We start from the raw sequence: 83,415 nt of genomic DNA on the forward strand, positions 1-83,415 counted from the left end.
ACCTGGCATCTGGACAATGAACAAGGCGCCCTTGTCAAAGAGGGAATCGAGATCAGTCTTACCGGACTCGAAACCGCACTGGTGCGCAAAATGCTTAATCATGAGGAGCGTGTCGTCAGCCGGGATGATCTGATTCTCAGCATTGGCCGAGAGCCCGAACAATATCGTGGCCTGGAAATGTGCCTGAGTCGCTTGCAAGACAAGTTCAAGAATGCCAGCAACGGTGAGCGGCTGTTCCGCGCCGTGCGCAATCGTGGTTATTGCCTCATCCAGGAAGTTGTTGCGTAATATCCACCGACATCGCTGATAGACAAACAGATAAAAGTGCGACTACAACAATAACAAGAGCACTCTGTTTGGTTTCTTCTTCCCTCCCTGAATTATCTCCTGCACAAAAACCCTGCCTCCACCCTCCAACAGTAACAAATACAACGCGATCAGTTCACCCCTTCCTCTACGACCTTTTCTAACACTGTAATATTCAAATATTCAAAAGTTGGCACTGTGCCAGCTTGTTAGAACTCGTCAGACACCATTCCAGGCAATAACTTAGTCTATTGACTGACGACAGTTCGGCATATCGATGTTGTTACCTCAGGACACTCGTTACAACAAAAACAATAAGTCTGCATAACAACTCGGATTTCAACTGTTGAAACCTGAATGGACGTCTTTTGGGGATACCGTATGGATCTTTCTCTAAGTATCAATCGAAGCACAGGCCTCAAGGGACTGACCTTTTGGGGCCAATGGGCGCTGGCGCAGGGCTTCGTTGTAACGTTGCTGTTCATCCTCGCCGAGCAACACACCGGGACAGTCGCGTTCTACTACCGAATGTGCGCGACACTCGCGGTATTGGCCTCGGTGCCGGCGTATACATTCACCGGTGTTTATCGCAAGCGCGACAACTACCTGACCGGTTTGGGCCGGCTGTTCATGGGCTGGTCGATGACCATGGCCGCGCTGGCGTGCATCGCCTTCGTCTGCCAGGCCGACGAGCTGTTTTCGCGGCAGGTCATTCTGAGCTGGGCGGTGTATGGCTTCCTCGGTCAGGCGTTTCTGTACGCGCCGTTGCATGCGTTTTCCAAGTACTACCAGCGCTCGCGTAAAAGCGAGCACAAGACGCTGATTGTCGGTACCGGCGAACTGGCGCTTGGTCTGGCGAAAAAGCTCAGCCAGCTGGAAAATCTGCCGCTGGTAGGTTTGGTCAGTAATGGCGATGTGACGGCGTTGGGTTCGGACGCACCGCGGGTTGTTGGCGCTCAGGAAGAATTGCTGGAGCTGATCGAAGCGCATGACATCCGTCGTTTGTACATCACGCTGCCGCTGTGCGAAGCGGCGAAGATCGAAGCGATGTATGTCGATTTGCTCGGCGCCAACGTCGACGTGGTCTGGGTGCCGGACTTGAACAGCCTGACCCTGCTCAATCACTCGGTGAAAGTGGTGGACGGTCTGCCGGCGATTTACCTGAACGAGAGCCCGCTGACCAGTCGCCCTACCGCTGCGTTGAGCAAGAGTCTGGTTGAGAAAACGGTCGCGTTCCTGGCGATCATTGCCTTGAGTCCGATCCTGCTGATCATCGCCCTGGCGGTGAAGATCAACTCGCCGGGCCCGGTGTTCTTCAAGCAGGATCGCCACGGCTGGAATGGCAAGGTGATCAAGGTCTGGAAATTCCGCTCGATGCGTGTCCACGATGACCGTGAGGTGAAACAGGCCAGCCGCAACGATTCGCGCATTACTGCGGTCGGCCGCTTTATTCGCCGCACTTCGCTGGATGAATTGCCGCAACTGTTCAATGTCTTGCAAGGCCACATGGCACTCGTAGGGCCACGTCCGCACGCGGTTGCGCACAACCACTTCTACTCCGGAAAGATTCTCGCGTACATGGCCCGTCACCGGATTAAACCGGGGATCACCGGGCTCGCCCAGATCAGCGGATGCCGCGGCGAAACCGATACCCTCGACAAGATGCAGAAGCGTGTGGAGATTGACCTGCAATACATCAACAGTTGGTCCTTGTGGCTGGACCTGAAAATCCTGGTGAAGACGCCGTTCACACTGTTGTCGAAAGATATTTACTGAGCTTCAAAGCTGAACACCGCAAGGGGACGAAAGTCCCCTTTTTTGTGGCTGGGATTTGGGGTGCGATTCATAAATTAGTGGGAATCAGCCCCGCTGGCGATGGCGGTGGGTCAGGCAATGAAGATATCGGCTGATCTGACGCCATCGCTAGCAAGGCTAGCTCCCACAGGGGATTTGGGGCTGGCTCACGAAATGGGGGGATTGACACAAAACATTGTGGGAGCTGGCTTGCCAGCGATGGCGGTGGGTCGGGCAATATCAATGCTGAATGTGCCGGCCTCATCGCTGGCAAGCCAGCTCCCACAGGGATTCAAGGTTGGATCGGGATTTGTGGCTTGCCAAACATCCAATGTGGGAGCCAGCCCTGCTGGCGATGGCGGTGGGTCAGCAACAAAGGTGTCGGCTGACCGAAAGCAATCGCTAGCAGGGCTAGCTCCCACAAGGCATTCCGGATGACCGGGAGGCTTTAGGCTACTCCGTGATCTTCTCGAAGTTGCGATAGAACATGTCCCCTTCCCGGCTATCGGTCATCGAGTGCAACTGGAAGCTGCGGTTGAGTTTCGCGCCGCCGTCACGGGTCAGTGGGGCCCAGACCAGGTTGGCGCGGCGCATGGTCGACATGCTCATCATCTCGTCGAACGGAATGGACAGGTACAGGCCTTTGTCGAAGCTGCCTTCGCCATATTCCGCGCTGCTCGCCGTGGTGATCGTGGTCCAGGCACCGAAGCGCACGCCGTTGGAAAACTCGCGGGAGATATCCAGCGTCGCGCCCCAGTCGCCGGCCAGGTAGCGGCCGACACTGACCGCCGCCAGCGTATCGAACGGCAGATCGGTGTAACCGGTGATATGCCCGGTCACCACCGAATAATCTCGCAAGGCAAACCCCTGATCAAAATCACGCTGACGCACCCAATTGAGGTCCGCCCCGACCGACCAGCGCTCACCGGTCGGACGAAACAACACTTCAGCGCCGACGCCCGCAAACATCGATTCCAGATATCCCCCATACACCATGCCGTACAGGTCTTTATCCAACTGCTCGGCATGGCTGACCTGAAACAATGGCATGGTCGTATCAGCGGTGGTCAGGTATTGGCGCAAATCCGTGCGCACCCGGGGCAAGCCGCTCGGTGCGTCATAGGTGAACTTGTCGAAGTTGTTCACCAGATTGGTGCTGAGCAAACCGTTCCACCAGGTGTTGCGATTGAAACGATACTCAGCGTCCGCATCGGCGGTGAATTGATAGAGCAAACCGTCCGGGCCGCCGACGTTTTGCTTGAAGCCCAGCCCGACGCCGTAACTGAATGCCTGCGGCGCTTCGGTGTAGAGAGTTTTCTCATTGTGCGGCATCGCCGGATTGATCTCGGTGGTGCGGTGCAGCGACGCCAACGGTTCTTCGTTGTTGATTACCTCGCGAAAGGTCTCACGCGGCACGCTGGTCTCTTCCAGCGGCAAGTCATAACGCATGTTGACCACAGTGAACCAGTCGATGTCGTCGTTGGCGCTGTTATCAAGAATCCGGCTCGCCCTGCCGACGGCTTTGGACGAATGAAAGTAGCGCTGCTGCTCGCCATAAACGATCAGCTCGGAATCGCGCTGGGTGATGCGCTCGACTTTGTAGCCGGCATTCTGCTGCAAGCGCCGCGACACATCAGCCCAGTTGACCTGATCCATCGCCGTGGTTCGCGCCTTCGCCGGCAGCGGTTCGGGCGTCGGGTCGTAAGTCTTGGCGGGTGCCTTGCGGGTGGCGAAATTGGTGTGCAAAGTGATGCCGAACATCGCTGTATTGCCGCGCTCCCACGCGGCGCTGACGTCAACCGAATCCGCCACTTTGAACACCGCGCCGAAGTTGATCGGCGAGTCCTGCTTGATGATGTTGTCCTTCGGTTCGTGCTTGTAGTCGTTGCCTTCGAACTCGAGTTTCAGACTCAACCGATCCCACGGCGTTTGATAACTCACGCCGCCAAACAGCGACGGCTTGCCGCGGAAGTAAGAGCCCGAATTGACGTCACCGGTGCCTTCGAGGTCGGGCCGGGTATCGAAGCGATTGCTGACATAGCCCAACGGATTATTGAAATCGCCCCGATTGCCGAGATAGCCCCAGGCAATCCCGGCGCTGAAATCGAAATTATCGAAGCGCTTGTTGGCGACGAAAAACTCGCTGGAGAACAAACCGGTACCGCCAATATCTCGGAAGCCCAGCGCCACTTCCGGCGCCCAGTGGCTTTCCTGCCACAGGCGGACTTTGGCGTCGACCGCCTTGTCCTTATAGCTTTGACTGCCGCTCAGGGCCTCCGAGCCGTATGGCCGGTTGGTGATCGCGGTGTAGCGAAACGAGCCTTCGAGCCAGTCCAGCGGCTGCAACGAGACGCTGTAGCGACTGTAAGGTTCGGTGCGATTGGCGTTGACGCTCAACTCGCCGGCCGGGGCCATGCGCGCGGTTGGCGTCTGCAACAGACCGGTGCCACCGAAATCGTTCTGGGTGATGCGCGGCTCGGCATGCGCCAGACCGCAGGGGAATAACAAGACAGCTGCAAAACGTAACTTCAACGAACCACCTCGGCCAGCTGCGTGGCAATGAATTCGGCCAACTGCTGATTCAGTTCAGGTAGAGGCGGATCAAGATCATCATTTTTCAACGGCACCAGAATTCTGCTGCCGGCCACCGGAAAGTGCCCGCTCTCGCGGTTCCAGTGGGCAATGCCGACACGTTGCGAAGCGCCGTTGGGCTGAATCAGCCACAGGTAATCGGCTTCGGCATCGCTGAGAATCGAACAGCTTTGCAGGTATTCACGGGCTTCGCGCAACGGTTGATACGGCACGTGGCACGGCTCGGCGACAGCGCCGAGGATCTGCACTTCGTCGACCCGTTGCGGGTAGATCAGGCGATCGCCATCGTCGAGACGGATATTGCGCGCGAAGCCGACTTCCAGCGCAACCGGATCGAGATCGGCGATCTGCCGCCCGGTCACCGGCATCTGCCGCACCTGCTCGGCAACCCGCCGCGCCAACGCCGCGCGGCTCGGTCTGTCGAACAACAGCGCCATGCGTTGCAACACTTCAAGATCGAAGAGCACGCCGATCTTCAGTCGGGTTTGCTCCTCCAGCAGAGACTGACGCAGCAACGCCGCCGCCAGCCAGTAGCCCTCAGCGTTGGGCACGGCCACGCTGATCACGTCGAGCAAACGCCCGCCGGCTGGCAACTCGACCGGGCCGGGGTTGGCGACATCGCCCGACACCGTAACGGCCGCCTGACTGACTCCGGCGAGCAACAGCAGGCCGGCCGATAACATTTTCAGGCGCATCACGGCAGGTGCCTGTGATCGGGGGTCAGCTGCACAACCTTGACGCGCAACTGCGCCGTCAACTGCTGCTCGCTCTGCAAAATAAAACCGTCGCGCGGGTCGACCCAATAATGATTGGTCGCGCGCAGACCGATGGCCGGCGCGTCAATCTGCTCATCGACACGGAGCACGGTGTATTCCTTGTTGAGAATTTCCAGGGTCTGCGTGGCGCGGCGGGAAAAGCGACTGGTGACGCTCACCCCGACTTGCTGGCCCTTGTAGAGATCGATCCAGCGCCGCGTGGTGAAACCGTCCGCAACCTGGTGCAGGCCCGTTTTAAACGGCGAGTCATCGCTCAGGCGCGTGCCGTCGAGGTCGCCTTCCAGGCCCAGGCCGATACTGCGCACGGCGAGGCCATCGCGCAGCAGCAGCACTTGTTTGCCGGACGCGACCCAGAACTGCAGATCTTCGCGTTCACGCACCAGCGCCAGCACCCCGGAGCCGGACGGCGTGGTCAGTTTCAATTGCGGATAATTGACCCCGGCCACTTCGGCCGGCGTCACGTCCACTTCATCCGGGCCGACGACCGCTGCCTTGAGGTTGTTCAACGAAGCGCTCATCAATGGGTTGCAGCCGCACAGCAACGAGGCCGCGATCAGGCACAGGCCAACTTTCAGAATGTTCAAAGTCGGCGGCCTTATTTGCTGTTGTTACTGTATTCGCTCCAGTTCTTCGCAGCGGAAGCGCCCGTGCCGACCAGTGACGCCGATGGCACCAACTGACTGATCAAGCGGTTCCAGCGAGTCACGTTGGCCGGCCCGACGTATACAACGTCTTGCGGGCGAACTTCGAAGTGCGAGGCCAGCGCCATGGCGGTCGGCGATTCGGCTTGCAACTGGTAGATCTTCGCCGGCTCGACGTCGAGGTTTTCCACGCCGCGAATGACGTACACCGCGTTGCCGTTGGAGGTGGTCTGGCTCAGGCCGCCGACCGAACCGAGGACATCGGTGAGATTCATCGTCGCGGTCTTGAAACTCAGCGCACGGGGCTGGTTGACCTCGCCCATCACATAGATGCGCTTGTTGTCGTTGTACGGCAGATACAACTGATCGCCGCCCTTGAGGTAGACACTCTGCAACTCGGCATCCTGCTGATTGAGCGAGTCGAGATTGAGCGGATAAGTGCGACCGTTGCGCGTCAGCAGCAGCCCGGACAGATCCGCGTTGTTGGTGTCGATGCCGGCGGAGCCCAGCGCTTCGACCACACTCAACGGATTGGTGGAAATCGCTTGCGGGCCGGCCTTGGCCACTGCGCCAGTGACCACCACTTTCTGACTGGCGAAACGCAACACCGCGACATCCACCTGCGGCTCGGCGATGAACGCCGACAGCCGCTGTTCGATGTCCGAGCGCAGTTGCTGGATCGTCCGGCCGGCGGCCTGGACTTCCTTGATGAACGGGTAATAAAGCGTGCCGTCGGAGCGCACCAGTCGACCGTTGGCATCGATCTGTTGTTGCGCACCGGAGGGGGCCGTCAGCTCCGGGTGATCCCACACGGTGATGTACAGCACATCATTGTTGCCGATGCGGTACTCGGCCGGAGTCGCCAACAGCTCCGCCGGCAACGACTCACGCTTTTGCGTCGAGCGGTTCATGGCGATCAGCTTCGGCGTGATCGGAATCAGCTCGACGCGGCTGCTTTCACTAGCGCCCTGGCGGGTGATGTCGGTGGTGCTGAGGTATTGACCGGGGGAAAACATGCAACCTTGCAAAGCGAGACTTGCCAACATTAAAAGATAAACACTACGAGTCATAATGGCACTACGCTATTCAAGGGCGAATCCAAAAACAAAGTCACCCGACTTGCGTCGGGCGACCCTGTACTGCACTAACAGAACTTCCTGTTAGTTATGCGTGCCGGTTGTACCGGTGGTACCCGTCGTACCGGTGGTACCGCCGTTGGCACTGCCACCGCTGTTGGACGCCGCTACAGCACTGGCAACCATTGCAGTACTGGCTGCGGGCGCTTGAGAAGCCGCCACACTGCCACCTACATTGGTTACCGCTGTCAACGGCGCTTCAGCGGCGGCAGCCCAGTTGCTCAACATCGTCAACAGGGCAACTGCCATCACTTTTTTCATATCAACTCCTTTCTAACATTCGACCTGTTAAAAAACCGATCTGTGTTAGCGGTGGTAGCGTTCAAGTCCGCAAAAAGCGCGAACAAGTTCCGTCGTTCTTTCACAGTCTTACCCAACTGATGAAAGTCGAACGGCAGGTTTATATCTACGGACTTGCAAATGGCATTGCCAGTGTAATTTCCCGACGTAATCTAACAACCTGACTGAAAATAACATTTAGCTAAATGGCCATCATCGCAAGTAACCGTTGGGATGATTCGACTGCCAGCGCCAGGTGTCGGTGAGCATGTCCTGCAAGTTGCGTGTGGCTTTCCAGCCGAGTTCTTTCGCCGCTTTCGACGCATCGGCGAAACTTTCGGCAATATCACCGGCTCGACGCGGCATCATCCGGTACGGCACCGGACGCCCGCTGGCCTGTTCGAAGGCATGCAGCACTTGCAGAACGCTGTAGCCATCACCGGTGCCGAGGTTCCAGGTGTGAATGCCGCTGCGCTCGCTGATCGATTGCAAGGCCTTCAAATGCCCGTCCGCCAGATCGACGACGTGGATGTAATCGCGCACTCCGGTGCCATCGACCGTGGGGTAATCGTTGCCGAAAATCGACAGCTCGCGCAGGCTGCCGACCGCCACCTGACTGATGTAAGGCACCAGATTGTTGGGAATGCCGTTGGGGTCTTCGCCCATGTGCCCGCTGGCGTGGGCGCCGATCGGGTTGAAGTAGCGCAGCAGCGCGATGCTCCAGCGCGGCTCGGCCAGGCTCAGGTCACGCAGCACGTTTTCGACGATCAGCTTCGACTGGCCGTAGGGATTAGTCGGATTGCCTGTCGGAAAATCCTCGCGGATCGGCATTTCATCCGGTTCGCCGTACACCGTGGCCGAAGAGCTGAAGACCAGGCGGAACACGCCCGCCGCCGCCATCGCCTGACACAGCGTGACGCTGCCGCCGACATTGGTTTCGTAATAGTCCAGCGGCTTGCGCACGCTCTCGCCCACCGCCTTCAGCCCGGCAAAATGCAGCACGGCTTCGATGTGATGTTCGCGGAAAATCCGGTCCAGCAATGCGCGGTCGCAGACATCGCCGCGAATCATCCAGGCGCTCTTGCCGCAAATCGCTTCGACGGCGTGAAGTGCTGCATCGCTGCTGTTGCAAAGATTATCCAGAACGACAACTTCATAACCTGCTTCAAGCAATGCAAGTGTGGTATGCGAGCCGATATAGCCGGCGCCCCCGGTTACCAGAATCTTCATAGCGCGGTCCGTTATTGAATAAGTACCCGTTAGCGTGTCAAGCCTGGCTTAATGGATATGTGCGGCAATCCACACAACCGAGGCGACAACAAGCTAAAACAAATTTGGTTCAATCACTGGCAATAAATATTTTTGCCAGCCAAACTGTATTGCCGGGTACTTATTAGCACTCCCTGCGCACTCACCACTATCAACAGATACCGACTAAATATAACTAACGGAAACATCGCCGACATCTCATAACATTAGTGCCTTTTAATTGCGCAACTAATTGCCATTAACAAGCCGACTCAGGTATTAAAGTGATCCTTCAATAATCATTGAAACTTGCAGCCATTTTTATGGCCCGCAACCGTCGCTGTGTTCCATGACTGTCCAGGATATTTTTATGATTCGTAAATGCTTGTTCCCCGCTGCTGGCTACGGCACGCGTTTCCTGCCGGCGACCAAAGCCATGCCCAAAGAAATGCTGCCGATCGTCAACAAGCCGTTGATCGAATACGCCGTTGAAGAAGCGCGGGACGCCGGCCTGCAACACATGGCCATCGTCACCGGCCGGGGCAAGCGTGCGCTGGAAGACCATTTCGATATCAGCTACGAACTGGAACACCAGATTCGTGGTACCGAAAAAGAGAAATTCCTCGCCGGCACCCGCGAGCTGATCGATACCTGCACCTTTTCCTACACCCGCCAGGTGGAAATGAAGGGCCTGGGCCATGCGATTCTCAGCGGTCGCCCGTTGATCGGCGACGAGCCGTTCGCCGTGGTGCTGGCCGATGACCTGTGCCTGAACCTGGAAGGCGATGGCGTGCTGTCGCAGATGATCCAGCTCTACAAGAAATTCCGCTGCTCGATCGTCGCCATTCAGGAAGTGCCGGCCGATCAGACTCACAAGTACGGCGTGATTGCCGGCGAGCTGATTTCCGACGGCATCTACCGCGTCAACAACATGGTGGAAAAACCGGCGCCACAAGACGCGCCATCGAATCTGGCCATCATCGGTCGCTACATCCTGACACCGGACATTTTCGACCTGATCGCTGACACCCAACCCGGCAAGGGCGGCGAAATCCAGATCACGGATGCGCTGATGAAACAGGCGCAGAACGGTTGTGTGCTGGCTTATAAGTTCAAGGGGCTGCGCTTCGACTGCGGCGACGCCGAGGGTTACTTGCAGGCGACCAATTTCTGCTACGAAAACGTTTATCTCAAGGGCCGCTGAGACGGCTCCCACACCCGACGAGGCCACCATGAACATTGCACAACATGCCGTAGCGATTGAACGCGAGGTCGGTAGCCTCGGGGTGATGAGTTGGTTGTCGCGCCATCAGCCATTGTCCAGCGCCAATGAAACCTGGCTGGGTACGATCTTGCTGGTGGAACGCATCGGCGTATTTCCCGCGTCCGGGGATATTCGTCGGCCGATGCGTGACCCTTCTCCCCTGCTCGCTCACTTGAAACAGCGCTATGGCGAGCAGGCTCTGGAGATGGATGACCGTGACGGGCTGAAAGTGATCTTCAGCGACTGGCGCTTTCGCGTGCGCATCTGCTGCAACGACCCGGCGATCATCATCAATGTCGAGACCCGCTGCGATACGCGGTTGATGCCACAGAAGATTGCGGAATTGCTCGAGCAAGTCGACGCCTTCACGCACGACGTCTAATGCCTGACATATCCCCAATGCAGGAGCTGCCGAAGGCTGCGATCTTTTGATCCTGATCTAAAAAAAGATCAAAAGATCGCAGCCTTCGGCAGCTCCTACATTGGGGTTTTGTGGTTATTTCGGTAGGCCGTCGCAGCGGTCCCTGGCGCCGGTAATCCAGCCATAGAAGTAATCGGCAATCACTTTCCCGCCCGTGGCCGGAACCGGATGGATCTTGTCCGCGCCGATCATCGCCGCCGCGTAGCGTTTAACGTCGGGACCAAACGCACACTGGAGATTGGCGTACCCCAGGTGCTGCTCCCGCGCCCACGGCTCGAGCACCTGCGCATACGCCGACATCGGGTAGGCGCTGGTCCGCGTGGTGTCCTGTCGCATGATCAGGTTGATGCTCGCCGCCGGCTGAATCTCGCGCAGCATCGCCACCAGGCCCTGAACGTTTTGCAGATACTGCGCAGGTTTCACGCCGAAGCCCTGATCGTTGCCGCCGAGCATGATCAGATAGATGTCCGCGGGGATCTGCGACACCACGGCTTTCCATTGAATTTGCCACTGCGGATCGTCGTGATAAAAGTCTGCCGATGCCGCGCCGGAGGCCGCCAGTTTCGAGACGCGAACGCCGTGCTGTTCGTTGCTCATCCACAGCCCGAACAAAGTCGGGGAGCCGGTGACGACTTCCAGTTTCAGCGACCAGTCTTGCGCTGCCGACAGGCCGCTCAGCGGGACTGCCTGGACGCCCGCCCCTTCGAGCTTCAAGGGTTGCCATTCCTGCGCGGGGTTCCAGCGATAGCGGATCTCGCTGGGCTCGCCGTTGCCCGGATACAGTAATTTCGCCTGAGTCACCGTAGTGTCGATGGCCGCTGTCGGGCTGGCGTCCACCTGCAGCCATGCGCCGGGGCGCCCGGTTATCGTTCGACTGTCGGGGCTCGCTCGACCAAGGTCTGAAACCCTCCAGCCACCGCCGAAATACTTGTCACTGCTGCGGGTGTATTTGAAATGCGTTCCGCCCAGGGCCGCGCCATGGTTGAAACCGATGTAACCGGGCCCGGCAAAACCCACTTCCCCGGCCACGCGCTGCACCAGTTTGTTCAGATAGAAATCCTGCCCGGCGCTGTAGCTGTCGCCGATCACCGAGACCGACAGCACCTTACCGGCCTTGCCCTCACGCCACTGCGCAAAACGCTCGCGCGCATCGCCGATCTGAACCACCGACGCGGCAACCGGTTGCGCGTTATCTACTGGCACCATGCAAAATTTCCTTCAGTCTGAAATGGCCCCTTCGCGAGCAGGCTCGCTCCCACAAGTATTGCGCGATCCGCGACGATCGACTGTAGGAGCTGACGAGTGAAACGAGGCTGCGATCTTTTGATTTTGCTCTTCAAAAAAAAGATCAAAAGATCGCAGCGTGCCGCAGCTCCTACAGGGATTGCGCGACCCGCGACGATCCCCTGTAGGAGCTGACGAGTAAAACGAGGCTGCGATCTTTTGATTTTGCTCTTCAAAAAAAAGATCAAAAGATCGCAGCGTGCCGCAGCTCCTACAGGGATTGCGCGATCCGCGACGATCCGCTGTAGGAGCTGACGAGTGAAACGAGGCTGCGATCTTTTCCGCAGCTCCTACAGGGGGGATTGGGTTTGCACCACGGGGACGATGGGCGCCGAGCGCTTTTTCTTCGTTGCGCGCTCGCCGAGGAACAACACCGAGGTGAAATTGAACCGACTGAAAATCATCGCCAACACCACCGGCCCCAGCAGCCCACCACTCAAGCCACCCAATACCAGCAGACTTTCATCCTCCACACCCAACCGCCCCAGCACAAACCTCGACGCCGCCGCGAACAGCACATGGAACAGGAAGATCGCATACGAATACCCGCCCAACCACGTCAGCGCCTTCGACCGCATATCACTCGACAGCAAAGCGATGCAGGACACGCACCCCACGGTCAATCCGATCACGCTACGGCGGTCAACAATCAACTCACGATCAATCGCCGCCACATACAGCAGCGTCAACGAAATCAACACAAACACCAACGGCCCGATCACTCTGAAGCGCCGCTTCAACGCATCGACATTTTCCTGGCCAATCATTCCCGCGACAAAAAACGGCAGCAGATAAATCGCCCCGTTAATGCCGAACGCATCGAGCGGGAATGGCGGCAGCAAAAACAACAACGCGGCCAACGCAAACAGCCCATACAAGCGCGTCGCCGTGCGCAGCATGCCGCGCCATTCCAGCAAGCCGACGAACATGAAAATGATGAACACCGCTTGCAAGAACCAGAAGTGGTTGATCGGTACCCAAAACGACAACAGCGCCTCGATCACCCCGACATCCTTGTTCACCCCTGGCCCGACTGCTTGCAGCACCGAAAACGGTACGCCCACGCAAAACAGCGGCACGATCAAGCGGCGTACCTTGCCGCTGAAAAAAGCGGAAAAATCGTTGCCACGGATCTTGTAGATCGAATAGATGTAGCCGGAAATAAACGTGAACAGCGGCATGCGCACGTAGACCATCGAATCGGCAATCACCCGGAACGGCGAACCGATGTCGATCTTCAACCCGCCGCCCAACGGTCCGATAACGTGATAGAGCACCAGCAGCAGGCACGCCAGGCCACGCAGGGTTTCAATCTCCAGGGACTTGTTCTTGCTCGACATACAGCACCCGCCTCAATTCAGAATTCTGGATTCAACCTGTACCGGTTTGTTCGCCCGCAGCATCAATCCAAGCCCCACGAACAACACCGGCACCACCATCGAAAAGTGCCGGGCGAAGGAGCCGAAGTCCGGTTCGAACAGCCCTTGAACCAGCAAAAATGCCAACGGAATCGCGATCAATTCCTTGGGTTTGGTCTGGATCGGCGCGCCTTTGTAGTCGGTTGAGGTGATGACTTTGAACAGCAGCAGAGCGGTCATGATCATCAGCGCCACGAAAATCACCTGCCCAGGGCCGGACAGCAGAATCAGCTCCACCGGAAACGATAAGCGAAAGAAGATGATCATCGAGTCCAGCGCCTGCGAAACAAAATCACTGCCGGTGAGCCACGAGACGATCAACGACTTCGAGCCCTCCTCGCCCGCCGTGCGCAGTTCGTTGTTGCTGGCGCGAATCGACGACACCGGAAAACCCAATGCGACCTGGATCGCCATGGCCACCGCCAGGTAAAACAGAAACAGCATCAGGAAGAAGGTGAAGCGCGACACGTACTTCTTCATCACACAGACGCCGACCCATGACAGCGAAAACAGAATCCAGTAAGGCCGGATCAGCACGCCGTAGATCACTGCCGAAAGGAAAAACCCGCCGCGATATTTGCGCGTCAACGAGCTGAGCAAAATGCTCAACACCGCCACCGAAACGATGATTTCCTTGGTCAGGTTCTCAAGGAAAAACGAGCGGACGATGCCCCACAGGCACAGGGTGCCGAAGATCGCCAACGGCATGCGCCGGAACACCACGACCGGAATCGCCGTAAGGAAAAAATTGCAAAACATGCCGTAGGCCCAGGCATTGGTCAGGTTGATCCCGGTGGGCCGCAGCAGAAACGCCGAACATTCATAGGACGAACGATCCGGCGAGAACGGGTTCCAGAAATTGCAGTTATCGGCGCGGGCGTAGGACGACCACAAGGTCATCGCATCCGGACCTGGCGCGCGGGGCACCAGCAGCGGCATCGCCACCGAGAGAAACAGCCCGGTGAACAGAATCAGGAACGAGACATACGAATCGAGTCGCTTGCCGCGAAACTCGATGCACGGCAACTTCAGGCCCATGACAATCCAGCCTTTTTCGCCCGGGTCGCACGGGTCAGCACAGCAATCACGGCAAGCTGCACGATGATCGCAAACACATTGCCCCACGCTGCGCCGTAGATCGAATAATGCTTGATCAGGACGTAGCTGACCGGCACGGACAGCAACAGGCAGATCGCCGCACTGGCGAGCGAAACCCGACTGTTTTTCGAGGCGATCAAACCGCCCCAGACGATGTCGCCAATCGCGCGCAAGGCAAAGGAAAAGATCAGCACGCCGAGAATGGCATTGTCTGGACGCGGCACGCTGGCGGCGACGTAATCGAGCACGACGTTGAAAAACAGATAGATCGCCACCGCCACCACAGCCGACACCAGAAGCGAGCGCATCACCCACTTGTTGACGAACAATTGCTTGAGCGTAAACGCCTGCTGATCTGCCTGAAAACGCTTGGCCAGCACCGGAATGCCAACCACCGCCACCACCGCGTACGACAACGCCTGCAAGGTATTCGCCGCTGACCACGCGTAGACGTATTTGCCGAGGCTGGCGTACGGCTCCAGATCGATGATCAGAAAACGTTCGGCGTACTGACTCAATGCGATCAATCCAGTGCCGAGATAAAACGGCAGTCCTGCTTTCCACACGGTCGCCGTCGCCAGCGTTCCGCTCTCGCGGCCCTTGTGCACATTCACCACGATCAGATAACCGGCGACGATCACCAGCACATTGGCGCCGACCCACAGCCACAACACACTGGCGATACCCGCGACCCAACCAAGCATCATCCCGCCCACCGCCAACACCGCCCAGAGACCGGTCTTGATGAAAAACAGCAGCGCACCGGCCGTGGCTTTCTGAGCAGAAAACACGAACGAATTGATTTCGAAAGACAGGTGCTCGGTCAGCAACACCAGAGTCACACAGAGGATCAGCGCAGCCGTCGCCTCAACCTGCTGGAACAGCGAATAGATCAGCACCGTGACCACGGACAACAGCAACCCGACCGCCAGATACAACAGCAAAACCTTATCGACTACGCGCCGCGAACTGCCGCCGACGCTGATCAGCCGATTGATCTCGGAACTGAAACCGACGCTGTAAAACTTCGAGGCGATCAGCGATGCCGCGACCACCACGCCGTAAAAGCCCAGCGCCTCGTAACCGAGGAAATGGGTGATCGCCAACACCAGCAAAAACTTCGCGCCCAATGCTCCGCCGCGAAGCAGTAGCCGAAATATCATCGAACGACACCTTTGATGATGTCGTCCATGGCCACGGTTTTTGCCTCGATTTCGCGGCAAGTGTCGGTCAGGCGCTTGCCGAAATCCGTCAGCGCATTCGGTGCGTAAACCGTGTTGATGATGGTGTCGACATCGATGTCGCCGCCGTTGATCACCCAGTCCTCGACGCCCATGTCCTGATAGGCGCCGAAACCTTTGCGCTCGTAGCTGATGTGGTAAGCCGGCACGCCGGAAAGTAGTGACTCGATGGCGCCATGCAGGCGCACGGAAATCACCAGATCCGGTTGATATTTGGCAATCGTCGCCTTCAACGACAGCAGGTCTTCAGTGATGCCCAACTCGCGATAAAACGCGCCGTCATCGTTGCCGCGCACCGCGCTTTGCACCGCGCAGACCACCTTGCTTTTGTTCTTCAGCCGCTGCAGCAGCAACTTCAGATTCGCCACGTAGGCAACTTTCTTTTCCTTGCTCCACTCCGGCGGCTTGCGCAGCACCACGCACACCGTGGCCGGGGATGCAGCGCAGCGGGTGAATTTCGGCTGCTGCAGAATCTTGCTCGCCAACGACTGCACCGCCAGATCAGGAGCGCGATAAACGTTTTCGCAAGCGTCGAAAATCGCCGAGGAACGGTTGTCGCGCACGAACACCGCGTCGGCGCTGGCGTAATGCTCGACGATCTTGCTGCTCTCGCCGTGGAACGGGCCGATGCTTTGCGGCAGGTAAACCGACGGCACCTTGCTGAGAATCGCGGTTTCCAGTTGCTTGGCGTGGCCGAGTTTCAGTTTGATGTGTTCGAAGGCGCTCTTCGAACGCATATAGCCGCCACCGACGCCGACGATCAGATCGGTCTTCTTCAACAGATCCGCCAGCCCCGCGTAAGACTGATTGAGAAACACCGCTTGCTTGACCCGCCCCAGGCCCTTGGCCGCCATGACCGGCGCATCGAAACGCGGGTGCGGCAAGTAGCTGAAAGAGTCCGGATCGGAAGCCACCACACTGATCGCCGTGTCTTCGCCAAAGTTGCGCTGCACCAAAGCAATGGCCAGATCGACGAGCAAGCCGTCACCGGAGTTGGACGCACTGTAGCCATGCAAAATCGTTACGTTCATAAGCTTGAGTTCTACTTAATAAGTGGGAGCGCGATACAAGTCGTAAGTCTGGCGAATCATCAACGCGGCGCTGAAACGCTCGCGGACAATGCTGCGGCCTTCATTGCCGAGGTCGAGCAGGCGCGGCTTCTGGATTTTCTTCAGCACGTCGGCCAGCGCCTGATGATCACCGGACGGAAAGACGTACCCGGACACTTCATCGGTGACCAGCTCAGGCAGCGACGTGCAATTGCTGGCGATCACCGGCAGCCCCATGGCCATGCCTTCCAGCGGCACCATGGCAAAACCTTCCCAGCGACTCGGCACGATCAGCGCGTCGGATTGCTGATACAACGCCTGCACTTCGCTCGGTGTCACCCACGGCAGGTATTCGACGCCGTCCATTGGCGGACACTCGACGGCGTCCTCATTTACAGCACTGCCGACCACCGTCAGCTTCATGTCACTGCGCTGGACCTTGGCGTAGGCCCTGAGCAGCACGTCGAAGCCTTTCTGATAGTCGAGACGACCGACGAACAGCAGATGAATCGGTGCGGGGGTGTCAGCTTTCGGCGCGTCATCCCTGTGATGAATGCCGTTGTAGATCAGCTTCATGCGCTTGCGCTCGATACCAAAACGCGCGGCTTTATCCAGCTCGTACTGGCTCACGCAGATGATCACGTCGGTGACTTTCTGCAGCACGCGCTCGATCCACGCATAGACCTTCTGCTTGATCGGCGAGCTTTCCATCAGGAACGAAAACGCATGCGGGCAGTAGACGATTTTCGGTTTGCGCCACGGTCGCAACAGCACGCAGACGCAGCGGCCGATCACTCCGGAAAACGTGCTGTGCAGATGCACCACGTCAGGCTTTTCCTTGAGCATGATCTGCGTCAGGCGCCAGGCGAAACGCAGCAGCGATGGCACATTGCGTCCCGTACGGAAGAAAGTGCGCACCTGTTGCTCGCCGATGCCGTGCAGCTCTTTCGCCTGATCTTCGGGCACCAGATACACCAGCGCGTAATCCGCCACGTCGTCCTCGGGCGACGCCGAAATCGTACGGATCACCGTCGCCACGCCACCTTTGATCGTCTCTGCCACGTGCAGTATTTTTTTCACACATCACCCACTTCAAACAGGAAAAAACACTCGCTGACACTCAGGACTTGTCCGACGCGTATTCGTAGTTGTAATAGCCATAACCACCGTTGCCGTAGTAGCTGGCGGCGCGCTTCTCGACGCCGTTGAACACCGCGCCTTTCAACTCGATGCCATTCTGCGCGAAGCGGCGAATGGTCAGTTCGATCTCTTTGGCCGGGTTCACCCCGAACCGGGTAACGATCAGGCTGATGCCCGCTTCCCGGCCGACAATCGCCGCATCCGTCACCGCCAGCAGCGGCGGCGTATCGATGATCACCAGGTCATAGCGCTCGCTGAGTTCGGCGAGCAAGTCGCGGAAGTTGGCGTGCATCAACAGTTCGGAAGGATTGGGCGGCACCTGGCCACGGCTGATGAAGTGCAGGTTGTCGACTTCGACGGTGTTGATCGCCTGGTCGATGCTGCAACGCTTGACCAGCAGATCGGACAGACCATTGGTGATCGGTGTGTTGAGGGTTTTGTGCAGATGCCCCTTGCGCATGTCGGCATCAATCAGCACCACACGCTGGCCGCTCAGCGCCATGACAGCGGCGAGGTTGGACGAGACGAAGGTCTTGCCGACCTGCGGGCTCGGTCCGGAGATCATGATGCGGTTGTTGGTCGAATCGAGCCCGGCGAAATGCAGGGAAGTGCGCAGGCTGCGGATCGATTCGATCGACAAGTCCGTCGGGTTGCGCAGAGCCAGCAGGTACGCAGGTTTGTCCACGCCGTCGCGCGCGCGCCCCTTTTTGCTGTCCTCTTCCTGCTGCAACGCGCTGTAGGGAATCGAGGCGTACACCGGCAAACCCAATTGCTCGATGGCTTCCGGGCCTTCGAGCCCGCGACTCAGCGACTTGCGCAACAGCACCAGCGCCACGCCGACGAAGGCACCAAGGAACGTAGCGATAAGTACGATCAGCGGTTTTTTCGGTTTGACCGGACTGGTCAAATCGACATCCGCCGTGTCGATCAGGCGCACGTTGCCCACCGCACCGGCGCGAACAATGTCCAGTTCCTGGGATTTGTTCAGCAACTGTGTGTAGATCTGCGAAGCCACTTCAACGTCGCGGGTCAGGTTGAGCAATTCCTGCTGGGTCGCCGGCAAGTCCTGGACTTTGCCTTCGAGCGACTTCTGTTGCTGAGTCAACTCGCCAATCTGGCTCATCAAAGCGCGATAGGCCGGGTGCTGTTTGGTGAACTTGCGATCGAGCTCGGCCTGCTGCATTTTCAGCTCGGAAATCCGCGTCTCCAGCGCCACGGACTGACCGAGCACCGATTGCGTTTCCAAGGAAATATTCACGGTCTTGCCGTGGGTCTGATAGGCATTCAGCGCATCGCTGGCCTTGGCCAGATCGCGTTTGACCTGCGGCAACTGGCTTTGCAGAAACGCCAGGCTTTGCGCCGCTTCCGCCGAGGTGCGGCGCACGTTCTGTTCCACGTACAGCGCGGCGATCTTGTTGAGAATCTTCACCGCTTCAGCGGCGTCACTGCTGGCCAGTGCCAGGCGGATGATTCCCGACTCTTTGCCCTGCTCGGAAATATCCAGCGCATCCTGATAACTTTGAATGGTCACGATTCGTGGGTTGCGCACCACCTGAAAACGCGTGCCGGGGTTGGCCAGCAGTTGCGTGATTTGCCCTTCCACGCCGTCTTGCGCGAAGGCCTCGCCCACGACACCTTCCACGAGCAGGTTGTCGTTGTCGTCGAACAACTGGAAGTGCTGCTGCTCACCGGCAACCAGGCTGAGTTTCTTGCCGAGCAGGTCTTTCGGCAGATCGAGGCGCGCGAACTCCAGACGCTCACCGCCCCACGCGTAGCTGTTCAAGCCGAAACGCGGCGCAGCGACACTGGACTCGGTTTCGCCGCGATAACGGCGGGCGAGAAAACCACCAATCATGGGAAAGGTGTTGGGGGTGACATCGATGTCCAGGCGCAGGTCGTCGACGGTTTTGCCGATCACCGCGCGGGATTTGATGATGCCGATTTCGGTCACCGACGGCGATTGCCCACCGAGCATGCTGTTGAGGTCGGAGAAACCGAGCATGTCGTTCTTTTTCGGTTCGACCTGTACCAGCGCGTTCGCCAGATACACCGGTGTGGCCAGCACCGCATAGGCAACGCCGGTGACCATGAAGGCCCCGGTCAGCGCACCGATCAACCATTTCTGGTCGATCAGGCTGCCAAAGATGCCGAGCAGATCAATACTGTCTTGATCATTGTCGCGGGTGCCGATTACGGACGGTAACTGCATAAGTCTGTTCTTACCATTCACTGTTCTGAAGAATATTCGTCAATGCCCGAGACGCTGCGCCCATGAACTAACAGCATCTTCAATCAATGCATGAGCATGAATAAAAGCGGCCTTGCCTTGACGATACGGGTCTTGTATTTCGCGCTCGCTCTGCCACTTGCCGAGTAGAAACACTTTGCCTCTGGCGTGGGAGGCAATCTTCAGCACTTGTTTCACATGCTCTTTTTCCATGACCAGAATCAGGTCCGAGTCATTAACGATATCGGGCGTCAGTTGCCGGGCCTTGAATGTGTCGGCGCTGTGCCCGTGATCTTCGAGAACCTGCCGCGCCGAGGCCTCAACGCCTTCGCCGACCCGTGCCGCAAGCCCTGCGGAGGCGACCGTGATGGCCGACGAACCCAGCGCATTGCGCAACAACAATTCTGCCGTCGGACTGCGGCATATGTTGCCCACGCAGACAACGAGGATCTTTCTGAACAAGGTTTTACTTCCTGTGCAATATCAAACGGCCAACATCCCGAGAGCAATTTCATGAACCCTCAAGACTTTCTTCACTCAGAAATAGATTCACCCTGTTAATACCGAAGCATTAAGTACCACAGCGCTTAAAAGCCCCCCAACCACAATTAGCGGACTAAAAATAACTGTGATTTTCGGAACGGATTTTTCCGACAAAAAATAACATTCACGCACTAAGCGCCTTGCTGTCGTTCGAAAATTGAGCAACGAGATCATTCTTCGTAGTTGTCATTCTCTTCGGGAGAGCAGACATGAAAACATCCCATCTCAAACGAGTCGGCGCCTTGGCGCTATCAATGTCAGCAGCAATCACGCAGGCTGAGGCCAGTGAGCTGTTTCCCAATCTTTCGGCACGGAACATCGGCGTTCAGGTGAAGATTCAGAGCTTCACCGCCGCCGACGCCGCGCAGATCAAATCGGCAGGCTTTGGCTTTGTGCGCTTTGGTGTGTGGAGCGATAGCTTGACGGCCAAGACCTATCAGAAGCAGGTCAGCGATGCCTTTGCGGCGGCCAAGTCTGCAGGGCTGCCGGTGTTGTTGACGGTGCGCGCCATCAAGGCGTTGCCCGCGACATCCGCCAGCGAGCTGACCACGGCAGGGGAAAACTTCGCCAATGCGGTAACCGGGCTGGAGAAGTCCTACAGCACGCAACTGGTGGCGATCGAAATCTGGAACGAGCCGGATCTGGAAACCTACTGGCCAACGCGCAATTTCGACAGCACCTTCGTGCCGTTCATGGGCGGCATGTGCAAGTCGTTGCAGGGCCAGCCGCAAACCACGCCGCGGGTCGGCTTCGGTTTCGCCCGCCCGCCAACCGCCGGCTCAGCGTCGACCGTGGCGCTGAACAAGATCGTCAGCGAATACCCGAAATGCCTGAACGCCATTTCCTATCACCCGTATGGCATGACCGCCACGCAGATCAGCAACGCACAGACATTCATCCAGCAGAACTTTCATCTGCCGGGGGTCATCAGTGAATGGGGTGTTTCCGCACTTGCTTCCAATGGTGGCGCCGAAGGGCAAGCGAGCAAGATCAACGCGTTTATCGCCGATGTCAGAAAACTCAACATTCCGCTGGCGTCTATCTATGAATGGAGGAACAGTGAATCGGGCAGCAACGACCGCGAGAAGAACTTCGGCTTGCTGACCTCCGATGGTCAGCCAAAACCAGCACGAATCTCGGTCGAAACCCTGCTGAATGCCGAGTAAGCCATGCGCAACCGATCTGTACGCAGGTCGGTTGCTTTGAACCTGTGAGCGCTTTTGGCATCGTATTCATCGATAGCACGCCCCGCCTTTCAAACAATCGTTTTCAGGTTGTTGCCGCAGGGGCCATCGATACACGTACCCGCCCTTGAGTGGCTGTCAGCGCTCGGGTAATGTCATCAGACCCATAGGACAGAGCACGCCCATGACTTCCAAGCTGGAACAACTTAAACAATTCACCACCGTAGTTGCCGATACCGGCGATTTCGAAGCGATTGCCCGGGTCAAACCGGTCGACGCGACCACCAACCCTTCCCTGCTGCTCAAAGCGGCCGCTATCAGCGGTTATGCCGAGTTGCTTAACGCGTGCGTCAGCGATTGCAAAGGCGATGTCGGCCTGGCGAGCGACCGTTTCGGTGTTGCTGTGGGGCAGGAAATTCTCAAGGTGATTCCAGGCCGCATTTCCACTGAAGTGGACGCACGCCTGTCGTTCGACAAGGACGCCGTGCTGAAACGCGCGCACCGTCTGATCGAGCTGTACGACAAGGCCGGCGTTGGCCGTGACCGTGTACTGATCAAGATCGCCTCGACCTGGGAAGGCATCCGCGCCGCCGAAGTGCTGGAAAAGGAAGGCATCCAGACCAACCTGACCCTGCTGTTCTCCTTCGCTCAGGCCGCTGCCTGTGCCGATGCCGGCGTGTTCCTGATTTCACCATTCGTGGGTCGCATCTACGACTGGTACAAGAAAGCCAACGGCAACGACTACACCGGCGCGGATGATCCGGGCGTGCAGTCGGTGACGCGCATCTATAACTATTACAAAGCCAATGATTACAAGACCGTGGTCATGGGCGCGAGCTTCCGCAACCTCAACCAGATCGAACAGCTGGCCGGCTGCGATCGCCTGACCATCAGCCCGGATCTGATCGACAAACTCGCGGCCGACACCGGCAAACTCGAGCGCAAACTGGCGCCGGGCAACGCCGGTGAAGCCCGTCTGAGCCTCAACGAAGCGCAGTTCCGCTGGTTGTCCAACGAAGACGCGATGGCCACCGAAAAACTGGCCGAGGGCATTCGTCAGTTTGCTCGCGACCAGGAAAAGCTAGAGGCGCTGTTGCAGGCCAAGCTGTGATTTGAGTTAGCGAAATGCAAAAAGGGCGAACCTGTGAGGGTTCGCCCTTTTTTGTGTACGACTCGCTGGCAGCAAATCAGCTGTGGCGAGGGAGATTGCTCTCGCTCGGCTGCGCAGCGGTCGCAGACCCTACCGACCCGGTGGCTCAGGAAGACTCAATTCACCCGTTTGGGGCCGCTTCGCAGCCCAGCGGGAGCAAGCTCCCTCGCCACAAGGCCATCAATGTCTTTCGAGGGCATTGACCAGATCATGAAACGCTTCACGATTTGAATCGTTCAGGCCCATGAGGATCTTGTGCGCTTCGAGCACCTTGATCCGCACCACCTCTTCCGACTGATCCTGATCAGGCAGATCGTCCAGGCACTCCGGGCATGGCACCGGGTGGTTGACGATGTTGAACACCTGCTCGAAACCCATCGATTGCAAAAGACGGGTGATGTCGTCGTGGGTGGTGACGACAGTCGGCAACAGGCCGACCTTCTGCCGCGACAGGATCGACAGCTTGGCCAACAGGCCCAGTGTCGTGCTGTCGATGCTGCGGGTTTCGGTCAAATCGATCACGATCGCGTTGAAGTTCAGCGCGGTGAAGATTTTCTCAATAGTCGCATCCAACGCCGAACACAGGGTCAGGCGAACTTCACCGACGAACTTCAGGACGAAGGTGCCGTCCTGCTCGGCGAACTGGATTCTACCGGTACTCATTAAAGATTCCTGCTCAACACCAACAGGGCGATATCATCCGGCATCTCCCCTAGCGTGGCCAAACCAAACACTTGCCGCAGACCATCCAGGCTGCCGCCCGCTGACTTCACCCGTTCGGGCAAAGCCGCTTCTTTTTCTTTGAGCGTGGGTTCTGACAAAAGGTCCAGAATGCCATCAGACATCAGCGTCAGGCTGAACGTCGGCGGCAGCTCAAGCACGTGGTCTTCGTAGGTGGCTTCATTGAAAAGGCCCACGGGCAGACCACGCCCTTCCAGATAACGAACACTGTCAGGCGTGTACAACACTGGCAACGGCAGATGGCCGCCGATGCTATAGGTCAACAAACCGGTCTCCTCGTCGATGACTCCACCGACCATTGTGACGTGTTTACCCAGCTTACAACTGATCAGCCCCCGGTTGATATGACCAAGGACCTCCGAAGGCTTGAATTCCGGCAATGTGCCGTTGCGCTTGGACTCGAACAGCAAGCGCGTGGTCATGAACTTCAACAGCACCGTGACAAAGGCTGAAGAGGCACCATGACCGGAAACATCGGCCAGGTAAAACGCAACCCGGCGCTCGTCGACACGGAAATAATCGACAAAATCACCCGACAGGTACAACGACGGAATGATCTGGTGCGCAAACTTGAATGCGTCAATGCTCCACGGACTTTCCGGCAGCATGTTCATCTGCACCTGGCGACCGGCGTTCTGGTCTTCCTGGAGCAGGTTCAGACTGGCCTCAAGCTCGCGATTGGCCTTTTCCAGCTTCTCGCGATAGCGCTGGTTTTCCAGCAGCAGGCGCGCACGATCCAGGGCCCGACGCACCGAATGCTCGAGCACCGCCAGATCTTCGAGAGGCTTGATCAGGTAGTCTGCCGCGCCCAGACGCAGGGCCTCGACCGCGTCATTCATCACGCCGGCACCCGACACCACGATCACTGGCGTTTGCGGTGACCGCTCGGTGACCTGACGGATAAGCTCGAGACCACCCATCTGCGGCATGCGCAGATCGCAGATGACCAAGTCGGGCGTCTCTTGCTCGAATACCTGAAGACCCTGTTGGCCGTTACTGGCCTGCAGGACGCTGAAACCACTGTCTTCCAAATAGGCCGCGAGGCTCGCGCGCACTACTTCGTCATCATCGATTATCAGCAGCGTGGCACTGGTTTTTGGCATGTGGGCAAACGGCGCCAGAATTAGGTTGGCGTAGTTGGCGGGGCGACGGGCCCTGCGCTGACTACTGGATTCGCTTTCTAGCCTCTCTGCTGCACCGCTTTCGGATATTGGCCGTGAACGCGGTTGCACCAGAGGTGCCCTTCTAAGGCGCAGACGGTACTCCCATCCGCAGAGCGTTTCAAGCATGTGCCGATGGTCGCTTGACGACTTTGTTTGTCAAAGCACCGAGAGTTATAAGAACCACTTCAAGCGTAACCCGATGAAAGGTCGCAGAGCTGATCGGCGACGCTCTGGCGCGGACAAAAAAGGCGACCCGAGGGTCGCCTTTTCATGACCGGTCGAAATCAGAAATCGTCTTCGACCTGGCCGTCCTTCACTTTGAATTCGCGGTTCTGCAGGTAAGCATTGCGGATGAAGGTGTATTTGTCGCCGCTGATCAGCTTCTCGCTCGACAGCAGGGTGGCGCGGGTGTCGACGATGTTCAGGCCGAAGATCGAGTTACGCGTCGGCACGTGGTCGATGTAGCGGTAAGCGCCGGTGAAGCTGTCGACGTATTTCGACGGGGCGTCGCGCAGTGTGCTCGGGCCCATCAAAGGCAGCATCACGTATGGACCGCTGTCCACGCCCCAGTAGCCCAGCGTCTGGCCAAAGTCTTCATCGCTGCGGTTCAAACCCATGTGGGTGCCGACGTCGAAGAAGCCGAGCAGACCAAAGGTGGTGTTGAAGATCAGCCGTGCAGTGTCGACGCCAGCGGCAGCCGGCTTGGCTTGCAGCAGGTTATTGGCAAGGTTGGTGACATCGCCGACGTTGCGAAACATGTTGTGAATGCCGTCTTCAACAAACTGCGGAGTGACGAACTCATAACCCTGCGCCAGCGGTTTCAGGGCATAGGTATCGACGAAGTCGTTGAACTGGAAAATCGGCCGGTTGACGCTTTCCCAAGGGTCTTCTTCCGTTGCGGCCTGAGTGGCGAACGGCGCCAGCAACAGACTGGCACATACACTTAGCTGAGCGAGCGAAGGGCTCCAGCGCATAGAAAAACTCCTTGGATTTGGTACCGGCGCAGGCCTCTCGACCCGGGCATTAAGGCCGCTAGTATAAGCGTAAAGTACGATTTGGGCAGTCTGGCGCTGCAACGATCTACAGGAAGTTTCCTACGCCGGCATTCATGGACGTGTCATGCAAATGTCACCGGCACGCTCTAGCCTGAGCGTTATTTCAGGGACGTTGCCATGACACACGCCGAAACCTTGCCCGTCGCCGCGCCCAGCCTGACTGCCGTGCTGTTCGGCCTGAGCGGTTGCCTGGTGGATTTCGGCGCGCGCGCCCACCATTGCCGCGACGTTGTGCCGAACAGCGCCGAGACCACGCCCGGCGCGCTCGACAGCCTGAAGAGCCTGCGGCGTCAGCAGATTCCTTGCGCCTGGCTCGACGAGCTGCCCCCTGCCCTCACGCAATCACTGACCGCTTCACTGCCGGACTGGATCAAGCCTGCGCAACATCCCGCAACAATCAATCCGTGGCCGGCACCGCATGCCTGCTGGCAAGCGCTGATGGATCTGGAAGTGGCCAGTCTCGACGGTTGTGTGCTGGTCAGCGGTGAACCGCGCCTGTTACAGGCAGGCCTGAATGCCGGCCTATGGACGATTGGTCTGGCGTCCTGCGGCTCGCTTTGCGGGCTCAGTCCAAGCGAATGGCAGGCGCTTGCGCAAACGGAGCGCGAACAGTTGCGTGGCAGGGCAACCGTGCAGTTGTTCGGGCTGGGCGTGCATTCGGTGATTGACCATCTTGGCGAACTCGACGCTTGTCTGGCCGACATCAATTTGCGCCGCCTCAAAGGCGAAAAGCCCTGACCGGCGTCATGCAGCTTTCCCAAGAGTGGATTAATCTAAAGGTCAGCCACAGACCTTTGGCGCGCGGCTGCGGTCAATGCCAGTGCCTATTGATAAAAGGAAACCACCATGCCCGCCCGACGAGAACTGCAGGATCAGCTCAACACCTTGCGTGATCAACTGGAGCAGAACCCGCCGCTGTCTGAGTCTGAACGCGAGAACCTGCACCAGTTGATGGCGCAGATCGAAGCAGAGATTCAATTGGAAAATCAGCTACAGGACAATAACCTGGTGGATGGGGTGAACCTTGCCGTGGAACGCTTTGAAGTCGAACACCCAACGATCGCCGGCACCCTGCGCAATATCATGAACACCTTGGGCAGCATGGGAATCTGAACCCTGCCGCACAAAAAAAGCCTTGCCATCACTGGCAGGGCTTTTTCATTTCCACTAATTGAAAGATCGCAGCCTTCGGCAGCTCCTACATGGGGTTAATTGTAGGAGCTGCCGAAGGCTGCGATCTTTTGATCTTACTGACGAACCAGACGATGGTTCGGCAGCTGTACGTTTTCGGTGCTGCGATACGGATTGATATCCAGCCCGCCACGGCGTACGTAACGGGCAAATACCGTCAACTTCTCCGGCTTCAGCAAGCGTTGCAGATCGAGAAAAATCCGCTCCACGCACTGCTCGTGGAAGTCCGAGTGCTGGCGGAAGCTGACGATGTATTCCAGCAGGCTGGCGTGATCCAGCGCCGCGCCGCGATATTCCACCACCACACTGCCCCAGTCCGGCTGGCTGGTCACCGGGCAATTGGATTTGAGCAGATGGCTGTGCACGCTCTCTTCAACAATGCGCGATTCGTCGCAGCGCAGCAGCTCCGGACGCGGCTGCTCGTAGTTGCTGACGCTGATATCCAGATCATCGATGCACACGCCCGGCAGCGCCACGACGCCTTCAGCCTCGACGTCCTTCAGACTGCGGACGCGCACGCCCACCGGTTTGCCAGCGGCGGCAGACAGGTCCTTGACCAGCGTCGCTTCCAGCGTGGCGACGTCGGCGTACGGCGTCTGGTTCAACGAGTTCAGATACAGCTTGAACGACTTGGATTCGATGATATTCGGCGAATCCGCCGGGATAGTGAATTCAGCGATCGCCACCACCGGTTTGCCCGATGGCAGCAGCCACGACAGCTCGAAGCAGTTCCAGAAATCCACGCCTTTGTACGGCAGGGTTTCGGCGGTCAGACCCAGCTCGGCCCATTTCGCGGTGCGCGGAATCGGGAACAGCAAGGACGGCGTGTAGGTGGCGATGTATTCGCTGGATTTGCCCAGCGGCGAATGTTCGGCTGCGGGATGCATGGCGGAAACCTGACTGAAGAATCAGCGGATTCTATCAGCCTTTGCCCGCACCTTTGAGTGCTTACTGACTGACAGTCAATTTGCCGACCATGCCCGCCTGGTAATGCCCGGGAATGTTGCAGGCGAATTCCAGATTCGTCGCCGTGTTGAACGTCCAGGTCAGCTCGGCCGACTTGCCCGGCTCGACCAGTACGCTGTTCGGGTCATCATGTTTCATACCATGGCCCATCGCTGCGTGATCCATGCCGGCCATACCGTGGGACATTTCTTTCATGCCTGTGGGCGTGAGCATGCCGCTTTGCTGCATCTGCAACATTTCCTGCTGGTGTTTGGCATGCATCGCGGCGTCACCGAGGTTGAATTCGTGCAGCAACTGGCCTTTATTCACCAGCACAAAGCGAACGGTCTCACCGGCCTTGATCTGGATTGTCTTCGGTTCGAACGCCATGTCGCTCATCACCACTTCGACGCTGCGCGTGGCCTGGGCGGCAGGCGCGGGCTGACCGAAGGCGAAGGTGTGCGCGGGCTCGGCCCAGACTGGCCAACTCATTACCGAAAGGCACGCGGCCAGCGCCAGGGATTTACGCAAAAACATGGTCGTACTCCAACAAGTTAAGATTGAGCCTGCACAAAACTCTAGCCGGCCTGCGCTGGCATCTAGCTGACCGGCAGATTACAACTTTGTCAGGTTGGCGTTTGTCGCCCGATCCCACGGTATAACGCCCTCGTTCCTATATTCAGCATCCACCCGAGTCGCCCATGAAACTGTTGATCGTCGAAGACCAAGCAAAAACCGGCCAATACCTGCGTCAGGGGCTGACTGAGGCCGGGTTCAATACAGAGCTGGTGGCTGACGGCAACAGCGGCCAGCAATTGGCGCTGAGTGGCGACTACGCGCTGCTGATTCTCGATGTAATGCTGCCGGGGCGCAGCGGCTGGCAAATTCTGCAAGCGGTGCGAAGCGCAGGGCTGGAGACTCCAGTGCTTTTTCTTACAGCCAGAGACGCGGTGGAGGACAGAGTTCACGGCCTTGAACTGGGTGCGGATGATTATCTGGTCAAGCCCTTCGCTTTCTCCGAACTGCTGGCGCGGGTGCGCAGCCTGTTGCGTCGTGGCAGCGCGGTGGCGCAGGAAACCAGCCTGCAACTGGCCGATCTGCGTCTGGATCTGATTCGCCGCCGGGTCGAACGCAGCGGCCAGCGCATCGACCTCACGGCCAAGGAATTCGCCTTGCTGGAAATGCTCCTGCGCCGCCAGGGCGAGGTGCTGCCGAAGTCGCTGATCGCTTCGCAAGTCTGGGATATGAATTTCGACAGCGACACCAATGTCATCGAAGTGGCGATCCGCCGTTTGCGCCTGAAGATCGACGACGAGTTCCCCAATAAACTGATCCACACCGTGCGCGGCATGGGCTACGTGCTTGAAGAGCGTGGCGCCTGATGTGCCGCTTGTCCCTGAGTTCGCGCCTGGCCTTGTTGTTTGCCGCATGCACCGCCGTGGTTTCACTGTTTGCCGGGGTGCTGTTCGATCGCGCCAGCGAGGCGCATTTCATCGAACTTGACCAGCAGCAACTGGATGGCAGATTGATGGGCCTGCGCCGCGTGTTGCAGGATGTTCAACCTGCTCAGCGCGAGGCGCGGCTGACGGATGAGCTGGGCCGTCAGGGCGACTTGTCTTTGCGCATCACTGGCAGTGACGGCCAGCGCGGGCACGACAGTTCGACGCAGATCCCCTTGGATTTACCGCAACAACCCGGCCTGTCTACGATCAGCAGCGGCGGTACCGACTATCGCGTGCTCAACGCGCCGCTCGACCCGAATCAACCCGATTCGGCACAACTGACCCTGCTGCTCGACATTACTCACCACCAGCATTTCCTCCAGCGCATGCAGCATTTGATCTGGCTCACCGTTGGGCTTTCGGCGCTGGCTACTGCCCTGCTCGGTGCGTGGGCGGCGCGCAGCGGCTTACGCCCGTTGCGGCGCATGAGCGCGGTGGCTCGTGGGATTTCCGCCCAGTCGCTCAATGCTCGCTTGCCTGAAGCACAAATGCCTGCGGAGCTTGAGGAATTGGCCCACAGCTTCAACGCCATGCTCGCCCGCCTCGACGACTCGTTTCAGCGGCTTTCGGCGTTTTCCGCTGACATCGCCCATGAGCTGCGCACACCGCTGTCGAATTTGCTCACCCACACCCAAGTCACCCTCACCCGCCCGCGCCCGATCGAGGATTACCGCGAGGCGCTGCACAGCAACCTCGAAGAACTGCAATGGATGGCGCAATTGGTCAACGATATGTTGTATCTCGCGAAGGCCGATCACGGATTGCTGATGCCCAAACGCGAACCGCTGAAACTGGCGGACGAGACCGACGTATTGCTGGAATTTTTTGCGCCGTTGGCAGAGGACGCCGGGGTCAGACTGAGCCGCGAAGGCAACGCACAAATCGAAGGTGATCGCGGGATGTTGCGCCGGGCGCTGTCGAATCTGCTGGATAACGCGCTGCGGTTCACGCCGGCCGAAGGTTACGTTCGCTTGAGCATTGTCGATCAGCCGCAGGCCGTACGCATGTGCGTCGAGAACAGTGGTGAAGGAATCTCAGCGCAGCTACTGCCACGCCTGTTCGATCGGTTCTATCGGGCCGACCCGGCGCGGCAGGAAGGTAGCAATGAACACGCGGGGTTGGGGTTGGCAATTACCCAGTCGATCATCCGCGCCCACGGCGGGCGGATTCATTGCGAATCGGAGGCGGGATGGACGCGGTTTGTGATTGTGTTGCCCAGAGAGGATTGAAGCCAGCAGGCCCGGCCTCATCGCTAGCAGTGCTAGCTCCCACACAGTTCATGCGCACGACACGATCCAATGTGGGAGCTGGCCCTGCTAGCGATTGCGGTCAATTGGATTACGAATATTTCAGTGCGTGAGCCGGTTCGATCTTCGCCGCCCGCCACGCCGGGTACACCGTCGCCAGGAAGCTCAGGATAAAGCCCGCCGAGCAGATCAACAGCACATCCCCACCCTGCAATTCCGACGGCAGATTGCTGACGAAATACACGTCGGAACTGAAAATGTGCTGGCCGCTGACTCGCTCAATCCAGCCCACGATCTGGCTGACATTCAGCGCCGCAATCACGCCCAGCACGCCGCCAATGACGGTACCGACAATACCGATGACCGTGCCCTGCACCATGAAGATCGCCATGATCTGCCGAGGTGTGGCGCCGATGGTGCGCAGAATCGCGATGTCCGCGCCTTTGTCGTTCACCACCATGATCAGGGTCGCGATGATGTTGAACGCCGCCACCGCGACGATCATCAGCAACAGCAGGCCGATCATGGTCTTTTCCATTTTCATTGCACTGAACAGACTGCCTTGCGTGTGAGTCCAGTCGTCAGCCTTGAATTCGGCACCAAGGCCGGTGGCGATGTCCGTGGAGACTTTCGGTGCGGCGTATAGATCCTTGACCGCCAGCCGCACGCTCTGCACCTGATTCGGTTGCCAGCGCTGCATGGTTGCCGCATCGGCAACATGGATCAGGCCCATCGAACCGTCGAGTTCGGCACCGACCTTGAACACGCCGACCACATTCAATCGCTGCATGCGCGGAGTGATGCCGCCCGGTGCGGTGCTGACTTCAGGCACGATCAGGGTGATCTTGTCGCCGACATTCAGGCGGAAACGGCGCGCGGTGATTTCACCGATCACCACGCCAAACTCCCCCGGTTTCAAGGCATCGAGACGTCCCTGCACGATATGCTGGGCCACGATCGACACCTTGCCTTCCTGCGCCGGATCGACGCCGCTGATCTGGATCGGCTGCATCGAACCTTTGTACGACAGCATGCCCTCCATTTCAGTGAACGGCACCGCGGCGGTCACTTCGGGATTTTTCATCGCTGCGGCAGCGACCGGCTGCCAGTCGTCAATCGGCTTGACGCCAACGATGGTCGCGTGCGGCACCATGCCGAGAATGCGCGAGCTCATCTCGCGTTGGAAGCCGTTCATCACCGACAGCACCACGATCATCGCCAGCACGCCAAGGGCGAGGCCGATCATCGAGGTCATCGAAATGAACGAAACAAAGCGATTGCGGCGCTTGGCGCGGGTATAGCGCGTGCCGATAAAGATCGATAACGGTCTGAACATTCGCTGGGGCACCGTATAAAAATAAAAGACCCGACGCCTTTGCAGACGTCGGGTTGCAGCCAATCAGATGGGGGTAAGGCAACCTTCCTGCAGATGCAGGACGCGGTCCATCTGGCGAGCCAGGTTCATGTCGTGAGTTACCACCAGGAACGCCGTGCGCATCGAGGTGCTGAGTTCGAGCATCAAATCCTGAATGCCTTGAGCAGTATGGGAGTCGAGGTTGCCGGTCGGCTCGTCGAGCATCACCAGGCCCGGTTTGTTCACCAGCGCACGGGCGATCGCCACGCGTTGACGCTCACCACCGGACAATTCGGCTGGTTTGTGTTCGAGACGATGGCCAAGGCCGACGCGCTCCAGCAAGGCCGTGGCACGCTGACGCGCTTCTGGAATCGGCGTCTTGCCGATCAGCAGCGGCATGCAGACGTTTTCCAGCGCGGTGAATTCCGGCAGCAAGTGATGGAACTGGTAGACGAAACCGAGGGAACGGTTACGCAGCAGACCACGCTTCTTTTCGCTCAGCGCCGACAGCTCTTCACCGTCGAGCCAGACACTGCCCTGGGTCGGCGTATCCAGCCCACCGAGCAGGTTGAGCAAGGTACTTTTGCCCGAACCCGAGGTGCCGACGATCGCCACACGCTCGCCCGGGTGCAACTCCAGTTGCAGGCCGGCCAGCACTTGTACCGATTCCGGGCCTTCCTCATAGGATTTGCCCAGGTTGCGGCAGCTCAGGATTGCTTGTTCACTCATGCCCGACTCACTCATAACGTAGCGCCTCCGCCGGCTGGGTGCGCGCGGCACGCCAGGCTGGATACAGGGTGGCGAGGAAACTCAGGACCAACGCAGCGGCGCAGACCATGACGACGTCCTGGCTCTGTACCTGCGACGGCAGATAATCAATGAAATACACGTCGGCATTGAGGAATTTGTGGCCGATCAGCCCTTCCAGTGCCGAGATCGCCGCGCTGACATTCAGCGCCGCAAAAATGCCGACGACCGCGCCAATCGCCGTGCCGACCACACCGATCACCGTGCCTTGCACCATGAACGTGCGCATGATCGTGCCCGGTGTAGCGCCCAATGTGCGCAGAATGGCGATGTCGCCCTTCTTGTCGTTCACCACCATCACCAGCGTGGAAATGATGTTGAACGCAGCAACGGCGACGATCAGCAACAACAGCAAACCGATCATGGCTTTTTCCATGCGGATCGCCTGATACAGATTGCCATGGGTGCGCGTCCAGTCGCGGGCGTAGTAATGGTCTTCGCCGAGTTGCTGGGCGATGTTCCATGCCACACGCGGCGCCTGGAACAGGTCGTCGAACTTCAAGCGGATACCCTGCACCTGATCGGTTTTCCAGCGATGCATCTTGGCCAGATCCTGCAGGTTGGTAACGCCCAGATAACCGTCGAGCTCGCCGGCACCGACGTGGAAAATCCCGACCACGGTGAAGCGCTTCATGCGCGGGAACATTCCTGCCGGGGTCACGCTGACCTCCGGTGCGACAAAAGTCACCTTGTCACCGATGCCCACACCCAGTTTGGTTGCAGCCTTGTCGCCGATGACGATGCCGAAGCTGCCCGGGGTCAGGTCGTCGAGTTTGCCCTGCTTCATGAAGTTATCGATGATCGAGACATTACGCTCGAGCGCCGGATCGATGGCGTTGAGCAACACCTTGGACACCTGGCCATTGTTGGTCAGCAGGCCCTGCATCTGGGTGAACGGCGCCACCGCCGAGACCTGCGGGTTCTGCTTGACCTTGGTGGCCAGGCTTTGCCAGTCGTTGATCGGCTCGCCCGATTCGATGGTCGCGTGGGGCACCATGCCCAGCACGCGGGTGCGCATCTCATGATCGAAGCCATTCATCACCGACAGCACGACGATCATCACGACCACGCCAAGGGCGAGCCCGATCATCGAAGTCAGGGAAATGAATGACACAAAATGATTGCGACGCTTTGCACGGGTATAACGCGTGCCGATAAATACGAAGAGAGGTCTGAACATGTCGGGGCTTGTTCGGAGGGAAAAGGAACGTCCTTGTGGCGGGGGTCGATAACCAGCTTTACACTCAGACCACCGCCGCTACCATGGGTTCGCCATGTCGACATTAGATGAAGAAGATCGCCGCGAATACTACCGTATCGAGGACACGATCGCACTGGAAATTCGGCCCCTCTCCGCTCCCGAAGCCGCAGGCCAGGAAGTGTTGCAGGATGCATCCCCACTCTTCAACCTGCTCAGTGAATTACACCTGAGCGAATTCGAGTCGCAGCATCTGTTGCGGCAGATCAGCGAGCGCGACCGCGCCATCGCTGCGTTCCTCAAATCCCAGAACAAACGCATCGACTTGCTCAGCCAAGTGGTCGCGCTGACCGTGCTCGGCCATATCGGCGAGCCGCAACCGGTGATCATCTCCGAAGGCGGCATCGAATTTCAGCACCCGACGCCGATCGCCACCGGCGCGCACCTGTCGGTGAAACTGGTGCTGATGCCGCAGGCGCTCGGGCTGCTGCTGCGCGCTCGGGTCACCCATTGCGATCCAAAGGGCTCAGGCTACGACGTCGGCACCGAGTTCGAATACCTGACCGACGCCCAGCGCCAGTTGCTCGCCCGCTACATCCTGCAGAAGCAGGCCCAGGAGCGGCGCCTCGCCCGCGAACAGAACGAATCTGGCATCTAACTTAAGGAAGCACCGTGACCCTCATTTATGGCCACCGCGGCGCCAAAGGCGAAGCACCGGAAAACACCCTGAGCAGTTTTCAGGAATGTCTCAAGCACGGCGTGCGCCGCTGCGAACTGGATCTGCACCTGTCCAAAGACGGCGAGCTGATGGTTATTCACGATCCGACTCTCAAGCGCACCACTGACCGGCGCGGCAAGGTCGTCGAGCACACCGCCGCCGAACTGATCACCTACGATGCGCGCAAGGGTGGCCCCGGCTGGATCAAGCCGTGCCCGATTCCAACGCTGGAAGAATTGTTTGAAAAGTGTGATTTCGAGCATTGGCAGCTTGAAGTCAAAAGCGCTTCCCGCACGCGCGCGGCGACCACCGTGCTGGCGATTCGGGAAATGGCCCAGCGGCACGGTTTGCTCGACAAGGTGACGATCACCTCGAGTTCACGAGAAGTGTTGAAGGCGGCGCTGGATCTGGTGCCGGATGTGTCGCGCGGACTGGTAGCCGAGTACGCCTGGCTCGATCCACTGAAGGTTGCGGCCAGCTATGGCTGCGAGATTCTTGCGTTGAACTGGACGCTGTGTACGCCGGAGCGTCTGCAAAAGGCGCAACGTCAGGGCCTGCATGTGTCGGTGTGGACCGTCAACGAGCCTGCGCTGATGCGCAGACTCGCCGACTTCGGCGTTGACAGCCTGATTACAGACTTTCCCGGTTTGGCCACTGCCACCCTTGAGAATTGCTGAAATCGGTCTCCCCGGCCGGCTCAGGCCACCGGCCGGAGCCCGTCAAAAAAGCCGGTTGAGGCCGTCGTAAGCTGCTACCCGATAAGCTTCGGCCATGGTCGGGTAGTTGAACGTCGTGTTGACGAAGTACTTCAGGGTATTCAGCTCGCCCGGCTGGCTCATGATCGCCTGACCGATGTGAACGATCTCCGACGCCTGATAACCGAAGCAGTGCACGCCGAGTACTTCCAGAGTTTCGCGGTGGAAGAGAATCTTCAGCATGCCTTGCGGCTCGCCAGCGATCTGCGCACGCGCCATGCTCTTGAAGAACGCCTTGCCGACTTCGTAGGGCACTTTGGCCTGAGTCAGTTCCTGCTCGTTCTTGCCGATCGAGCTGATTTCCGGAATCGTGTAGATGCCGGTCGGCACATCGTTGACGAAGCGCCAGCTGCCGTTATCCACGATGCTGCCGGCAGCCGAACGACCCTGGTCGTGGGCGGCACTGGCCAGGCTCGGCCAGCCGATCACGTCACCGGCACCGTAGATGTTCTCTACGCAGGTGCGGTAGTTCTGGTCGACTTCGATCTGGCCACGGCTGTTGACCTTGACCCCGATATTTTCCAGACCCAGCGTGTCGGTGTTGCCGGTACGGCCGTTGCACCATAGCAAGGCGTCGGCCTTGATCTTCTTGCCGGATTTGAGGTGCAGGATCACGCCGTTGTCCACGCCTTCGACGCGGTCGTATTCTTCGTTGTGACGCACGGTGATGTTGTTGTTGCTGAAGTGGTAACTCAACGCCTGGGAAATTTCCGAGTCGAGGAAGCTCAGCAACTGGCCACGGTTGTCGACCAACTCGACCAGCACACCCAGACCGCTGAAAATCGATGCGTATTCGCAACCGATCACGCCGGCGCCGTAAACGATCAGTTTACGCGGGGTATGGCCGAGGCTGAGGATGGTGTCGCTATCGTAGATACGCGGATGGTGAAAATCGATATCCGCCGGGCGATACGGGCGCGAGCCAGTGGCGATGATGATGTGCTTGGCCACCAGTTTCTCGACCACGCCGTTGCCGCAAACCACTTCGATGGTTTGTTCATCGGCGAAGCTGCCGGTGCCGAAGAATACGTCGACGCGGTTACGGGCGTAGTAGCCGGTACGCGAAGCGACTTGCTTGGAAATGACTTTCTCGGCACTTTTCAACACGTCCGGGAAGGAGAACCAGCGTGGCTCGCCGATCGCCCGGAACATCGGATTGGTGTTGAACTGCATGATCTGCCGCACCGAGTGACGCAGTGCCTTGGACGGGATGGTGCCGAGGTGGGTGCAGTTGCCGCCGACCTGGCGACGGCTGTCGACCATCGCGACCTTGCGCCCTGCTTTGGCGGCGTTCATTGCCGCGCCTTCTCCCGCCGGGCCGGAACCCAGTACCACCACGTCGTAGTTGTAGACAGCCATGCGTACTCCTCAGAACAGGCCGCGGTGCCAGCAGCACCTGCGGCTAAATCACGCCGAACGGCGGCGCGAAGGAACAATTGGGGGTCGTTGAAGAACCCGGACACAGTCTATAGAAGCGTCAACGCCGCGCACATTAACCCTTGGTCGCGTCGTAGGCTACTTTTGCCTGCACTACAACGCCAGCTTTCGTCTTGTCTTCAGTCAGTTTTTTCGCCAGCAAGCTGCTCGAACGCCTGACTGGTACGGCTGACGAAACCTGTATCGGCACGCAGGACAAAGAATGCAGCAATCTCATGTTTTTGGGCATAGTCCCGCGCCCTTTCCGGCCCGAGAATCAGCAACAGCGTCGATAGTCCATCGGCCATCAACGCTGAAGGATGAATCACCGTGACTGACGCCAAGTCGTGTAGGACCGGTGCACCACTGCGGGCGTCGAGCGTGTGGGAATAACGCCGTCCGTCCTGCAGAAAATAATTGCGGTAGTCGCCAGACGTCGATACACCGTAGCCGTCGACAGTGATGATGCGTTCGGCAATCTGCTGATCGTCGCGAGGCGCTTCCAAGGCGATACGCCAAGGTGAACCGTCAGGTTTTCTGCCCTTTGCCTTCAGCTCACCGGTGACCTCGGCGAGGTAATCGTGAATGCCCAAGGCATCGAGCCTGGCAGCGATGGCATCGACGGCATAACCCGCAGCGATGCTGTTGAAGTCGACCTTGACCGCGGCGTCCTTGCACAACTGCTGGCCATCAATGCGCAAATGCTGGTGGCCGACGCGCTGCATCACTTTGCTGAGCGCGTCACTGGCAGGGACTTTTTCTTCGCGACCTTGCGGTCCGAAGCCCCACAGATTCATCAGCGGCTCGACGGTAAGATCGTAGGAGCCTTCACTTTGCTCTGACAGTTGTTCGCCCACGCGCACCAGTTCAAGCACCGCTGCCGGCATTTTCCGACAGCTGTGCGCGGGCATGGCGTTGAAACCTTCGATGTCCGAATCATGGCGGTAGGTGGACATCTGCTGATCGATTTCGCCGAGGATGCCTTCGACTTGCTTACGCACCTGGTCGGCATCGGCAAGGTCGGCACGGCGCACGTATTTGATCGAATAGGTGCTGCCCATGGTCGGCCCGCTGACAGTTTCCATTGAATCGCCATCACCGCAGCCAGCCAGAATCGCAGCCACCACCACGGGCCCTACGTACCGTCCAGTGAACAATTCTTCATCTCCCCGTAAAACCCCGACGGCCATTATGGACTAAAGGGCCCGCTCGCCCCTGACGGATGCGACGCGCTGGTGAAATCCACAAAAGAGTATCTGAAAATGTCCACGACCACGGGCAGCGGCAAAGCGATCTTTCGCGTTGTCAGCGGCAACTTTCTCGAAATGTTCGATTTCATGGTCTACGGCTTTTACGCCACGGCGATTGCCAAGACCTTCTTCCCCACCGATAGCGCCTTCGCTTCGCTGATGCTGGCGCTGGCGACGTTTGGCGCAGGTTTTCTGATGCGCCCGCTCGGCGCTATTTTCCTCGGCGCCTATATTGACCGCCATGGACGCCGCAAAGGTCTGATCATCACGCTGGCGATGATGGCGGCCGGCACCGTGCTGATCGCCTGTGTGCCTGGCTACGCGACCCTCGGTGTTGCCGCGCCGTTGCTGGTTTTGTTCGGCCGCCTGCTGCAAGGTTTTTCCGCCGGGGTGGAACTTGGCGGTGTATCGGTTTATCTGGCGGAGATCTCCACGCCCGGACGCAAGGGCTTTTTTGTCAGTTGGCAATCCGCCAGCCAGCAAGCGGCGGTAGTTTTCGCCGGACTGCTGGGGGTCGCGCTCAACCACTGGCTGAGCCCGAAACAAATGGGCGAATGGGGCTGGCGAGTGCCGTTCCTGATCGGCTGCATGATCGTGCCAGTCATTTTCGTCATTCGTCGTTCGCTGGAAGAAACGCCGGAATTCCAGGCCCGCAAACATCGCCCTACCCTGCGGGAAATTGTCCGCTCGATCGGCCAGAACTTTGGCGTCGTCATCGCCGGCATGGCGCTGGTGGTAATGACTACGGTTTCCTTCTATCTGATCACCGCGTACACCCCGACCTTCGGTAAGGCTGAGCTGCACTTGTCGGACTTCGATGCGTTGCTGGTGACGGTGTGTATCGGCCTGTCGAATTTCTTCTGGCTGCCGGTAATGGGCGCGGTTTCCGACAAGATCGGACGCAAACCCCTACTGCTCGCGGCGACGATTCTGGCGATCCTGACCGCGTACCCGGCGCTGTCGTGGCTGGTGGCGAATCCGAGTTTCAACCATTTGCTGATCGTCGAACTGTGGCTGTCGTTCCTCTACGGTTCGTACAACGGCGCGATGGTGGTGGCGCTAACCGAAATCATGCCGGTCGAAGTGCGCACCACCGGCTTCTCGCTGGCCTATAGCCTGGCGACGGCGACGTTCGGCGGGTTTACCCCGGCGGCGTGTACCTACCTGATTCATGTGCTGGATAACAAGGCAGCGCCGGGCATATGGCTCAGTGGTGCGGCGGTGCTGGGGTTGATTGCGACACTGGTGTTGTTCCGTGGCAATCGACATGAGTTGCGTACGGCGCAAGCTTCGGTAGCCAGCGGCGCCTGACAAAATGCCATCGTTGGCAACGCTGTCTCACCGACATTAAAGAAAAGATCGCAGCCTTCGGCAGCTCCTACAGAAATCGAATACGATCCCTGTAGGAGCTGCCGCAGGCTGCGATCTTTTGATCTTCCCAAACAAAAACGCCCCGACAAAATGCCGGGGCGTTTTCATTCAAGCCTGAGGCTTAGCGCGGGAACGCTGGCGGATTTACATCAGCCATGTCTTCCATTACGCGAACCACCTGGCAGCTGTAACCGAACTCGTTGTCGTACCAGACGTACAGAACAACGCGGTTGTCTTGCACGATGGTCGCTTCAGCGTCGACCACACCAGCGTGGCGTGAGCCAACGAAGTCGGTGGAAACCACTTCCTGCGAATTGACGAAGTCGATTTGCTTGTGCAGATCGGAGTGCAGCGCCATGTAGCGCAGGTACTCGTTCATCTCTTCACGGGTGGCGGCTTTCTCAAGGTTCAGGTTGAGAATGGCCATCGACACGTTTGGCGTCGGAACACGAATCGCGTTACCGGTCAGCTTGCCGGCGAGCTCCGGCAGGGCCTTGGCAGCAGCGGTGGCAGCACCGGTCTCGGTGATGACCATGTTCAGCGCGGCGCTACGGCCACGGCGATCACCCTTGTGGAAGTTGTCGATCAGGTTCTGGTCGTTGGTGTACGAGTGAACGGTTTCGACGTGACCATTGATGATGCCGAACTTGTCGTTGACCGCCTTCAGCACCGGCACAATGGCGTTGGTGGTGCAGGAAGCCGCCGAGACGATCTTGTCATCAGCGGTGATTTCGCTGTGGTTGATACCGTGAACGATGTTCTTCAGCTTGCCCTTGCCAGGCGCGGTCAGAACAACGCGGTCGATACCCGGGCACGCCAGATGCTGACCCAGGCCATCGGCGTCACGCCATACACCGGTGTTGTCCACCAGCAGCGCGTCTTTGATGCCGTACTGGGTGTAATCCACCTCGGTCGGGTTCTTCGCGTAGATCACCTGGATCAGGTTACCGTTGGCGGTGATGGTGTTGTTTTCTTCGTCGATGGTAATGGTGCCGTTGAACGAACCGTGTACCGAATCGCGACGCAGCAGACTGGCGCGCTTGGTCAGGTCGTTTTCGGCGCCTTTGCGCACAACGATGGCGCGCAGACGCAGGCCGTCGCCACCACCGGTTTTCTCGATGAGGATGCGCGCCAGCAGACGACCGATACGGCCGAAGCCATACAGCACGACGTCGGTGCCTTTGCGTGCGGAAGCATTTTGCTGACCAACCACGTCAGCCATTTCTTCGCGAACAAACTGCTCGGCGCTGCGGCCATTGCCTTCGTTACGGAATTTGAACGCCAACTTGCCCAGATCTACCGAAGCCGCGCCGAGCTTGAGCTCGCTCATGGCTTTAAGCAGTGGGAATGTTTCGTGGACGGAGAGTTCGCTGTCGTCCGAAGAACGGTGGCGAGCAAAGCGGTGAGCTTTGAGAATCGCGATGACAGACTGGTTGATCAGGCTGCGGCCATAGATCGAACTCACCACGTTGTTGTTGCGGTAGAGCTGACCGATAAGCGGAATCATCGCTTCTGCGAGGGCTTCACGGTCGATCCATTCACCAAGACACTGGTCGGGCTTCTGAGTCACGGTAACCTTCCACATGTAGGGGCAGAAAAAAGGGGCTACATTATGCCGCCCATGGCCTCATTCAGCAATGCGCGCTTGTCGCGAAATCGGTAACAAAATCCTGTTCAAAAAAATTGCGCCTCGCGCCAGCCCAGTAAATACGCGGCCTCCAGCGCAGTCAATTTTTCGACGACTGTTAGACGATGTCTGTAACCCTCCGTAACACCACCCCGTTTCAGCACTACATAACCACAAAAAAACTACTCGTTTTTATGGTTACCACTACATTTCGTCCAAACCACGAAGATAGACGTAGTCTGCAACTGACAGGCGGCACCGGAGGCCGCTACAATTACGACTTTGTCGCAACGCCTGGAGCTCAACCTTCCGTGCCTGTTCTGCGTCTACCGAAACTCCCTGCCGAAGCAGGTAAACAGCATTGGGGCAATCTGCCCGGTGCGGCCCTCAGCCTGGCGATTGCCGAGGCTGCCAGCGCTGCCAAGCGCTTCACCCTGCTACTGACCGCCGACAGCCAGAGCGCTGAACGGCTGGAGCAGGAGCTGAGTTTCTTCGCCCCGGATTTGCCCGTTCTGCATTTTCCCGACTGGGAAACCCTGCCTTACGATCTGTTCTCGCCACACCAGGACATCATTTCCCAGCGCATCGCCAGCCTTTATCGACTGCCGGAGCTGGAACATGGCGTGCTGGTGGTGCCGATTACCACAGCGCTGCATCGTCTGGCGCCGACCCGGTTCCTGCTCGGCAGCAGCCTGGTGCTGGATGTCGGCCAGAAGCTCGACGTCGAACAGATGCGCGCGCGGCTCGAGGCCAGTGGCTATCGCTATGTCGACACCGTATATGAACACGGCGAATTCACCGTGCGCGGCGCCCTGATCGACCTGTTCCCGATGGGCAGCAAGCTGCCGTATCGCATCGACCTGTTCGATGACGAAATCGAAACCCTGCGCACTTTCGATCCGGAAAACCAGCGTTCCATCGATAAGGTCGACTCGGTCAAGCTGCTGCCGGCCCGTGAATTTCCGTTGCAGAAAGATGCGGTTACCCGTTTCAAGGCGCGGTTCCGCGAGCGCTTCGACGTCGACTTCCGTCGCTGCCCGATCTTTCAGGACCTGAGCAGCGGGATCACCCCGGCGGGCATCGAGTACTACCTGCCGCTGTTTTTTGACGAAACCTCGACGCTGTTCGATTACCTGCCACAAGACACTCAGGTGTTCTCACTGCCGGGTATCGAGCAGGCGGCGGAAAATTTCTGGAACGACGTGCGCAATCGTTATGAAGAACGTCGCGTCGATCCCTCGCGTCCTTTATTGCCACCTGCGGAATTGTTCCTGCCGGTAGAAGACTGCTTCGCGCGCCTGAAGAACTGGCCGCGCGTGGTCGCCAGTCAGCAAGATGTCGAGAGCGGCGCTGGCCGTGAGCGTTTCCCGGCGCAGGCACTGCCGGATCTCGCCATCGAAGCGAAAGCCACGCAACCGCTGGCGGCACTGGCCGGTTTCCTCGAAGAATTCCCTGGTCGCGTGCTGTTCACCGCCGAATCCGCGGGCCGTCGCGAAGTGCTGCTTGAGCTGCTTGAGCGCCTGAAGCTGCGACCGAAAACCGTCGATAGCTGGCCAGACTTCGTCGCGAGCAAGGACCGTCTGGCGATCACCATTGCGCCTCTCGACGAAGGCCTGATGCTTGATGAACCGGCGCTGGCCCTGGTCGCGGAAAGTCCGCTGTTTGGTCAGCGCGTCATGCAACGCCGGCGGCGCGAGAAACGTAGCGACGTCAGCAGTGACGCCGTCATCAAGAATCTCACCGAATTGCGCGAAGGCGCGCCGGTGGTGCACATCGATCACGGTGTCGGGCGTTATCTGGGCCTGACGATCCTGGAAATCGACAATCAGGCCGCGGAATTCCTGACTCTGGAATACGCCGAGAACGCCAAGCTTTATGTGCCGGTGGCCAACCTGCATTTGATCGCGCGTTACACCGGCAGCGACGATTCGCTGGCGCCGCTGCACCGCCTCGGCTCCGAGACCTGGCAGAAAGCCAAGCGCAAGGCTGCCGAACAAGTGCGCGATGTTGCCGCCGAACTGCTCGACATCTACGCTCGCCGCGCCGCTCGCGAAGGTTACGCCTTCGCCGATCCGAAAGCCGATTACGCAACGTTCAGCGCCGGTTTCCCGTTCGAAGAAACCCCGGACCAGCAATCGACCATCGAAGCCGTGCGCGAAGACATGCTCGCGCCGAAACCGATGGATCGCCTGGTCTGCGGCGACGTCGGTTTCGGCAAGACCGAAGTGGCCATGCGCGCGGCGTTCATCGCCGTGCACGGCGGTCGCCAGGTGGCGATTCTGGTGCCGACTACCCTCCTCGCCCAGCAGCACTACAACAGTTTCCGCGACCGCTTCGCCGACTGGCCGGTGACAGTCGAAGTGATGAGCCGGTTCAAGTCCGCCAAGGAAGTCAACGCGGCGATCGCCGATCTGGCCGAGGGCAAGATCGACATCGTCATCGGCACCCACAAGCTGCTGTCCGATGACGTGAAAATCAAAAACCTCGGCCTGGTGATCATCGACGAAGAACATCGCTTTGGTGTGCGTCAGAAAGAACAGCTCAAGGCCCTGCGCAGCGAAGTCGACATTCTGACCCTCACCGCCACACCGATTCCGCGCACGCTGAACATGGCGGTATCGGGCATGCGCGACCTGTCGATCATCGCCACGCCGCCGGCGCGACGCCTGTCGGTGCGCACCTTTGTCATGGAGCAGAACAAAAGCACGGTCAAAGAGGCCCTGCTGCGTGAACTGCTGCGTGGCGGCCAGGTTTACTACTTGCACAACGATGTGAAAACCATCGAGAAATGCGCCGCCGATCTCGCCGAACTGGTGCCGGAAGCGCGCATCGGTATCGGCCACGGACAGATGCGCGAGCGCGAACTCGAGCAGGTGATGAGCGACTTTTATCACAAGCGTTTCAACGTGCTGATCGCCTCGACCATCATCGAAACCGGCATCGATGTGCCAAGCGCCAACACCATCATCATCGAGCGCGCCGACAAGTTCGGTCTGGCGCAGCTGCACCAGTTGCGTGGCCGCGTCGGTCGCAGTCACCACCAGGCTTACGCCTATCTGCTGACGCCGCCGCGCCAGCAAATCACTTCGGATGCAGAAAAGCGTCTGGAAGCGATCGCCAATACCCAGGATCTCGGTGCCGGTTTCGTGCTGGCGACCAACGATCTGGAAATCCGTGGCGCCGGCGAACTGCTTGGCGATGGCCAGAGCGGGCAGATTCAGGCCGTGGGCTTCACCCTCTATATGGAGATGCTCGAACGCGCGGTGAAATCGATCCGCAAGGGCGAACAGCCGAACCTCGATCAACCGCTGGGCGGTGGCCCCGAAGTCAATCTGCGAGTGCCGGCGTTGATTCCGGAAGATTATTTGCCGGATGTGCACGCGCGGCTGATTCTGTACAAACGCATTGCGTCGGCTACCGATGAGGAAGGCTTGAAGGATCTGCAGGTCGAGATGATCGATCGTTTCGGCCTGTTGCCGGAGCCGGCCAAGAATCTGGTCCGCATCACCGCGCTGAAATTGCAGGCGGAAAAACTCGGCATCAAGAAAGTCGATGGCGGGCCGCAAGGCGGGCGTATCGAGTTCGAGGCGCAAACACCGGTCGACCCGATGACCTTGATCAAGCTGATCCAGACGCAGCCCAAACGCTACAAGTTCGAAGGCGCGACGATGTTCAAGTTCCAAGTGCCAATGGAGCGCCCGGAAGAGCGCTTCAATACTGTGGAGGCGCTGTTCGAGCGCCTCATTCCAAAAACTGCTTGAAGGACGCCCAATGCGCCTGTTTCGCTCTCTGACTTTGCTGCTGACCTCGCTTTTGATCACAGTGTCGGCACCGCTGGCATTTGCCGACGACACCTATCAGGTCGAAATGATATTGGTCCGCCAGAACGCCGTGCCGGCCATCGTCAGCCGTGCCGCACCGGAAGACTGGGCTGCCGGCGCTCAGCGTCTGGGCGACGACAGCAAGCGCACACCTGCGCTTAATGACGTTGTCAGCAAGCTCACTGCCAGCGGCGATTACACCGTGCTCATGCACAAAGCCTGGCAGCAGACCCTGGGTGAAGCGCCGGTGAAAGTCGCCGTCAGCGATGGTCAGGAACAGTACGGCCAATACCCGATAGAAGGCACGCTGGAAATGAAACTCGGGCGTTTCACCGACGTGACCGCCGATTTCTGGGTCAATCAGATTGATGCCAATGGACTCGTTACCGCCAGTGAGCGACTGCGTCAGGACAGCCACACCAAGAACGGCCAACTCAACTATCTGGACAACGGCCACCTGGCCTTGCTGATCAAAATCACGTCTCTGACCGCGCCTGCACCACGGGAAGCGCCTGAAGCCATTCCGGACTGATCGAAGTCCTTATGAACCCGCCGCTGAGCAAACCGCTGGCACCTTCCTGGGTCAGCCGATTCAAGGAACAGAGCCTGGAGCGTGGCCGTCGCTACGCTTTGGAGAATCGGGTTCGCATCGCGCAGGTCGGCGATGCGACCATCACCGCCAGTTGCGAGGGCTCTGGCGGCAATGTTTATCGTCAGACCGTTCACCTGCGCGAGTCAGCCAAAGGCACATTGTTGCTGGTCGACGCGACCTGCACCTGCCCGGTGCGCAGCAACTGCAAACATTGCGCGGCGGTTTTGCTGAAGATCCAGGAAACCCTCGACTACCCCGCTGCATCAAAAGACGCCGAGCTGTTGGAAAAACTCCAGGCCGTGCTGGAAAACCGTGGCCCGAAGGCACCTCCGCAAGTATTGGTCGACAACGTGCAACCGGTGCCGCGCCTGTGGCTGGCCAGTGTCGAGTTCAGCGCTTTCGAACCGCGCAACGGCAAGATGCAGCGCTACATTCAGCATCGCGCGGCGTTGTCGTTCAGTTATCTGGATGAATACGTCAGCGGGCAAAAGAACAGCGATATTCTGATCCGCCAGGAAACCCAGACGCTGCGGATAAAACGTCACCCGGAAGTCGAACAGTCCTACCGCGAACAGTTACGAATCCTCGGCTTTCGCATCGCCACGCGCCAGAGCAAAGCCCTGCCGGAAAGCGCGGGCGAGCTATACGAGATGGTCAACGACAGTGCCTGGCTGACATTCACGCTCAACGATCTGCCAAAGCTGCGAACCCAGGGTTGGGAATTGCAGATCGACGAGGAATTCGGCTTTGATCTGACCGCTGTGGACGACTGGTACGCCACCGTGGAACAAGCGCCGGAACGTGACTGGTTTGATCTGGAACTTGGGATCATCGTCAATGGCGAGCGCCTGAGCCTGCTGCCCATTCTGCTCAACCTGATGCGCTCGCACGCCGAGATCCTCAATCCGGAACGCCTTGCCCGGCGCCGCGATGACGAGCTGATTCTGGTCAACATCCCCCAACGCAACAGCGAGCACGGGCCGCTGCAAGTCGCACTGCCGCTGGGCCGTTTGAAGCCTGTGCTGATGACGCTGGGTGAGTTCTATTTGCAGGAGCCGGGCGAAACCACATTACGCCTGAGCAAGGCCGATGCCACGCGCCTCAATTCGCTGGAGGATCTGCCGCTGCTGTGGGAGGGCGGCGAACAGATCCGCACGTTCGCTCAACGCCTGCGCGACATTCGTGATTTCAGTGCCGACGCACCGGAGGGTCTGAACGCGACGCTGCGCCCCTATCAGCTCGAAGGTTTGAGCTGGATGCAATCGCTCAGGCAATTGGAAGTTGGCGGGATCCTCGCGGATGACATGGGACTGGGCAAAACCCTACAGACACTGGCGCATATTCTTACTGAGAAAAACGCCGGTCGCCTCGATCGCCCGTGCATGGTGGTGATGCCGACCAGCCTGATTCCCAACTGGCTCGATGAGGCGGCGCACTTCACGCCGCAACTGAAAGTCGTGGCGTTGTACGGCGCCAGTCGCAAAAAGCATTTCGACAAACTGGCGGATTTCGACCTGATCCTCACCACCTATGCCCTGCTGCCCAAGGACGTCGAACGTCTGGCGCAACAGCCGCTGCACGTGCTGGTGCTGGACGAGGCGCAGTACATCAAGAACCCCAACAGCAAAGCCGCACAAGCGGCGCGGGAGTTGAACGCGCGTCAGCGCCTGTGCCTGAGTGGTACGCCGCTGGAAAACCACTTGGGCGAACTGTGGTCGCTGTTCCACTTCCTGTTGCCGGGCTGGCTCGGCGACGTGAAAAGCTTTAACGCCGATTACCGCGTACCGATCGAAAAGCGCGGCAGTGAAGTCAGGCTTCAGCACCTCAATGGCCGGATCAAGCCGTTTCTGCTGCGTCGTACGAAAGAACAGGTGGCCACCGAGCTACCGCCGAAAACCGAGATCATCCACTGGGTCGATCTCAACGAAGCGCAGCGCGATGTGTACGAAACCATGCGCTTGGCGATGGACAAAAAAGTCCGCGACGAAATCACCCGCAAGGGCGTGGCGCGCAGCCAGATCATCATTCTTGAAGCGCTGCTCAAGCTGCGTCAGGTCTGCTGTGACTTGCGTCTGGTCAGTGACGCCACCCTGCCCGCTCGCGGCAGCACCTCGGGCAAGCTCGACAGTTTGATGGAAATGCTTGAGGAATTATTCGAGGAAGGCCGACGGATTCTGTTGTTTTCGCAGTTCACCTCGATGCTGTCCTTGATCGAAGAGGAGCTGAAAAAACGCAAGATCACTTATGCCTTGCTAACCGGTCAAACCCGCGATCGACGGACGCCAGTGAAGGAATTTCAGAGCGGCAAGCGTCAGATTTTTCTGATCAGCCTGAAGGCCGGTGGCGTTGGTTTGAACCTGACGGAAGCGGATACGGTGATTCACTATGATCCGTGGTGGAACCCGGCGACCGAAAATCAGGCGACGGACCGCGCGTACCGGATCGGCCAGGAAAAACCGGTGTTCGTTTACAAGATGATCGCGCGGGGCACGGTGGAAGAGAAGATTCAGCATCTGCAGAAAGAAAAGTCTGACCTCGCGGCCGGCGTGCTGGATGGGCGCAAGGCTGGAGACTGGAAGTTGCAGAGTGATGATATCGAAGCGCTGTTTGCGCCGCTGCCGGACAAGATCGATAAGCGTTGAGATTTGCGTCGCCAGAAAGAAAGCTATCGCTAGCAGGGCTAGCTCCCACAGGGTTTTGTGAGCGTCACAAATCCAGTGTGGGAGCTAGCCCTGCTAGCGAATGGAGTCACCGCAGTTCAACGGTTAGAACCGAAGCTCGGTCAGTAAACAGCAGAGCAGCACGATGCTCCAACACGTATCGCGCGATGAAAATGCTCATTAGCAGTTTTTTTAACTGGCCAGCACCCGCGCCAGTGTCGATTTCACCTTTCCCATGCCATCGTGCAAAGCCTGCTCGATTTCGGCCATGGTGATGACTTCAGTCGTCTTGCCGGCTGCCGGATTCACCACCAGTGCGAGGCATGCGTAATCCAGATCCAGTTCGCGAGCGAGCGCGGCTTCCGGCATGCCGGTCATGCCGACGATGTCGCAGCCATCACGTTCCAGCCGCACGATCTCGGCGACCGTCTCCAGACGCGGCCCCTGAGTACAGGCGTACACGCCTTGATCGCTGAATTCGCAACCTTCAGCGGCTACCGCGGCAATCAATTGCTGACGCAACGGTTCGCTGTAGGGAAAACTGAAATCAATGTGCGTGACGTGTTCCAGGTCATCGGCGAAGTAGGTGTGTTCGCGGCCGCTGGTGTAATCGACGATCTGGTGCGGCACGCAAAAATGCCCGGTACCCATGGCCCGATGAATGCCGCCCACCGCATTGACGGCGATGATCGCTTCGGCGCCGGCCTGTTTCAGCGCCCAGAGGTTGGCGCGGTAGTTGACCTTGTGCGGCGGGAAACGATGCGGGTGACCATGACGAGCGAGGAACAGCACTTCCTTGCCCGCGTATTCGCCAATCTGCACCTCGGCCGATGGCGCGCCATAGGGCGTGTCTACTGCCAACGACTGCCGAATGATCAGGCCTTCAAGTTGAGTCAGGCCGGTGCCACCGATGATTGCGTAAACCGTCATAGCAAAAATCCTTAATCAATCAGTTGAGCGTCTTTCAGCGCGCCGATGGCAGTGAGCCAACGTGGATCCTGACGGTAATCGGTGCTGGCGCAGGCCTGGCCGCGCATCTTCGCAATGCGTGGGGAAGGTTTGACCTTCATGCGCTGGGCCGCGCTCAGGGCCAGCTCTGCCGCTGCGCGATCGTTGCACACCAGCCCCATGTCACAACCGGCGCTCAGCGCGGCTTCAATGCGGCTGGCGGCATCGCCGACCACGTGGGCGCCGGCCATCGACAGGTCGTCGCTGAAAATCACGCCGTCGAACTGCAATTCGCCACGCAGAATGTCCTGCAGCCAGCGCCGCGAGAAACCGGCGGGCTGTGCATCGACCTGCGGATAGATGACATGAGCCGGCATGACGGCGGCCAGTTGCTTGCTCAGTCGCGCGAATGGCACGAGGTCGTGGCTGCGGATTTCTTCGAGGCTGCGCTCGTCGGCCGGAATCGCCACGTGGGAGTCGGCTTCCGCCCAGCCATGCCCGGGAAAATGCTTGCCGGTGGCGGCCATGCCGGCGCTGTTCATGCCGCGAATGAATGCACCAGCGAGCAGTGCGGCGCGCTCCGGATCACCTTCGAATGAACGGGTACCGACCACAGCGCTGCGCTGATAGTCGAGGTCCAGCACGGGTGCGAAGCTCAGATCGAGCCCGACCGCCAGTACCTCGGTGGCCATGATCCAGCCGCATTGCTCTGCGAGGTATTCGGCATTCAGGTTGTCGGCGATGGCGCGCATGGCTGGCAGGCGCACGAAGCCTTGACGCAGACGCTGCACCCGACCGCCCTCCTGATCCACCGCCAACAGCAGATCCGGACGAATTGCGCGGATAGAGGCGCTGAGTTCACGCACTTGGCGCGGATGCTCAATGTTACGCGCAAAAATAATCAGGCCGCCCACTTCGGGCTGACGCAACAGTTGGCGATCCTCGGCCGTCAGCCAAGTACCGGCGACGTCCACCATCAACGAGCCTTGCAGGCCAGCAGTCATAGAGATTCCTTGAAAACTAAAAACCCGATCTGCAAGAAATCGCCACCAACGGCTGCACCAGCCAGGCTGGTAACTTCTTTGAAGATCGGGTTCAGAACGAGAGTCGGCATGGGCGGCTAGCTTAGCGGATACCAGCTGCCGCGCCCACCCGTGCGCGGTTAAACCTTGGCGGCGACGGGCGTTGACTTGCTACGCGGGCGCAGTTGCGCAGTGGCCATCGCAGCATCGGTAACGCCGGTTTCTGCCCGCATGCCGGCGGCCAGAAACGGCACCATCAGGCGCATGACCTGTTCGATTGAGGTATTGACGCCGAAATCGGTCTCGGCAATTGCGCGCAACGCTTTGATGCCGGACATGCTGAATGCTGCGGCGCCAAGCATGAAGTGCACGCGCCAGAACAGCTCGATCGGTGGAATGCGGGGTGCGGCTTCGTTGACCAGCAGCATGTAGCGGCGGAACACTTTGCCGTACATGTCTTCCAGATAACGGCGCAAGTGGCCTTGGCTCTGACTGAAAGCCAGACCGAGCAAACGCATGAAGATCGACAGATCGTTGCCGCTGCGCGGTTGCACCACGAGGGCCTGCTCGACGAGGATCTCCAGCAATTCTTCAAGAGTCGGCTTGTTCTCGGGCTTGGCCTGACGCCGTTCCAGCTCTTTGTCGAGGCTGAGACAGAACGGGCCGAGGAAGCGCGAGAACACCGCCTGAATCAGGGCTTTCTTGGAACCGAAGTGATAGTTCACTGCTGCCAGGTTGACGCCAGCCTTGCTGGTAATCAAACGCAACGAGGTTTCAGCGAAACCTTTTTCCGCGAACAACTGCTCGGCAGCATCAAGAATGCGTTCAACGGTTTCCGACTGGGCCATGGCTACTCCGCCTGACAAACACTTGTTTGAAACATACGTTTCAGCCTGTGTATTGTCAAGCCTGCCGGTTCGTTTTGGGAACGGTCGGTCAGCTATTTAACCACACAAGCCGGGCGCTTCAATAACCCATGCTCCGACCGTCTGGCGGCAGGCAAAAAAACGGGCATTGCCAACAGCGATTCACTGTATATAATCCCAGTCACTGTATAAAAAGACAGAGCGATCAATATGCTAAAGCTGACGCCACGCCAAGCCGAGATTCTGGCCTTTATCAAACGTTGCCTCGAAGACAACGGTTATCCGCCGACCCGTGCGGAAATCGCTCAGGAACTGGGCTTCAAATCGCCCAACGCTGCCGAAGAACACCTCAAGGCCCTCGCCCGCAAAGGCGCGATCGAGATGACACCGGGCGCCTCTCGCGGCATCCGCATCCCCGGCTTCGAAGCCAAGGCTGACGATTCCACCCTGCCGATCATTGGCCGAGTGGCTGCCGGCGCGCCGATACTTGCGCAGCAGCACATCGAAGAATCCTGCAACATCAATCCAGCGTTCTTTCATCCGCGCGCCGACTATCTGTTGCGAGTGCACGGCATGAGCATGAAGGACATCGGCATTTTCGATGGTGATCTGCTGGCAGTTCACACCACCCGAGAAGCGCGAAACGGCCAGGTCGTCGTCGCTCGCATTGGTGATGAAGTGACCGTCAAACGCTTCAAGCGTGAAGGCAGCAAAGTCTGGCTGATTGCCGAGAACCCCGAGTTCGCCCCTATCGAAGTTGACCTTAAAGATCAGGAACTGGTGATCGAAGGCTTGAGTGTCGGCGTCATCCGCCGCTAAAGGAGGCTTTATGCAGTTCCCACACACACCGCAGCCTACACAGCTTCCTTTATTCGAAGCGTTTCTGGCGCAACCGATGGCGCCGATCCTGAAAGACGTGGTCGAGCGCCCATGGAATGCCGAACCTGAAGTATTCAGCGAACTGTCATTGCGCGGTGCGGCCGGGAGTTGCCTGAGCCTGCTCGCTCCGATCCTTCGCGAACTCAGCGAGGATCAGGATGCACGCTGGCTGACTTTGATTGCACCGCCTGCCAGCGTCACGCAAACGTGGTTGCGCGATGCCGGCCTGAACCGCGAACGGATTCTGCTACTGCAACCGCGCGGCGCTCAGAGTGCACAGCAACTGGCGTGTGAAGCTTTGCGCCTGGGACGTAGCCACACCGTGGTCACCTGGCTCAACCCGCTGAGCACGCAATCGCGGCAACAGTTGATCAGCGCCGCACGCACGGGCGATGCGCAGAGCCTGAATATTCGATTGGGTTGATTGATTGGTAATGTGTGCGCCGTGTGAGGCGCAGGGCTTCTCCAAGGAAAGAGAAGCCGATCTGGAGCGCATGCAAAAGTAGCAAAGCCAAGGCGTGGATCAATGCAGAACCCGCGGCCCCTCTTCCTTATCAAACTCGCCCTCAACCATACGGCCGGCCATCTGTACGCCAACGCTCAACATCGCTTTTGCGATTTCGACGTGCTGACCTTGCAGGAACGCCTTGGCATCCTCGGAGAAATCCAGCGTCACCAGAGAACCTTCGTCCTCAGCCCTGCGCAGTTCGATTCGGCCGTCTGGTAACTCGACAATTTCTAGAAAGGACGTTGGCATATAGGTCTGTTCTCCACGAAAGGCAGGGATTATATAGACATCATTCAAGATTCGCTTGGGATCTTGACCAGCAGCATGTTTCAGATTGCCACCGCGTCAAACCTCTCTTAACACTCGTTCAAGCCTTCACGAAAGCGGATGGCCAAGCCTTTTAGATTCTGCCGCCAGCTCTCCAGCTCGTCTCGACTCAACTCGGCAGGCGCCTGCTCCTCATCCAGATTAATCGCCTGAATCAGCGGCTGAGTCACATCGCCTTTTGGCTTATGGGGCACGCGAGGCGGTTGAAACATTGCCGAATGCGCCGCGAGCAGCTTTGCCAGCCAGGTTTCCGAATTGCCTGCCAGCTCGATCATTTCCGCCAGCTCCGGGATTGCGATCGACTCCAGCACCTCTCGCTTCAGCAACTCCTCTGCCCTTGGCGCATTGGCCTGTGGAAGACGGTAAAAACCCGCGATCTCATGACACAGCCCCAGCAGCGCGCCGTAAAGGTGGAATAGCGCCGATTCCCGCCCAGCCTGAATCAGCGCCAGCGAATTCATCGCCCGCCCTTCTTCAGCGCGAGCCAGGGCCTCGAGCGACAGGCCGGCAAAATAGATCTTCTGATTGGTACGGGTATAGAGTTCGTGAGCCATGACGGCGCTCTCCACAACGAAATAATTGCTTCACACAGGCCGGACAGTGTCGTGGATCAGCCGATCCCACCGCAAGCGGAAAACAAAAAGGCCGCATGAAAACCCGAGGGTTCTCATGCGGCCTTTTCAGTATCGGACTAACGCTTACTCAGCTTTGGCCTTTGCGCTGCGCTTGTCTTCTACCGTCCACTTGCCGCCGTCGTAGTAAGCCTTCCAACCTGTGGGCTTACCGTCGACCTCGGTTTGCACATACTGCTCCTTGGTCTTGCGGCTGTAGCGAATAACCGCTGGCAGACCGTCAGGATCCTTTTGCGGAGCCTCGCACAGGAAGTGGTACTTCGGATCGATCTCGTTCTTGTGCGGCAGAATCTCGATCACCAGCGGAGCACGCGTCTCACGGTTTTTCGGGAACTGACTGGCCGCCAGGAACAGACCGGAGGCACCGTCGCGCAGGATATAGGTGTCGTTGACCTTCTCGCATTTCAGCTCAGGCATCTTCACCGGGTCCATCTTCGGCGGCGCCGCGTCACCGCTCTTCAGCAGTTTGCGGGTGTTCTTGCACTCCGGATTGGTGCAGCCAAAGAACTTGCCGAAACGGCCGGTCTTGAGTTGCATCTCGCTGCCACACTTGTCGCATTCCAGGCTCGGGCCTTCATAGCCCTTGATGCGATAACTGCCCTCTTCGATCTCGTAGCCAGCACAATCAGGGTTGTTGCCGCAGATGTGCAGCTTGCGCTTCTCGTCGAGCAGATAAGCGTCCATTGCAGTGCTGCAGATCGGGCAACGATGCTTGCCACGCAGAACCAGCGACTCCGACTCACCCTCGTCGTCCGCGGCGATTTCATCACCCGGCACCAGGTTGACGGTCGCCTTGCAGCGCTCTTTCGGCGGCAGGCTGTAGCCCGAGCAGCCGAGGAACACGCCGGTCGATGCGGTACGAATCTGCATCGGACGGCCGCACGTGGTGCACGGAATATCAGTCATGACCGGCTGATTGGCACGCATGCCGTTATCCGGATTTTCGGCTACTTCAAGTTTCTTTTTGAAGTCGCCGTAGAACTCGTCCAGCACGCTCTTCCAGTCGCGCTCACCTTGAGCCACGTCATCGAGGTTTTCTTCCATGCCGGCGGTGAAGCCATAGTCCATCAGGTTCGAGAAGCTCTCGGACAGACGCTCGGTGACGATGTCGCCCATCTTTTCCGAGTAGAAACGACGGTTGTGCAGAGTCACGTAACCGCGATCCTGAATGGTCGAAATGATCGCAGCGTAAGTCGAAGGACGACCGATGCCACGTTTTTCCATTTCCTTGACCAGACTGGCTTCCGAGTAACGCGCCGGCGGCTTGGTGAAGTGCTGCGACGGATCCAGCTTGATCAGCTTCATCACATCGCCCTGCGCCATATCCGGCAGAACGTCGTCGTCGCCGGGCTTGGCGATCTGCGGCATCACCCGGGTGTAACCGTCGAACTTGAGAATGCGGCCCTTGGCGCGCAGCTCGAAGTCACCGGCACCGACGCTGACCGTGGTCGACAAGTATTGCGCCGGCAGCATCTGGCAGGCGAGGAACTGGCGCCAGATCAGCTCATAAAGACGCTCTGCGTCGCGCTCCATGCCTGCCAGCTTGCTCGGAATGGTGTTGGCGTCAGACGGACGAATCGCTTCGTGAGCCTCTTGTGCGCCTTCCTTGCTGCTGTAGACGTTTGGCGTTTCCGGCAGGTACTTCTTGCCGAATTCGTCTTCGATGTAGGCACGCGCCATTGTCACCGCATCGGCCGAAAGGTTGGTCGAGTCAGTACGCATGTAAGTGATGTAGCCGGCTTCGTACAGACGCTGGGCCATCATCATTGTTTTCTTCACACCAAAGCCCAGGCGATTGCTCGCAGCCTGTTGCAGGGTGGAAGTGATGAACGGCGCCGATGGCTTGCTGCTGGTAGGCTTGTCTTCGCGCTTGACGATGCTGTAGCTGGAAGACTTGAGCTTTTCCAGCGCGGCCATGGCCTGGGCTTCGTTCAGCGGCTTGAACGCTTCGCCTTTTTCGCGAGCCACTTCGAAACGCACGGTGGAGCCTTTGGTGGTGCCGAGATCGGCGTGCACTTCCCAGTATTCTTCCGGGTTGAACGCGCGAATTTCACGCTCACGCTCAACCACCAGCTTCACGGCAACCGATTGCACGCGGCCGGCGGACAGGCCACGGGCGATCTTCGCCCAGAGCAGCGGCGAAACCATATAGCCGACAACGCGATCGAGGAAGCGACGCGCCTGCTGCGCGTTGACACGATCAATGTCCAGCTCGCCGGGCTCGGAGAAAGCTTCTTGAATCGCTTTCTTGGTGATTTCGTTGAACACCACACGCTTGTAGCGGCTGTCGTCACCACCGATGGCTTCGCGCAGGTGCCAGGCAATGGCTTCCCCCTCGCGATCCAAGTCGGTTGCGAGATAGATGGTGTCAGCATCCTTGGCGAGCCGGCGCAGCTCTTCGATGACCTTCTCTTTGCCGGGAAGGATCTCGTACTTGGCTTTCCAGCCATGCTCGGGATCGACACCCATGCGCGAGACCAGCTGCTTGCGCGCTTTCTCTTTCGGCGAGAGCACCGGACCTTCGCCCACAGCAGCCTTGCCGCGCTTGGCGGCTGGCTCTTTGTTGGCGCTAGCCGAACCGCTGGTGGGCAGGTCTCGGATATGGCCGATACTCGACTTCACCACGTATTGGTTACCCAGATACTTGTTGATGGTCTTGGCCTTAGCCGGGGATTCCACAATGACCAGCGATTTGCCCATGGATCAGAAAATTCCTGAATTCGAGAAGTGAAAGGCGGTTGGCGCCTGACGCGGCACCGCTATATATAGTTGATACAAGGTGAGGTCAAGCGCAGGGTTCTCTGCGCGATGGCTTCAAACCTTGTCAAAAAGGCTCGGTTCGGCTTGCACCAAAGCAAAGCGTGGCACCTGCTCGCCGTCAACTTCGACCGACTCGACGAACATGCTCAGCGGGCGCACCCAAAAGCCGTAATCGCCATACAGGGCTTGGTAAAAGACCACTTCTTCTTCGGTTTCGGAATGCCGCGCGATACTGAATACACGGTATTGCGGACCTTTGTAATGTTGATAGAGCCCAGGTTGTATCGGCATGCTTCGGCCCTCACTGAAATTTTTTCAAAAATAAAATAAAAAACCCAAAAACAAAAACCGGGGCACTGGGCCCCGGCTTCCATCGACGAGACGCTTAAACGCGTTCGAAGACGGTGGAGATGCCTTGGCCGAGACCAATGCACATAGTGGCTACCCCGAAGGTGCCGCTATTCTGCTTCATCACATTCAGCAGGGTGCCGGAAATACGCGCACCGGAGCAACCGAACGGGTGACCCAGGGCGATCGCGCCGCCGTGCAGGTTAACCTTCTCGTTCATCTTGTCGAGAACTTTCAAGTCTTTCAGCACTGGCAAGGCCTGTGCAGCGAAAGCTTCGTTGAGCTCGAAGAAGTCGATATCGTTGATGCCGAGGCCCGCACGCTTCAGAGCTTTTTGCGTCGCCGGCACTGGACCATAGCCCATGATTGCCGGATCCACACCCGCGACTGCCATCGAACGGATCACCGCCATTGGCTGGATACCCAGGTCTTGCGCGCGCTGCGCCGACATCACGATCATGCACGAAGCGCCATCGGTGATTTGCGACGAGGTACCGGCAGTCACGGTGCCGCCCTTTGGATTGAAGGCAGGCTTGAGGGCCGCCAGACTTTCCACGGTGGTTTCCGGACGAATGGTTTCGTCGTAGTCGAACAGTTTCAGGAAACCGTTCTCGTCGTAGCCCTGCATCGGGATGATTTCGTCTTTGAACTTGCCTTCCACGGTTGCCTTGTGGGCCAACTGGTGGGAACGCACGCCGAAAGCGTCCTGCTGCTCACGGGTAATGCCATGCATTTTGCCGAGCATTTCAGCGGTGAGACCCATCATGCCCGAGGCTTTCGCAGCATACAGCGACATGTGCGGGTTCGGATCGACACCGTGCATCATGCTGACGTGGCCCATGTGCTCGACGCCGCCGACCACGAATACGTCACCGTTGCCGGTCATGATCGCTTGCGCGGCGGTGTGCAGCGCGCTCATCGACGAGCCGCACAGACGGCTGACAGTCTGCCCGGCCGAGGTGTGCGGGATCTGGGTCATCAGCGACGCCATGCGCGCGATGTTCCAGCCCTGCTCCAGGGTCTGGTTGACGCAGCCCCAGATCACGTCCTCGACTTCCGCCGGGTCGACCTTGCTGTTGCGTTCCAGCAGTTTGCTGATCAGGTGCGCCGACATGTCTTCGGCGCGGGTGTTGCGGTGCATGCCGCCCTTGGAGCGGCCCATCGGAGTACGACCGAAGTCGACAATCACGACGTCTCTAGGATTCAAGCTCATAAGTTCACTCTCACTCTAGTTGGGGGCGCTTAACCGAAGAAGCTCTGGCCGTTTTTGGCCATTTCGCGCAGCTTCGCGGTCGGGTGGTACAGCGCGCCCAAATCAGCGTACTGGTCAGCCAGGGCAACGAACTCGGCGACACCGATCGAATCGATGTAGCGCAGCGCACCGCCACGGAATGGAGGGAAACCGATACCGTAGACCAGACCCATGTCGGCTTCGGCGGCGGTTTCAACGATGCCGTCTTCAAGGCAACGCACGGTTTCCAGGCACAGCGGGATCATCATCCAGTTGATGATGTCTTCGTCGGTGACTTCGCGCTGCTCGTAAACGATCGGCTTGAGCACTTCCAGCACCGACGGATCGGCGACCTTCTTCTGCTTGCCTTTCTTGTCGGCCTCGTAGGCGTAGAAGCCCTTGCCGTTCTTCTGGCCCAGGCGCTTGGCTTCGTAAAGCACGTCAATGGCCGAGCGGCGGTCATCTTTCATGCGATCCGGGAAACCTTCCGCCATCACGTCACGACCATGGTGACCGGTGTCGATGCCGACCACGTCCATCAGGTATGCCGGGCCCATCGGCCAGCCGAATTTTTCCATGACCTTGTCGATACGGACGAAGTCCACACCAGCGCTGACCAGCTTGGCGAAACCGCCGAAGTACGGGAACAGCACGCGGTTGACCAGGAAGCCCGGGCAGTCGTTGACGACGATCGGGTTCTTGCCCATTTTCTTGGCGTAGGCAACGGTGGTGGCAACTGCCAGCTCGCTGGACTTCTCGCCACGGATCACTTCCACCAACGGCATCATGTGCACCGGGTTGAAGAAGTGCATGCCGACGAAGTTTTCCGGACGCTTGAGGGCCTTGGCCAGCAGACTGATGGAAATTGTCGAGGTGTTGGACGCGAGGATGGTGTCCTCTTTGACCTGGGCTTCGACTTCAGCCAGCACGGCTTGCTTGACCTTCGGATTCTCGACGACCGCTTCGACCACCAGATCGACGTGACCGAAGTCGCCGTAGGACAGGGTCGGACGGATGCCGTTGAGCACTTCGGCCATTTTCGCGGCGGTCATGCGACCTTTATCAACGCGGCCAACCAGCAATTTGGCCGCTTCGGCCAGACCCTGCTCGATACCGTGCTCGTTGATGTCCTTCATCAGAATCGGCGTGCCTTTGGAGGCCGACTGATAGGCGATACCGCCACCCATGATGCCGGCGCCGAGTACGGCAGCCTGCTTCACGTCTTTAGCGATTTCGTCGTAGGCCTTGGCCTTCTTCTTCAGTTCCTGGTCATTGAGGAACAGACCGATCAAGCTCTGCGCGGCAGAGGTCTTGGCCAGTTTCACGAAACCGGCGGCTTCGACTTCCAGCGCCTTGTCACGACCGAAGTTGGCGGCTTTCTGGATGGTCTTGATCGCTTCAACCGGCGCCGGGTAGTTCGGGCCAGCTTGACCCGCAACAAAACCTTTGGCGGTTTCGAAAGCCATCATCTGTTCAATGGCGTTCAGCTTGAGTTTTTCAAGTTTCGGCTGACGCTTGGCCTTGAAGTCGAACTCGCCAGAGATGGCGCGCTTGATCAGCTCAAGGGCGGCTTCCTGCAGCTTCTCTGGGGCAACCACGGCGTCGACGGCGCTGACCTTCAGAGCGTCTTCAGGGCGGTTTTCCTTGCCGGCGGCAATCCACTCGATGGCGTTATCGACACCGATCAGACGCGGCAAACGCACAGTACCGCCGAAGCCTGGGTAGATGCCCAGTTTGACTTCCGGCAGACCGATCTTGGCCTTGGTGGACATGACGCGGTAGTCCGCCGCCAGGCACATTTCCAGACCGCCGCCGAGTGCGATGCCATTGATGGCGGCGACAGTCGGCACGTTGAGGTCTTCGAAATCGCTGAAGATCTTGTTGGCTTCGAGATTGCCAGCAACCAGCTCGGCATCCGGCAGCTTGAAGTTGTCGACAAATTCGGTGATGTCGGCGCCGACGATGAACACGTCCTTGCCACTGCTGACGATCACGCCCTTGATCGAAGCATCTGCCTTGATGGTGTCTACTGCCTGACGCAATTCGTTCAGGGTTAGACGGTTGAACTTGTTGACGGACTCACCCTTGAGGTCGAATTTCAATTCGACGATGCCACTTTCAAGAGCTTTAACCGTGATGGCTTTACCTTCGTAAATCATCAACTGATCTCCACGATATGGAAGCTGAACAGTACACGTCGGACGCAGGCGAATGGCTTGGCAGGACGCTTTTTCGTCGATGCTGACGCCAATCCACCCGGCACACCCGCCAACGCGATAGTCGGGATTCTGTAGGAGCAGTCTGTAAGACAAACGCTCAATTCATACGCCCGTTTGATTCGGGTACGTCACCTTCACGGAATTTCTGACAATTGTCAATCGCCCTAATTTCGGGCTGAAATGCGACTTTGCAGTCATTTCTGCACCAGGATGACGAGCAACACGCGGCTGCATGAAGCGCCATTCATAGAATCAATAATTAGAAATGTCGCCCTAATTCCAGCCGCGACCCGTTTGGAAGACTACGCTGGCTGAAACCGCAGGGAAATTGGCGGACGTGAGTATTACGCCCACGGAGGAAAAAATTACCGGCCTGCCTGGCCAACCCGCCCGATGAATCATGTCGGGCTTTTTATTGCGCGTCTGCCGGACGTATCACACCATTGCAGTGCGAAAAGTCCGCGTTTCATGCAAGCGCTTTCAGCGTCGCGTCGATGTCCTGCAAAACGCTGGCTTCGCCTTTCTCCCCCCAATACAGCGCGATCATCTGCTTGTCCGCTTCCACTTTGAAGACGTTGCCCGGCAACTTCTCGAAATGATTAAGCAGCGCGCGCTCCTCACACACTTCCTGCCACTGATTGACCCATGTTCCGGGTGATTTTTGCCAGTAAACCCAGCACGCCGGCTGATTGCCACGGCGCGGCCGATGGTATTGCGCGCAAGGGTTGGGCGGCTCCGGCGCCAGCCAGTGCGGCCATTCCTGCGGCGCCAGTTGCATGGCCAGGCCGATGCGGCGCGCCTCCATGCGCAGCGCCATGCGACCGCTCTGGGCGCGCGATGGACGCAACCATGCCAGCGGACTTAAAACTACCAGCAGGATTGACACCACTAGCCAGACCGTCATATCTGTACTCCCGATTTTTGATGAGCCCATTGCGTCACTTGCGAACCAATGCGCTTGAAACCAGCCATACTTACCAATATCGAACCCTCAGGAGGAGCACTTTATGCCCTACCACCACATACTGGTCGCTGTAGATCTGACCGAAGAGTGCGACCCTGTGATCCACCGCGCCCGCGAGCTGTCGGTGAGCAACGGAGCCAAGTTGTCGCTGGTGCACATCGTTGAACCGATGGCCATGGCGTTCGGTGGCGATGTGCCGATGGACCTGTCACAACTGCAACAGCAACAGTTCGATCAGGCCAAGGAGCGTCTTGAGCGCTTGAAGCTCAAATACACCGAGCTTGAAGGCGCCAACTGCCATCTGACCTATGGCCAGCCACGTCAGGAAATCCATCACTTTGCCAAAGAGCAGCAATGCGATCTGATTGTGGTCGGCAGTCATGGCCGTCACGGTCTGGCACTTCTGCTCGGCTCGACCGCCAATGACGTACTGCACGGTGCGCCTTGCGACGTACTCGCGGTGCACCTGGTCAAACGCTGACGTATGTAGGAGCCGCCGAAAGGCTGCGATCTGTTGATCTTGTTGTTTGAAAGACAAAGTCAAAAGATCGCAGCCTTCGGCAGCTCCTGCAAAAAGCCCGGCCTCATGCGAATGAGGCCGGGCTTTTCACATCAGCACCAATCAGGCATCCAGCTCGGCCCAACGCTCCACCAGTGCATCCAGCTCAGCCTGCAATTGCTCCAGCGACGCGATCACTTTGGCGGTTTCCGCTGGCGGACGCTGGTAGAAACCAGCCTCTGCCATTTCCGCCTCAACTGCAGCGATCTGCTGTTCCTTGGCGTCGATGTCGCCCGGCAAGGCTTCCAGCTCGCGTTGCAGCTTGTAGCTCAACTTCTTCTTGGCGGCTGGCGCAGCAGCGGCAGGCTGAGCCACCGGAGCCGGCTCAGCCGTTACGACCGCCGAGTTCAAGTCAGCCTTGCCCGACTTGCTTTCGCTCACGCCCAACAGACGCGGCGAGCCGCCCTGACGGATCCAGTCCTGATAGCCGCCGACGTATTCACGCACTTTGCCTTCACCCTCGAAGACCAGCGTGCTGGTGACCACGTTGTCGAGGAATGCCCGGTCGTGACTCACCATCAGCACAGTGCCGTTGAACGTCAGCAGCACTTCTTCGAGCAGTTCGAGAGTTTCCACATCAAGGTCATTCGTCGGTTCGTCGAGCACCAGCAGGTTGGCCGGCTTGCTGAACAGTTTCGCCAGCAACAGCCGCGCACGCTCACCACCCGACAGCGCCTTGACCGGCGTGCGGGCGCGCTGCGGGCTGAACAGGAAATCACCGAGGTAGCTCAGCACATGGCGGCTCTGGCCGTCGATGTCGATGAAGTCGCGACCTTCAGCGACGTTGTCGATCACGGTTTTTTCCAGATCCAGCTGATGGCGCAACTGATCGAAGTACGCCACGTCGATACGCGTGCCCTCTTCGACTTTGCCGGAGGTCGGTTGCAGACCGCTGAGCATCAACTTCAACAGCGTAGTCTTGCCAGTGCCGTTGGCGCCGAGCAGACCGATACGGTCGCCGCGCGTCAGCACCATCGAGAAATCCTTGATCAGGAACGGGCCGCCCGGGTGGGCGAAGCTGACGTTCTCGAGCACCATCACCTGCTTGCCGGACTTGTCGGCTGTGTCCAACTGGATGTTGGCCTTACCGGTGCGCTCACGACGCTCGCTACGCTCGACGCGCAACGCTTTCAGGGCGCGGACGCGGCCTTCGTTACGGGTGCGGCGCGCCTTGATGCCTTGGCGGATCCAGACTTCTTCCTGGGCCAGTTTTTTGTCGAACAGCGCGTTGGCGGTCTCTTCAGCGGCCAATGCTGCCTCTTTGTGAACGAGGAAGCTGGCGTAGTCGCCGTTCCAGTCGATCAGGCCGCCGCGATCCAGTTCGAGAATGCGCGTGGCGAGGTTCTGCAGGAATGAACGGTCGTGCGTGATGAACAGCACGGCGCCCTGGAAATCTTTCAGCGCCTCTTCGAGCCAGGCGATTGCCCCGATGTCGAGGTGGTTGGTCGGCTCGTCGAGCAGCAGCAGATCCGGCTCGGACACCAGCGCCTGCGCCAGCAAGACGCGACGGCGCCAGCCACCGGACAGCTCGGCGAGGGTCTTGTCGGCCGGCAGTTGCAGGCGGCTCAGAGTGCTGTCGACCAGCGTCTGCAAGCGCCAGCCATCACGGGCTTCGAGGTCGTGCTGGACATGCATCAGCTTGTCCAGATCGGCGTCGGTAACGATGTTCTGGCTCAAGTGATGGTATTCGGCGAGCAAGGCGCCGACACCGTCAAGGCCTTCGGCAACCACATCGAACACTGTCCGGTCGTCGGCAACCGGCAATTCTTGCGGCAATTCGCCGATTTTCAGACCGGGAGAACGCCACACCGAACCGTCGTCAGGCTTCTGAACGCCTTTGACGAGCTTCAACATGCTGGATTTGCCTGTGCCGTTGCGGCCGATGATGCACACCCGCTCACCACGGGCGATCTGCCAGGACACCTTGTCCAACAACGGCATAGCGCCGAACGCAAGGGACACATCGCTGAATTTGAGCAGGGTCATGAGCTTCTCCAAAAACCGGGCGCGCATTCTACCTGACTTGAGGCTCCAACAGGCCGGCATTTTGTCTGTCGAAGCACTCTGCACGACATTTGTTGCGAACTTGTGCAGCGAGGCTCGCAAAGCTTTCGCCGCTTGCTGGCAAAAGGCTAAGCTACAGACAATTCAGTGCTGATCCGTGTCGGCACTTGTCATGATTTCTCTGCCCGGATGTCTCATGCGCAGTCGCCTTTTCAGTGTTTTGTCCTGCTTGCTACTTACCGCCGCTGCCGCTCAATCCGTCCAGGCGGTGGACCTGTCCACCCAGCGCCAATATTACGATGAAGCCAAGCGCGCTCTGGCCAAAGGTGATACCGGACCTTATTTCCGTTACAGCCAGGCGCTCGCCGATTATCCGCTGGAACCGTATCTGGCCTACGACGAACTGACCGCGCGCCTGAAAACCGCAAGCAATGCGGAAATCGAGAAATTCCTCGCCGAGCACGGTGATCTGCCCCAGGCCAACTGGATGAAATTGCGCTGGTTGCGCTGGCTGGCAGACCGTGGCGACTGGGCGACTTTCGTCAAGTATTACGATCCGAAACTCAATTTCACCGAACTCGATTGCCTGAATGCGCAATACCAGATCACCCACGACAAAAAGGCCGAAGGCTATGCCAATGCCGAAAAGCTCTGGTTGACCGGCAAGTCGCAACCCGCCGCGTGTGATGCGCTGTTCGGTATCTGGGCCGCTGACGGCCAGCTCACCGAACAGAAACGCTGGGAACGCACCAAACTCGCCGCCCAGGCGCGCAACTATCCGCTGGCCAATAGCCTCGTCAATGGCCTGACCACTCTCGCCCCGCGTGGTCGCTTGCTGATCGACGTCGCGCAAAAACCCGAGCAGCTCAATCAGCCGTCGCGCTTCACCCCGGCCGATGAGCCGATGTCCGACGTGGTCAGCCTGGGCCTGCGCCGCCTCGCCCGTCAGGACCCGGACAAGGCGATGGCCCTGCTCGACGGCTATGCCAGCAGCATGCATTTTTCCCGCGACGAAAAAGTTGCGATAGCCAGGGAGATCGGCCTGACTCTCGCCAAGCGTTTCGACGGTCGCGCTCTGGACGTGATGACCAAATACGATCCGGAGCTACGCGACAATACCGTTTCGGAATGGCGTCTGCGCCTGCTGTTGCGCTTGGCACGCTGGGACGATGCGTATCAGTTGACTCGCCGCCTGCCGCAAGATCTGGCTACCAGCAATCGCTGGCGCTACTGGCAGGCGCGGAGCCTGGAACTGGCGCAGCCGCAAAACCCGGAAGCGCAGACCCTGTACAAGAATCTCGCCCGCGAGCGCGACTTCTACGGGTTCCTTGCCGCCGACCGCTCACAATCGCCCTACTCGCTGAACAACAAGCCATTGGTCCTCAGCCAGGCGTTGATCAACAAGGTCCGCAATACCCCGGGTGTGCGTCGTGCGCTGGAATTCCACGCGCGCGGGCAAATCGTCGACGGTCGCCGCGAGTGGTACCACGTCAGCCGCCATTTCAACCGCGACGAAATGGTCGCTCAGGCGAAACTGGCCTACGACTTGAAATGGTACTTCCCGGCCATCCGCACCATCAGCCAGGCGCAATACTGGGACGACCTTGATATCCGTTTCCCGATGGCGCACCGCGACACGCTCGTGCGTGAAGCCAAGGTTCGTGGCCTGCATTCGAGCTGGGTGTTCGCCATCACCCGCCAGGAAAGCGCCTTCATGGATGACGCACGCTCTGGCGTGGGCGCCAGCGGGCTGATGCAACTGATGCCGGGCACCGCCAAGGAGACCGCGCGCAAATTCAGCATTCCACTGGCTTCGCCGCAGCAAGTGCTCGATCCGGACAAGAATATTCAGCTCGGCGCCGCCTACCTGAGCCAGGTGCACAGCCAGTTCAACGGCAACCGCGTCCTCGCATCCGCCGCCTATAACGCAGGTCCTGGTCGCGTTCGCCAATGGCTGCGCGGCGCCGATCACCTGAGTTTCGACGTCTGGGTGGAAAGTATCCCCTTCGACGAAACCCGCCAGTACGTGCAAAACGTGCTGTCGTACTCGGTGATCTACGGCCAGAAACTCAACTCGCCACAACCGCTGGTGGATTGGCATGAACGGTATTTCGATGATCAGTAACCGGTGATGGCGGTTGTGCAGGAGCTGCCGAAGGCTGCGATGTTTTGATCTCGTAAAAAAAAGCCCGCATCTGAATGCGGGCATTTTCTTGAGCGCTGTAAATCTATTTTGTAGACCGCATGAGCTTGAGCCTGCCGATTTCGGTGAGCAAATATCTCTGAGTGGGACTATTTGGATTATGAGGATCGGTCATCTCTATAAATCCGGCGGCGAGTGCGGGCCTCAGGTAGTTGGATCTGAAAGTGGCCTTATGTGCCAGGCCTAAGTCAGCCATTAATTCGCTGATTCTTAGCGCACGTCGTTCCAGCGCCTGCAACAGCCTTTTTACTGGGTCGCTTACTAGGTCGGTTACTGGGTCGGCCCCTGCCTCGCTTTCGATGGCTTCGCGCAGTGAAAGACTCAATGCGTGAAGCATGTACTCAACGAAGGGGGTTGACTCAGCCATCCGATCCGCCGCCGAGAGCGCCGCATAATAAGCGTCTTGTTGATCCCGAATAACCGCCTCGACTGGTAAATAGGCCAATACTGGTCGCCACTTACTCAGAATCAGGGTCTGCCACAGCCTTCCCATCCTCCCGTTACCGTCGGCAAAAGGGTGAATAAACTCGAATTCATAGTGGAAGACGCAACTTACGATCAGCGGATGCCAATCTGAAGAGCCAAGCCATGCCAACAGGTCATCCATCAACTGCGCAATTCGGCTCGGTGGCGGCGCCATATGCACCAGTTGTTTCCCCCGATAAATACCCACGCCAGTGCGGCGCAGCCTTCCGCACTCGTCGATCAAACCGTGCATCAGCAACTCGTGCGCCTGCAACAAATCAGCCTTGCTACCCGGACTCCAGTCAGGCATCGACTCATAAGCCGCAAAGGCGTTTTGAACCTCATGTATTTCTTTAGGCAGCCCCAATACCCGGCGCCCAGCGATGACTGCCGTCACTTGTTCAACGCTTAGCGTATTATTTTCGATCGCCAGCGAGGCCTGAATCGTACGGATGCGATTGCTGCGACGTAACTGAGGCGTTTGCCGGCTATCGTCCACCGCAAGGAGCTGCCCTATCTGTTCGCTGATTTCGGCGATCAACGAAATCATTCGTGTGGTCAGGGTCAGCGGCGGCTGGTAACGACTCATATCCTCTTCCTGGCAGTTCATGCAGTTCGCCATGATGCCCGATGTCGGCACCAGGTATCAGTCCTGTTTAGTTGTTTCGTGGCCATCATTGAACTGCAACGCCGCAAGGCGCGCGTACAGCGGGTTGCTCGCAATCAATTCCTGATGTGTCCCCACTGCGACCAATTTGCCCTGGTCCATTACCGCAATCCGGTCGGCATTTTTCACCGTGGCCAGTCGGTGGGCGATGACCAGCGTGGTGCGGTTGTGCATCAGGCTTGGCAGCGCTTGCTGGATCAGGTGTTCGCTTTGCGCGTCGAGGGCGCTGGTTGCCTCGTCCAGCAGCAGGATCGGCGCGTCGACGAGCAACGCGCGGGCAATTGCCAAGCGCTGGCGCTGTCCGCCTGAGAGTCCGAGCCCGCCGTCACCAAGATGGGTCTGATAGCCGTCAGGCATCTGTTCAATGAAGTCGTGGGCGTGGGCGATTCTGGCCGCTTCCTTCACCTCGTCCAGTGTCGCCCCTGGACAGCCGTAGCGAATATTCTCTTCGACGCTGCCAAAAAACAGCGCTGGCGTTTGCGAAACCAAGGCGTAACAACGGCGCAGATCCAACGGATCAAGGTCGGTCAGCGGCACACCATCCAGCAAAATGCGCCCCTCTGCCGGATCGTAAAAGCGCAAGAGCAAGTCGTACACCGTGGATTTGCCCGCACCGGAGGGCCCTACCAGCGCCAGGGTTTCACCGGCATGGACTGTCAGATTCAAGCCATCAACTGCATAGCTTTCTGGACGCGACGGGTAGGAAAAGCGCACATTCTGCAATTGCAATTCGCCTCGCACGCGGTCAGGCAACGTCACCAGGCCAGTCGTCGGCGGCTGGATAATGTTCTCCGCGCGCAGCAACTCAGCGATGCGCTCGGCGGCACCCGCTGCGCGCTGCAATTCGCCGATGACTTCGCTCAACGTGCCAAAGGCACTGCCGACAATCAAACTGTAGAACACGAAAGCCGCGAGTTCGCCGGCAGAAATGCGCCCGGCAATCACGTCCATACCGCCCACCCACAACATCACCGCCACTGCGCCGAGCACCAGCACAATCACCAGAGTGATCAGCCACGCACGCTGGAAGATCCGCTTGCGCGCCGTTTCGAACGCCTGCTCGACGGTGGCGGCGAAGCGCTGTTCATCCTGCGATTGGTGGTTGTAGGCCTGCACGGTTTTGATCTGACCCAGCGTTTCGGAGACATAGCTACCGATGTCGGCGATCCGATCCTGACTTTGCCGTGACAGGTTGCGCACACGTCGGCCGAAAATCAGGATCGGCGCAATCACCAATGGCAGCGCAATTACAACAATGCTGGTGAGTTTGGGATTGGTGATAAACAGCAGCACCACGCCACCGATAACCATCAACAGGTTGCGCAGAAAGAGCGACAGCGACGAACCGATCACCGACTGCAGCAATGTCGTATCAGCAGTCAGCCGCGACTGAATCTCAGAGCTGCGATTGTCTTCGTAGAATCCGGGGTGCAGGTACAACAGATGATTGAACACCTGCCGGCGAATGTCGGCGCCAACCCGTTCACCGATCCACGACACCAGATAAAATCGGGCGAACGTACCCACGGCCAGACCGCACACCAACAGCATGAACAGGCCGATGGATTGATTGAGCAAGTGCGGCGACTGGGTCATGAAGCCTTGATCGACCAGCAGTTTGATGCCCTGCCCCATCGACAAGGTAATGCCGGCGGTGACGATCAATGCGAGCAGCGCGCCGAAGGCCGGCCAGCGGTAAGGCATGAGGAACTGACTGGTCAGACGCAGGGCGCGCCGGTGTCGAGAAGAAAGCAACGAAATCATTCGGGTTCACATCTGCGCTGTTGAATAGGGCCAGCCTACACAGTGAGATGGGGTGGAACTCTGTAAATCACAATGAGTCAGGTTAAATATGCCGTCAAAGACTAGGCCATAGTTGCTATTGGTCTAAAGTCCCGGTTGAGACAGGCGGTCATTTCTGTTTGAGTGGTGTTGTCGCCACTGACGGACCGCAGGGAGTTGTCACAGCCTGGTCACGTGGCGGTTTTAACCTAGGCGCACAACCTGATGAGGAGACAGGCCATGTCCTTGCAACACAGCAGCGATGACAAGATTGAAGTGATCCGCATCGAACCCGGCCAGACCTTGGGTTGCTCGATGATTGATGAGCAGGGCCGCGAAGTACCGATCACTGAAGACATGATCCAGGACGCTTGCCGCGAACTGGAGAAGCGATTGGTCAAGCCTGCCGAACAAGAGTGATATAGCCACCGTCTTCCTGACCCGGCCCATGTTGGCCGGGTTTTTTCTGCCCCGAATTTCCCGCGATTTAGTAGGAGCTGTTGAGTGAAACGAGGCTGCGATCTTTTTACAATCAAGAGATCGCAGCCTCTTTTTACTCGACAGCTCCTACAAGTCTGTGGATCAAGGGGTTGCGATGGCGCCGAGTGCCTCGACAATCTGCCGCAGAACCGGCGACTCCCCCTCGATCCGCACCTTCAATCCTTCGATCTCGCGCCGCACCGGATATTGTTTGCGCAACACGTCAAACGCCGCACGCTGCTGCGCGACGTTGCCTACGAGACTACGACGGAAATCCGCATCGTCACGGCGCGGGTCGTACACGCCACGGCACAACATTGCCAGCGCCCAGGCCGGATCACTGTCGGCATGCAAGCTGACCTCCGACAGCCACGGCGCTGGCAGCAGATCGCTGAGCTGAATGCGCGCAGGCTGACCGAGGAATCGGCAATAAGCCTGATAGATCTGCGCAGTGCCACGCTGCTTGCCATCGAGGCTGTAACCGGCAATGTGCGGGGTAGCCAGCACGGAGAGCTCGGCCAGCGCCACGTCCACCTCCGGCTCCGCTTCCCAGACATCAAGGACGGCTTGCAGGTCTTCACGCTCCAGTAACACCTCGCGCAGGGCGGCATTATCCACCACCGGGCCACGGGCCGCGTTGATCAGCCAGGCGCCAGATTTGAGTCGCTGCAAACGCTGTTGATCGAATAAATGCCAGGTCGCAGCATCACCGTTGCGAGTCAGCGGCGTGTGCAGGCTGATGACATCGCACTGCTCGATGATCTCCTCCAGACTGACATAATCGCCGCCCTCGGCAGCCTGGCGCGGCGGATCGCAGACTTTGACGTTCCAGCCGAGGCCTTTCAACACCTTGATCAATCGACCGCCCACTTCGCCGGCGCCAACAACCCCGTAGGTGCGTTGAGCCAGGTCGACGCCTTCGATTTCTGCCAGCGTCATCAAACTGCCCAGCACGTAATCGACCACGCCACGGGCGTTACAGCCCGGCGCGCTCGACCAGGTGATGCCGGCCTGGTTGAAATAATCGAGGTCCAGATGATCGGTGCCAATGGTGCAGGTGCCGACGAAACGCACCTTGCTGTTCTCAAGCAGGGCGCGGTTGACGGCGGTAACCGAGCGCACCAGCAACACATCGGCCTGTTCGACCGTCGCGGGGTCAATCGAACGGCCCGGCACACGGCGAATCTCACCGAAACCGGCAAAAAAGGCGTCGAGCAGGGGGATATTTTCGTCGGCAACAATCAGCATGGCGGGCTCCTTGGGCGGATAACCAGTCTAACTGGAGGAGCTGCCGCAGGCTGCGATCTTTTGCTGTTGATCAAAACAAAGGCAAAAGATCGCAGCCTGCGGCAGCTGATACAGGTTACAAATCCGCAACAGAGGATTTTTCCTGACCAAGGCGTCAGCGGCGTAGAATGCGGCGCCTCGCGCATCAATACCTTTTGGACGCTTCGCCTGTGAATTCCGTAATCGATCAACCTGTCGCCGTTTCCCTCACCCGCCCTGCGCGGATTCGCCTGGAACTCAAAAACCTGCTCGCGCTGGCGTTGCCGATCATCATCGCGCAGTTGGCGACCACCGCGATGGGCTTCGTCGATGCGGTAATGGCCGGACGTGTCGGGCCGAAGGATCTCGCGGCGGTGGCCTTGGGCAACTCGATCTGGGTTCCGGTCTTTCTGTTGATGACCGGCACCCTGCTGGCGACAACCCCAAAAGTCGCCCAGCGGTACGGCGCTGGCACCCATAGCGAGATTGGCCCGATCGTGCGACAGGCACTATGGCTGGCGCTGGCGGTCGGGCTGATTGCGACCACGATGCTGGTCGCCGCCGAACCGGTTCTGCATTTGATGAAAGTCGATCCGCAACTGATCGGTCCGTGCATGCAGTATCTGCACGGTATCGCCAGCGGCTTGCCGGCCGTGGCCTTCTATCACGTACTGCGTTGCTTCAGTGACGGCCTCGGCCGCACCCGTCCGGCGATGGTGCTGGGTCTGTGCGGCCTGGCACTGAACATTCCGTTGAACTACATCTTCATCTATGGCCACTTCGGTGTGCCGGCCATGGGCGGCGTTGGCTGCGGTTGGGCGACGGCGATTGTGATGTGGGTGATGGCGCTGGGTCTGGCCGGTTATGAGCGTTGGTCCCCAGCCTATCGTTCGAGCGAATTGTTCAGCCGTTTCGACTGGCCGCAATGGACGGTGATCAAACGCCTACTGTCGATTGGTTTGCCGATCGGTATCGCGGTGTTTGCCGAGTCGAGCATCTTCGCCGTAATCGCCCTGCTGATCGGCAGCCTCGGCGCCACTGTGGTCGCCGGGCATCAGATTGCGCTGAACGTCAGCTCGCTGGTGTTCATGATTCCGTATTCGCTGGGGATGGCGGTGACCGTGCGCGTCGGTCAGGCATTGGGCCGCGAAGCGCCTCGCGAGGCCCGTTTCGCGGCGGGCGTCGGCATGGGCACGGCGCTGGCGTACGCTTGCCTGTCGGCGAGCATGATGCTGTTGCTGCGTGAGCCAATTGCGGCGATCTACACCGCCGACCCGACGGTGATTCATATCGCGGCAATGCTGATCGTGTATTCGGCGCTGTTCCAGTTTTCCGATGCGATTCAGGTCACCGCCGCCGGCGCCCTGCGGGGGTATCAGGACACGCGCGTGACCATGATCCTGACCCTGTTTGCGTACTGGGGCATTGGCTTGCCGGTGGGTTACGCGCTGGGCCTGACCGACTGGCTCGGCGAGCCACGCGGTCCGAGCGGACTGTGGCAGGGTTTGATCGTCGGCTTGAGCTGTGCAGCGCTGATGCTGTCGATACGTCTGACGCGCAGCGCGCGCAAGCGGATCCGAATCAGTCGTTCGATGGGTTAAACAGCGTACGCAAGACAAAAAAATGTGGGAGCCAGCAAGCTGGCTCCCACAATTGTTTCTGCGTTCGTCTGGGGATCAGGCGCCTTTCTTGCGAATCCAGTACAGGTAAGTCCCGTTGTCTTCATGTTGGCCTACCAGCTGATGGTCGAGGAACACACAGAATTTCGGAATATCGCGCTTGGTCGAGGGATCCGTGGCGATCACCTTGAGCAGGCCGCCGGGCACCAGATCGCGGATGTGCTGGTGCAACATCATCACCGGTTCCGGACAATTGAGGCCGGTGGCGTCGAGGGTGCCATCAACCGGGGTATCGATCATTTCACTCATGAATCACTCCTGAAACTGGCTGGCATTGTCACGCATTGCCGGGTGTTCGGTCATCTGTGGCGTTACGCCATGCCCCTGTAGGAGCTGCCGCAGGCTGCGATCTTTGCTTTTCAAGACCAATAGATCGCAGCCTGCGGCAGCTCCTACAGGGTTTTTCAGTGTTTCAGCGGGATTTTGCTTTCTTCGTGTCGTGCCGGCGCAAATGGCAGGTCACTTCTTCACGATCGTGATACAGCTGCTTGCAGCCGATATCGACCTTGATCCCGCGCGCCTTGAAGCCGTCGGCGATGCGCTCGAGCAAACGTTTCACTTCGGCATAACGCTGCTTCATTGGCAACTTCAGATTGACCACTGCTTCACGGCAATGCCCCTCACCAATCCACTCTTCGAGCATCGCGGCATTGCGTGCCGGTTTCTCGACGATGTCGCAGACCATCCAGTCCACCGGTTGCTTGGGCTTGAAGGTAAAACCGTCGGCCATCAGGTGTTGAACCAGACCGGTGTCCATCAGGCTTTCGGCCATCGGGCCGTTGTCGATGGCGGTCACCAGCATGCCACGATTCACCAACTGCCAGGTCCAGCCGCCCGGCGCCGCGCCGAGGTCGACGCCGGTCATGTCGCTGTGCAGGCGATCTTCCCATTGATCACGCGGGATAAAATGGTGCCACGCCTCTTCCAGCTTCAACGTCGACCGGCTCGGCGCCTCACGGGGAAATTTCAGGCGCGGAATGCCCATTGGCCACATCGCCGAATTTCCAGCATCCGCCATACCGAGAAACACTTCACGACCGCTTTTGAAGGTCAGCAACAATCGCGGTTTGCTCGCATCATCGACCAATTTGCCAGCACCCGTCAGCGCCTTGCGCAGCGGGCCTTCGAATTTCTTGCAGAAGTTCGACAGCTCCTTGCCGTCGTTGGTGTCGACGACTTCCAGCCACAGGCTGCCGCACACAGGGAAATCGGCCATGTGCGCAAGGATTACGCTGATGCGGTCGGTTTCCGGCAGATCGATGAACAACCCGCGCGCCCATTGGCGCGGAAAAATCAGCTCGGCAAAACGCTGGCCGCGCATCAAGCGCTCGGCGCCGTCCGCTTCGGTGCAGACAAACTCCGCGCACGCCGTAGCGGTTTTCGCCTTGGCGTACCCGGCAACATTGAGTTGCGCGGCGAGGTCGGAAATCTCCGAACAGACTTCGCCTTCGAAGCCTGGCCGGCAATGCATGAATAGGGTGTTCATTCTTACTCCTGGGCAGAGGGCGGTGATTCGGCCCCTGCGCGATGCTCAAGCCTTGCGTTGCAGCAACGCCTGTCACGAAAACCGGCGCATGATAGCCGATGTCGGAACCTTGGTTCCGCTCATAGAGTCCAGTTATTAGCCAGCTAATCAAAACAGGGCTAGGTTTAAAGCTCTATTCGTCCCCCGATCCGTAGCCGTGCGGATTCAAAGGAGTGATTGTAATGCCGTCCCTCGATAGCCTGAAAACGCTCAAAACCTTACAAATCGACGACAAGACCTACCACTATTTCAGCTTGCCGGATGCCGCCAAAAGCCTGGGCGACCTCGACAAGCTACCGATGTCGTTGAAAGTCCTGCTGGAAAACCTGCTGCGCTGGGAAGATGAAAAAACTGTCACCGGCGCTGACCTCAAGGCAATTGCGGCGTGGCTCAAGGAGCGTCGCTCCGACCGCGAAATTCAATACCGCCCAGCCCGCGTATTGATGCAGGACTTTACCGGCGTCCCCGCCGTGGTCGACCTTGCCGCGATGCGCGCGGCAATGGCCAAGGCCGGTGGCGATCCGCAGCGTATCAACCCGTTGTCGCCGGTGGATCTGGTCATCGACCACTCCGTAATGGTCGACAAGTTTGGCAGCGCCAGTGCATTTGAGCAGAACGTTGATATCGAAATGCAGCGTAACGGCGAACGTTACGCCTTCCTGCGTTGGGGCCAGAACGCCTTTGACAATTTCAGCGTGGTGCCGCCGGGGACCGGTATTTGCCACCAGGTCAATCTCGAATACCTCGGCCGCACGGTGTGGACCAAAGACGAAGACGGGCGCACCTATGCGTTTCCCGACACGCTGGTCGGTACCGACTCCCACACCACTATGATCAATGGTCTCGGTGTGCTCGGCTGGGGTGTCGGCGGGATCGAAGCCGAAGCGGCAATGCTCGGCCAGCCTGTTTCGATGCTGATCCCGGAAGTCATCGGGTTCAAGCTGACCGGCAAACTCAAGGAAGGCATCACCGCCACCGACCTGGTGCTGACGGTGACGCAGTTGCTGCGCAAGAAAGGCGTCGTCGGCAAATTCGTCGAATTTTACGGTGACGGCCTCGCTGACTTGCCGCTGGCAGACCGCGCGACCATTGCCAACATGGCCCCGGAATATGGCGCAACGTGCGGATTCTTTCCGGTCGACGATGTAACCCTGGATTACCTGCGCCTGTCCGGCCGGCCGCCAGAAGCGGTGAAACTGGTTGAGGCGTACACCAAGGCCCAAGGTTTGTGGCGCCTGCCCGGCCAGGAACCGGTATTTACTGACAGCCTGGCGCTGGACATGGCCAGCGTCGAAGCGAGCCTCGCCGGGCCAAAACGCCCACAGGATCGCGTCTCGCTGCCGAATGTCGCGCAAGCGTTCAGTGACTTCATGGATCTGCAATTCAAACCCACCAGCAAGGAGGAAGGCCGTCTCGAAAGCGAGGGCGGCGGCGGTGTGGCGGTGGGCAATGCCGATTTGGTCGGGGAAACCGATTACGAGTACGAAGGCCGCACCTACCGCTTGAAGAATGGTGCGGTGGTGATTGCTGCAATTACCTCCTGCACCAACACTTCCAACCCAAGTGTGATGATGGCGGCCGGATTGCTGGCAAAAAAAGCCGTTGAGAAAGGCCTGACGCGCAAACCGTGGGTCAAGAGTTCGCTCGCCCCCGGGTCGAAAGTGGTTACCGACTATTACAAGGCGGCCGGACTGACTCAATACCTCGATCAGCTCGGCTTCTCGCTGGTCGGCTATGGCTGCACCACCTGCATCGGCAACTCCGGTCCTTTGCCGGAACCTATCGAGAAAGCCATTCAGAAAGCCGATCTCACCGTGGCGTCCGTGCTGTCCGGCAACCGCAACTTCGAGGGTCGTGTGCATCCACTGGTGAAAACCAATTGGCTGGCGTCGCCTCCCCTGGTCGTCGCGTATGCACTGGCCGGCAGTGTGCGCAGTGATATCAGCAGCGAGCCGCTGGGCGAGGATCAACACGGTAATCCGGTGTATCTGCGGGATATCTGGCCGACCAGCCAGGAGATTGCCGAGGCGGTCAATCAAGTGAACACGGCAATGTTCCACAAGGAGTACGCCGAAGTGTTTGCCGGCGATGAACAGTGGCAAGCCATCGAAGTGCCACAAGCGGCGACGTACGTGTGGCAGGAGGGCTCGACCTACATTCAGCATCCGCCTTTCTTCGACGATATTTCCGGTCCGTTACCGGAAGTCAAGGATGTAAAAGGCGCGCGGGTATTGGCGCTGCTTGGCGATTCGGTGACCACCGACCACATCTCCCCTGCTGGCAATATCAAAGTCGACAGCCCGGCCGGACGTTATCTGCGTGATAAAGGTGTCGAGCCGCGTGACTTCAATTCCTACGGCTCACGTCGCGGCAACCACGAGGTAATGATGCGCGGCACGTTTGCCAACATCCGAATCCGCAACGAAATGCTCGGTGGAGAAGAAGGCGGCAACACGATCTACATCCCGACCGGCGAGAAGCTGGCGATCTACGACGCAGCCATGCGCTATCAGGCTTCAGGTACGCCATTGGTAGTAATTGCCGGGCAAGAATATGGCACCGGCTCGAGCCGTGACTGGGCCGCCAAAGGCACCAATCTGCTGGGAGTCAAAGCAGTGATCGCGGAAAGCTTCGAACGCATTCACCGCTCCAATCTGGTCGGCATGGGGGTGTTGCCGCTGCAATTCAAACTTGATCAGAACCGCAAAAGTCTCAACCTGACCGGTAAGGAGTCGTTCGAAATCCTCGGGCTGACCGGGGTCGAATTGAAACCGCGGATGAACCTGCCGCTCGTGATTACGCGCGAAGATGGCAAACAGGAGAAGATCGAGGTGCTTTGCCGAATTGATACCCTGAACGAGGTGGAATACTTCAAATCAGGCGGGATTCTTCACTATGTACTGCGTCAACTGATCGCCTCTTAGAGAGGCGAAACCCAGGAGCGGTCGCAGCCGGCGTCTTTGTGCGCAGAGCGTCCCAGGCAACGTTCCCATGCAGCGCGTGGGAACAGTCGATCTGAAGATCGCTGACTGCACGGCCCCAACATACAGGCGAAAAAAAACCCGCCGAAGCGGGTTTTTCCCAAGACCATTATCGACTCCCTGTCGGCAGCGATCCTTGCGATGGTCGATCATCCTTGATCCTGAAACACTCCCTGTGTCTCAGTTGATGTGTGTAGATTACGCACTGGATCCAATGGGCAATAGTCGTAAAAGCTACCAGCGCGTGTAAGACATTCGCCATAGCGACCCTTCCGAAAACCCTTAGGCGTGTCAGGCAATGGGCAGCCGTGCGAGGCTCGCCGGGCTAGGTCAGCCACCGCAAAAGCAGCTTTCAAACTCGTCAATTATCTTCGCCCTCGCGGGCTTTTGCGCTGTCGGTCAGGAAGTGCTCCAACCGGTTCAATTGCTCTTCCCAGCCCCGGCTGTCCATGTGGTATGCCTCTTTCTGGCGGACATCGGGTATATGAGCGAATCCGGATTCGGACACTTTGAGCAACGTTCCGTCTTCGTAATCCTGCAATTCGAATTTGACCAGCGTCGTCGGCTCCTGGGAGTAATCGACCTGCGGATTCACCGCATATGGATGCCAGCGGAACGAAAACAATTGTTGCGGCTCGACCCGTTCCACCAGCACATTCCATAACACGTGTTCAAAACCCGGATACGTGACTTGGCCTTGTGTCCATTCACCGGCAATAAATCGCCTGCCTTCAAGCGCCACTCCAAACCACTGACCAAACGCCTCCGCATCGACAAGCGCACGCCAGACATGAGAGCGCGACGCCTTGAGCGTGATTTTGCGTTCGAAACTATTAGGTACTGGTTTCATACGTCACCTCCTGTTCTGAACACTAGGCTTGTATGACCACATGTCCAATGTGAAGTTGTATCAGGCCGGTGCACTGGGAAACATCCGGCGGCATTTCAACCCTCGCAATATCCGGATTCAGACACCACTCGGACACAGAAACTGCTACCGTTTCGGTGTACTCGAACAAAACAAGGACGAACGATGCCGCCATCCCTTTGCGAACGTTATCGCGGCGCCCTCCTCGGCCTGGCTTGCGGCGACGCGGTCGGCACTACGGTTGAGTTCAAACCGCGGGGATCATTCCAACCATTGACCGACATGGTCGGTGGTGGCCCGTTTCATCTCAAACCCGGGCAATGGACCGATGACACCTCGATGGCGCTTTGCCTCGCGGAAAGTCTGCTGATCAAAAACGGATTCGATGCCGCCGATCAAATGGGGCGCTACCTTAATTGGTGGCAGTGGGGTTATCTGAGCTCGACCGGCGACTGTTTCGATATCGGCAATACGGTGAGTCAGGCGCTGACGCGGTATCAACACACCGCAGATCCCTATGCCGGCTCGACAGACCCCGATAGTGCCGGCAACGGCTCGCTCATGCGTCTGGCGCCCGTCGTGCTGTTTTATTTCCCGGATACGCGGCTTGTACAGTCATTCGCCGCCGACAGCTCCCGGACCACCCACGCCGCTCCGGAGGCCATCGAGTGCTGCCAGTTGCTGGCCGCGCTGATCGCCAAGGCGCTTGAAGGTGCACCCAAGACAGAGCTTCGCCAACAGTCACTCTCCACTTACCACCAACCCAAAGTAGCGGCTATCGCTCGCGGGGATTACTTGGGCAAATCGCAAGACGCTATCAAAGGCAGTGGTTACAGCGTGCAATCGCTGGAAGCGGCGTTGTGGTGCTTTCATCACACAGACAATTTCCGCGCGGCAATACTGCAAGCCGCCAATCTGGGCGATGACGCCGACACCACCGCCGCGATTACCGGCCAATTGGCCGGCGCTTATTACGGCGTACGGGGTATCCCCAACAACTGGCTCGAAATCCTTTATGAAGCTGAGGAGATTGCGGCAACCGCGGATCGCCTGCTTGAGGCGTCCCGATCACGCATACCTGAATAGGCAGAGCACAATCGCTACACTGCTTTCAATTATCTTCCAACACAGCGAGATACTTATGTCCGCACGCCTGATTTCGGCGCTGATCCTTTTACTGCTCGCCCCTCTCGCTCACGCTGCAGTGGACTGCGCCAATGCCAGCGATCAGGCGACGATGAACCAGTGCGCCGGGCAGGACTTCACAGCGGCGGATAAAGAGTTGAACACGCTTTACCAACAAATCATCGGGCGCTTGAAGGACAGTCCCGATAGCAAAAAGCTGCTGGTCAGCGCTCAGCGGGCTTGGGTGGCGTTTCGTGATGCCGAGTGCAAGTTTTCAGCGTCCGGCGTCGAAGGAGGTTCTGTGTATCCGTTGGTCAACCGTACTTGCCTGACCGGCGCGACCAAGGCGCGAGTTGAAGCCCTCAAGTCATATCTTAAATGTGAGGAAGGCGACATGAGCTGTCCGGTGCCGGGGAGCTGATGCGTGCTTGCAGCATAGCGACGCCATCACCCATCAGATCGTAATCGGGTCCATGCTCCGCTACACGTGGGGATCACCAGGCGCTTTAGTCGGCGCTGCATACTGCGGTTTAAGGTGCCCGTCCTGATCAAGTAGCCAGGCATCCATGATTTGCCGAACTACCGGACCGGCTACACGGCCACCTGCCTCGCCGTTTTCGATCATCACCGAAATCGCGATTTTCGGATGCTCCGCCGGAGCAAACCCGACAAACAGGGCGTTGTCGCGATGTCGCTCGAGGGTTTTCTCACGGTTGTAACGCTCGCCCTGCTTGATCGCCACGACTTGCGCCGTACCACTTTTGCCAGCGATGCGGTATTGCGCACCCGCCGCTGCCGCGCGAGCAATGCCTCGCGCGTCGTGCATGACCATCTGCATGCCGTGGTTGACCTGCTCCCAGTCACGCGGATCCTTGAGCAGGATATTCGGCATCGGGTGTTCATCGACCGGCGCCACGCCATCAACGGTTTTGGCCAAGTGCGGGCGATTCCACACGCCTTTGTTGGCGATCAGCGCGGTGGCCTGCGCCAATTGCAGCGGCGTGACTTGCATATAACCCTGGCCGATGCCGAGGATAACCGTTTCGCCAGGAAACCAGGCTTGACGGCGGGTGGCGCGCTTCCAGGCTTGGGACGGCATCAAGCCTGGCGACTCTTCGAACATATCCAGTGAAACCTTCTCGCCAAGGCCGAACATGGCCATGTAGTCATGCAGGCGATCAATGCCAAGCTTATGGGCCAGGTCATAGAAATAGGTGTCGTTGGAACGCATGATGGCCGCGTCCATGTCGACCCAACCATCGCCGCTGTGATTCCAGTTGCGGTATTTGTGATCGAAGTCCGGGAGTTGGTAGTAGCCAGGATCGAAGACACGGGTCTGTGGGGTTACAACGCCGGCGTCGAGACCTGCAATCGCAACTTCCGGCTTGATTGTCGAACCGGGTGCATAGAGGCCGCGCAGCACGCGGTTAAACAGCGGTCGGTCGATGGAATCGCGCAGCGCCGAGTACTCCTTGGAGCTGATGCCGGTAACAAACAGGTTCGGGTCAAAGCTTGGGTTGCTGACCATGGCAAGTACTTCGCCAGTGGACGGGTCAAGTGCCACCACCGAACCACGACGATCCCCGAGAGCGGCCTCAGCGGCCTCCTGAAGTTTGATATCAAGGCTCAGCACGATGTTTTTGCCCGGCACTGGGTCGGTGTGTTTAAGCACTCTGAGAACACGACCTTGAGCGTTGGTTTCCACCTCCTCGTAACCAACATGACCGTGTAACTGGCCTTCATAGAAACGCTCAACGCCGGTTTTACCGATGGATTGAGTCCCACGGTATTCCACTGAATCGAGGGTCTTGGATTCTTTCTCGTTGATCCGGCCGACGTAGCCGATCGAGTGGGCGAAATGTGCGCCGAGCGGGTAGTGGCGGACGAACTGCGGCTCGACATCGAGGCCAGGCAGGCGAAACTCATTGACGGCTAAGACGGCGATTTGCTCTTCCGTCAGCTCGTAGAACAATGTCACTGGCGTGAAGGGATGGCGGGATTGCTTCATCGCCTTATCGAATACCGTGCGGTCCTCGGCCGGCAGATGCAGGAGGTTGATCACCTCGTCGAGTTCCTGCTTGACGTCAGTGGCACGTTCGCGGGTGATGGTCAGATTGTAGCTGGGACGGTTATCGGCGAGCAGTACGCCATTTCGGTCGTAGATCAAGCCGCGCGTCGGCGGGATTGGCAAAACGTGGACACGATTGTTTTCAGAGATTGTGGAGTGGTATTCGAATTCCACGACTTGGAGGATGTACAGCCGCACTACCAATGCGCAACTGACAGCGAAGACGAACAACGCACAGGCGATCAACCGTTTATTGACCAGTTGCGTTTCTTTTTCGTGATCTTTGATCGGGATGGCTTCAGTCATTTCTACAGCAACTCTTGGACATAAATGAGTGCCGATCCTTTGGCATGACATCAGTCCGTTAAAAAATGAGCTGCACCATATCAAAAACTGCCACATCACTTCAGAACGATTTCTCCCGATGGGCGATTCTTGCGACGGCTGGGACGGCTGGGACGGCGCTTTCGCTGGATAACTTTTCTCGCGGGCAAAACAAAACCCCAACTGCTTTCGCAATTGGGGTTTCGGAATTTAATCTTGACGATGACCTACTCTCACATGGGGAAACCCCACACTACCATCGGCGATGCATCGTTTCACTGCTGAGTTCGGGATGGGATCAGGTGGTTCCAACGCTCTATGGTCGTCAAGAAATTCGGGTACCGAACCGTGGCCAAGTGGCCTCGCTTCAGCAAATTGGGTATGTGACAGCTAGGTGTTTGTGCGTTTCGAACTTCCGGTTCGTTTCGTCTTCACACACCGCAATCTGGTTGCTCTGGTTTACAGAGCCGACGCAAATTGCTTGGGTGTTATATGGTCAAGCCTCACGGGCAATTAGTATTGGTTAGCTCAACGCCTCACAGCGCTTACACACCCAACCTATCAACGTCGTAGTCTTCGACGGCCCTTCAGGGAACTCAAGGTTCCAGTGAGATCTCATCTTGAGGCAAGTTTCCCGCTTAGATGCTTTCAGCGGTTATCTTTCCCGAACATAGCTACCCGGCAATGCCACTGGCGTGACAACCGGAACACCAGAGGTTCGTCCACTCCGGTCCTCTCGTACTAGGAGCAGCCCCTCTCAAATCTCAAACGTCCACGGCAGATAGGGACCGAACTGTCTCACGACGTTCTAAACCCAGCTCGCGTACCACTTTAAATGGCGAACAGCCATACCCTTGGGACCGGCTTCAGCCCCAGGATGTGATGAGCCGACATCGAGGTGCCAAACACCGCCGTCGATATGAACTCTTGGGCGGTATCAGCCTGTTATCCCCGGAGTACCTTTTATCCGTTGAGCGATGGCCCTTCCATACAGAACCACCGGATCACTAAGACCTACTTTCGTACCTGCTCGACGTGTCTGTCTCGCAGTCAAGCGCGCTTTTGCCTTTATACTCTACGACCGATTTCCGACCGGTCTGAGCGCACCTTCGTACTCCTCCGTTACTCTTTAGGAGGAGACCGCCCCAGTCAAACTACCCACCATACACTGTCCTCGATCCGGATAACGGACCTGAGTTAGAACCTCAAAGTTGCCAGGGTGGTATTTCAAGGATGGCTCCACGCGAACTGGCGTCCACGCTTCAAAGCCTCCCACCTATCCTACACAAGCAAATTCAAAGTCCAGTGCAAAGCTATAGTAAAGGTTCACGGGGTCTTTCCGTCTAGCCGCGGATACACTGCATCTTCACAGCGATTTCAATTTCACTGAGTCTCGGGTGGAGACAGCGCCGCCATCGTTACGCCATTCGTGCAGGTCGGAACTTACCCGACAAGGAATTTCGCTACCTTAGGACCGTTATAGTTACGGCCGCCGTTTACCGGGGCTTCGATCAAGAGCTTCGCGTTAGCTAACCCCATCAATTAACCTTCCGGCACCGGGCAGGCGTCACACCCTATACGTCCACTTTCGTGTTTGCAGAGTGCTGTGTTTTTAATAAACAGTCGCAGCGGCCTGGTATCTTCGACCGGCATGAGCTTACGGAGCAAGTCCTTCACCCTCACCGGCGCACCTTCTCCCGAAGTTACGGTGCCATTTTGCCTAGTTCCTTCACCCGAGTTCTCTCAAGCGCCTTGGTATTCTCTACCCAACCACCTGTGTCGGTTTGGGGTACGGTTCCTGGTTACCTGAAGCTTAGAAGCTTTTCTTGGAAGCATGGCATCAACCACTTCGTCACCCAAAGGGTAACTCGTCATCAGCTCTCGGCCTTAAGATCCCGGATTTACCTAAGATCTCAGCCTACCACCTTAAACTTGGACAACCAACGCCAAGCTGGCCTAGCCTTCTCCGTCCCTCCATCGCAATAACCAGAAGTACAGGAATATTAACCTGTTTTCCATCGACTACGCTTTTCAGCCTCGCCTTAGGGACCGACTAACCCTGCGTCGATTAACGTTGCGCAGGAAACCTTGGTCTTTCGGCGTGGGTGTTTTTCACACCCATTGTCGTTACTCATGTCAGCATTCGCACTTCTGATACCTCCAGCAAGCTTCTCAACTCACCTTCACAGGCTTACAGAACGCTCCTCTACCGCATCACCCGAAGGTGATACCCGTAGCTTCGGTGTATGGTTTGAGCCCCGTTACATCTTCCGCGCAGGCCGACTCGACTAGTGAGCTATTACGCTTTCTTTAAAGGGTGGCTGCTTCTAAGCCAACCTCCTAGCTGTCTAAGCCTTCCCACATCGTTTCCCACTTAACCATAACTTTGGGACCTTAGCTGACGGTCTGGGTTGTTTCCCTTTTCACGACGGACGTTAGCACCCGCCGTGTGTCTCCCATGCTCGGCACTTGTAGGTATTCGGAGTTTGCATCGGTTTGGTAAGTCGGGAT

Annotated in this window: 68 protein-coding genes and 2 rRNA genes (2 of these 70 cut by a window edge); 25 read left to right on the forward strand and 45 right to left on the reverse strand. The window is 58.4% G+C overall.

What is annotated here, in order from left to right; translation table 11 throughout:
• Nucleotides 1-288, forward strand: partial view of a winged helix-turn-helix domain-containing protein gene (locus EL257_RS18045; protein ID WP_126364906.1) — the 3' portion only. Its footprint begins 354 nt before the window's first position; only the last 288 of its 642 coding nucleotides appear in the window; its start codon lies beyond the left edge, outside the window; it ends in the stop codon at nucleotides 286-288.
• 399 nt (nucleotides 289-687) lie between these two features.
• Nucleotides 688-2,082, forward strand: a complete 1,395-nt coding sequence (locus EL257_RS18050; RefSeq protein WP_126364908.1) for an undecaprenyl-phosphate glucose phosphotransferase — start codon at nucleotides 688-690, stop codon at nucleotides 2,080-2,082.
• A gap of 471 nt (nucleotides 2,083-2,553) precedes the next feature.
• Here EL257_RS18050 and EL257_RS18055 read toward each other — a convergent pair whose 3' ends face one another.
• From EL257_RS18055 to galE, 6 genes are all read right to left on the reverse strand, one after another.
• Nucleotides 2,554-4,632: a YjbH domain-containing protein gene (locus tag EL257_RS18055; protein ID WP_126364910.1), complete on the reverse strand. Its 2,079-nt coding sequence runs from the start codon at nucleotides 4,630-4,632 to the stop codon at nucleotides 2,554-2,556.
• Nucleotides 4,629-5,387: a capsule biosynthesis GfcC family protein gene (locus EL257_RS18060; protein ID WP_126364912.1), complete on the reverse strand. Its 759-nt coding sequence runs from the start codon at nucleotides 5,385-5,387 to the stop codon at nucleotides 4,629-4,631. Before EL257_RS18060 ends, EL257_RS18055 begins: the two co-directional genes overlap by 4 nt.
• Complete coding sequence (locus tag EL257_RS18065) at nucleotides 5,387-6,052, reverse strand: YjbF family lipoprotein (protein ID WP_126364914.1); 666 nt, start codon at nucleotides 6,050-6,052, stop codon at nucleotides 5,387-5,389. The genes EL257_RS18060 and EL257_RS18065 overlap by 1 nt, the downstream gene beginning before the upstream one ends.
• 11 nt (nucleotides 6,053-6,063) lie before the next feature.
• Entirely contained in the window at nucleotides 6,064-7,125 is a 1,062-nt protein-coding gene (locus EL257_RS18070; RefSeq protein WP_126364916.1) for a polysaccharide biosynthesis/export family protein, read from the reverse strand.
• Between the two features lie 144 nt (nucleotides 7,126-7,269).
• Nucleotides 7,270-7,506 (reverse strand): hypothetical protein, encoded by a 237-nt coding sequence (locus EL257_RS18075; protein ID WP_016775457.1) that lies wholly within the window; start codon nucleotides 7,504-7,506, stop codon nucleotides 7,270-7,272.
• A gap of 231 nt (nucleotides 7,507-7,737) precedes the next feature.
• Nucleotides 7,738-8,754 (reverse strand): UDP-glucose 4-epimerase GalE, encoded by a 1,017-nt coding sequence (galE, locus tag EL257_RS18080; RefSeq protein ID WP_126364918.1) that lies wholly within the window; start codon nucleotides 8,752-8,754, stop codon nucleotides 7,738-7,740.
• A gap of 388 nt (nucleotides 8,755-9,142) precedes the next feature.
• Between galE and galU the strand changes: the two genes are divergently transcribed.
• Together galU and EL257_RS18090 are read left to right on the forward strand one after the other, a co-directional pair.
• A complete protein-coding gene (galU, locus tag EL257_RS18085; protein ID WP_126364920.1) occupies nucleotides 9,143-9,976 on the forward strand; it encodes a UTP--glucose-1-phosphate uridylyltransferase GalU in 834 nt (277 codons plus the stop codon).
• A gap of 28 nt (nucleotides 9,977-10,004) precedes the next feature.
• Nucleotides 10,005-10,418 (forward strand): mannose-1-phosphate guanylyltransferase, encoded by a 414-nt coding sequence (locus tag EL257_RS18090; protein ID WP_126364922.1) that lies wholly within the window; start codon nucleotides 10,005-10,007, stop codon nucleotides 10,416-10,418.
• Between the two features lie 114 nt (nucleotides 10,419-10,532).
• On the opposite strand, the gene EL257_RS18095 is transcribed toward EL257_RS18090, so the two are convergent.
• The 8 genes from EL257_RS18095 to EL257_RS18130 all read right to left on the reverse strand — a co-directional run bounded on the left by EL257_RS18095 (nucleotide 10,533) and on the right by EL257_RS18130 (nucleotide 20,376).
• The gene (locus tag EL257_RS18095; RefSeq protein ID WP_126364924.1) at nucleotides 10,533-11,663 is read right to left on the reverse strand and encodes an SGNH/GDSL hydrolase family protein; all 1,131 of its coding nucleotides are present in this window, start codon (nucleotides 11,661-11,663) and stop codon (nucleotides 10,533-10,535) included.
• Nucleotides 11,664-12,031: 368 nt separating this feature from the next.
• Nucleotides 12,032-13,081 (reverse strand): acyltransferase family protein, encoded by a 1,050-nt coding sequence (locus EL257_RS18100; protein WP_126364927.1) that lies wholly within the window; start codon nucleotides 13,079-13,081, stop codon nucleotides 12,032-12,034.
• A gap of 12 nt (nucleotides 13,082-13,093) precedes the next feature.
• Complete coding sequence (locus tag EL257_RS18105) at nucleotides 13,094-14,197, reverse strand: hypothetical protein (protein WP_126364929.1); 1,104 nt, start codon at nucleotides 14,195-14,197, stop codon at nucleotides 13,094-13,096.
• Nucleotides 14,188-15,420 carry a phosphoribosylaminoimidazole carboxylase gene (locus EL257_RS18110; protein WP_126364931.1) on the reverse strand — a complete coding sequence of 411 codons (1,233 nt, stop codon included), beginning with the start codon at nucleotides 15,418-15,420 and terminating at the stop codon, nucleotides 14,188-14,190. Before EL257_RS18110 ends, EL257_RS18105 begins: the two co-directional genes overlap by 10 nt.
• Complete coding sequence (locus EL257_RS18115) at nucleotides 15,417-16,529, reverse strand: polysaccharide pyruvyl transferase family protein (protein WP_126364933.1); 1,113 nt, start codon at nucleotides 16,527-16,529, stop codon at nucleotides 15,417-15,419. Before EL257_RS18115 ends, EL257_RS18110 begins: the two co-directional genes overlap by 4 nt.
• Before the next feature lie 15 nt (nucleotides 16,530-16,544).
• Complete coding sequence (locus tag EL257_RS18120; protein WP_126364935.1) at nucleotides 16,545-17,627, reverse strand: glycosyltransferase; 1,083 nt, start codon at nucleotides 17,625-17,627, stop codon at nucleotides 16,545-16,547.
• 40 nt (nucleotides 17,628-17,667) lie between these two features.
• A complete protein-coding gene (locus EL257_RS18125; RefSeq protein WP_126364937.1) occupies nucleotides 17,668-19,896 on the reverse strand; it encodes a polysaccharide biosynthesis tyrosine autokinase in 2,229 nt (742 codons plus the stop codon).
• A 39-nt stretch (nucleotides 19,897-19,935) separates the two neighbouring features.
• Entirely contained in the window at nucleotides 19,936-20,376 is a 441-nt protein-coding gene (locus tag EL257_RS18130) for a low molecular weight protein-tyrosine-phosphatase (RefSeq protein WP_126364939.1), read from the reverse strand.
• A 290-nt stretch (nucleotides 20,377-20,666) separates the two neighbouring features.
• Between EL257_RS18130 and EL257_RS18135 the strand changes: the two genes are divergently transcribed.
• Nucleotides 20,667-21,623, forward strand: a complete 957-nt coding sequence (locus tag EL257_RS18135; protein ID WP_126364941.1) for a cellulase family glycosylhydrolase — start codon at nucleotides 20,667-20,669, stop codon at nucleotides 21,621-21,623.
• Nucleotides 21,624-21,825: 202 nt separating this feature from the next.
• Nucleotides 21,826-22,752 carry a transaldolase gene (gene tal / locus EL257_RS18140; RefSeq protein WP_126364943.1) on the forward strand — a complete coding sequence of 309 codons (927 nt, stop codon included), beginning with the start codon at nucleotides 21,826-21,828 and terminating at the stop codon, nucleotides 22,750-22,752.
• A 219-nt stretch (nucleotides 22,753-22,971) separates the two neighbouring features.
• Here tal and rssC read toward each other — a convergent pair whose 3' ends face one another.
• From rssC to EL257_RS18155, 3 genes are all read right to left on the reverse strand, one after another.
• On the reverse strand, nucleotides 22,972-23,454 hold the full coding sequence (gene rssC, locus EL257_RS18145; protein WP_042560140.1) for an anti-sigma factor antagonist RssC: 483 nt from the start codon (nucleotides 23,452-23,454) through the stop codon (nucleotides 22,972-22,974).
• A complete protein-coding gene (gene rssB / locus EL257_RS18150; RefSeq protein ID WP_126364946.1) occupies nucleotides 23,454-24,635 on the reverse strand; it encodes a two-component system response regulator RssB in 1,182 nt (393 codons plus the stop codon). The genes rssC and rssB overlap by 1 nt, the downstream gene beginning before the upstream one ends.
• Nucleotides 24,636-24,979: 344 nt before the next feature.
• Entirely contained in the window at nucleotides 24,980-25,669 is a 690-nt protein-coding gene (locus tag EL257_RS18155) for a VacJ family lipoprotein (protein ID WP_126364948.1), read from the reverse strand.
• A 198-nt stretch (nucleotides 25,670-25,867) separates the two neighbouring features.
• Between EL257_RS18155 and EL257_RS18160 the strand changes: the two genes are divergently transcribed.
• Together EL257_RS18160 and EL257_RS18165 are read left to right on the forward strand one after the other, a co-directional pair.
• A complete protein-coding gene (locus tag EL257_RS18160) occupies nucleotides 25,868-26,488 on the forward strand; it encodes an HAD family phosphatase (RefSeq protein WP_126364950.1) in 621 nt (206 codons plus the stop codon).
• 108 nt (nucleotides 26,489-26,596) lie between these two features.
• Complete coding sequence (locus EL257_RS18165; protein WP_076563651.1) at nucleotides 26,597-26,863, forward strand: DUF4404 family protein; 267 nt, start codon at nucleotides 26,597-26,599, stop codon at nucleotides 26,861-26,863.
• A 134-nt stretch (nucleotides 26,864-26,997) separates the two neighbouring features.
• On the opposite strand, the gene queF is transcribed toward EL257_RS18165, so the two are convergent.
• Together queF and EL257_RS18175 are read right to left on the reverse strand one after the other, a co-directional pair.
• Nucleotides 26,998-27,828: an NADPH-dependent 7-cyano-7-deazaguanine reductase QueF gene (gene queF / locus EL257_RS18170; protein ID WP_126364952.1), complete on the reverse strand. Its 831-nt coding sequence runs from the start codon at nucleotides 27,826-27,828 to the stop codon at nucleotides 26,998-27,000.
• A 61-nt stretch (nucleotides 27,829-27,889) separates the two neighbouring features.
• A complete protein-coding gene (locus EL257_RS18175; RefSeq protein ID WP_232013117.1) occupies nucleotides 27,890-28,378 on the reverse strand; it encodes a cupredoxin domain-containing protein in 489 nt (162 codons plus the stop codon).
• A gap of 209 nt (nucleotides 28,379-28,587) precedes the next feature.
• Between EL257_RS18175 and EL257_RS18180 the strand changes: the two genes are divergently transcribed.
• Together EL257_RS18180 and EL257_RS18185 are read left to right on the forward strand one after the other, a co-directional pair.
• Nucleotides 28,588-29,268, forward strand: a complete 681-nt coding sequence (locus EL257_RS18180) for a heavy metal response regulator transcription factor (protein WP_126364956.1) — start codon at nucleotides 28,588-28,590, stop codon at nucleotides 29,266-29,268.
• The gene (locus tag EL257_RS18185) at nucleotides 29,268-30,617 is read left to right on the forward strand and encodes a heavy metal sensor histidine kinase (protein ID WP_126364958.1); all 1,350 of its coding nucleotides are present in this window, start codon (nucleotides 29,268-29,270) and stop codon (nucleotides 30,615-30,617) included. Before EL257_RS18180 ends, EL257_RS18185 begins: the two co-directional genes overlap by 1 nt.
• Before the next feature lie 109 nt (nucleotides 30,618-30,726).
• On the opposite strand, the gene EL257_RS18190 is transcribed toward EL257_RS18185, so the two are convergent.
• From EL257_RS18190 to EL257_RS18200, 3 genes are all read right to left on the reverse strand, one after another.
• Nucleotides 30,727-31,971 (reverse strand): lipoprotein-releasing ABC transporter permease subunit, encoded by a 1,245-nt coding sequence (locus EL257_RS18190; RefSeq protein WP_126364960.1) that lies wholly within the window; start codon nucleotides 31,969-31,971, stop codon nucleotides 30,727-30,729.
• A gap of 63 nt (nucleotides 31,972-32,034) precedes the next feature.
• Complete coding sequence (lolD, locus tag EL257_RS18195) at nucleotides 32,035-32,733, reverse strand: lipoprotein-releasing ABC transporter ATP-binding protein LolD (protein ID WP_126364962.1); 699 nt, start codon at nucleotides 32,731-32,733, stop codon at nucleotides 32,035-32,037.
• Nucleotides 32,726-33,976: a lipoprotein-releasing ABC transporter permease subunit gene (locus EL257_RS18200; protein WP_126364964.1), complete on the reverse strand. Its 1,251-nt coding sequence runs from the start codon at nucleotides 33,974-33,976 to the stop codon at nucleotides 32,726-32,728. The genes lolD and EL257_RS18200 overlap by 8 nt, the downstream gene beginning before the upstream one ends.
• Nucleotides 33,977-34,070: 94 nt before the next feature.
• Here EL257_RS18200 and EL257_RS18205 point away from each other — a divergent pair, with 94 nt between their 5' ends.
• Nucleotides 34,071-34,652, forward strand: coding sequence for a PilZ domain-containing protein (locus EL257_RS18205; protein ID WP_126364966.1), 582 nt, complete (start codon nucleotides 34,071-34,073; stop codon nucleotides 34,650-34,652).
• 14 nt (nucleotides 34,653-34,666) lie between these two features.
• Nucleotides 34,667-35,389, forward strand: coding sequence for a glycerophosphodiester phosphodiesterase (locus tag EL257_RS18210; RefSeq protein WP_126364968.1), 723 nt, complete (start codon nucleotides 34,667-34,669; stop codon nucleotides 35,387-35,389).
• A gap of 42 nt (nucleotides 35,390-35,431) precedes the next feature.
• Here the strand turns inward: EL257_RS18210 and sthA are convergent, their stop codons facing one another.
• Both sthA and EL257_RS18220 read right to left on the reverse strand, forming a co-directional pair.
• Nucleotides 35,432-36,826 (reverse strand): Si-specific NAD(P)(+) transhydrogenase, encoded by a 1,395-nt coding sequence (gene sthA / locus EL257_RS18215; RefSeq protein ID WP_122607477.1) that lies wholly within the window; start codon nucleotides 36,824-36,826, stop codon nucleotides 35,432-35,434.
• Nucleotides 36,827-37,023: 197 nt separating this feature from the next.
• Complete coding sequence (locus EL257_RS18220) at nucleotides 37,024-38,073, reverse strand: FAD:protein FMN transferase (RefSeq protein ID WP_172604502.1); 1,050 nt, start codon at nucleotides 38,071-38,073, stop codon at nucleotides 37,024-37,026.
• Nucleotides 38,074-38,145: 72 nt separating this feature from the next.
• Here EL257_RS18220 and EL257_RS18225 point away from each other — a divergent pair, with 72 nt between their 5' ends.
• Entirely contained in the window at nucleotides 38,146-39,444 is a 1,299-nt protein-coding gene (locus tag EL257_RS18225) for an MFS transporter (protein ID WP_126364970.1), read from the forward strand.
• Nucleotides 39,445-39,625: 181 nt separating this feature from the next.
• Here EL257_RS18225 and EL257_RS18230 read toward each other — a convergent pair whose 3' ends face one another.
• Nucleotides 39,626-41,089: a glyceraldehyde-3-phosphate dehydrogenase gene (locus tag EL257_RS18230; RefSeq protein ID WP_126364971.1), complete on the reverse strand. Its 1,464-nt coding sequence runs from the start codon at nucleotides 41,087-41,089 to the stop codon at nucleotides 39,626-39,628.
• A gap of 353 nt (nucleotides 41,090-41,442) precedes the next feature.
• On the opposite strand from EL257_RS18230, the gene mfd reads away from it, so the two are divergent.
• From mfd to EL257_RS18245, 3 genes are read left to right on the forward strand one after another with little or no spacing between them, the layout of a single operon-like run.
• On the forward strand, nucleotides 41,443-44,892 hold the full coding sequence (mfd, locus tag EL257_RS18235; RefSeq protein WP_126364972.1) for a transcription-repair coupling factor: 3,450 nt from the start codon (nucleotides 41,443-41,445) through the stop codon (nucleotides 44,890-44,892).
• 10 nt (nucleotides 44,893-44,902) lie between these two features.
• Nucleotides 44,903-45,484: a CsiV family protein gene (locus EL257_RS18240; protein WP_126364974.1), complete on the forward strand. Its 582-nt coding sequence runs from the start codon at nucleotides 44,903-44,905 to the stop codon at nucleotides 45,482-45,484.
• A gap of 11 nt (nucleotides 45,485-45,495) precedes the next feature.
• Nucleotides 45,496-48,186, forward strand: coding sequence for a DEAD/DEAH box helicase (locus tag EL257_RS18245; protein ID WP_126364977.1), 2,691 nt, complete (start codon nucleotides 45,496-45,498; stop codon nucleotides 48,184-48,186).
• A 210-nt stretch (nucleotides 48,187-48,396) separates the two neighbouring features.
• Here the strand turns inward: EL257_RS18245 and EL257_RS18250 are convergent, their stop codons facing one another.
• From EL257_RS18250 to EL257_RS18260, 3 genes are all read right to left on the reverse strand, one after another.
• Nucleotides 48,397-49,134 (reverse strand): S-methyl-5'-thioinosine phosphorylase, encoded by a 738-nt coding sequence (locus tag EL257_RS18250; protein WP_126364979.1) that lies wholly within the window; start codon nucleotides 49,132-49,134, stop codon nucleotides 48,397-48,399.
• A gap of 11 nt (nucleotides 49,135-49,145) precedes the next feature.
• Nucleotides 49,146-50,144 carry a beta-N-acetylhexosaminidase gene (gene nagZ, locus EL257_RS18255; protein WP_172604558.1) on the reverse strand — a complete coding sequence of 333 codons (999 nt, stop codon included), beginning with the start codon at nucleotides 50,142-50,144 and terminating at the stop codon, nucleotides 49,146-49,148.
• A 170-nt stretch (nucleotides 50,145-50,314) separates the two neighbouring features.
• The gene (locus EL257_RS18260) at nucleotides 50,315-51,022 is read right to left on the reverse strand and encodes a TetR/AcrR family transcriptional regulator (RefSeq protein ID WP_095189143.1); all 708 of its coding nucleotides are present in this window, start codon (nucleotides 51,020-51,022) and stop codon (nucleotides 50,315-50,317) included.
• A gap of 228 nt (nucleotides 51,023-51,250) precedes the next feature.
• Between EL257_RS18260 and lexA the strand changes: the two genes are divergently transcribed.
• Together lexA and sulA are read left to right on the forward strand one after the other, a co-directional pair.
• Nucleotides 51,251-51,859, forward strand: coding sequence for a transcriptional repressor LexA (gene lexA / locus EL257_RS18265; RefSeq protein WP_003226590.1), 609 nt, complete (start codon nucleotides 51,251-51,253; stop codon nucleotides 51,857-51,859).
• 10 nt (nucleotides 51,860-51,869) lie between these two features.
• Nucleotides 51,870-52,343 carry an SOS-induced cell division inhibitor SulA gene (sulA, locus tag EL257_RS18270; RefSeq protein ID WP_126364983.1) on the forward strand — a complete coding sequence of 158 codons (474 nt, stop codon included), beginning with the start codon at nucleotides 51,870-51,872 and terminating at the stop codon, nucleotides 52,341-52,343.
• Nucleotides 52,344-52,442: 99 nt separating this feature from the next.
• On the opposite strand, the gene EL257_RS18275 is transcribed toward sulA, so the two are convergent.
• The 7 genes from EL257_RS18275 to EL257_RS18310 all read right to left on the reverse strand — a co-directional run bounded on the left by EL257_RS18275 (nucleotide 52,443) and on the right by EL257_RS18310 (nucleotide 60,848).
• The gene (locus EL257_RS18275) at nucleotides 52,443-52,676 is read right to left on the reverse strand and encodes a hypothetical protein (RefSeq protein WP_003226592.1); all 234 of its coding nucleotides are present in this window, start codon (nucleotides 52,674-52,676) and stop codon (nucleotides 52,443-52,445) included.
• A 107-nt stretch (nucleotides 52,677-52,783) separates the two neighbouring features.
• On the reverse strand, nucleotides 52,784-53,308 hold the full coding sequence (locus EL257_RS18280) for a DUF6586 family protein (RefSeq protein WP_126364985.1): 525 nt from the start codon (nucleotides 53,306-53,308) through the stop codon (nucleotides 52,784-52,786).
• A 144-nt stretch (nucleotides 53,309-53,452) separates the two neighbouring features.
• Nucleotides 53,453-56,086, reverse strand: coding sequence for a type I DNA topoisomerase (gene topA, locus EL257_RS18285; RefSeq protein WP_126364987.1), 2,634 nt, complete (start codon nucleotides 56,084-56,086; stop codon nucleotides 53,453-53,455).
• A 114-nt stretch (nucleotides 56,087-56,200) separates the two neighbouring features.
• Complete coding sequence (locus tag EL257_RS18290) at nucleotides 56,201-56,437, reverse strand: DUF1653 domain-containing protein (RefSeq protein WP_125927776.1); 237 nt, start codon at nucleotides 56,435-56,437, stop codon at nucleotides 56,201-56,203.
• 94 nt (nucleotides 56,438-56,531) lie between these two features.
• The gene (gene fadA, locus EL257_RS18295; RefSeq protein ID WP_126364989.1) at nucleotides 56,532-57,707 is read right to left on the reverse strand and encodes an acetyl-CoA C-acyltransferase FadA; all 1,176 of its coding nucleotides are present in this window, start codon (nucleotides 57,705-57,707) and stop codon (nucleotides 56,532-56,534) included.
• Between the two features lie 29 nt (nucleotides 57,708-57,736).
• Nucleotides 57,737-59,884, reverse strand: coding sequence for a fatty acid oxidation complex subunit alpha FadB (fadB, locus tag EL257_RS18300; protein WP_123451295.1), 2,148 nt, complete (start codon nucleotides 59,882-59,884; stop codon nucleotides 57,737-57,739).
• Between the two features lie 526 nt (nucleotides 59,885-60,410).
• On the reverse strand, nucleotides 60,411-60,848 hold the full coding sequence (locus EL257_RS18310) for a hypothetical protein (protein ID WP_126364991.1): 438 nt from the start codon (nucleotides 60,846-60,848) through the stop codon (nucleotides 60,411-60,413).
• A gap of 103 nt (nucleotides 60,849-60,951) precedes the next feature.
• On the opposite strand from EL257_RS18310, the gene EL257_RS18315 reads away from it, so the two are divergent.
• Nucleotides 60,952-61,389, forward strand: a complete 438-nt coding sequence (locus EL257_RS18315; protein ID WP_042560173.1) for a universal stress protein — start codon at nucleotides 60,952-60,954, stop codon at nucleotides 61,387-61,389.
• A 141-nt stretch (nucleotides 61,390-61,530) separates the two neighbouring features.
• Here EL257_RS18315 and EL257_RS18320 read toward each other — a convergent pair whose 3' ends face one another.
• Nucleotides 61,531-63,453, reverse strand: a complete 1,923-nt coding sequence (locus EL257_RS18320) for an ATP-binding cassette domain-containing protein (protein WP_126364993.1) — start codon at nucleotides 63,451-63,453, stop codon at nucleotides 61,531-61,533.
• 214 nt (nucleotides 63,454-63,667) lie between these two features.
• On the opposite strand from EL257_RS18320, the gene EL257_RS18325 reads away from it, so the two are divergent.
• Nucleotides 63,668-65,596 (forward strand): transglycosylase SLT domain-containing protein, encoded by a 1,929-nt coding sequence (locus EL257_RS18325; protein ID WP_126364995.1) that lies wholly within the window; start codon nucleotides 63,668-63,670, stop codon nucleotides 65,594-65,596.
• Nucleotides 65,597-65,699: 103 nt separating this feature from the next.
• Here the strand turns inward: EL257_RS18325 and EL257_RS18330 are convergent, their stop codons facing one another.
• Together EL257_RS18330 and EL257_RS18335 are read right to left on the reverse strand one after the other, a co-directional pair.
• A complete protein-coding gene (locus EL257_RS18330; protein WP_126364997.1) occupies nucleotides 65,700-66,728 on the reverse strand; it encodes a Fic family protein in 1,029 nt (342 codons plus the stop codon).
• Between the two features lie 57 nt (nucleotides 66,729-66,785).
• Nucleotides 66,786-68,570, reverse strand: coding sequence for an ABC transporter transmembrane domain-containing protein (locus EL257_RS18335; RefSeq protein WP_126364999.1), 1,785 nt, complete (start codon nucleotides 68,568-68,570; stop codon nucleotides 66,786-66,788).
• A 258-nt stretch (nucleotides 68,571-68,828) separates the two neighbouring features.
• Between EL257_RS18335 and EL257_RS18340 the strand changes: the two genes are divergently transcribed.
• Nucleotides 68,829-69,008, forward strand: coding sequence for a PA1571 family protein (locus EL257_RS18340; protein ID WP_126365001.1), 180 nt, complete (start codon nucleotides 68,829-68,831; stop codon nucleotides 69,006-69,008).
• Between the two features lie 162 nt (nucleotides 69,009-69,170).
• On the opposite strand, the gene pdxB is transcribed toward EL257_RS18340, so the two are convergent.
• Nucleotides 69,171-70,316 (reverse strand): 4-phosphoerythronate dehydrogenase PdxB, encoded by a 1,146-nt coding sequence (gene pdxB / locus EL257_RS18345; protein WP_126365003.1) that lies wholly within the window; start codon nucleotides 70,314-70,316, stop codon nucleotides 69,171-69,173.
• A gap of 209 nt (nucleotides 70,317-70,525) precedes the next feature.
• Between pdxB and EL257_RS18350 the strand changes: the two genes are divergently transcribed.
• A complete protein-coding gene (locus tag EL257_RS18350) occupies nucleotides 70,526-71,935 on the forward strand; it encodes an MATE family efflux transporter (RefSeq protein WP_126365005.1) in 1,410 nt (469 codons plus the stop codon).
• 75 nt (nucleotides 71,936-72,010) lie between these two features.
• On the opposite strand, the gene tusA is transcribed toward EL257_RS18350, so the two are convergent.
• Nucleotides 72,011-72,262, reverse strand: coding sequence for a sulfurtransferase TusA (gene tusA / locus EL257_RS18355; protein ID WP_126365007.1), 252 nt, complete (start codon nucleotides 72,260-72,262; stop codon nucleotides 72,011-72,013).
• A gap of 163 nt (nucleotides 72,263-72,425) precedes the next feature.
• Complete coding sequence (gene rlmM, locus EL257_RS18360; RefSeq protein ID WP_126365009.1) at nucleotides 72,426-73,499, reverse strand: 23S rRNA (cytidine(2498)-2'-O)-methyltransferase RlmM; 1,074 nt, start codon at nucleotides 73,497-73,499, stop codon at nucleotides 72,426-72,428.
• A 221-nt stretch (nucleotides 73,500-73,720) separates the two neighbouring features.
• Between rlmM and acnA the strand changes: the two genes are divergently transcribed.
• The gene (gene acnA / locus EL257_RS18365; protein ID WP_126365011.1) at nucleotides 73,721-76,462 is read left to right on the forward strand and encodes an aconitate hydratase AcnA; all 2,742 of its coding nucleotides are present in this window, start codon (nucleotides 73,721-73,723) and stop codon (nucleotides 76,460-76,462) included.
• 418 nt (nucleotides 76,463-76,880) lie between these two features.
• Here the strand turns inward: acnA and EL257_RS18370 are convergent, their stop codons facing one another.
• A complete protein-coding gene (locus tag EL257_RS18370; RefSeq protein WP_126365013.1) occupies nucleotides 76,881-77,369 on the reverse strand; it encodes an SRPBCC family protein in 489 nt (162 codons plus the stop codon).
• A 183-nt stretch (nucleotides 77,370-77,552) separates the two neighbouring features.
• On the opposite strand from EL257_RS18370, the gene EL257_RS18375 reads away from it, so the two are divergent.
• Complete coding sequence (locus tag EL257_RS18375; protein ID WP_126365015.1) at nucleotides 77,553-78,473, forward strand: ADP-ribosylglycohydrolase family protein; 921 nt, start codon at nucleotides 77,553-77,555, stop codon at nucleotides 78,471-78,473.
• 55 nt (nucleotides 78,474-78,528) lie between these two features.
• On the forward strand, nucleotides 78,529-78,933 hold the full coding sequence (locus tag EL257_RS18380; protein WP_126365017.1) for a lysozyme inhibitor LprI family protein: 405 nt from the start codon (nucleotides 78,529-78,531) through the stop codon (nucleotides 78,931-78,933).
• Between the two features lie 60 nt (nucleotides 78,934-78,993).
• Here the strand turns inward: EL257_RS18380 and mrdA are convergent, their stop codons facing one another.
• The 3 genes from mrdA to EL257_RS18395 form a co-directional block, all read right to left on the reverse strand.
• On the reverse strand, nucleotides 78,994-80,886 hold the full coding sequence (gene mrdA, locus EL257_RS18385) for a penicillin-binding protein 2 (protein WP_126365019.1): 1,893 nt from the start codon (nucleotides 80,884-80,886) through the stop codon (nucleotides 78,994-78,996).
• A gap of 232 nt (nucleotides 80,887-81,118) precedes the next feature.
• Nucleotides 81,119-81,234: ribosomal RNA gene (gene rrf / locus EL257_RS18390) — 5S ribosomal RNA — on the reverse strand.
• Between the two features lie 162 nt (nucleotides 81,235-81,396).
• Nucleotides 81,397-83,415 (reverse strand): 23S ribosomal RNA (locus tag EL257_RS18395); it runs 875 nt beyond the window's last position.

It is taken from the genome of Pseudomonas fluorescens, from assembly GCF_900636825.1.
GTDB lineage: Bacteria > Pseudomonadota > Gammaproteobacteria > Pseudomonadales > Pseudomonadaceae > Aquipseudomonas > Aquipseudomonas fluorescens_BG.

Bases quoted from the DNA above. Each gene is read 5' to 3' on its own strand.
- EL257_RS18375 (WP_126365015.1), top strand. From the start codon at position 77,553: ATGCCGCCATCCCTTTGCGAACGTTATCGCGGCGCCCTCCTCGGCCTG.
- EL257_RS18310 (WP_126364991.1), bottom strand. From the start codon at position 60,848: ATGACGGTCTGGCTAGTGGTGTCAATCCTGCTGGTAGTTTTAAGTCCG.
- EL257_RS18125 (WP_126364937.1), bottom strand. From the start codon at position 19,896: ATGCAGTTACCGTCCGTAATCGGCACCCGCGACAATGATCAAGACAGT.
- EL257_RS18185 (WP_126364958.1), top strand. From the start codon at position 29,268: ATGTGCCGCTTGTCCCTGAGTTCGCGCCTGGCCTTGTTGTTTGCCGCA.
- queF (WP_126364952.1), bottom strand. From the start codon at position 27,828: ATGCATCCCGCAGCCGAACATTCGCCGCTGGGCAAATCCAGCGAATAC.
- rssC (WP_042560140.1), bottom strand. From the start codon at position 23,454: ATGAGTACCGGTAGAATCCAGTTCGCCGAGCAGGACGGCACCTTCGTC.
- EL257_RS18165 (WP_076563651.1), top strand. From the start codon at position 26,597: ATGCCCGCCCGACGAGAACTGCAGGATCAGCTCAACACCTTGCGTGAT.
- EL257_RS18155 (WP_126364948.1), bottom strand. From the start codon at position 25,669: ATGCGCTGGAGCCCTTCGCTCGCTCAGCTAAGTGTATGTGCCAGTCTG.
- EL257_RS18090 (WP_126364922.1), top strand. From the start codon at position 10,005: ATGAACATTGCACAACATGCCGTAGCGATTGAACGCGAGGTCGGTAGC.
- topA (WP_126364987.1), bottom strand. From the start codon at position 56,086: ATGGGCAAATCGCTGGTCATTGTGGAATCCCCGGCTAAGGCCAAGACC.
- EL257_RS18105 (WP_126364929.1), bottom strand. From the start codon at position 14,197: ATGGGCCTGAAGTTGCCGTGCATCGAGTTTCGCGGCAAGCGACTCGAT.
- EL257_RS18160 (WP_126364950.1), top strand. From the start codon at position 25,868: ATGACACACGCCGAAACCTTGCCCGTCGCCGCGCCCAGCCTGACTGCC.
- EL257_RS18220 (WP_172604502.1), bottom strand. From the start codon at position 38,073: ATGGCCGTCGGGGTTTTACGGGGAGATGAAGAATTGTTCACTGGACGG.
- acnA (WP_126365011.1), top strand. From the start codon at position 73,721: ATGCCGTCCCTCGATAGCCTGAAAACGCTCAAAACCTTACAAATCGAC.
- EL257_RS18320 (WP_126364993.1), bottom strand. From the start codon at position 63,453: ATGACCCTGCTCAAATTCAGCGATGTGTCCCTTGCGTTCGGCGCTATG.
- EL257_RS18190 (WP_126364960.1), bottom strand. From the start codon at position 31,971: ATGTTCAGACCGTTATCGATCTTTATCGGCACGCGCTATACCCGCGCC.
- EL257_RS18280 (WP_126364985.1), bottom strand. From the start codon at position 53,308: ATGGCTCACGAACTCTATACCCGTACCAATCAGAAGATCTATTTTGCC.
- EL257_RS18340 (WP_126365001.1), top strand. From the start codon at position 68,829: ATGTCCTTGCAACACAGCAGCGATGACAAGATTGAAGTGATCCGCATC.
- EL257_RS18245 (WP_126364977.1), top strand. From the start codon at position 45,496: ATGAACCCGCCGCTGAGCAAACCGCTGGCACCTTCCTGGGTCAGCCGA.
- galU (WP_126364920.1), top strand. From the start codon at position 9,143: ATGATTCGTAAATGCTTGTTCCCCGCTGCTGGCTACGGCACGCGTTTC.
- EL257_RS18050 (WP_126364908.1), top strand. From the start codon at position 688: ATGGATCTTTCTCTAAGTATCAATCGAAGCACAGGCCTCAAGGGACTG.
- EL257_RS18075 (WP_016775457.1), bottom strand. From the start codon at position 7,506: ATGAAAAAAGTGATGGCAGTTGCCCTGTTGACGATGTTGAGCAACTGG.
- sthA (WP_122607477.1), bottom strand. From the start codon at position 36,826: ATGGCTGTCTACAACTACGACGTGGTGGTACTGGGTTCCGGCCCGGCG.
- EL257_RS18205 (WP_126364966.1), top strand. From the start codon at position 34,071: ATGTCGACATTAGATGAAGAAGATCGCCGCGAATACTACCGTATCGAG.
- EL257_RS18225 (WP_126364970.1), top strand. From the start codon at position 38,146: ATGTCCACGACCACGGGCAGCGGCAAAGCGATCTTTCGCGTTGTCAGC.
- EL257_RS18200 (WP_126364964.1), bottom strand. From the start codon at position 33,976: ATGTTCAGACCTCTCTTCGTATTTATCGGCACGCGTTATACCCGTGCA.
- mrdA (WP_126365019.1), bottom strand. From the start codon at position 80,886: ATGACTGAAGCCATCCCGATCAAAGATCACGAAAAAGAAACGCAACTG.
- EL257_RS18250 (WP_126364979.1), bottom strand. From the start codon at position 49,134: ATGACGGTTTACGCAATCATCGGTGGCACCGGCCTGACTCAACTTGAA.
- EL257_RS18070 (WP_126364916.1), bottom strand. From the start codon at position 7,125: ATGTTTTCCCCCGGTCAATACCTCAGCACCACCGACATCACCCGCCAG.
- EL257_RS18370 (WP_126365013.1), bottom strand. From the start codon at position 77,369: ATGAAACCAGTACCTAATAGTTTCGAACGCAAAATCACGCTCAAGGCG.
- tal (WP_126364943.1), top strand. From the start codon at position 21,826: ATGACTTCCAAGCTGGAACAACTTAAACAATTCACCACCGTAGTTGCC.
- EL257_RS18290 (WP_125927776.1), bottom strand. From the start codon at position 56,437: ATGCCGATACAACCTGGGCTCTATCAACATTACAAAGGTCCGCAATAC.
- EL257_RS18230 (WP_126364971.1), bottom strand. From the start codon at position 41,089: ATGTGGAAGGTTACCGTGACTCAGAAGCCCGACCAGTGTCTTGGTGAA.
- EL257_RS18060 (WP_126364912.1), bottom strand. From the start codon at position 5,387: ATGCGCCTGAAAATGTTATCGGCCGGCCTGCTGTTGCTCGCCGGAGTC.
- pdxB (WP_126365003.1), bottom strand. From the start codon at position 70,316: ATGCTGATTGTTGCCGACGAAAATATCCCCCTGCTCGACGCCTTTTTT.
- galE (WP_126364918.1), bottom strand. From the start codon at position 8,754: ATGAAGATTCTGGTAACCGGGGGCGCCGGCTATATCGGCTCGCATACC.
- EL257_RS18330 (WP_126364997.1), bottom strand. From the start codon at position 66,728: ATGAGTCGTTACCAGCCGCCGCTGACCCTGACCACACGAATGATTTCG.
- EL257_RS18100 (WP_126364927.1), bottom strand. From the start codon at position 13,081: ATGTCGAGCAAGAACAAGTCCCTGGAGATTGAAACCCTGCGTGGCCTG.
- lolD (WP_126364962.1), bottom strand. From the start codon at position 32,733: ATGAGTGAGTCGGGCATGAGTGAACAAGCAATCCTGAGCTGCCGCAAC.
- fadB (WP_123451295.1), bottom strand. From the start codon at position 59,884: ATGATTTACGAAGGTAAAGCCATCACGGTTAAAGCTCTTGAAAGTGGC.
- EL257_RS18240 (WP_126364974.1), top strand. From the start codon at position 44,903: ATGCGCCTGTTTCGCTCTCTGACTTTGCTGCTGACCTCGCTTTTGATC.
- EL257_RS18175 (WP_232013117.1), bottom strand. From the start codon at position 28,378: ATGAGTTGGCCAGTCTGGGCCGAGCCCGCGCACACCTTCGCCTTCGGT.
- rlmM (WP_126365009.1), bottom strand. From the start codon at position 73,499: ATGAACACCCTATTCATGCATTGCCGGCCAGGCTTCGAAGGCGAAGTC.
- EL257_RS18275 (WP_003226592.1), bottom strand. From the start codon at position 52,676: ATGCCAACGTCCTTTCTAGAAATTGTCGAGTTACCAGACGGCCGAATC.
- EL257_RS18380 (WP_126365017.1), top strand. From the start codon at position 78,529: ATGTCCGCACGCCTGATTTCGGCGCTGATCCTTTTACTGCTCGCCCCT.
- EL257_RS18115 (WP_126364933.1), bottom strand. From the start codon at position 16,529: ATGAACGTAACGATTTTGCATGGCTACAGTGCGTCCAACTCCGGTGAC.
- tusA (WP_126365007.1), bottom strand. From the start codon at position 72,262: ATGAGTGAAATGATCGATACCCCGGTTGATGGCACCCTCGACGCCACC.
- rssB (WP_126364946.1), bottom strand. From the start codon at position 24,635: ATGCCAAAAACCAGTGCCACGCTGCTGATAATCGATGATGACGAAGTA.
- EL257_RS18095 (WP_126364924.1), bottom strand. From the start codon at position 11,663: ATGGTGCCAGTAGATAACGCGCAACCGGTTGCCGCGTCGGTGGTTCAG.
- EL257_RS18135 (WP_126364941.1), top strand. From the start codon at position 20,667: ATGAAAACATCCCATCTCAAACGAGTCGGCGCCTTGGCGCTATCAATG.
- fadA (WP_126364989.1), bottom strand. From the start codon at position 57,707: ATGAGCTTGAATCCTAGAGACGTCGTGATTGTCGACTTCGGTCGTACT.
- sulA (WP_126364983.1), top strand. From the start codon at position 51,870: ATGCAGTTCCCACACACACCGCAGCCTACACAGCTTCCTTTATTCGAA.
- EL257_RS18110 (WP_126364931.1), bottom strand. From the start codon at position 15,420: ATGATATTTCGGCTACTGCTTCGCGGCGGAGCATTGGGCGCGAAGTTT.
- lexA (WP_003226590.1), top strand. From the start codon at position 51,251: ATGCTAAAGCTGACGCCACGCCAAGCCGAGATTCTGGCCTTTATCAAA.
- EL257_RS18315 (WP_042560173.1), top strand. From the start codon at position 60,952: ATGCCCTACCACCACATACTGGTCGCTGTAGATCTGACCGAAGAGTGC.
- EL257_RS18325 (WP_126364995.1), top strand. From the start codon at position 63,668: ATGCGCAGTCGCCTTTTCAGTGTTTTGTCCTGCTTGCTACTTACCGCC.
- EL257_RS18180 (WP_126364956.1), top strand. From the start codon at position 28,588: ATGAAACTGTTGATCGTCGAAGACCAAGCAAAAACCGGCCAATACCTG.
- EL257_RS18335 (WP_126364999.1), bottom strand. From the start codon at position 68,570: ATGATTTCGTTGCTTTCTTCTCGACACCGGCGCGCCCTGCGTCTGACC.
- EL257_RS18260 (WP_095189143.1), bottom strand. From the start codon at position 51,022: ATGGCCCAGTCGGAAACCGTTGAACGCATTCTTGATGCTGCCGAGCAG.